Source organism: Enterococcus saccharolyticus subsp. saccharolyticus (assembly GCF_029023825.1).
Lineage (GTDB): Bacteria > Bacillota > Bacilli > Lactobacillales > Enterococcaceae > Enterococcus_F > Enterococcus_F saccharolyticus.
Window position 1 is genome coordinate 424,065 of record NZ_CP118957.1, and the last position, 115,343, is coordinate 539,407.

At 36.7% G+C, this 115,343-nt stretch carries 95 protein-coding genes and 4 pseudogenes (2 of these 99 cut by a window edge); 72 read left to right on the forward strand and 27 right to left on the reverse strand.

Features of this window, described 5'->3' with window-relative positions:
- Positions 1-1,099 carry the 5' portion of a glycoside hydrolase family 32 protein gene (locus PYW32_RS02310; RefSeq protein ID WP_016175944.1) on the reverse strand. 317 nt of this gene lie to the left of the window's left edge, so 1,099 of the gene's 1,416 nt are visible here — the first part of the coding sequence; the start codon lies at positions 1,097-1,099; its stop codon lies off the left edge, out of view.
- Between the two features lie 206 nt (positions 1,100-1,305).
- On the opposite strand from PYW32_RS02310, the gene PYW32_RS02315 reads away from it, so the two are divergent.
- Positions 1,306-2,124, forward strand: coding sequence for a methylenetetrahydrofolate reductase (locus tag PYW32_RS02315; RefSeq protein ID WP_016175943.1), 819 nt, complete (start codon positions 1,306-1,308; stop codon positions 2,122-2,124).
- Between the two features lie 74 nt (positions 2,125-2,198).
- Here PYW32_RS02315 and PYW32_RS02320 read toward each other — a convergent pair whose 3' ends face one another.
- Positions 2,199-3,593, reverse strand: a complete 1,395-nt coding sequence (locus tag PYW32_RS02320) for an Ig-like domain-containing protein (RefSeq protein ID WP_016175942.1) — start codon at positions 3,591-3,593, stop codon at positions 2,199-2,201.
- Between the two features lie 202 nt (positions 3,594-3,795).
- Positions 3,796-4,698, reverse strand: a complete 903-nt coding sequence (locus PYW32_RS02325) for a magnesium transporter CorA family protein (protein WP_016175941.1) — start codon at positions 4,696-4,698, stop codon at positions 3,796-3,798.
- Between the two features lie 258 nt (positions 4,699-4,956).
- Between PYW32_RS02325 and PYW32_RS02330 the strand changes: the two genes are divergently transcribed.
- The gene (locus PYW32_RS02330) at positions 4,957-6,471 is read left to right on the forward strand and encodes a DUF1846 domain-containing protein (protein ID WP_016175940.1); all 1,515 of its coding nucleotides are present in this window, start codon (positions 4,957-4,959) and stop codon (positions 6,469-6,471) included.
- Positions 6,472-6,515: 44 nt separating this feature from the next.
- On the opposite strand, the gene ppk1 is transcribed toward PYW32_RS02330, so the two are convergent.
- The 3 genes from ppk1 to PYW32_RS02345 all read right to left on the reverse strand — a co-directional run bounded on the left by ppk1 (position 6,516) and on the right by PYW32_RS02345 (position 10,849).
- Complete coding sequence (ppk1, locus tag PYW32_RS02335) at positions 6,516-8,639, reverse strand: polyphosphate kinase 1 (RefSeq protein WP_016175939.1); 2,124 nt, start codon at positions 8,637-8,639, stop codon at positions 6,516-6,518.
- Between the two features lie 16 nt (positions 8,640-8,655).
- Entirely contained in the window at positions 8,656-10,197 is a 1,542-nt protein-coding gene (locus PYW32_RS02340) for a Ppx/GppA family phosphatase (RefSeq protein ID WP_016175938.1), read from the reverse strand.
- Between the two features lie 172 nt (positions 10,198-10,369).
- Positions 10,370-10,849: a GyrI-like domain-containing protein gene (locus PYW32_RS02345; protein WP_016175937.1), complete on the reverse strand. Its 480-nt coding sequence runs from the start codon at positions 10,847-10,849 to the stop codon at positions 10,370-10,372.
- Between the two features lie 104 nt (positions 10,850-10,953).
- Between PYW32_RS02345 and PYW32_RS02350 the strand changes: the two genes are divergently transcribed.
- Together PYW32_RS02350 and PYW32_RS02355 are read left to right on the forward strand one after the other, a co-directional pair.
- Positions 10,954-11,886, forward strand: a complete 933-nt coding sequence (locus PYW32_RS02350) for a helix-turn-helix transcriptional regulator (RefSeq protein ID WP_016175936.1) — start codon at positions 10,954-10,956, stop codon at positions 11,884-11,886.
- A 53-nt stretch (positions 11,887-11,939) separates the two neighbouring features.
- Complete coding sequence (locus PYW32_RS02355) at positions 11,940-12,605, forward strand: HAD family hydrolase (protein ID WP_016175935.1); 666 nt, start codon at positions 11,940-11,942, stop codon at positions 12,603-12,605.
- 69 nt (positions 12,606-12,674) lie between these two features.
- On the opposite strand, the gene PYW32_RS02360 is transcribed toward PYW32_RS02355, so the two are convergent.
- Positions 12,675-13,214 carry a DUF924 family protein gene (locus PYW32_RS02360; protein ID WP_016175934.1) on the reverse strand — a complete coding sequence of 180 codons (540 nt, stop codon included), beginning with the start codon at positions 13,212-13,214 and terminating at the stop codon, positions 12,675-12,677.
- Positions 13,215-13,447: 233 nt separating this feature from the next.
- Between PYW32_RS02360 and PYW32_RS02365 the strand changes: the two genes are divergently transcribed.
- The 12 genes from PYW32_RS02365 to PYW32_RS02420 all read left to right on the forward strand — a co-directional run bounded on the left by PYW32_RS02365 (position 13,448) and on the right by PYW32_RS02420 (position 26,254).
- On the forward strand, positions 13,448-13,654 hold the full coding sequence (locus PYW32_RS02365) for a P-loop NTPase family protein (protein ID WP_016175933.1): 207 nt from the start codon (positions 13,448-13,450) through the stop codon (positions 13,652-13,654).
- A gap of 123 nt (positions 13,655-13,777) precedes the next feature.
- On the forward strand, positions 13,778-14,575 hold the full coding sequence (locus tag PYW32_RS02370) for an excinuclease ABC subunit UvrA (RefSeq protein WP_016175932.1): 798 nt from the start codon (positions 13,778-13,780) through the stop codon (positions 14,573-14,575).
- 369 nt (positions 14,576-14,944) lie between these two features.
- Complete coding sequence (locus PYW32_RS02375; protein ID WP_016175931.1) at positions 14,945-15,979, forward strand: LacI family DNA-binding transcriptional regulator; 1,035 nt, start codon at positions 14,945-14,947, stop codon at positions 15,977-15,979.
- Between the two features lie 121 nt (positions 15,980-16,100).
- Positions 16,101-17,351, forward strand: coding sequence for an extracellular solute-binding protein (locus PYW32_RS02380; RefSeq protein WP_016175930.1), 1,251 nt, complete (start codon positions 16,101-16,103; stop codon positions 17,349-17,351).
- A gap of 169 nt (positions 17,352-17,520) precedes the next feature.
- Positions 17,521-18,768 (forward strand): ABC transporter substrate-binding protein, encoded by a 1,248-nt coding sequence (locus PYW32_RS02385; RefSeq protein ID WP_016175929.1) that lies wholly within the window; start codon positions 17,521-17,523, stop codon positions 18,766-18,768.
- Positions 18,769-18,782: 14 nt separating this feature from the next.
- Positions 18,783-19,655 (forward strand): carbohydrate ABC transporter permease, encoded by an 873-nt coding sequence (locus tag PYW32_RS02390; RefSeq protein WP_016175928.1) that lies wholly within the window; start codon positions 18,783-18,785, stop codon positions 19,653-19,655.
- A 14-nt stretch (positions 19,656-19,669) separates the two neighbouring features.
- The gene (locus PYW32_RS02395; protein ID WP_016175927.1) at positions 19,670-20,494 is read left to right on the forward strand and encodes a carbohydrate ABC transporter permease; all 825 of its coding nucleotides are present in this window, start codon (positions 19,670-19,672) and stop codon (positions 20,492-20,494) included.
- Positions 20,495-20,574: 80 nt separating this feature from the next.
- Positions 20,575-22,758: an alpha-galactosidase gene (locus PYW32_RS02400; RefSeq protein ID WP_016175926.1), complete on the forward strand. Its 2,184-nt coding sequence runs from the start codon at positions 20,575-20,577 to the stop codon at positions 22,756-22,758.
- A gap of 90 nt (positions 22,759-22,848) precedes the next feature.
- Positions 22,849-23,043 carry a hypothetical protein gene (locus PYW32_RS02405; protein WP_016175925.1) on the forward strand — a complete coding sequence of 65 codons (195 nt, stop codon included), beginning with the start codon at positions 22,849-22,851 and terminating at the stop codon, positions 23,041-23,043.
- 209 nt (positions 23,044-23,252) lie between these two features.
- The gene (locus PYW32_RS02410; protein ID WP_016175924.1) at positions 23,253-23,636 is read left to right on the forward strand and encodes a MetQ/NlpA family ABC transporter substrate-binding protein; all 384 of its coding nucleotides are present in this window, start codon (positions 23,253-23,255) and stop codon (positions 23,634-23,636) included.
- 309 nt (positions 23,637-23,945) lie between these two features.
- The gene (locus tag PYW32_RS02415) at positions 23,946-25,901 is read left to right on the forward strand and encodes a heavy metal translocating P-type ATPase (RefSeq protein WP_016175923.1); all 1,956 of its coding nucleotides are present in this window, start codon (positions 23,946-23,948) and stop codon (positions 25,899-25,901) included.
- A 59-nt stretch (positions 25,902-25,960) separates the two neighbouring features.
- Positions 25,961-26,254: a rhodanese-like domain-containing protein gene (locus PYW32_RS02420; RefSeq protein ID WP_016175922.1), complete on the forward strand. Its 294-nt coding sequence runs from the start codon at positions 25,961-25,963 to the stop codon at positions 26,252-26,254.
- A 152-nt stretch (positions 26,255-26,406) separates the two neighbouring features.
- Here the strand turns inward: PYW32_RS02420 and PYW32_RS02425 are convergent, their stop codons facing one another.
- Complete coding sequence (locus PYW32_RS02425) at positions 26,407-27,030, reverse strand: methyl-accepting chemotaxis protein (protein WP_016175921.1); 624 nt, start codon at positions 27,028-27,030, stop codon at positions 26,407-26,409.
- Between the two features lie 9 nt (positions 27,031-27,039).
- Positions 27,040-27,612, reverse strand: a complete 573-nt coding sequence (locus tag PYW32_RS02430) for a methyl-accepting chemotaxis protein (RefSeq protein ID WP_016175920.1) — start codon at positions 27,610-27,612, stop codon at positions 27,040-27,042.
- 2 nt (positions 27,613-27,614) lie between these two features.
- On the opposite strand from PYW32_RS02430, the gene PYW32_RS02435 reads away from it, so the two are divergent.
- The 3 genes from PYW32_RS02435 (at position 27,615) to PYW32_RS02445 (ending at position 29,513) form a co-directional block, all read left to right on the forward strand.
- Positions 27,615-27,872 carry a 5-methylcytosine restriction system specificity protein McrC gene (locus PYW32_RS02435; RefSeq protein WP_016175919.1) on the forward strand — a complete coding sequence of 86 codons (258 nt, stop codon included), beginning with the start codon at positions 27,615-27,617 and terminating at the stop codon, positions 27,870-27,872.
- Between the two features lie 152 nt (positions 27,873-28,024).
- Positions 28,025-28,714, forward strand: a complete 690-nt coding sequence (locus PYW32_RS02440) for an MgtC/SapB family protein (protein WP_016175918.1) — start codon at positions 28,025-28,027, stop codon at positions 28,712-28,714.
- A gap of 55 nt (positions 28,715-28,769) precedes the next feature.
- The gene (locus tag PYW32_RS02445; RefSeq protein ID WP_016175917.1) at positions 28,770-29,513 is read left to right on the forward strand and encodes an alpha/beta fold hydrolase; all 744 of its coding nucleotides are present in this window, start codon (positions 28,770-28,772) and stop codon (positions 29,511-29,513) included.
- Positions 29,514-29,527: 14 nt separating this feature from the next.
- Here PYW32_RS02445 and PYW32_RS02450 read toward each other — a convergent pair whose 3' ends face one another.
- Positions 29,528-30,139, reverse strand: a complete 612-nt coding sequence (locus PYW32_RS02450; RefSeq protein ID WP_016175916.1) for a sugar O-acetyltransferase — start codon at positions 30,137-30,139, stop codon at positions 29,528-29,530.
- Between the two features lie 236 nt (positions 30,140-30,375).
- On the opposite strand from PYW32_RS02450, the gene trhO reads away from it, so the two are divergent.
- From trhO to PYW32_RS02485, 7 genes are all read left to right on the forward strand, one after another.
- Entirely contained in the window at positions 30,376-31,329 is a 954-nt protein-coding gene (gene trhO / locus PYW32_RS02455; protein WP_016175915.1) for an oxygen-dependent tRNA uridine(34) hydroxylase TrhO, read from the forward strand.
- A 232-nt stretch (positions 31,330-31,561) separates the two neighbouring features.
- Positions 31,562-32,440: an SPFH domain-containing protein gene (locus tag PYW32_RS02460; protein WP_016175914.1), complete on the forward strand. Its 879-nt coding sequence runs from the start codon at positions 31,562-31,564 to the stop codon at positions 32,438-32,440.
- A gap of 10 nt (positions 32,441-32,450) precedes the next feature.
- Complete coding sequence (locus tag PYW32_RS02465) at positions 32,451-32,948, forward strand: LURP-one-related/scramblase family protein (RefSeq protein WP_016175913.1); 498 nt, start codon at positions 32,451-32,453, stop codon at positions 32,946-32,948.
- A gap of 302 nt (positions 32,949-33,250) precedes the next feature.
- Positions 33,251-34,345 (forward strand): BMP family lipoprotein, encoded by a 1,095-nt coding sequence (locus PYW32_RS02470; RefSeq protein WP_016175912.1) that lies wholly within the window; start codon positions 33,251-33,253, stop codon positions 34,343-34,345.
- A gap of 68 nt (positions 34,346-34,413) precedes the next feature.
- Positions 34,414-35,352 (forward strand): nucleoside hydrolase, encoded by a 939-nt coding sequence (locus tag PYW32_RS02475; RefSeq protein ID WP_016175911.1) that lies wholly within the window; start codon positions 34,414-34,416, stop codon positions 35,350-35,352.
- A gap of 88 nt (positions 35,353-35,440) precedes the next feature.
- Positions 35,441-36,316 carry a fructokinase ScrK gene (gene scrK / locus PYW32_RS02480; protein ID WP_016175910.1) on the forward strand — a complete coding sequence of 292 codons (876 nt, stop codon included), beginning with the start codon at positions 35,441-35,443 and terminating at the stop codon, positions 36,314-36,316.
- Between the two features lie 21 nt (positions 36,317-36,337).
- Positions 36,338-37,198, forward strand: coding sequence for an AraC family transcriptional regulator (locus PYW32_RS02485; RefSeq protein ID WP_016175909.1), 861 nt, complete (start codon positions 36,338-36,340; stop codon positions 37,196-37,198).
- A gap of 37 nt (positions 37,199-37,235) precedes the next feature.
- Here PYW32_RS02485 and PYW32_RS02490 read toward each other — a convergent pair whose 3' ends face one another.
- Together PYW32_RS02490 and PYW32_RS02495 are read right to left on the reverse strand one after the other, a co-directional pair.
- Entirely contained in the window at positions 37,236-38,921 is a 1,686-nt protein-coding gene (locus PYW32_RS02490; RefSeq protein ID WP_016175908.1) for a sensor histidine kinase, read from the reverse strand.
- On the reverse strand, positions 38,911-40,407 hold the full coding sequence (locus tag PYW32_RS02495; RefSeq protein WP_016175907.1) for a response regulator transcription factor: 1,497 nt from the start codon (positions 40,405-40,407) through the stop codon (positions 38,911-38,913). The genes PYW32_RS02490 and PYW32_RS02495 overlap by 11 nt, the downstream gene beginning before the upstream one ends.
- 196 nt (positions 40,408-40,603) lie before the next feature.
- Between PYW32_RS02495 and PYW32_RS02500 the strand changes: the two genes are divergently transcribed.
- The 4 genes from PYW32_RS02500 (at position 40,604) to PYW32_RS02515 (ending at position 44,812) form a co-directional block, all read left to right on the forward strand.
- Complete coding sequence (locus PYW32_RS02500; protein WP_016175906.1) at positions 40,604-42,274, forward strand: extracellular solute-binding protein; 1,671 nt, start codon at positions 40,604-40,606, stop codon at positions 42,272-42,274.
- A gap of 66 nt (positions 42,275-42,340) precedes the next feature.
- On the forward strand, positions 42,341-43,258 hold the full coding sequence (locus PYW32_RS02505; RefSeq protein ID WP_016175905.1) for an ABC transporter permease: 918 nt from the start codon (positions 42,341-42,343) through the stop codon (positions 43,256-43,258).
- Positions 43,259-43,276: 18 nt separating this feature from the next.
- Entirely contained in the window at positions 43,277-44,164 is an 888-nt protein-coding gene (locus PYW32_RS02510) for a carbohydrate ABC transporter permease (protein ID WP_016175904.1), read from the forward strand.
- A 6-nt stretch (positions 44,165-44,170) separates the two neighbouring features.
- Positions 44,171-44,812 carry a DUF624 domain-containing protein gene (locus tag PYW32_RS02515; RefSeq protein WP_016175903.1) on the forward strand — a complete coding sequence of 214 codons (642 nt, stop codon included), beginning with the start codon at positions 44,171-44,173 and terminating at the stop codon, positions 44,810-44,812.
- 56 nt (positions 44,813-44,868) lie between these two features.
- Here PYW32_RS02515 and PYW32_RS02520 read toward each other — a convergent pair whose 3' ends face one another.
- Together PYW32_RS02520 and PYW32_RS02525 are read right to left on the reverse strand one after the other, a co-directional pair.
- A complete protein-coding gene (locus PYW32_RS02520) occupies positions 44,869-45,852 on the reverse strand; it encodes a LacI family DNA-binding transcriptional regulator (RefSeq protein WP_016175902.1) in 984 nt (327 codons plus the stop codon).
- A 12-nt stretch (positions 45,853-45,864) separates the two neighbouring features.
- The gene (locus tag PYW32_RS02525) at positions 45,865-47,352 is read right to left on the reverse strand and encodes a sucrose-6-phosphate hydrolase (protein WP_016175901.1); all 1,488 of its coding nucleotides are present in this window, start codon (positions 47,350-47,352) and stop codon (positions 45,865-45,867) included.
- 217 nt (positions 47,353-47,569) lie between these two features.
- On the opposite strand from PYW32_RS02525, the gene PYW32_RS02530 reads away from it, so the two are divergent.
- From PYW32_RS02530 to PYW32_RS02540, 3 genes are all read left to right on the forward strand, one after another.
- A complete protein-coding gene (locus PYW32_RS02530; protein WP_016175900.1) occupies positions 47,570-49,522 on the forward strand; it encodes a sucrose-specific PTS transporter subunit IIBC in 1,953 nt (650 codons plus the stop codon).
- Positions 49,522-51,123 carry a glycoside hydrolase family 13 protein gene (locus PYW32_RS02535; RefSeq protein WP_016175899.1) on the forward strand — a complete coding sequence of 534 codons (1,602 nt, stop codon included), beginning with the start codon at positions 49,522-49,524 and terminating at the stop codon, positions 51,121-51,123. Before PYW32_RS02530 ends, PYW32_RS02535 begins: the two co-directional genes overlap by 1 nt.
- Before the next feature lie 166 nt (positions 51,124-51,289).
- Positions 51,290-51,574, forward strand: coding sequence for a hypothetical protein (locus PYW32_RS02540; RefSeq protein ID WP_245558557.1), 285 nt, complete (start codon positions 51,290-51,292; stop codon positions 51,572-51,574).
- A 193-nt stretch (positions 51,575-51,767) separates the two neighbouring features.
- Here the strand turns inward: PYW32_RS02540 and PYW32_RS02545 are convergent, their stop codons facing one another.
- On the reverse strand, positions 51,768-53,969 hold the full coding sequence (locus tag PYW32_RS02545; RefSeq protein ID WP_016175897.1) for an alpha-galactosidase: 2,202 nt from the start codon (positions 53,967-53,969) through the stop codon (positions 51,768-51,770).
- Positions 53,970-54,027: 58 nt separating this feature from the next.
- On the opposite strand from PYW32_RS02545, the gene PYW32_RS02550 reads away from it, so the two are divergent.
- The 10 genes from PYW32_RS02550 (at position 54,028) to PYW32_RS02595 (ending at position 63,283) form a co-directional block, all read left to right on the forward strand.
- On the forward strand, positions 54,028-54,852 hold the full coding sequence (locus PYW32_RS02550) for an AraC family transcriptional regulator (RefSeq protein ID WP_016175896.1): 825 nt from the start codon (positions 54,028-54,030) through the stop codon (positions 54,850-54,852).
- A 139-nt stretch (positions 54,853-54,991) separates the two neighbouring features.
- Positions 54,992-56,065, forward strand: coding sequence for a Gfo/Idh/MocA family protein (locus PYW32_RS02555; RefSeq protein ID WP_016175895.1), 1,074 nt, complete (start codon positions 54,992-54,994; stop codon positions 56,063-56,065).
- An 18-nt stretch (positions 56,066-56,083) separates the two neighbouring features.
- Complete coding sequence (locus PYW32_RS02560; protein WP_016175894.1) at positions 56,084-56,797, forward strand: ThuA domain-containing protein; 714 nt, start codon at positions 56,084-56,086, stop codon at positions 56,795-56,797.
- Positions 56,798-56,799: 2 nt separating this feature from the next.
- Complete coding sequence (locus PYW32_RS02565) at positions 56,800-57,768, forward strand: sugar phosphate isomerase/epimerase family protein (protein ID WP_016175893.1); 969 nt, start codon at positions 56,800-56,802, stop codon at positions 57,766-57,768.
- A 14-nt stretch (positions 57,769-57,782) separates the two neighbouring features.
- Complete coding sequence (locus tag PYW32_RS02570; protein ID WP_016175892.1) at positions 57,783-58,814, forward strand: Gfo/Idh/MocA family protein; 1,032 nt, start codon at positions 57,783-57,785, stop codon at positions 58,812-58,814.
- A 145-nt stretch (positions 58,815-58,959) separates the two neighbouring features.
- A complete protein-coding gene (locus PYW32_RS02575; RefSeq protein WP_016175891.1) occupies positions 58,960-59,403 on the forward strand; it encodes a PTS sugar transporter subunit IIA in 444 nt (147 codons plus the stop codon).
- Between the two features lie 402 nt (positions 59,404-59,805).
- Entirely contained in the window at positions 59,806-60,891 is a 1,086-nt protein-coding gene (serC, locus tag PYW32_RS02580; RefSeq protein ID WP_016175890.1) for a 3-phosphoserine/phosphohydroxythreonine transaminase, read from the forward strand.
- Positions 60,892-62,076 (forward strand): phosphoglycerate dehydrogenase, encoded by a 1,185-nt coding sequence (locus PYW32_RS02585; protein WP_016175889.1) that lies wholly within the window; start codon positions 60,892-60,894, stop codon positions 62,074-62,076. It abuts the gene before it with no gap.
- A gap of 111 nt (positions 62,077-62,187) precedes the next feature.
- Positions 62,188-62,637, forward strand: a complete 450-nt coding sequence (locus PYW32_RS02590; protein ID WP_016175888.1) for a DUF3290 domain-containing protein — start codon at positions 62,188-62,190, stop codon at positions 62,635-62,637.
- 16 nt (positions 62,638-62,653) lie between these two features.
- A complete protein-coding gene (locus PYW32_RS02595) occupies positions 62,654-63,283 on the forward strand; it encodes a DUF421 domain-containing protein (RefSeq protein ID WP_071859184.1) in 630 nt (209 codons plus the stop codon).
- A 105-nt stretch (positions 63,284-63,388) separates the two neighbouring features.
- Here the strand turns inward: PYW32_RS02595 and PYW32_RS02600 are convergent, their stop codons facing one another.
- Positions 63,389-64,747, reverse strand: a complete 1,359-nt coding sequence (locus tag PYW32_RS02600; protein WP_016175886.1) for an Nramp family divalent metal transporter — start codon at positions 64,745-64,747, stop codon at positions 63,389-63,391.
- A 154-nt stretch (positions 64,748-64,901) separates the two neighbouring features.
- Here PYW32_RS02600 and PYW32_RS02605 point away from each other — a divergent pair, with 154 nt between their 5' ends.
- From PYW32_RS02605 to PYW32_RS02625, 4 genes and pseudogenes are all read left to right on the forward strand, one after another.
- Positions 64,902-65,057, forward strand: coding sequence for a hypothetical protein (locus tag PYW32_RS02605; RefSeq protein WP_016175885.1), 156 nt, complete (start codon positions 64,902-64,904; stop codon positions 65,055-65,057).
- Between the two features lie 90 nt (positions 65,058-65,147).
- The gene (gene abc-f, locus PYW32_RS02610) at positions 65,148-66,722 is read left to right on the forward strand and encodes a ribosomal protection-like ABC-F family protein (protein WP_016175884.1); all 1,575 of its coding nucleotides are present in this window, start codon (positions 65,148-65,150) and stop codon (positions 66,720-66,722) included.
- A 128-nt stretch (positions 66,723-66,850) separates the two neighbouring features.
- Positions 66,851-68,472 (forward strand): annotated as a pseudogene (locus PYW32_RS02615) (alpha-glucosidase).
- A gap of 134 nt (positions 68,473-68,606) precedes the next feature.
- Positions 68,607-69,692: pseudogene (locus tag PYW32_RS02625) on the forward strand (bifunctional transcriptional activator/DNA repair enzyme AdaA).
- Here PYW32_RS02625 and PYW32_RS02630 read toward each other — a convergent pair.
- Positions 69,667-69,942 (reverse strand): amphi-Trp domain-containing protein, encoded by a 276-nt coding sequence (locus PYW32_RS02630; protein WP_016175878.1) that lies wholly within the window; start codon positions 69,940-69,942, stop codon positions 69,667-69,669. The pseudogene PYW32_RS02625 and the gene PYW32_RS02630 overlap by 26 nt on opposite strands.
- A gap of 143 nt (positions 69,943-70,085) precedes the next feature.
- On the reverse strand, positions 70,086-72,425 hold the full coding sequence (locus PYW32_RS02635) for an ABC transporter ATP-binding protein/permease (protein WP_016175877.1): 2,340 nt from the start codon (positions 72,423-72,425) through the stop codon (positions 70,086-70,088).
- A gap of 146 nt (positions 72,426-72,571) precedes the next feature.
- On the opposite strand from PYW32_RS02635, the gene PYW32_RS02640 reads away from it, so the two are divergent.
- Both PYW32_RS02640 and PYW32_RS02645 read left to right on the forward strand, forming a co-directional pair.
- A complete protein-coding gene (locus tag PYW32_RS02640; RefSeq protein WP_016175876.1) occupies positions 72,572-73,060 on the forward strand; it encodes a MarR family winged helix-turn-helix transcriptional regulator in 489 nt (162 codons plus the stop codon).
- 140 nt (positions 73,061-73,200) lie between these two features.
- Positions 73,201-74,934 (forward strand): glycoside hydrolase family 13 protein, encoded by a 1,734-nt coding sequence (locus tag PYW32_RS02645; RefSeq protein WP_016175875.1) that lies wholly within the window; start codon positions 73,201-73,203, stop codon positions 74,932-74,934.
- Between the two features lie 42 nt (positions 74,935-74,976).
- On the opposite strand, the gene PYW32_RS02650 is transcribed toward PYW32_RS02645, so the two are convergent.
- From PYW32_RS02650 to PYW32_RS02660, 3 genes are all read right to left on the reverse strand, one after another.
- A complete protein-coding gene (locus PYW32_RS02650; RefSeq protein WP_016175874.1) occupies positions 74,977-75,849 on the reverse strand; it encodes a sugar ABC transporter permease in 873 nt (290 codons plus the stop codon).
- Between the two features lie 5 nt (positions 75,850-75,854).
- Complete coding sequence (locus PYW32_RS02655; RefSeq protein WP_016175873.1) at positions 75,855-77,204, reverse strand: carbohydrate ABC transporter permease; 1,350 nt, start codon at positions 77,202-77,204, stop codon at positions 75,855-75,857.
- 75 nt (positions 77,205-77,279) lie between these two features.
- Positions 77,280-78,536, reverse strand: a complete 1,257-nt coding sequence (locus tag PYW32_RS02660) for an extracellular solute-binding protein (RefSeq protein WP_016175872.1) — start codon at positions 78,534-78,536, stop codon at positions 77,280-77,282.
- A gap of 299 nt (positions 78,537-78,835) precedes the next feature.
- Between PYW32_RS02660 and PYW32_RS02665 the strand changes: the two genes are divergently transcribed.
- Both PYW32_RS02665 and PYW32_RS02670 read left to right on the forward strand, forming a co-directional pair.
- Positions 78,836-80,602 (forward strand): glycoside hydrolase family 13 protein, encoded by a 1,767-nt coding sequence (locus PYW32_RS02665; RefSeq protein WP_016175871.1) that lies wholly within the window; start codon positions 78,836-78,838, stop codon positions 80,600-80,602.
- Positions 80,603-81,048: 446 nt separating this feature from the next.
- Positions 81,049-82,101 carry an aspartate-semialdehyde dehydrogenase gene (locus PYW32_RS02670; protein ID WP_016175870.1) on the forward strand — a complete coding sequence of 351 codons (1,053 nt, stop codon included), beginning with the start codon at positions 81,049-81,051 and terminating at the stop codon, positions 82,099-82,101.
- A 169-nt stretch (positions 82,102-82,270) separates the two neighbouring features.
- On the opposite strand, the gene PYW32_RS02675 is transcribed toward PYW32_RS02670, so the two are convergent.
- Together PYW32_RS02675 and PYW32_RS02680 are read right to left on the reverse strand one after the other, a co-directional pair.
- A complete protein-coding gene (locus PYW32_RS02675; RefSeq protein ID WP_016175869.1) occupies positions 82,271-83,077 on the reverse strand; it encodes an alpha/beta hydrolase in 807 nt (268 codons plus the stop codon).
- Positions 83,070-84,647, reverse strand: a complete 1,578-nt coding sequence (locus PYW32_RS02680) for a PucR family transcriptional regulator (protein ID WP_016175868.1) — start codon at positions 84,645-84,647, stop codon at positions 83,070-83,072. The genes PYW32_RS02675 and PYW32_RS02680 overlap by 8 nt, the downstream gene beginning before the upstream one ends.
- A gap of 122 nt (positions 84,648-84,769) precedes the next feature.
- Between PYW32_RS02680 and PYW32_RS02685 the strand changes: the two genes are divergently transcribed.
- The 6 genes from PYW32_RS02685 (at position 84,770) to allD (ending at position 92,889) form a co-directional block, all read left to right on the forward strand.
- Positions 84,770-87,778 carry a bifunctional FdrA/YlbE family protein gene (locus PYW32_RS02685; RefSeq protein WP_016175867.1) on the forward strand — a complete coding sequence of 1,003 codons (3,009 nt, stop codon included), beginning with the start codon at positions 84,770-84,772 and terminating at the stop codon, positions 87,776-87,778.
- The gene (locus tag PYW32_RS02690) at positions 87,771-88,601 is read left to right on the forward strand and encodes an oxamate carbamoyltransferase subunit AllH family protein (RefSeq protein ID WP_016175866.1); all 831 of its coding nucleotides are present in this window, start codon (positions 87,771-87,773) and stop codon (positions 88,599-88,601) included. Before PYW32_RS02685 ends, PYW32_RS02690 begins: the two co-directional genes overlap by 8 nt.
- Entirely contained in the window at positions 88,598-89,533 is a 936-nt protein-coding gene (arcC, locus tag PYW32_RS02695; RefSeq protein WP_016175865.1) for a carbamate kinase, read from the forward strand. Before PYW32_RS02690 ends, arcC begins: the two co-directional genes overlap by 4 nt.
- A gap of 233 nt (positions 89,534-89,766) precedes the next feature.
- Positions 89,767-90,996, forward strand: a complete 1,230-nt coding sequence (allC, locus tag PYW32_RS02700; RefSeq protein ID WP_016175864.1) for an allantoate deiminase — start codon at positions 89,767-89,769, stop codon at positions 90,994-90,996.
- A gap of 22 nt (positions 90,997-91,018) precedes the next feature.
- Positions 91,019-91,804: a (S)-ureidoglycine aminohydrolase gene (allE, locus tag PYW32_RS02705; RefSeq protein ID WP_016175863.1), complete on the forward strand. Its 786-nt coding sequence runs from the start codon at positions 91,019-91,021 to the stop codon at positions 91,802-91,804.
- Positions 91,805-91,821: 17 nt separating this feature from the next.
- On the forward strand, positions 91,822-92,889 hold the full coding sequence (allD, locus tag PYW32_RS02710; protein WP_016175862.1) for an ureidoglycolate dehydrogenase: 1,068 nt from the start codon (positions 91,822-91,824) through the stop codon (positions 92,887-92,889).
- A 37-nt stretch (positions 92,890-92,926) separates the two neighbouring features.
- Here the strand turns inward: allD and PYW32_RS02715 are convergent, their stop codons facing one another.
- Complete coding sequence (locus PYW32_RS02715; protein ID WP_016175861.1) at positions 92,927-94,564, reverse strand: PucR family transcriptional regulator; 1,638 nt, start codon at positions 94,562-94,564, stop codon at positions 92,927-92,929.
- A gap of 140 nt (positions 94,565-94,704) precedes the next feature.
- Between PYW32_RS02715 and PYW32_RS02720 the strand changes: the two genes are divergently transcribed.
- The 5 genes and pseudogenes from PYW32_RS02720 to PYW32_RS02740 all read left to right on the forward strand — a co-directional run bounded on the left by PYW32_RS02720 (position 94,705) and on the right by PYW32_RS02740 (position 101,099).
- A complete protein-coding gene (locus PYW32_RS02720) occupies positions 94,705-95,919 on the forward strand; it encodes a pyridoxal-phosphate-dependent aminotransferase family protein (protein ID WP_016175860.1) in 1,215 nt (404 codons plus the stop codon).
- Positions 95,920-95,957: 38 nt separating this feature from the next.
- Positions 95,958-97,217, forward strand: coding sequence for an MFS transporter (locus PYW32_RS02725; RefSeq protein WP_143139826.1), 1,260 nt, complete (start codon positions 95,958-95,960; stop codon positions 97,215-97,217).
- Between the two features lie 253 nt (positions 97,218-97,470).
- Positions 97,471-97,785, forward strand: a pseudogene (locus tag PYW32_RS02730) (MFS transporter); the annotation flags it as partial.
- Between the two features lie 155 nt (positions 97,786-97,940).
- Positions 97,941-99,161: a dicarboxylate/amino acid:cation symporter gene (locus PYW32_RS02735; protein WP_016175857.1), complete on the forward strand. Its 1,221-nt coding sequence runs from the start codon at positions 97,941-97,943 to the stop codon at positions 99,159-99,161.
- A 258-nt stretch (positions 99,162-99,419) separates the two neighbouring features.
- Complete coding sequence (locus PYW32_RS02740) at positions 99,420-101,099, forward strand: ribonuclease J (protein ID WP_016175856.1); 1,680 nt, start codon at positions 99,420-99,422, stop codon at positions 101,097-101,099.
- Between the two features lie 117 nt (positions 101,100-101,216).
- Here the strand turns inward: PYW32_RS02740 and PYW32_RS02745 are convergent, their stop codons facing one another.
- A complete protein-coding gene (locus PYW32_RS02745; RefSeq protein WP_016175855.1) occupies positions 101,217-101,489 on the reverse strand; it encodes a hypothetical protein in 273 nt (90 codons plus the stop codon).
- 457 nt (positions 101,490-101,946) lie between these two features.
- On the opposite strand from PYW32_RS02745, the gene PYW32_RS02750 reads away from it, so the two are divergent.
- From PYW32_RS02750 to PYW32_RS02775, 6 genes are all read left to right on the forward strand, one after another.
- Positions 101,947-103,365 carry a PTS mannitol transporter subunit IIBC gene (locus PYW32_RS02750; protein ID WP_016175854.1) on the forward strand — a complete coding sequence of 473 codons (1,419 nt, stop codon included), beginning with the start codon at positions 101,947-101,949 and terminating at the stop codon, positions 103,363-103,365.
- A 91-nt stretch (positions 103,366-103,456) separates the two neighbouring features.
- Entirely contained in the window at positions 103,457-105,532 is a 2,076-nt protein-coding gene (locus PYW32_RS02755) for a BglG family transcription antiterminator (protein ID WP_275066193.1), read from the forward strand.
- A complete protein-coding gene (locus PYW32_RS02760) occupies positions 105,532-105,972 on the forward strand; it encodes a PTS mannitol transporter subunit IIA (protein WP_016175852.1) in 441 nt (146 codons plus the stop codon). Before PYW32_RS02755 ends, PYW32_RS02760 begins: the two co-directional genes overlap by 1 nt.
- 1 nt (position 105,973) lies before the next feature.
- A complete protein-coding gene (locus tag PYW32_RS02765; RefSeq protein ID WP_016175851.1) occupies positions 105,974-107,119 on the forward strand; it encodes a mannitol-1-phosphate 5-dehydrogenase in 1,146 nt (381 codons plus the stop codon).
- 86 nt (positions 107,120-107,205) lie between these two features.
- Positions 107,206-107,907 (forward strand): glucosamine-6-phosphate deaminase, encoded by a 702-nt coding sequence (nagB, locus tag PYW32_RS02770; RefSeq protein WP_016175850.1) that lies wholly within the window; start codon positions 107,206-107,208, stop codon positions 107,905-107,907.
- A gap of 299 nt (positions 107,908-108,206) precedes the next feature.
- Positions 108,207-109,538, forward strand: coding sequence for a DRTGG domain-containing protein (locus tag PYW32_RS02775; protein ID WP_016175849.1), 1,332 nt, complete (start codon positions 108,207-108,209; stop codon positions 109,536-109,538).
- A gap of 105 nt (positions 109,539-109,643) precedes the next feature.
- On the opposite strand, the gene PYW32_RS02780 is transcribed toward PYW32_RS02775, so the two are convergent.
- Positions 109,644-110,828 (reverse strand): IS110 family RNA-guided transposase, encoded by a 1,185-nt coding sequence (locus tag PYW32_RS02780; RefSeq protein WP_016175061.1) that lies wholly within the window; start codon positions 110,826-110,828, stop codon positions 109,644-109,646.
- Positions 110,829-111,143: 315 nt separating this feature from the next.
- On the opposite strand from PYW32_RS02780, the gene PYW32_RS02785 reads away from it, so the two are divergent.
- From PYW32_RS02785 to PYW32_RS02800, 4 genes and pseudogenes are all read left to right on the forward strand, one after another.
- A complete protein-coding gene (locus tag PYW32_RS02785) occupies positions 111,144-112,100 on the forward strand; it encodes a DHH family phosphoesterase (RefSeq protein ID WP_016175848.1) in 957 nt (318 codons plus the stop codon).
- Positions 112,101-112,120: 20 nt separating this feature from the next.
- Positions 112,121-112,367 (forward strand): annotated as a pseudogene (locus PYW32_RS02790) (PRD domain-containing protein); the annotation flags it as partial.
- A gap of 2 nt (positions 112,368-112,369) precedes the next feature.
- Positions 112,370-114,349, forward strand: coding sequence for an N-acetylglucosamine-specific PTS transporter subunit IIBC (gene nagE / locus PYW32_RS02795; protein WP_016175846.1), 1,980 nt, complete (start codon positions 112,370-112,372; stop codon positions 114,347-114,349).
- A 79-nt stretch (positions 114,350-114,428) separates the two neighbouring features.
- The gene (locus PYW32_RS02800; protein ID WP_016175845.1) at positions 114,429-114,659 is read left to right on the forward strand and encodes a hypothetical protein; all 231 of its coding nucleotides are present in this window, start codon (positions 114,429-114,431) and stop codon (positions 114,657-114,659) included.
- A gap of 48 nt (positions 114,660-114,707) precedes the next feature.
- Here PYW32_RS02800 and PYW32_RS02805 read toward each other — a convergent pair whose 3' ends face one another.
- Positions 114,708-115,343, reverse strand: partial view of an LTA synthase family protein gene (locus tag PYW32_RS02805; protein ID WP_016175844.1) — the 3' portion only. Its footprint extends 1,152 nt past the window's final position; the window shows 636 of its 1,788 coding nt (coding positions 1,153-1,788); its start codon lies off the right edge, out of view; its stop codon occupies positions 114,708-114,710.

A 115,343-nucleotide genomic window follows, 5' to 3' on the forward strand; every position in this document is an offset into this window, starting at 1 on the left:
CATCCGTTGTAGGCAATGAGAATAAAATTTCTGCGTGTGACGCATCTTTAGCAATTAAAGTTGCGTCAGAAACGGTTAATGTTTCTGTTTTGCCTTCATCTACACGCAATGCTTCTAATTCTTTGACTGGTGTCATTACTAATTTACCATCTTTTAAGCGTAGTTCGCGAGGTAAGGTCAAAGCACCCGCCCAACCATCTTCTTTTTCAGGCATATGACTTTCCCACATCGCCATCCAACCAAAGACAATTCGACGACCGTCTGGTGCAAGCGTTGTTTGCGTAGCGTAGAAGTCATGTCCTTTATCTAATTCATGAAATTCACCACGTGTAAATTTCGCCGTTTGATAATCCATTTCGCCTACAAAATACCCTGTTTGGTAAAGATTTAAATACTTTTCTTCTTGTGGATCAATCCCTTGTGGAGAGAGCAATAAAATATCTTTGCCATCTAAGTGGAAGAAGTCTGGACATTCCCACATAAAACCTTCTCCTTTTAAATCAGTTGCTTTCGATACACTTCCTAGATAGTCCCAAGATTTTAAATCTTGAGACGCATACAAAATAGCGCGACCTAACCCATCATTTTCTTGACTACCAAGAATCATATAATAGGTTCCTTCATGTTCCCATACTTTAGGATCTCTGTAGTGATGTGTATTGTCTTCTGGTTCTTTGTCAATAATTGGATTGTTTTCATATTTTGTAAAGTGAATGCCATCTTCACTGTACGCCATATTTTGATTTTGCCAGAAATGATCTGGATCGCCATCATTATAATAGTGATGACCTGTATAGAAAAGATACATAATATCATCTTTGACAATGGCACTACCAGAGAAACAACCATCTTTATCTTCTGGACTACCTGGTTCTAAACCGATTGGTAATGATTCCCAATGCACTAAATCTTTACTGCGTGCATGTCCCCAATGCATAGGACCCCATTCTGCACTGTATGGATGGTGTTGGTAAAAAATATGGTAGTAGCCTTTGAAGTAGCAAAAGCCATTTGGATCATTAATCCAACCAGTCGGTGCGGCGACATGGTAGCCTAAACGATACCTTGAGTTTGTTAATGCGATAGGTGATTTTGTCATAATAAAATCCTCCAAAAATTTAATTTTGATCATATGATAACCGGTTGACATATTACCAAAAGCGCTTTCTTTAAATTGGATTATAGTATAGATGATTTCATGTGTCAACCGGTTATCACATTTTTTAACCGATTTCATTTTTTGTTCGTTGTCCATAAGAAGACAAATTCACGTATAATAGAGTCAAAAGTAGAAGGAGCATCACGATGACACGCACAAATTTTTCTTTGGAGATTGTTCCTCCGAATGAGCGTTTTTCCTATGAAGAAGTTCAGCAAATTTCTGAACAACTATCGAAATTACACCCCTTATTTATTGGGATTCCAAGCATCAATAAATCGAAAATGACGGAGATGATTCGATTAGCAGGTGACATTCGAAAACTGCAAACGAATGCCTTGCCACATTTGCCCGCACGTTTTATGACAAAAAAACAAGTGCAAGATGTATTGAAAATATTACAAGAGCAAGAAGTTTTTCAATTACTAGCGGTGAGTGGGGAGGTAATGCCCCACGATCATCCGACAGGTGAATTTGCCTTTGCCAATGAGTTGAGCCATTATATCAACGAACAAACGAATCGTTTTACTATTTTGGGAACCTGTCACCCAGAACATATTGCAACAAATGAATTGGCACAACTAGAAATGACGTACTTGCAACAAAAGGTACAAGATGGTTGTCAGCAATTTTTAACGCAACTATTTTTCGAAAATGACGGTTTTTATCGTTTACACGACAAGTATATCAAACAGCTGACTACGCCCTTACTTGTTGGAGTCTTGCCGATCCTTAGTTACCAACAAGTGCTCAATATGGCGACACGTAATCAGTTAGCGATTCCCAGAAAACTAGCAATTTTATTAGACAAGTACCAATATGATCCAATTTCTATGCGCGCAGCAGGACTGGACTACACATTGTATCAATTAGATGAATTAATCCATTATGGTGTAGACGGAGTGCATCTATTTACGATGAATGATGTCCCAGCAGCAGTGGAAATCTATCGAAACTTTTGGTAAAAACAAGATGAAAATAGCCAAACGACGGAGCAGTTGTCCAATCGTTTGGCTAATTTATTTGTAAAGAGAGTTATCTAATCTTCCCAACCGCACAAATTATACCCTGCACTTTTGGCTTGATTTTCAGTCATTGATGAAACAGAATGTGCATTTTTTAATCCTCGACAATGAGGGTCAAAATGGTATTTTTTCCCAGATTTTGGTGCAATATAGACCGTTTTTCCAATGGGTTTGGTTGCATTTACCGTGATGTTGACCGTTGCTGTTTTTTTGCCATCTTTGGTGGTCACTGTGATGGTTGTTTTTCCAGCTTTTTTACCTACAATTTTCCCATTAGCGTCAATTGTAGCAACTTTGGTATTAGATGATTTCCAAGTCACGCCTTTGTTGCTCGCATTAGATGGATTGAAAGTTGCTTTGACTGTGGTGGATTTTCCGACAGTGATGGTTTTAGTTGGTGCATTGATACTAACGCTCTTTACAGCAACTTTTTTCGCTTGTACAGTAATATTTGCTTTCGCAGTTTTTTTGCCGTCTGTCGTTGTTGCTGTAATGGTGACTTTGCCAGCTTTTTTCCCAATGATTTTTCCTTTACTGTCGACAGTAGCAATTTTCGAATCAGAAGAGGTCCATGACACTGTTTTAATGGTTGCGTTAGCAGGTGAGACCGTTGCTGAAACGGTCGTCGTTGCACCAATTTCAATTGTTTTAGAAGTAGGTGAGACAGAGACACCTGTGACGTTACGATTTTTAACAGTTATTTTGGCTGTCGCTGTTTTGTTCCCATTTTGGCTTTTTGCTGTAATGGTTGCGGAACCCGCTTTTTTTGCGGTGACTTTTCCTTTTGTATCCACAGTTGCGATGGCAGTATTGGAACTTGTCCAAGAGACGGCTTTATTTAACGTATTATTGGGAGCAACTGTTGCACTTAAAGTGGTCGTTTCATTGACATACAGTGATTTTTCTTTTTGAGAAATAGATACACCTGAAACAGGTGGTAATGTTGTAAGCGTAAAATGATAATTTTTGGCTGTCGTTAAATTTTGTGTATTTTTAAAACTAAAATAATATTTTCCTTTAGGTAACGATTGCTTAATAAGTGTTTGCGAAGTACCATTGGTTACCTTTTTAGCGTTAACCAATACTTTGCCAGCACTATTGCTTAACTGAAAGGTAGCTAACTGTTCAATGGCATTGCCAGAACCATTAAATACTAACTGAATATCACTAGCAGTAGTTAATGTTAGTGCATAGACATCCGTATCTTGTTTCCCTGAAAAACTCCCCTGTGTTTTCTGGTTTAAGATCAGATTGTTTGCACGTGCATTGTCACCGTTAAACTCTTTTTCCACAGTAACCGGACTTGTGGCTGCTTGGACAGAAACGGATGTAGGAACAGAAATGAAACTTGTAAAGAGACCAACTAATAGGAGTTTATTTAACACTTTTTTCCAACGATTTGTCGTCATATTTTTACCCCTTTTCTTATGAAATTACTTGAAGTATAGCGCATCCAAACAAATAAAGCATTAAGAATTTTTAGAAAAAACGATAAATCGAAAAAAATACGTATTTTAATAAATAAAACGCATAAAAAATGCTTCCTAAGCAGCGTTGCTAGTAGTCAAATAATGTAAAACACACCATGACGAAAATGATCATGGTGTGTGTTTATTTCATAAATTTACGGAGAATCCAAGATAAGATTAACCAGATGACCGTACTCATAGCAATGGTGATGACCCATCCTGACGCATTATTTTCTAACGGCAGTGGCATATTCATCCCAAAAAAACCGGTAATAATCGTTGGAATCGTTAGTAAGACAGAGAGTACAGTTAAAATACGCATCGTGTCATTTAAGGTGTTGTTTAAGACATTGTTATATGTTCCTGATAATTGTTGTAAAATTTGCGCAGAAAGTCCCGTCATTTCGACTAATTGTCTCGCTTCAATGACCACGTCTTCTAATTGTTCTTTTTCGCTAGCGGTAAGTCCTTTATAAACAGCATGTGAACGAATTTGTTCGAGTAAAACCGTATTTTGTTTGGAAGCTGCCACTAAATAGACAATCCCAATTTCTAAATCTGAAAGTAACAACAAATTTTGCTTGCTGGTTTTTTCTTTTAACTTATGATTCACAAAAATTCGTGATTTGTCCATTTCCTCAATATAAGGGAAGAATAAGTCCGTAATTAAAAATAAACTGCTAAACAAAAAACTAAAAATAGTGCTGTCAGGGAATTTTTCCAGATACTTTTCCATTTCATGAAAGACGTAGTGATTTTTCTCATTGGTGACAGTAATGAGTTGATTATCTTTGACAATAAAGGTCATCGGTAAAGTTTCGTAATGGTTATCAATTTTTTCACTATTAGGGACATTGAAAATAACAACAAGGGTCTTCGTAATTTGGTCATAGTCTAAATGTGCGCGTTCATTTTTATCAAGCGTATAGTCGATAACTTCACTATCAATTCCATAGTTTTTGTATAGCGTTCGTAATTCAGCGCGCGAACGTGTATTTAAGTTAATCCAAGTGTTATCAATTCCAAATGCTTTTTTTGTTATCATGTGTTTCACCTACTACTGTTTTTAGCAATACGCTGTATTCTAGCAAGCCTTGCAAGAAAAGACAAGTGAAGCCTTAAACGCTTTTTTTTCAGAGAATCAAATCTTGGATTCCCTTACAAGATAAAATGACAAAATTCTTTTATCTTTTTAGCAATTATTAGTTGTATATTTCGCCAATTTCTGTTTGAATGATACAAGAGAATTTTAGTTTATTCGAGTAGGCGCAAGTTTTTAATTTAGGTGAGGGGTAAGAGAATAGTGAAAAAAATTGGCTTTGATCCACAAAAATATATTGAAGAACAATCGAAGTATATTTTGGAACGTGTGAACAACTATGACAAATTGTATCTGGAATTTGGTGGAAAATTAATTGGTGACATGCACGCCAAACGTGTATTGCCTGGTTTTGACCAAGATGCAAAAATTAAATTATTGCACAAATTAAAAGATAAAACCGAAATTATTATCTGTGTATTTGCAGGAGACATCGAACGCAATAAAATTCGTGGTGACTATGGGATTACTTATGACATGGATATCATGCGTTTAATCGATGAATTAAGTGAATACGAGTTAGCCGTCAATAGTGTTGTGATTACACGTTATAATGGTCAACCATCAACAAAAATCTTTATTAATAAATTGAAACAACGCGGAATTAAAGTCTTCACACATGGTGAAATTGAAGGCTATCCAGTAAACGTGGATAAAATTGTTAGTGATGAAGGATTTGGAAAAAATGAATACATCCCAACAACAAAACCAATTGTTGTCGTTACAGGACCTGGTGCGGGTAGTGGTAAATTAGCGACTTGTTTAAATCAGTTGTATCATGAAAGTCGTCATGGCAATACGGGTGGCTATTCTAAATTTGAGACGTTCCCAGTCTGGAATGTGCCGTTAAAACATCCATTGAATATTGCATATGAAGCAGCAACTGTCGACTTAAAAGACGTGAACATGATTGATTCCTTCCATTTTGATTATTATGGAGAAGTAGCAATTAACTACAATCGTGATTTAGAAACCTTCCCAATTATCAAACGTACGATTGAACGTATTACTGGTAGAGAATCTGAATTCCATTCACCAACAGATATGGGTGTGAATCGTGTTGGTTTTGGTATTATTGATGATGAAGTTGTTCAAGAAGCATCCAAACAAGAAATTATTCGCCGTTATTTTGAAACCGCAGCAAATTACAAAAAAGGCATTACCGATATTGATACCTTAAATCGTATTCAAATCATTATGGAAGAAATCGATTTACGTCCAGAAGATCGTCCATGTGTAAAACCGGCACGTGATTATGCAGAAGAATTGAAAACAAATGATGGTTGGGATCAAGAACTTGTTCCACCAGTCATGGCTTTAGAATTAGCGGATGGAAACATTATCACCGGACGTGGTTCTGACTTAATGGATGCGAGTGCAGCAGCGATTTTGAATGCCATTAAAAAATTGGCAAATATTGGCGATGAAATTTTGTTGTTATCACCAAATATTTTAGAACCAATTCAAAAACTAAAAGCCAATGAGTTGTCCGGACGTATTACTTCGTTAAATACATCTGAAATTTTAATTGCTTTATCAATTAGTGCAGTGACCAACCCAACTGCTCAATTGGCGTATGAAAAACTAACAGAATTAAAAGATACACAAGCGCATTCAACAGTTATCTTCAATAAAGATGATGAACAAGTCTTGCGTAATCTAGGCATTTCCTTTACTTGTGATCCGATTTACCCTTCTAAAAATTTATTTTATGTATAAAAAAGAACCGTCTGTTGTGTCCAATACGCAACAGACGGTTTTTATTAATGACTTTGCCAAATTTTACGAATTTTCGATAATAAATTTGGATTGTCTAGTGTTTGGAAAGGTAGAATCATTTCTGATTGTGGCTGACTGTTTGTCATAAAATAATCTTGAGAAGAAAATGAATTGTCTTCTGTGAAGCGACGAAAATGACCAGATTCTGTCAGTAGATAGGCTTTTTTACGATCTTTTTTAAACGCATCTAAAACCGTTAATAATTTATCTAAAGCGGGGCCTTTTTCCACAGGTGTGGCAATTTCAATCCGATGCAACATGTTTCGTGTCATAATATCTGCAGAAGAAATCCAAACTTCAGCATCTTCTTCTGAGGTATAAAAGGCATAGATTCGACTATGTTCTAGGAAACGCCCAACGATACTCGTTACTTCAATGGCTTCGCTTAAGTGAGGGATTCCTGGTTTTAAGCAGCACGCACCACGAACAATCAAATGAATCGGAACACCAACTTGACTGGCTTCATATAATTTATTAATCACGACTTTATCGGTTAATGAATTCATTTTAAAACAAATAGCCCCTTGTTTGGTTTGTTGGTAATGTGTCATGGTGTCTTCAATTTTTTCCAGTAATTTGTGTTGAATCCCGTTTGGAGAAACGGCAATCTTTTGGTAATGGGGAACTTCACGATACCCACTTAAATAATTGAAAAATGCTGTAATATCTTCGACGTATTCTTTTTTAGCTGTAAATAAACTAATATCCGTGTAAATCGAAGACGTTTTTTCATTGTAGTTTCCGGTACCGAAGTGAGCATATTGCTTAACTTGACGCCCTTCTTTTTTGACAACTAATAGTGCTTTGCTATGTGTTTTTAATTGATGTAAGCCATAGCTGACATAACAACCTGCTTCTTCTAGCTCTTGAACCCAATGCAAATTGTTTTCTTCATCAAAGCGTGCTTTTAATTCTACGAGAACAGTGACTTGTTTTCCTTTGGCTGCGGCTTTTTTCAAGGCTTTGACTACCCGTGAATGTGGTGCCATCCGATACAGTGTTTGTTTAATCGCAATTGTATTTGGGTCTTCTGCGGCAGCTTCCAAAAAGTTTAAAACAACTTCAAAGGAATCGTAGGGATGATGGAACAACAAATCATTTTTTTCAATGGCTTGGAATAACTGTGGTCCTTTTTCTTTATAGGTATTTCCAGTAAAACGAGGAAATACTAGCCCTGGGAATTCTTTTGCTAATGTGTCCACAAAAGGAAAGAGGAAGGTCAAATCTAATGGACCTGGAACCCAATATAAATCGCGGGCTTTTAATTGTAGTAAATCGGCTAAGATTAACACACTTTCTTCGATTTCTTTTGACCAAGTGCCACTAATTTCCAAACGTGAAGGCAATCCTTTTGAGCGTTCAACGATATATTCTTCCATTTGTGTAAATAATTTTTCGTCTGTATCTTCACGAAATTCTAAATCTTTATCGTACGTAATGCGGAAACAAAACGAATGATCAATTTCCCAACCGACAAACAGTTCAGGCAAATGTTTCGTAATCAATTCTTCCACAAGTAAATATGTTTGTTCATCCGCTAATTGATGCAAACGTGAAAACAGAGGTGGTAAGGGGATCACAGCGCGTTCAATACGATTTTCTTGCCGCACTTGAACAAAGATATGCACTTTTTTTTCTGCCAATTTGGGAAAGGCGTGATACGCATCTAAGCCAATCGGTGTGACAGCAGGCAATAACAACTCGTAAAAGAAACGATCGACTTCTTGTAGTTGTGTCTCAGATAATTCGTCGACCGATTTTACAAATTGTTGATGTTGTGCCAAATCTTCGATGATTTGATTGAAATATTGATATTGTAAACGGGTATTGTTTAAATTGATTTCGTATAATTTAAACAATACTTCTTCTTGCGTCCAACCAGTTCGCGCATCTTTAGCTTTGGGTTGTAACCGTGCCAAACTTTGAATACTTGGTACACGAACCATAAAAAATTCATCTAAATTACTACTGGCAATCGCTAAAAAACGTAATTGCTCCAGTAATGGGTTTGATGGGTCGTTTGCTTCATGAATGACCCGACGATTAAATAATAACCAACTTAAATCTCTATGATAGTAATTGAGACTAGTAAACTCAGATACTTCCATTTTAAATACTCCTACTCTATGCTTTCTTAAAATCAATTACGACTTTTTTATTAATGACATTCTCTAGATTTTTTTTCTGACGATTGGCGCGATACTCTTCGGCAACCGGATCAAAGGACCAATCGACCTTTAAGACGTAGTGTGTGTCTTTGTCTTTCAATGAGAAATGGATGATTTCATTGACTGTCGTAATATTGAGCGCTTCGCAGAATTTGATTAAACTACCGGCTAAACGAACATATTTCAATTCTTCTTCGGTAAACCATTGTTTAAACGGTTTGATAAATAATTTGAATAAAGATTTGTTTTTGTAACTAGCTAATAAAGCGAGTGAAATACGTTCCCGATGCGTAAATCCATTTAAGTTACTGTTCGCTAACAAATAAAATGAATGATATGCGCTATTGTCTTCTTCAATATACGAACCAATATGGTAGAGCTGTGCGCCATAAGAGACATAGGCAACTAATTGCTCAATTTCTTCGCTGATTAGTTGTTTTTGTTTGATTTCATTCAGTAAAAGCTCGACGATTTGGGTTCTTTTTTTCGCTCGATACTGGTCAATTTGATAGGTATCCACAAAACGTTGAATACTAGTCATTGCTACTTGATGGGGACTATATGTAGCTGGATAATTTTGGTTCACATATTCCATTAATAAGCCTTCGCGTAACCCTTTGTTACAAAAAATGAATTTTGGTGAGTGTACTTGTTCCATCAACGCAATGAAGGTAAGGTTTGCAGGAATGATAATATCGGCGCGATCTTTACTTAATCCGTCTAATGATTGTAATTCAGAGAAAGATAGGGAGGTAAATAATGAGAGTGTTTCTTTCAAATCTTTCTTTTTCATCTCATATTGATGAATTCCTACGACTGGAAAATCAGTCATCCGTTCATGAACCGTTGCGATATTTCGTGAGCTCCCACCAATTGCAATAATCGGGACATTGCGCTCTTTCAACCAAGGCAGAGAAGCGAATTGTTTTTTGATATAACTTTTTGCCTGACTAATGGCAGTCTCATCATTGGTTGCTACGTCATTAAAAAAGAGTTGTTTTAATGTGACTACCCCAAAAGGAAAGCTGTGACTATCGACAATCTCATTGCTTTTAAAATAAGTGACTTCCGTACTGCCACCACCCATATCTACAGTATAGGCTTCAGAAAAGGATGTCGTACGTGCGATGGCGTATTGTCCATAATAAGCTTCTTCTTTTTCAGATAATAAACGAATCGCAATCCCAGTTTTCTTTGCCACCATTTCTAACACCGCTTGGGCATTTTTGGATTGGCGAATGACGGCCGTTGCTGTCGCAATGGTTTCTTCTAACTCATAACTACTTGCAATTTCTTTAAACAATTTCATGACGCGTAGCAGTTGATGAATTCCTTCGGTCGTTAATTCCTTGTTTTCATCTAAAAATTGATAGAGACGAACGGGTAATTTGATATTTTGAAGTTCAGTAAATACCATCTGTTCATTTAACTGATAAATAACTAGGCGAACGGTATTTGAGCCGATATCAATAATGGCAATGTTTTTCTTTTTTTTCATGTGTTTCCTCCATCAATAAACTAAAATAGCTTTCTGTTGTTATTATTATAGTATAAGTATAGAAAGCGAAAAGCGGATTTTGGTAATGTTTATGTAAATGAAATGTTAAGTTTGTAAAGGTAATAAAAAAAGAGAGTCGCACAGTTTATTGTGCAAACACTCTTTCTTTTTGTTATTTTTCGACAACTGGAATCCACATTTCACCAAAGAATTTTCCGTCATGCGTGCCCATTTCTACAGCCGCATTTGGACCCCCAACATATTCATAATTTTGTTCTTCGACGAGTGCTTGACCAAAAGCCAGACTCGTTAAGGTATCTTTTAATTCCTCGGCAGTTGCAGCGTCCCCTTTAACCACCACATAGGTTCCTTTAGGAAATTGAATCACCCGAGTTGCATCAGGTAACGTTTCATTGGTCAGTACACCTACGTAATACATCATTTTATTGTCATAGGCTTCATTGACGGCAAAAACAAAAGAATCGTCGGCTAAAGCTTTTAATTTTTCTAAGGTGCCATCGGTTGTCACTTTCGCCCAAAAATCGGCTTTTTCTTTAGCGATACCCATATAATCGGTGTAATTGCTCGTTAATTCCGTACCAAAACCTAAGACTGTAAAGGCATCTTTTTCTTCTAATGTGTAAACTGACATATCAATCCCTACTTTCTTTCGTTTCAAATGTTGTCATTGTTCATTTGATACCTTTACAATACAAGTAAATCATGTCAAAAAGTGACACTGTTTAGGAGCAAATGATGAAAAAAACTGAAAGAATTCATACGATAATCCGTTACATTAACAACCGTGCCCATTTTACCATCACAGAACTCATGCAAGAATTTCAGATTTCTCGATCGACCGCCATTCGTGACCTCCGTGAAATTGAAGCGATGGGGTTACCGTTGATGGCTGAAGTCGGTCGAGACGGAGGCTATTCAGTCATGCACAAGTCTTTTTTGCCATCGATTCATTTTTTAGATGCAGAAGTGAAAGCTTTATTTGTTGCTTTTATGGCGACTAGAAACCAACAACTTCCCTATTTAACGAGTCGGCAATCTTTGGCAGAAAAATTAATCTCCTTACTGTCAGAGAACCAGCAAGATGACTTAGTATTGTTAAATCAATTGTTATTGTTTGAAGGAACCAACCTCGCCAATCCTGATTTATTAGACTTGACCGATTTACCACATCCTATTTTGGAGCAATTAATTGAGTTATTATTGGATGATCGACATGTGACGGTCACTTTCAATCATCACGTCCTCTCTATTTACGTGTTGCATGTGTATCATGAAAAAGGCAATTGGTTTTTAGAAGGAATTGATTTAGCAACGGCAACAAAACGTATTTTAGCAGTAAGCCAATTAGTAGCTGTTGGGAAATATAGTGGGGCGCAACGTTGGCATCAAAAACAACGTGTGCATGAACCCATTAATTTGGTTGTGACCTTAGGACCTAAAGCCATTGCCCAATTTAAGAAATACCATCCGTTTAAATTAACGTTGGCTTACACCGATCCTTATCAAATGCAAGCTTTGTTACGAACATTTGTCGATGAACAGAATCAAGAAGCCTTGTTAGAAATGGTTCATTGGTTTTTATTTTTAGGAAACGAAGCAACCCTGCAAGAAGCACCACCCGCATTTATCCATGCGTTAACGGAAAGTTGCTTACGATGTTTGGACTAGGAAAAGTTGTTTAACTAAGCTAAGATAAAAGAAAACGAAAGCGAGTAGATGACATGCAAGCAATTATTTTTGACTTTAATGGGACTTTGTACAGCGATACAGATTTACATGAAGCAGCATGGCAAAAATTTATTCAAGAAGTATTCGGTTATCCACTTTCAGAAGCAGAATTTGCTAAAATTCATGGACGTACCAACCACTTAACCATGGAACGCTTATTAGACCGAACCTTGACGAAAGAAGAAGGTGAAGCTTTTTCGAACCGAAAAGAAGCCATTTATCGTGAAATTGTTCTAGAAAAACAACATGACCAGTTAATTGATGGAGTCACCGAATTTTTTGATTTCTTACAAGAAAAAGGCTATCCGATGAACATTGCGACTGCTTCGCCGCGGGTGAATGTGGCATTTTATTTTGACTATTTCCAATTAAATCGTTGGTTTGATTTTGAGAAAGTGGTGTATGATGACGGGACACTAAATAGTAAACCAGCGCCTGATTATTATGTACAAGCAGCTAAAAATATCGGTGCCAATCCTCAAGAAATGATTGTATTTGAAGATTCATCAATTGGATTACAAGGTGCTGCCAATGCGCAAGCCAAACAAATTATCGCCATCGCAACCAATGGCAACCATGAAGACTTGATCAAAACAGGCGTTGTGTCTTTTGTCATTGATGATTATCGTGATGAACGTCTGTCTCGATTATTTAAATAAAGCAATATAAAAAGAAGCCATACCTTAGAGAGGACTTTCATTCTCTACAGGTGCAGCTTCTTTTTTTATTTAAAAGGAGGAGTTAGGTTCTTGCAAAAAAGCAAGCTCGGCTTCTGTCGAGGTTCTTCCAAGGGCTTGATTGCGATGTGGATAACGTCCAAAACGCTTGATAGTCGCATAATGTTGTTTTTCATAATCAAAATTTTCTTCTAATCCTGGTTGGTCAAATAAAATCATCGCTTTGTTATGAATCATCAATGATTCCGAGTGCATAAAAGGCATATACAAAAAGCTACGTTCCACATCAGATAGTTCATTGATGTCTGGATCAGCGAGTGCTTCTTGCGCTAAGACCAGCGCCATGCCGTCTGTAGCGAAAGCTTTCGGAGAGTGACGAAAGAGATTTCGAGAAAATTGATCTAAAACGATAATCTCTGCTAAGCGTCCATGAATCGTTTCGCGCCAACTAACTAATTCGCCGGCTGCAGCTTGCTTATGCAAATTGGTGAAACGTTCAGCGATCAATTGATCGACATCCGTACTATTAAACCATTGTTCAGGTGTTAATTCGGTGAACCAAAAATGTAAGACTGCTTGAGGTTTCATCATAATCATTCTCCTAATCGTTTTTGAAAGTTATGTAACTATAACTTCACTATAGAGCATTCTGATTGATTTGTCTAAAATACAGAAGCCTGTTTGTTTAATCTGTAAAAAAAGTTCGAAAAATCAGATTTTTTCTTTGCTTTCTATTGTGCTTTCTTGCTAAACTAAACGTCTGCCAAAAATACCGTGTCTCATGGAAACATTCTCAACTATTTTAAAATAAAGGGGAGTACCAAATGAACGAGTATATTGAAATTATCCACGCAAGAGAAAACAACTTAAAAAATGTCAGTCTCAACATTCCAAAGAACAAAATCACTATTTTTACAGGCGTCTCTGGTTCAGGAAAATCATCGATTGTCTTTGATACGATTGCCCAAGAAGCTGGTCGCCAATTGAATGAAACTTATGATAGTTTTACCCGTTTATTTTTACCCAAATAAAGTCGTCCAGATGTAGATGAGATCAATAACTTAGCAACAACAATTGTTATCAATTAAAAGAAAATTGGTGGAAGTGCCCGCTCAACGTTAGGGACGATCACAGATATCAATGCGCTGTTTCGAGTGTTATTTTCGCGCTTTGCTACGCCTAGTCTAGGTTATGCTAATGCGTATTCTTTTAATGATCCAAGTGGCATGTGTCCTGTTTGTCAAGGAATCGGAAAAACAATCACCTTGGACGTTGAAAAAGCCGTCAACCATGAACTTTCTTTAAATGAAGGAGCGATTTTACTCCCTGGTTTTACTGTAGGGTCATGGTATTGGAAACTCCATGCAGAAACAGGATTATTTGATCCGTATAAAAAAATTAAAGAGTATACACCAGAAGAATATCCGTTATTAATGTATGCGGAAGCACAAAAAATTACTACCGCAGAAACAGGAGATATGAATGTCACCTATGAAGGGATTGTGACGCGTTTTATGCGTACCACGATTCATACCGAAAAAGACACGAGCAAGCGTACTGCAAAAGTGATGGAAGAATTTACAGTCATGCAAGCTTGTCCGACTTGTAAAGGCAAACGTTATAATGCTGAAGTACTTGCGTCAACAATTGATAACTATACGATTTATGATGTTACCTTGGTCCAATTAACCGAACTTATTGAAATTTTAAAGAAAATAGATAATGAGTCACGCCATCCGATTATTGTGGGCATTCAAAAACGCGTCCAAGATTTAATTGATATTGGATTAGGCTATATGGACTTATGTCGCGAAACCAATAGCTTGTCTGGTGGCGAATCCCAACGAGTGAAGATGGTGAAACAATTAGCGAGTAGTTTAACCAATATGATTTATACTTTTGATGAACCAAGTACCGGATTACACCCACGCGATGTCTATCGACCAGTTTAATTAGAGTGACATCAAACCAAAAAATTAATAAAAGTATGTATAGAGTCAATTTCAAAAAACTTATTGATGAAAGGAAGATATTATCTTTTATTTTTTCGGATTTGATTTGTAGCCAGTACATATTTTATATGTTATTTTTTTGCTTCGCGTAATTATTGTAAATAAAATAATTACATTGAATAATGGAAATATAGTGGACATTTCCTTAAAGCTGATACCTCAAATTATAGACAAATAGCCTGTATAATCTGAACAAATAGTGATTATACAGGCTATTTGTCTATAGGTTTTTTTTACGAAATTTGCTTATTTCCAAAATGTATGATTATATTTTAGTAAACACTTTCAAAAATGAAAAGAGGAACTGTTATGGTAGGAATTAGAGATGTCGCAAAACGAGCGGGAGTATCCATTGCGACAGTATCACGGGTCTTAAATGAAGATCCGACACTTTCAGTAACGATAGAGACCAAGCAAAAAATTGCGGAGTCAGTTCAATTCTATAATTATGTCAAAAAAAGTCCAGCAGCCAAAAATGTAACGAATATTGCGTTGATTACTACTGTTTCAGAAGTCGATGAGTTAGAAGATCCTTATTTTAGAACGATTCGTCGAGGCATTCAAATTGAAGCAGAACAGAGTAAAGTGAATCTAAAAAAAATTATTCGTTTATCCGATACGCCGTTAGATAAAGATGATTTAGTAAAATGCCAAGGGGTACTAATCATTGGACAAGTATTACCATCCGTAATTGAAGAAGTCTCCGCAATTAATCCCAATGTCGTTGTGATTGATGACCCTAGTGTTGAAGCAGAAGTAGACGCGGTGTACACCGATTTAGCAAAGGCAACGAGACAACATTTAGAACGATTGTATGAAAAAGGACATCGGAATATTGCTTTTATTGGTGGAGGACGTGTTCGTTTAGATAGTCAAGGCACCAGACATGTCTCTGATGATGAATATCGCAAAACAGCTTATGAAGAATGGATGCAACAAAAAGGCTTGACTAAGTACATCAAAAATTATTTAGAAGGTTGGACCACTTTAGATGGCATGCAAGCAGCGGATTTACTTTTGCAAGAGTATAATCAAGCAAATTTACCAACAGCAATTATGGTAGGAAATGACCCACTTGCAGTCGGTGTCTATCGCTCGCTACAAAAAAATGGTCTACATATTCCAGAGGATATTTCTATTGTGAGTTTTGACAATATTGAAGTAGCAGAATTCTTAACCCCCGCATTAAATACCGTGAATGTGAATACTGAAGAGATTGGCCGACTCGCCGTAAGGATTGTCAATGAACGCATCAAGGGAACCAGAGAAGTACCAATTCAAGTGATTGTAGCAAACAACATTATTATTCGTGAAAGTGAAAAAAACAATAGCTTAAAAAAGTAAACATCTATATTTTAGATGTTTACTTTTTTGTTTGCTAATAAAATATTGACAAAAATTTTAGTAAACGTTTGTTTTTATTTTGGTTAAAAAGAAAGCGCATATAAAAGAAGGGGGAGTAAAAATGAAAATTGCAAAAAGATTAACAATTGTGGGTTCTATGTTAGGGGCATTAGGGATACTTGTGGCTTGTGGAAATGGAGATGGAGAATCTTCAGGAAAAGCCGAGATTGAATTTTTTAATCAGAAAAAAGAAATGCAAGGAACTTTGGATGAAATTATTAAAGACTTTGAAAAAGAAAATCCAGATATTAAAGTGAAATTTACCAATGTACCTGATCCAGGTACTGTTTTGAAAACAAGGATTTCTAGTGGAGATATTCCTGACGTTATCAATACGTATCCAATGAACGCTGATTTTAAAGAATGGGCTAAAAATGGAGTATTTGAAGATTTAACAGGAAAAGAATACTTAAATAATTTGACGGAAGGTGCTGCAGAAGCTTATGCGCTTGATGATAAGGTATATAATGTGCCATTAACAAGCAATGCTTCAGGTATTTATTATAATAAGACTAAATTTGAAGAATTAGGTTTAGAAGCGCCAAAAACATTTGCCGAATTTGAAACATTGGTTAATACAATCAAAGACGAAAAAGAAGTACCATTTGCACTAGCTTTAACACAGTCTGAAGGTTGGATGCTAATGGGTTATTACCAATTAGCTTGCGCAGTCGAAACTGGTGGCGGAACTGCAGCGAACGAAGCTTTGAGATTCAGTCCAAAAGGTGCAATTAAACCGAGCGATCCAGTATTTAATGCGGTAGCTGATAAATTAGACTTGTTAGCAAATAATCCACAAAAAAATGCTCGTGGTGCATCATATGATGATGTAGTAGCATTATTTGCTAAAGGAGAAGCTTTAATGTTACCAAATGGTACATGGGCATTACCCGCTATCAATAATCAAAATCCAGAATTTGAAATTGGCATGTTCCCGTTCCCAGGTAACAATGAAGGTGAAGAATTAGTGGTTGGAGGAGCTGATTTAGCTGTATCTATTAATGAAAGTTCCAAAAATAAAGAAGCAGCGAATAAATTTGTAGAATATTTGACTACGAAAGAAGCAATGCAAAAATATTACGATGTTGATGGTGCACCAACCTCTGTCAAATCTGTAGAAACAGAAGGGAAGTTTCCAGAAACAGAAGGCGTTACACAACATGTCTTTACAGATAAACGATTTATTTGGTTAAATAGTGAATGGACTTCAGAAGTAGATTTTCAATATTTAACAGTCGATTATGTATCTGATCCAAACAGAGATAAATTAGCAGCAAGTTTAAATTCTTTCTTTGATCCGATGAAAGAATAAATAATAGAGTATAAAAAGTATTGAAAAAACTAACCATTCTGGTTAGTTTTTTTACTTTTATATTTTAGTAAAAAAATTAGTAAAAAATATTGACAAAACATTAAGTAAACAGTTATAGTATTGTTAACAAAAAGAAAACGCATACAGGGTGCGCGAGGAGGAAAACAAGATGAAATTTTCTAAAAAAATTGTTTTAGCTTGTACAGTATTAGGGGCAACAACGTTATTGGCAGCATGTGGAAATAGCGGTGAAGAGTCAAGTGGTAAAACAGAAATAGAATTTTTTAATCAGAAAAAAGAAATGCAGGGAACTCTTGATGAAATTATCAAAGATTTTGAAAAAGAAAATCCAGATATCGATGTGAAATTCACCAATGTACCTGATGCTGGAACTGTTTTGAAGACAAGAATCTCTAGTGGAGATACCCCCGATGTAATTAATGTTTTCCCACAAAATGCAGATTTTCAAGAATGGGCAAAAAATGATATTTTTACAGATTTAACTGGAAAAGAGTACTTAAAAAATCTTTCGGAAGGTGCAGCTGAAACATATGCAATTAATGACAAAGTTTATTCTGTACCTCTTACAAGTAATGCGTGGGGATTTTACTATAATATAGATAAATTTAAAGAATTAGGTTTAGAAGTACCTAAAACATGGGCTGAGTTTGAAACATTGGTAAAAGACATTCAAGATAAAGGTGAAACACCGTTTGCTGTCTCATTGACGCAAGCTGATGCTTGGACATTAAATGGTTATCATCAATTAGCTTGGGCAACAATTGATGGTGGATATGACGGAGCAAATAACGCTTTAGTTCATAGTCCAAAAGGTTCGATTAAAGTTGGAAATGCAGATTTTGATGCAGTTGCTGATGAACTAGATTTATTACATGGAACAGGTCAAAAGAATGCTACCGGAGCAACTTATGACGATGCTGTTGCTGCATTTGCAAAACAAAATGCCTTGATTTTCCCAAATGGCACATGGGCATTACCAGCTGTTCAAAATCAAAATCCAGAATTTGAAATTGGTATGTTTGCTTACCCAGGAAAAGAGGCAGGTCAAGAATTAACTGTCGGTGCTGCTGATTTAGCGTTATCAATTGCTAAAGATTCAGAAAATCAAGAAGCTGCTGAGAAATTTGTAGAATACATGACTACAAAAGAAGCAATGCAAAAATACTATGATGTCGATGGTGCACCAACCTCTGTAACGGCTGTCGATACAGAAGGGAAATTTACAGCAACATCAGGTGTCACACAATATGTATTTACAGAACAACAGATTGTTTGGTTACAAAAAGATTGGACTTCAGAAGAAACTTTCCATCATATGACAGTAGAATATATTAATAGTCAAGATCGTAAACAATTAGCTACGAACTTAAATAATTTCTTTGACACAATGAAATAGTTAAGGAGGACACTATGAAAAAAGGCAGTATTTTCAATCGCGGATGGGCGTATTTATTTGTTTTAGTTCCAGTAGCTTTACAACTTATCTTTTTTTACTTGCCAATGATTCAAGGCTTCTTTTATAGCCTGACTGACTGGACAGGATTAACGCCGAATTATAATTTTGTTGGTTTGAAAAATTTTGCAACAATTTTCTCTGATCAAAAATTTATTAAATCGATTGGTTTTACTGTGCTTTTTACAATGGGATTAATTGTTGGGGAAGTTATTTTAGGGATCATCATTGCTCGCTTCCTTAATCGTAAAATGAAAGGAGTAGGTTTTTTTAGAACAGCCTACTTCTTCCCAGCTGTATTAAGTACAGTAACCCTAGGTTTAATTTTCAAACAAATTTTTAACTATGGATTACCTCAATTAGGTGAATCATTAGGTATTGGTTTCTTAGAACAAAACTTGATTGCTAATGAACAGACTGTTTTCTGGGGTGTGCTATTTGTAGCCTTATGGCAAGGTGTAGCGATGCCTGTAGTTATTTTCTTAGCAGGTTTACAAAGTATTCCAGAAGATGTTTTAGAAGCTGCATCTATTGATGGAGCAACAAATGCACAAAAATTTTGGAACATTGAACTTCCTTACTTGCTTCCATCATTAAGTATGGTTTTTATTATGGCACTTAAAGGTGGACTAACAGCGTTCGATTTGATTTACGCGTTGACAGGTGGTGGACCTAGCGATAAGACAACGACGCTAGGATTACTTGTTTATAATTATGCATTTAAGAGTAACCAATACGGATATGCGAATGCAATTGCGGTTGTCTTGTTTGTTGCAATAGCAATTATTTCTATTTTGCAAATTCGTTTGTCTAAACGTTTTGAAGTGTAGGGAGGAGAAAAACAATGAAAAATAAAGGATCAATTTTAAGTTATTTATTCTTAAGTTTAGGTTTTATTTTGATTTTTATTCCTCTCTACATGACAGTTTTAAGCTCATTTAAAGAGACAAATCAAATTACTGGAGATTTCTTTGGGTTACCTAACCCATTTACATGGGATAATTTTCAACGATTGTTATCTGATGGTATTGGACAGTATTTCTTTAATTCAACATTAATTTCGGTGGTATCTATTGCATTGATTACCTTTTTCGTACCAATGGCTGCTTTTTCGATTGCACGTAATCTTTCTCGAAAAAAAGCGTTTGCGATTATGTATTCATTTTTAATTTTAGGCATTTTCGTTCCATTTCAAGTAATTATGATTCCAATTACAACTATGATGACTCGTTTAGGTTTATCAAATATTATAGGATTAATCATTTTATACTTAGCATATGCTGTACCACAAACTTTATTTTTATATGTTGGTTATATAAAAACAGCTATTCCTGTAGAATTAGATGAAGCAGCTGAAATTGATGGTTGTGGAAAATTTAGAATGTATTTCCAAATTGCTTTCCCATTAATGAAACCAATGCATGCAACTGTATTAATTATTAATGCCTTGTGGATTTGGAATGATTTCTTATTACCTTTATTAATTTTGAATAAAGACGCATCTAATTGGACATTACCTCTATTCCAATACAATTATCAAGGTCAATATTTTAGTGATTTTGGTCCATCATTTGCTTCCTATGTAATAGGAATTATCGTCATCTTGATTGTTTATTTAATTTTCCAAAAGAATATTATTTCAGGAATGACCAATGGATCAGTAAAATAAACATAGGAGATGTGTCTGAAATAGAGAAACTAACTATTTCACACATCTTTTTATTTTAAACAATGTGGAGGATTTTAAACATGATTACTTTTGACAAACAAACACAGACATTTCATTTACAAAATAATAAAATCAGTTATTTGCTGGGAATTGAAGAAAACAAGTATGTCACACATCTTTACTTTGGGAAAAAAATAAACAATTATTCTGGTGGTTATCGTTATCCACGAACAGATCGATCGTTTTCACCAAATGCTGCGAATGCTGAAAATCGGTTATTATCTTTAGATACATTACCTTTAGAATTTCCGGGATATGGACATGGTGATTTTAGAGAACCTGCACATAATATTAAACTTGGTAACGGTAGCCGTGTGAATGATTTTCGTTATGATAGTCACGAAATTCAAACAGGAAAACCTGCTTTAGAAGGACTTCCAGCGCTTTATACAGAAGAAGATGATGAAGCTCAAACATTGATTATTCAATTAAAAGATGCGGTTAGTCAGTTAACGTTACGATTGCTATATACTATTTATCAAGACCAAAGCGCGATTATTCGTTCTACACAATTAATCAATGAAAGTGCAGAAACAGTTGAAATTAATCGTTTGGCAAGTCAATCTATTGATTTTTCGAGCCAATCGTTAGAAGTGATTCATCTCAATGGTACTTGGGCAAGAGAACGTCAATTGACAAGAGAACAAATTCATACTGGTATCAAAGTGCTAGATAGCAAGCGTGGTTCAAGTAGTCACCAACAAAATCCATTTGTGGCTTTAGTGGATGCCAAAACGGATGAGTTTCAAGGGGAAGCTTATGGATTTAGTCTAGTTTATAGCGGTAATCATGAAACTGTAATTCAAAAAGATCCATTTGATCAAACACGTATTATTATGGGCATTAATTCCTTCAATTTTGGTTGGCAATTACCAGTCGGTCAAACGTTCCAAACGCCAGAAGTTGTGATGGTTTATAGTCATGAGGGCTTGAATGCTTTGTCGCATACGTATCATGGATTATACAATCATCGTTTAGTTCGTGGAAAGTATCGTTTACAAGAACGTCCGACGTTAATTAATAATTGGGAAGCAACGTACTTTGATTTTAACGAAGAAAAAATCATGAATATTGTTGAAGATGCCAAAGATTTAGGCATTGAAATGTTTGTTTTAGACGATGGCTGGTTTGGAGGTCGTGAAAACGACTTTACGTCACTAGGTGATTGGGTAGAAACAGAAGGAAAACTAGCTTGTGGATTAGAGAATCTAGCGAAACAAGTTCATGATAAAGAGATGAAATTTGGTATTTGGTTTGAACCAGAAATGATTTCTGAAGATAGTGAATTATTCCGTGCGCATCCAGATTGGGCATTAGGCATTCCCGGACGTGAGCGTTCCATCAGTCGAAATCAGTATGTTCTTGATTTTTCAAGACAAGATGTTCGTGACAATATTTATCAACAGATGACAGCAATTTTTGATCGTGTACCCATTGATTACGTTAAATGGGATATGAATCGTAATATGACAGAAGTGTATTCGGTCTTGTTAGATCCAGCGATGCAAGGGGAAGTAGCCCATCGCTACATGTTAGGACTATATGAATTTTTAGAGAAACTGACTACTACTTATCCAGATATCCTATTTGAAAGTTGTTCTGGTGGAGGCGGTCGTTTTGATGCCGGGTTCTTATATTATATGCCGCAAACATGGACAAGTGATAATACGGATGCTGTGGCTCGTTTGAAAATTCAATACGGCACAAGCTTGGTTTATCCAATCTCAAGCATGGGAGCACATGTCTCGGCTGTACCAAACCATCAAACAGGTAGAGAAACAAGCTTAACCATTCGTGGCAATGTCGCAATGGCCGGTGTTTTTGGTTACGAATTAGATTTAACCCAATTAACATTAGAAGAAAAAGCTGAAATTAAAGAGCAAGTAGCTTTCTATAAAACCCATCGTCAACTGTTACAATTCGGGACATTTTATCGTTTAGAAAGTCCGTTTGAAGGCAACGACACTGCATGGATGTTTGTCTCAAAAGATCAAACAGAAGCGATGGTCTTCTACTTCCGTGTCTTGGCTGAAGCAGCACATCCATTAGTAACTTTAAAATTAGCGGGATTAGAAGAAGATGCCGTTTATCAAATGGATGAACGTCTTGTTGGTGGAGATGAACTAATGAATATTGGTTTTTATATTGATTCAGAATTACATGGTGATTATGCAACACAACGTTTTTATTTGAAGAAAGTATAGCAAAAACAACCAACCATGATGATGATTATGGTTGGTTATTTTGTAAAAAAAGGTTGAAATAATCCAATTCATATTAAAGGAGGGCATCACATGACTGGAGCTTTTTTGAAAAATTTTCGTTTACATTGTCAGTTATCAGAAGAAGAGAGTGCTCAAATACTACAAGTAACATTACGAGAATACCAAATTTTAGAAAACAATCAACAGTCGATTACATGTAAATTCACCTCCTTAACAGGCAAGTTTTTGACCGTATCGTATTTATATTTAGAAAAAAGCAAGTAATCGATATCATCTGGTTTATATTAGTATAGAATAAATTTTTTTAGCTAAAATGGATACAGATTTCATTGATAATGAATACAGAAATTTTTAGTTTTAGTGATTAAATAGGTTTTTCTACTTATTTCTGTTATATTTTTATTTTGATGTGTTGTAATTACTTTGTTTGGTATAACCAACGAAATAAAAATTCAGAGAAGGTAGGGAAAAAGATGAAAAAATGGTGTATTGGGTTTGTTACATTCGTTGCATTAATGACATTAGGTGCTTGTGGAAATAAGGAAAAAGAAGCATCTGAGGATAAAGTTATTACCGTTGCGACACAATTAGAAACAAGTGCGGAAATGGTCAAAATTGCATCAGAAGTGGCAGCGAAGGATGGTTGGGAAATTAAAAATGTTGCTGTTACAGACAATGTTGCTTACAATGATATGGTTCAAAATGGGGAAGCTGATGCAAACTTTGCACAACATAAACCTTTTATGGAACAATACAACGAAGAAAAAAATGCTGATTTGGTAGCTGTTCAACCAATGTATGATGTGAAAATCGGTTTTTATTCAAAAGATTACCAAACCATTGATGCAATTCACTGATGTCTGTAAACACATAAATTTTCAGTGTAGGAATCATGTCTTCAAATCGACTAAACCTCCCGCAACTTTAGTCGTGGGAGGTTCAGAGACACTATTTCGGGCTGAATAAAGCTGACAGTATCTAGTGTATAATAATCTACCCTTTTTTAGAAGGATTTCCTAAGGATATAAGAGAATGTAACGCAGTTTTTTTTTCATTTTTTCTCGTTTTTTAAGATATCGTTTGACAAATGAACAATCATTCATGTATTCTATATATAAATGATTAACCGTTCATATGAAACGATTTCAAGAGAGGGGGAAACTGTTATGGAGACAACAGATAAACATACACATAGTCAAAATTGCCAGCATGAACATGACGACACACACAATCATGAACATCATGGACATGATCATTCGCATGGACGGATGCCTGTGTATTTATATGTTATTGGTTTGATTCTGTATCTTGTTGCAATTATTGGGAATTTTATGCCAATTATCACGAATAGTTTGTTTACAATTAGCATGTTAACAGCAGGCTATCATATTATTTTAGAAGGTTTTGGTGAAACGATAACAGATTCGTTACGTTTGAAAAAATTCCAACCCAATGTGCATATTCTAATGACATTAGCCGCATTAGGGGCGGCAATTATCGGTGATTTTGATGAAGGGGCGTTATTAATTCTTATTTTTGCAGGTGCTCATTTTTTAGAAGAGTATGCTGAAGGACGTAGTCGCCGTGAAATCACCAATTTATTAAAAATGAATCCAACTGAAGCACGTTTAATACAAGAAAATGGCGAGACGACAATTGTTTCTGTTGATAAACTACAAATTGAGCATCGATTAAAAGTGTTGCCAGGAGATCAAATTCCAACCGATGGACGAATTATTGAAGGATTTAGTTCCATCGATGAAGCAGCTATTAGCGGTGAAAGCATTCCAAGAGAAAAAACGGTTGGTGATGAAGTCTTTGGGAGCACAATCAATGGACAAGGAACATTTACGATGGAGGTCACCAAAGATAGTAGTGAAACAGTTTTTGCTAAAATCGTACAACTAGTCAATCAGTCGCAAAGTAATTTATCACAAACCGCTACAAAAATTAAACGTATTGAACCTGTGTACGTTAAAATCGTTTTAGCTGTGGTGCCAATATTTATTTTACTTGCGCCATTTGTGTTTGGCTGGGATTGGAATACGAGTTTTTATCGAGGAATGGTGTTGTTGATTGCTGCATCTCCTTGCGCGTTAGCAGCCAGTGCAATTCCTGCTACACTCTCTGGTATTTCAAATTTAGCAAAACGCGGCGTACTCTTTAAAGGCGGTTCCTACTTAGCGAACTTAGCGAATATTAAAGCAGTAGCCTTTGATAAAACAGGGACGTTAACTAAGGGACAACCAGTGGTAACAGATACGTATTTTATCAACCAAGAACAACAAGAAATTTGGCAAGAAATTATTGTTACGATGGAAAAAAGTGCCAATCATCCACTCGCTAAAGCTATCTTAGATACATTTGGCCAAAAAACGTCACTAGATTTTGCCGTGACGAATGAAATTGGTCGCGGATTAGTTGCAAGTTATCAAAAACAACAGTATCGGATTGGAAAACCAAGTTCTTTTGAACAATTCACAAGTGAGATTCAAGAAAAAACAACTCAATGGGCAAGTGAAGGCAAAACAGTGGTCTATTTTTCAGAAAATGAAACAGTTGTGGGGATTATTGCTATGATGGATACCCCTAATGAACAAGCTAAAAAGGTCATTCAGTATTTACAAGCCCAACACATTCATACAACAATGATTACTGGTGATGCTGTAACAACTGGACAAGCCGTTGCCAACCAATTGGGAATTGATGAAGTGGCAGGCAATGTTCTACCCGAAAATAAAGCCACTATTATTCAGGAACTTCAAGAAAAATATGGTGAAACCGTCATGGTTGGGGATGGTGTGAATGATGCGCCGGCATTGGTTAAAGCGGATATCGGTTTTGCGATGGGGGATGGGACAGATATTGCTATTGATGTCGCAGATGCTGTGATTATGCAAAACGATTTAATGAAATTCAAATATGCCCATCAGTTATCAAAAAAATTAGATAAAATTGTTTGGCAAAATATTCTCTTTTCAATGTTTATTGTTGCATTACTGGTTGTATTAAATATTTTAGGAAAAATGGATATTGGAATTGGTGTCTTAGCACACGAAGGAAGTACCTTAGTCGTTATCCTTAATGGGTTGCGTTTGTTGGTACCGATGAGAGAAAAGTAATTTTGACAAATAGGCCTTGTTTCGTTAGTATCAAAACAAACGAAACAAGGAGTGAGTCAATGTATCCATCTATAACAATCGAGGAGTTGGAACAAAAACGTCAAGAAGGGATAGCAGTGATTGATGTTCGAGAGGAATTACCGTTTAATCAAAATCATTTGCCAGAAGCCATCAACATTCCGTTAAATCAATTGCCTGAAAACATCAATGAATTAGATGATGACACAACCTATTATGTGATTTGTACCTTAGGTGTTCGCTCAATGCAAGCATGTGAATTTTTAGCGCACGAAGGTTATGACGTCGTAAATGTTGAAGGTGGTATGCAGGCCTATCGAGAAATGAAAAAATAAGTTTAAAATAACTGTTAAAACAATAAAATATCCGAATCATATCATGAGGAACACTACTATCTTAGTAGGTTTTCATTGCAAATTCACCAGAATTCGCAACAATTACTCAATATGATTCGGATATTTTTTTTATGTTTCAAAGGAAAGTTGTACTAATCAATAACCTTAATACTATCCATTTTTTGTTTTAAGACATCAGAAATTCTTTTTAGGTCACTGACATGTCCCACAAATTCTTCCATAGTTGCTAAGACTTCTTCTGCGTTGTCAGATACTTCTTCGGTACCAGCAGCATTTTCTTCGGTTGATGCTGAAATACTTTCGAGATTTTCCAATACAATATTTTGAATCGTAACAATGCGATTCGTTGAATTTTCGATTTCGCGAATCCCTTCAATCATTGCTGTACTACGATCAAATACTTCTTGTGAAGAAGCGATTGCTTGTTCAATTAAGCGTGTTTGATTTTCGCCACCATCTAAAGAACGAGAGGCTTGATCGACCGTCTCAGATGATTGGCCTTGAATTGTTGCGATAATGGATTCAATTTCTTTGGTTGAATTTTTACTTTGTTCTGCTAATTGACGAATTTCCGAAGTAACGACCGCAAATCCTTTACCAGATTCACCTGCTCGTGCCGCTTCAATGGAAGCATTTAGTGCTAATAAGTTGGTTTGATAAGAAATATCATTGATAACATTAATGATTTGGTTAATTGCTTGAATACTTTGATTCATACCATTCATGCTATCGACTAAAATGCCGATTTGATTCATTTCATGTTGCTAACTCGTATTGACTTCATTCATTAGGGCCATACTTTGTTGGTTGATACTAGATACTTCTTGTGACTGATTGTTCATGGTAGTCACGTTCGTTGTCAATTCTTGGACTACATCTGATAATTGCTGTAACTGTGATACGCTACGTTCGGTTTCTTGTGATAATTCGAAGAGTGACTCTGACATAGTCGCCACCTGATCACTTTCTTGATGAACTTGTTTCACGATACCAGTTGTGCCATCAATCATATCGTTATAGCTGGCAGCTAAGCGATGAATTTCTGTCCCGTGTTTATCAGGATAGACATAACGACGAACCTTATTTAATAAATTGAAATTTGCCCCTTTTTGTTTGTCTGCTTTTTTGATTTTACGATACGTACCGTCTCGCAATTCATTGAAGTATTCTTCAAAAACAGCAATAATTTCTTTCACGACATTTCGAACAAAGAATGCGAAGAAAATGACAATAATCGCAATAACCACAGCGATGATGATTGAGTTTCTAATTAAAGCTTGTGTTTCGACCGCATATTCATTGGCTGGTAGATGATGACTATTCAGAAGCATTGCCATTGATGAAAACAGATGTTGTCTTAAAAGCAAACCAACAAACATTGATTATTGATACGAAATTTTATCAGGAGAATATGGTTACGAGTTATCGCAGTCAACAAGTAAAACAACAATCGAATAATTTGTATCAATTATTTAGCTATGTCATGAATTACCCCGCACAATCAGAAGAAAGCGTTGGGGGAGTATTGCTTTATGCTAAAACAAAGGCAATCACACAACCTCATCATCGATATACGATGATGGGCAAACAGTTATAGGTCATGGCATTGGATTTAGACCAACCATTTGAAGAAATCAAAGCGCAATTATTGGCACTACCGAAATGTTTTTTCAAGTATCCACAGTGAGTGGGATATCGGCGTTTGAATCGCTTTCTTTCATGATATGATAAAAAAAAAGAGGTGAACAGATGACAACGACTGAGATGTTACTACGAATGGGTTTAGCTGTTTTAGTGTCAGGGTTTATTGGATTTGATCGTGAAGTGAAAAATCGTCCAGCGGGGATACGTACGCATATTTTAGTTTGTATTGGTGCGACAATTATTGCGATGATTCAAGAGAATATTTCTGCCACTGCTTTTGATTTTGCACAGGGGCATCCCGAATTTCAAGGAATTGTGCGTGCGGATGAATCGCGGTTGATTGCACAAGTCGTTAGCGGCATCGGTTTTTTAGGTGCGGGCACAATTATTGTCACAAAACAATCGGTACAAGGTTTGACGACGGCGGCATCTTTGTGGGCAGTTGCAGGATTAGGTTTGGCAATTGGCATGGGCTTTTATCGTGTCGGTTTATTAGGTACGATTGTCATTTTATTGGTGTTAAGTGTCTTAAATCGGATGATTCGTATGCCAGAAATGAGACGTTTAGAGATTAGTTATCACTATTCACCAGAAATGCACCAATTGATCCATGAGGCGTTTGAAAAACAAGGGGTTGTAGTGAAAGATTATATGGTATCTATCCAGTGTGAACAACCAGTTATTTACGAAGATAGTTATCTGTTAGAAGTGCCTGTAGGTTTTTCTCGAGAGGAGTTATTGGCAACTTTGCTGATGCACTCAGAAATTCAATCGATTCGCTTGCGTAGTAATTAAGCAATTTTTTCGTAAAAAATGCCTCGTTCACTTATAATTAGTAAGAGGTGAAAAGATGAAAATTGAAGTAAGACGTCGTTTAATTGGCACGATTCCTTTATTGGAAGTTGTTGAGCAAACGGCATTATATGAAAAACGACCATTGATTATCTATTATCACGGTTGGCAAACACAAAAGGAATTGGTTTTAACGCAAGGAAGAAAATTAGCCCAAGCTGGTTTTCGAGTGTTGCTGCCTGATGCTGCGAATCACGGAGAACGAAAAAATCCAGTGTCTACAATTCCGTCCTTAACGTTTTGGCAAAGTATTCAAACGAATTTATTTGAATTTTCGTTGCTCGTCGATTTTTTCAAGCAAATGGATTTAGTCGATGAATTTATTGGCGTTGGTGGCGTTTCGATGGGAGGTATGACCACCTGTGGATTACTGACACACCATCCAGAAATCTCAGCAGCAGCGTGTGTGATGGGTTCCCCTTCTTATTTAGGGTATCGGGAGTTACTGCAAACAAGTGTGAAAAATCGTGGGTTATCGTTGCCAACTGATTATGAAGCATTGACGAGTTGGATTGAAGCGTATGATTTGATGACTGTCTATCCTACTTTGCCGAAACGTCCGTTGTTCTTTTGGCATGGAAAAGAGGATGAAAAAATTCCCTATACGCAAGTCGCAGAATTTGTTGACGCACATCAAGATGAGTCCATTCAGTTTATTTCAGCTGAAGAACGTCATTTAGTCCGTGGTGAGACGATGACGCAGGTAACAGATTTTTTTATACAAGCAGAAAAGTCACTCTAAAAAGAGCGACTTTTTTACATATCAATTTTTTTGTCTTTATGATAATACGCCAAATCATGAGCAGAAATCTCACGTAATACACGGCAAGGATTACCAACTGCCACCACATTGGCGGGAATATCTTTGGTAACAATACTTCCGGCACCAATAACTGAATTTTTACCAATTGTTATGCCTGGTAAAATCACACTGCTTGCACCAATCCAGACATTGTCTTCGATGGTAACAGGTAAGTTATATTGGGCTTGTTTTTGTCGAAGCGCTGGATGAATGGGGTGTGTCCCAGTTGCTACGGTAACATTTGGACCAAACATAACATAATTCCCAACACGAATGGCGCAATCGTCAACTAAAGTTAAGTTAAAATTCGCATAGACATGGTGTCCAAAGTACACATGCTTTCCGCCCCAATTTGCGTGAAAAGGCGTTTCAATATAACAGTCTTCACCAATTGCTGCGAACATTTCGTTAAGCAAGGCTTGTTTTTCTGCTCTTTTTGAGGGAGGCAGTTGATTGTAGTGAAATAATTTTTCTAGGTAGAGTTCTTGTTCGACACCTAAAGATGGATTATCGGCATAATAAAGTTGTTCGTTGTACATGCGTTGCAAGCTTTCTTCTAATTCCATGAAATACCTCCTAAATTGAATTCCCTTACATTATACCTTTTTTTGTCTTAGAAAGAAAAAAGCACAGAAAAAATTGCTTTGTTCATTTTTGTTTATGTTGAATTTCAAAGTTATCGCGGTATAATAGATTTTGTATCGACATTATTGTAGGGAATGTAACAAGCAAAAAAATCGTTTTTTGTGAGAATATTTCATATAATGGGAAATGTATGACTTGAAGGAGGAGTAACAAAAAAATGGATTATCGCGTATTACTATATTATAATTACACAACAATTGCAGACCCTGAATTATTTGCAAAAGAGCACTTAGCATTTTGTAAATCAATTGGTTTAAAAGGACGTATTTTAGTTGCTAACGAAGGAATTAATGGTACTGTTTCAGGAACAATCGAAGCAACTGATGCGTATATGGCACACATGCATGCTGACGAACGTTTCAAAGATACTTGGTTCAAAATTGATGAATCAGAAGGACATGCCTTTAGAAAAATGTTTGTACGACCTCGTCAAGAATTAGTTGCTTTAAACTTAGAAGACGATATTAATCCACGTGAATTAACAGGAAAATATTTAAATCCAAAAGAATTCAAAGAAGCTTTGTTAGATGAAGATACGATTGTCTTAGATGCTCGTAATGATTACGAATATGATTTGGGACACTTCCGTGGTGCTGTTCGTCCAGATATTCGCAGCTTCCGTGAATTACCTCAATGGATTCGTGATAACAAAGAGAAATTTATGGATAAAAAAGTGGTTACTTATTGTACTGGTGGTATCCGCTGTGAAAAATTCTCTGGTTGGTTATTGCGTGAAGGTATAGAAGATGTTGCCCAATTACATGGCGGAATTGCGATGTATGGAAAAGACCCTGAAGTTCAAGGTGAACTATGGGATGGGAAAATGTATGTCTTTGACGACCGTATCAGTGTAGAAATTAATCAAGTGGATAAACAAGTGGTTGGGAAAGATTGGTTTGATGGCACACCTTGCGAACGTTACATTAACTGTGCAAATCCAGAATGTAACCGTCAAATTTTAACTTCTGAAGAAAATGAAGCCAAACACTTAGGTGGCTGTTGTTACGAATGTGCCGCCAACGAAAACAACCGTTACGTGGTTGCACATAATATCTCACCAGAAGAACGTGAAGCACGTTTATCAGCAATTGCACCAGAAGCAACGGCATAACAAACGGAAAGAAGGGGCTGTTATTAGAGCCCTTTTTTTAGTGGAAAATTTAGTACATTTGATGTAAGAAAATACAAAAGTCCAATCTATATCTGTAGATAGGGCTTTTTTTATGCAAAAAAGTGCGAATGTGACGTATAGATTCGCAAGTATTTGATAAAAAATCCTCCTATCGCCTGATTTTCTTTTTCAAAGTATATGCGATACTATAGAAGAAAGGGAGGGTAATAGAATGGAAGAAAAGAATACATTTCATGTGAATGGTTACTTAGGATTGTTTGTGTTACTTGGATTAATGTTAGCAGGCATTTATTTATTTTATATGGGGGTTACTACAGAAAGTGTTTTCCAAATTGTCACGAGTATTGTGATTTGGATTATTTCGATTTTGTTTATTAGTTCGTTGACAATTGTTAGCCCCAATCAAGCAAAAGCGATTTTATTTTTTGGGAAATATTTAGGAACCATCAAATCAAATGGGTTGTTTATCACAACACCGTTAACACAAAAAATCAATGTATCCTTAAAAGTACGTAACTTTAACAGTTCGTTATTGAAAGTCAATGACAATGATGGCAATCCGATTGAAATTTCTGCAGTAGTCGTTTTTAAAGTGGTGGATACAGCAAAAGCGTTGTTTGATGTTGATTATTACCAAGATTTTGTAGAGATTCAAAGTGAAACAGCAATTCGTCATATTGCGACACAATATCCGTATGATTCATTCAGTGATGATGATGTGACGTTGCGTGGGAATACGGGATTGGTTTCGGATGAATTAGCTAAAGAATTACAAGAGCGTTTAGCAGTTGCGGGTGTGGAAGTAATTGAAACGCGTTTGAATCATCTAGCGTATTCTACTGAAATTGCGAGTGCGATGTTGCAACGTCAACAAGCAAGAGCTATTCTAGCTGCCCGTCAAACTATTGTGGAAGGTGCAGTTACGATGACACAAATGGCGTTAGAACAAATTGAAGAAGGACAAGAAATTAATTTTACTGACGATCGTAAAGTTCAATTAATTAATAATTTGTTAGTCTCAATTATTACCGACCGAGGAACACAACCTGTCATTAATACTGGAGATGTCAAAGAAACGAAATCAAGATAGGAGACTTCGTATGAAAAAGCTATATATTAAACAAAAAGTTTTTAGTATTGGTGAAAAGTTTACAGTGACCGATGAGAATCAACAACCGCGTTATTTTGTTGAAGGAAGTTTCTTTAAAATTCCTAAAGAATTCCGAATTTTAGACGAAAATCATCGTGAAGTGGGCGTGATTACGAAAAAAATCTTTTCATTATTGCCAAAATTCTTTGTTGAAGTTGATGGTGAAGAGATGATTACAATCACGAAAGAATTTACGTTTTTTAAGCCGAAATATTCGATTGATTCACATGGTATTGATGTGGATGGCAATTGGTGGGACATGGACTTTGACGTTCGTGTTCATGGGAAAAAAATTGCTGATATTAATAAGAAGTGGTTCACTTGGGGCGATACTTATGAAGTGACGATTGTGGATGAATCATTTGAACAACTGATTATTTCATTAGTGATTGCGATTGATTGTGTGAAAGCAGATGAGAGTGCCGCAAGTAGTGCTAGTAGTTCTTAGAGTGGAGATTTACATCTTCATTCTTTTTTTGTTCGGTTTTTAATGATTTTGATGTAGTTTTGAAATTGGAATGTTCGAATTTTATCTATTTATAAGAATGATTCCATTTCTTTTGTTATTTTCTTTCGTTTTTTTGTAAAAAAAGTATTTACAACGAATAATTAAAGTGTATAATAAACGAGTGCTTAGATATTAATGTACGTGTTTGGTTGTTTAATTCTTTGTTTTCAACCTAAATACATTCGTTTTTATCTATAATGACGGAAAATTAAGATGATTTTATTCGGAGGGAATATAAAAAAATGAAAAAAACAAAATTTATGAAATTGGCTTTAGCGACAGCAGGAATTGTTGCTGTATTAAGTGGTTGTGGCAATGGCGGAACAGCTAGCTCAGATTCAAGTAGCAGTTCTTCAAGTAAAGCAAGTTCCTCGGAAGTTTCATCCGTTGCGTTAATTACAGATGGTAATGGTGTAGATGACCGTTCATTTAACCAATCAGCTTGGGAAGGTATGGTTGCTTGGGGTGAGGAAAATGGTGTGGAACAAGGAGCAAATGGGTACCAATATTTCCAATCATCAGGTGAATCTGATTTTATTCCGAACATTGACCAAGCGTTAACAGCTGGTTATCAAACCATCTTTGGAATTGGTTTTAAATTACAAGCAGCAATTCAAGAACAAGCAACAGCTAATCCAGATGTGAATTTTGTGATTGTCGATGAAGTTGTCGACGGATTGGATAATACTGTTTCAGCGACTTTCAAATCAAATGAATCTGCCTATTTAGCTGGTTTAGCAGCAGCTTATTCAACACAAACAAATACAGTTGGTTTCTTGGGTGGCATGCAAATTTCATTGATTGAAGCCTTTGAAGCTGGTTTCAAACAAGGTGTTGAAGATGGTGCGAAGGCGTTAGGCAAAGACATTAAAGTGGTCAGCCAGTACGCAGGTGATTTCTCAGCACCAGATAAAGGACGTACAATTGCTTCAGCGATTTATGCCCAAGGCGCAGATATTATCTACGGTGCAGCTGGTGCAACTGGAAATGGCTTATTCCAAGAAGCAAAATCATTGAATGAAACACGCGATGATAAAGTTTGGGTAATCGGCGTTGACCGTGACCAATCGGAAGAAGGAGCCTACAAAAAAGATGGCAAAGAAGATAACTTCACATTAACTTCAACTTTAAAAGAAGTCGGCGAAGCAGTTAAAGACTTAGCAGAGAAATCAAATAACGGCGAATTTCCTGGTGGTGAACACATTGTTTATGGTTTAGAAGAAAATGGTGTGGGTCTAACAGATGGTCAACTTTCAGATGATGCTAAAGCAGCAGTCAAAGAAGCACGTGAAAAAATTATTGCAGGTGACATTGTTGTCAAAGATACGTTAAAATAGCATATAGGATACGACACAGATAATGGAACTTCATTTGTCTGTGTCGTCTTTAATGAAAAGGAGAAATTATGAGAAAAGTTTATTTGAACCATGATGGTGGCGTTGATGATTTAGTGACATTATTTTTAATGTTACAAATGGAAGAAGTAGAAGTCGTTGGTGTAGGGGTTATTCCAGCTGATTGTTATTTAGAACCAGCTGTTTCTGCGAGTCGTAAAATTATTGATAAATTTGGGAACGGACAAAATATTTCGGTAGCAGCCTCAAATTCCCGTCCTAAAAATCCATTTCCAAAAGATTGGCGGATGCATGCCTTCACGGTGGATGCCTTGCCGATTTTAAATGAAAGTGGGAAATTGGAAACGGAATTAGCAGAAAGTTATGCGCATCAACATTTAATTGAGACATTACATGCCCAAGAAGAGCCAATTGATTTGGTATTTGTTGGGCCATTAACCGATTTATCTCGTGCATTAGAAATTGATCCAAGCATTCAAGAAAAAATTGGCAAACTCTATTGGATGGGTGGTACCTTCTTAGAAAAAGGGAATGTTGAAGAACCAGAACATGATGGAACAGCGGAATGGAATGCTTTTTGGGATCCTGAAGCAGTAGCGATTGTTTGGGATAGTTCGATTGAGATTGTCTTAGTTGCTTTAGAAAGCACAAATATGGTGCCACTAACGAACGATATTCGTGACATGTGGGCAAGAAATCGTGCAGACGAAGGGATTGATTTCTTAGGACAAGCATATGCGATTGTTCCTCCATTGGTTCATTTCCAAACGAATTCAACTTATTTCTTATGGGATGTGTTAACTGCGGCAACTTTTGGCAAAGAGGACATGGTCAAAAAAGAAATCGTTCCCTCAATTGTGATTGCTGATGGTGTCAGTCAAGGAAAAACCGAACGTCATGACAATGGACGTCCAGTAGAATTAGTTTATCATGTCGAACATGACACATTTTTTGATTATATTACCAATCTTGCACGTCAAGAGAAATAAACGAATAAATTTAGAAAAGGACTAGATTTCTAGTCCTTTTCTATTTAAAATGAAGGGGAAACGACTAACGAAGGAAGTAGGTAAAATCATGTTATATGGATCAATTGAAGCAGGCGGTACAAAATTTGTCTGTGCAGTCGGTAATGAAGCATTAGAAATCGTGGAACGTGTGAGCTTTCCAACGACTGTACCAGAAGAAACAATGGCATTAGTCATCGAATTTTTCAACAAGCACAAAGAAGAGTTAGTAGCAATCGGTGTAGGTTCGTTTGGCCCAATCGATATTCATCAAGATTCTGAAACATACGGTTATATTACATCAACACCGAAATTAGCATGGCAAAACTATGATTTTGTAGGTACTTTAAAAGAATCATTCAATATTCCTGTTGCTTGGACAACAGATGTCAATGCAGCGGCTTATGGTGAATATGTGTTTGGAAATGGTAAAGGGTTATCAAGTGTCGTGTATTATACTATTGGTACGGGCGTTGGTGGAGGCGCTTTACAAGAAGGACGCTTTATCGAAGGCTTTAGTCATCCTGAAATGGGACATATGTTAGTAGTGCCACATCCAGATGATACATTTGAAGGAAGCTGTCCTTTCCATGGCAACTGTTTAGAGGGGATGGCAGCCGGACCAGCTGTTGAAAAACGTAATGGTCGTAAAGGGCAAGATATTCCAGAAGACGATCCATTCTGGGAAATTGAAGCATATTATATTGCGCAATGTGCGTACAATACAACATTGATGCTGTCTCCAGATGTGATTATTTTTGGTGGTGGGGTCATGAAACAACGTCACATGGTTGAAAAAGTACACCAAGCATTTGCAAAATTATTAAATGGTTACGTGAGAACACCTGATTTAGACAAATACATTGTGACACCTGCTTTAGAAGATAATGCGGGAACACTAGGTTGTCTTGCTTTAGCAAGAAACGCTGAATTACACGGCCATTAATCGAATTTAAAGGGGACTAGCATGAGTTTATATCTAGAAATTCCTGAACTAAATCAACAGTTTCCATATCGTTTTTTATTGAACGACGGCATGACGATTGTTTATCCTCATTGGCATAAAGAAATTGAATTAATTTATGCCAGTCGAGGAAAAGTCAATATTGGCATTGGTCAAACGGTGGTTGCTTTAGAAGAAGGAGAGATGATTTTCTTTGCTAGTGGAGAACCCCATTATTTTCTGGCGTCTCCTGATAGTGAGCGTTACGTGTATCAATTTGATTTGAAATTATTTGATGAATCAAGCTTGCGGAAAAATGAAGAGAATTTGATTACTTTATTTGAACAAGGCGAGCGTCATAGCCGCTATTGGCCTCCAGAATTTAGTGAGACAATCAAAAATCTACTAGTGGAATTGTACGACTTAGAAATCACACAGCCGATGGGTGAAAATTATTTGATTCTTAGTTGTTTGTATCGCTTAATTGGTGAATTTTATCAATCACTGCCACGAAAAACGGAACAAGTAAAAGTCACACCGACTGCAGTCCATCGAAAAGAAACGTTAGAACGGTTAAATCAAGTCTTTGATTACATCGAAACACGTTATCAAGAAGCGATTACTGTGGATGAAGTGGCTAAATTTGTTGGGTTTAGTCCGTATTATTTTACTCGCTTTTTCAAAAAAAATACGGGACAAACATTCATTCAATTTTTGACGGAATATCGCGTCAATCAAGCGAAGTTCATTTTGTCTAATGAAAAATTGCCAATGGCAGAAGTTGCGGAACAAGCTGGTTTTTCGAGTGTCAAAACCTTTCATCATGTCTTTAAAGAAGCTGTGGGACAATCACCGTTGCAATATCAAAAGAAGATGACGGAATAAAAGAGTGGCAGATTTGTAATAGAATCTGCCACTCTTTTTATTTTGTGTATTTTGGTAATGTAATGCGGACGGTGGTTCCAATATTTAAGGTGGAGTCATAAACAATAGCATCTTGAATACCATAATATAAAGAAATTCGTTGTTTAACATTTTGAATACCATAATGTTTTCCTTGATGTGTTAGAATATTTTCTAATTGGTTAGCTGTCATTCCTCGTCCGTTGTCACTAATTTCAAATTGTAAATAATTGTCTAATAATTTTCCACGAATGGTTAGCTTGCCGCGACGTTGATCTTCAATGTGATCGATTCCGTGGAAAATGGCATTTTCTACAAATGGTTGAATTAATAACGTGATAATCTCGTATTGTTTGATTTCTTCATCAACATCAATGTCTAAATCAAAGGAGTAGTTATGCATTTTTAATTGGATTTTGGCATAGGTAATGGTAAGCTCAAGTTCTTTGGCAATTGACAGTCGACTTTTGCCATTATTTAGACTCAAACGATAAAATTGAGAAAGTAATTGAGCCATTTCACTAATTTCTTGATTACCTGTTAGTAGAGCTTTGTTATTGATTAAAGATAATGAATTGTAGAAAAAATGTGGATTGATTTGTGCTTGTAAGGCACGCAATTCATGTTTTTGTTGTTTAATTTCAGATTTATAGACTTTGTTGATAAGCTCTTGAATTTGATGAATCATTTGATAAAAACTTTGATAAAGTTTACCAATTTCATCGTTTGACTGATATGTTGGTTTTAAATTTAATGTGTTCTCAGGCGAATCGTTCATTTGATCAGCCAATTTTTGGATAGGAGCAACTACTGTCTTGGATAGTCCAATAATGGATAAACTCAACATTAGAATGGCAAATAAAAAGATGAAACCAGCAGCAGAAACGAGTAAAAATATACCATTATAAACAGAATACATTGGGCGTGAAAAAGTAATCTCCCAAGAATTTTTTAATTGTTTTTTATTTTGAATCTGCGATTGGTTGAATCTTTGGAATATTCGTGAAAGAACACCTAATTGTTCTGGTCGTTCATTTGAAAATTGAAATAAGTTTTTTTGTTCGGCATCTGTAATAGTTAGTTGATAAGGTTCATTCGAGATATTTTCTAGATTATCAAAAATCGCTTCTGGAGATAATTGAAATACAATAATATTGGTATCTTTATTTTTAGCAGAAAATAATTGGCTATACAAATAAATTTGATTGTTATCTGTATCTACAAAATATGAAATATTTGTTGTATTGTTCAATTTAAAATGTGAAGTGATATCTCCTGGTATTATTTTTTTTACATACTTTCCATGATCATACAAATTAATAGACGTATACAAAGTAATATTCGCAATCGTTTCTTGTTGGGAATAGATACTTTGAAATAAAGGAACAATCGTATTGGTATATAAGTCGTATTGTTCGAAATTACTTGGATTTTCAATGGCTAATTCATCGACTAAAAATTGAGAGCTAGTCAAAAAAGAAATTGCTTCTTCATAAGTTGTTAAACGCAAGTTAATTTGCTGATACGTAGAAGTAAGGTTATCTTGGTTATTTGATTTTTCACGTTCTACGATAAAATGTTGAATAATTCCAATACTAAAAAAAGTAAGTAAAAGTAATGGAAAAAGACTTGCTACAAAGGAAATGACAATGATTTTTCGTTGGAAAGATAGATTTTGAAAGACACTTCTTATTTTATTTTTCATTTGGAATCTGTCCTTTTACTTTGCGAAAGCTTTCAGGTGTGACACCTGTATACTTTTGAAAACTTTTTATAAAATATGAATAACTATTAAACCCTACTAATTGGCTAATTTCTCGTACACGATGGTGTGAGTGAATCAATAATTCTTTGGCTTTTTCCATACGTATCTCGTTAAGGTACTTTGTAATTCCTATTTGTTCTTCTCGTTTGAATAAATCGCTTAAATATTTTGGGGCGAGATGAACGTTATTTGCTAGAATTTCTAAGTTTAATTCTTCTTGATAATGATTCCACATATAGTTTTTTGTTTCTCGAACATACTCATTTGTTGTAGTATGTAAATCATTGAAGCGCTGTTCTACGAGTTTTAATAATTTTACGAATGCTTTTGGTATTTGAATAAAAGATGTGGCATCTAAAATTTTTTCTAAATCAGATCGTACTTCTTTGGGATTAATTTCAACTGTTTCAACGATTGTACGATAAGTAGTCGCAAAGAAAAATTTAACAATACTAGGTGTTTCACTTGCAGCTTGTTCATATTGAGAAAATAACGAAGATAGTCGTTTTTGAAGCAACTCAAAATTTTGTTGTTGAATCGCTTCTTTTATTTTGTTTAAAATTTTTTCTTCTAGGGCAATGTTTTTTGTAGGCAATTTTGTAGCTAAGACGATATTCTTTTCTTTTTTATAAAATTTTTGTGTTATTTGCTCATTGTGTTGTTCGTAAATAGTATAAATTTCTAAAGGATTTTGGAGACGTTGGGATACTTCAATTGTCACTTCAATACCTAAATGTTCTTGAAGTTGTTGAAGGAGTTCACGTTTTTTCAAAATTGCTTCATGAACTGTTACGGTTGAGAGTAAGTAGACAAATCGTGTGAGACTGGTTCGAACAATTATGGTATTTTCTTTATAAAATTGAAGAAAATTTTCTAATTTAGCCGCTTCATCATGATTACTGTCAATCGTCAAGAAATAGGTCACTGTTTTGAGTAATGAAAAAGCCATGGTTTGTTCTTTTGGAGCTAATTGTTCAAAAGAAACACCGCTAAATAATTTTATTAATAAATCTTGTTGACCGATACGTTGCTGCTGTTGTTGTTCTATTTGTGTTTTTTGAATAGCTTTCATTAATTTATCAAGCTGTAAATAAAATTCTTCTGGATTAATTGGTTTTAGCAAATAATTAACCGCTTGCAAATCAAACGCTTTTTTAGCATAAGTAAAATCATCATAGCCACTAATAAACAGTATGGGTAGTTGTTGGTGTTGGATTCTCAGTGTTTCAGCAAGTTCAATCCCTGTTGAAAAAGGCATTTGAACATCCGTAATTAATAAATCAATAGGGTGTTTAGAAAAAATATCTAATGCTTCTTTTCCATTGATTGCTTCGTAGACTATCCATTTTTCAGAATGCTTCTCTAAAAGAAAGCATAGAAGTTCGCGTTGATCAAAATGATCATCAGCGATTAATACATGATACATAGTAGAACCTCCTAAAAAACTAATTGCACAATAAAAGTATAGTCTGAATTATGTGTTCCTACAAATAGGAATAGTATTTATTTTTTTGAAAGCGCTTTATGTTATGGAATTTGTTTTATAAAAATGGAAAATGTTCTATTTAAGTAATGAAAACGATTGCTTATACTTGTATTATCAAATAACGGAGGAATACAAAATGAAAAGTTGGAAAAAAACAGCAATGTTAGCCATTTTACCATTCGTTTTAACAGGATGTGGAGACAAAGAGAGTACAGAGGAAGCACCAACGAATGCTGATGGTGATGTTATCATGACGATTGGTCAACAAACTGCACCTAATTCAAAACTTCCTAAAGGTGATTCATATAGCGATAATGCTTATCGTAGAATTATCAAAGAAAAGTTAGGGATTGAGTTGAAAAGCGCATTTGAAGCAAATGGGGAGGATTATGATCGTCAAGTGTCATTAGCTATTGCCTCAGGAGAAATCCCTGATATGATGGTCGTTTCTAGAGATGATTTGGAAGAATTAGTTGATAATGATCTTGTAGCTGATTTGACAGATGTCTATGATGAGTATGCTAGTGATCGAGTAAAAGACATTTACGATTCATATGATGGGTTTACATTAGATATGGCAACGATTGATGATCGATTAATGGCTATCCCAGGAACAACAAACGATTTTGGTCCTAATATGGTGTGGATTCGCCAAGATTGGTTAGATAAATTAAATATCAAACTCGATGAAGATGGGAATAATGCGATTAGTTTGGAAGAATTAGAATCAACTGCCAAACAATTTAAAGAAAAAGACCCTGGTGAGACAGGAAAGTCAACTGGATTAGCTTTAGCGAACTGGTTGTCCTCTCAAGATCATGGCGGTTCAGGATATACTGCAACAGCTATTATGAATTCCTTTGGCGCATACCCTAAAGTTTACTTAAAAGATGATAAAGGAAAGGTTTATTATGGTTCAAATACCGAAGAGATGAAAGAATCGTTAGTTTATTTAAATAGATTATTCGAAGATGGTCTATTAGACCCACAATTTGGTACACGTACGTATGACGATATTAATGCAATGATGGTCAATGGTGAATTGGGTATAGTACCTGGTCCATGGCATATTCCAGATTGGGGATTAGTTCAAGCTAGAGCGACAAATTCTAATGCAGCATTTGTGCCATATGCGCTTGAAGATAATAGTGGTAATGGAAAAATCAATGAAAGTGAAAAGTCAGCAACAGGTGGATTTATTGTTGTCAGAAAAGGCTTTGAGAAACCAGAAGCATTAATTGAAATTATTAACTTGTTATTTGATGATATCGCAACATCAAAGGATATGGAAAATGACTATCCAGAATTATATGAATACGCACAGTTAGCAGTAGACGGTTCTGTTAAACCAGTGAATATTGAGCTGTTTCCGAACCTAAGTGAGATTGATGATGCGGTGGAAGCAACTAATGCTGCAGAAGGTAAAACAAATATTGAGGATATCACTAAATTTATTGTACAAAATAACGCGCGTAAAATTAAAGCTTATTTAGATAATCCAGAAGAAGCAAGTCCTAGTGATTGGGCATTATATGCTTCTCGAGTATTAGCTGTAAATAATGTTATGAATGGTACGCGTGAAAAGAACTTATTAAATGATGTTCATCCAATTGTCATTAATCAAACGTTGTCTTCTATGGAAAGAAATGGTGCTCAAATTTCTAAGTTGGAAGAAGAAATGTTTATTAAATTTGTGACTGGTGAAGAATCGCTGGATAATTTTGATAAATATGTTAAAACGTGGAACACACAAGGTGGAGAAATAATTGTTAATGAGATTCAGCAATTAGAAGATGAGAAAGAGTAACTAACTGAAGAGATGGAGCGTCTGAGAAAGAACAGAAGCTCCATTTCTGTTTAAGGAGGAACGTACATGAAATTATCGAAAAATAAGCGTAATTCATGGGTATCGAAAGATCAATTTTTTTATTTAGCAATGATTATTCCAGGAATAATTTTTTTATTGATTTTCAATTATGGTCCAATGTTTGGTTTATGGATGGCTTTTCAAGATTTTGTACCAGCAAAAGGCATTTTCAATTCTCAATTTGTTGGCTTAGATAATTTTAACTATTTATTTCATTTACCTGATATTTGGAAAGTTACTTATAATACTATTTTTATTGCAGTAGGTAAAATCATTTTAAATACAGTGATTCCTATTATTTTTGCGATATTGTTAAATGAGATACGAGTGAAGTGGATGAAAAAATCAATGCAAACGATTGTTTATTTACCGTATTTTCTTTCATGGGTTATTTTGGGTTCTGTAGTTGTTAATCTATTTAATCTAGATGGTGTGGTCAATCAAATTTTAGAATCTATCGGTCTAACTTCGATTAATTTTTTAGGGAGTAATAAAGTGTTTCCACATTTGTTAATCTGGACAGATGTTTGGAAAGGTTTCGGTTATAATTCTATCATCTTCCTCGCAGCTATTACTTCAATTGATCCAGGTTTGTATGAAGCTGCCACAATGGATGGTGCGAGTTGGTGGCAAAAAGTCCGGCATGTCACTTTACCAGGAATGATGCCATTTATTATTCTTATGACTATTTTGGCATTACCGGGAATTTTAAGTGCCGGATTTGACCAAGTATATAATTTATATTCCCCACCAGTTTATGCAAGCGGAGATGTGCTAGATACGTATGTTTATCGGATTGGTTTGATTGGTCGAGATTACAGTTTAGGTACAGCAGTAGGTCTCGTTCGTTCGGTAGTGGGATTAATTTTGATTTATGTATCTAATAAAATAGCGGAAAAATCAACCAATAGAGTGATGTTCTAACTAAAGGAGAGACGGAAAATGAAAGAAAAATTTGGTGTTCGCCAATTAATTATTTATTTTATAGTCATACTGTTAACGTTATCTTGTCTGATTCCAATGGTCAATGTACTATCTATTTCATTAAGTAGTTCAACAGCAGTAGCAGGAAATCGAGTAGGGTTATGGCCTGTTGAGTTAACTTTAGCAGCATATGAGAGAATTATGAATGATGGTCAGTTTTGGCGCTCGTTTGGAATTTCGGTCTTTCGAGTATTTGCTTCTTTAATTCTTAATTTGGTTATTATTGTAACGATGTCCTATCCGTTATCCAAATCCAAGAAGGTCTTTCGTTCGCGAAGATTTTTTATGGGATTAATTATTTTTGCAATGTTATTTAATGGAGGGATGATTCCAACCTATTTGGTTATACGAAATTTAGGATTAATCAATAGTATTTGGTCATTGATTTTGCCTGGAGCCGTACCAATAGGCAGTATTATTCTAGTGATGAATTTTTTCCGTGGAGTTCCAAAATCACTTGAAGAATCAGCATGGTTAGACGGAGCCAATCCGTGGCAAATTTTAACTAGAATTTATATTCCCATCTCTTTACCTTCTTTAGCAACTGTTTCGCTATTTAGTATAGTTGGTAGTTGGAATGATTTTATGAGTGGATTGATTTACATGACAAAACCGCAGAATTATCCATTGATGACGTATATCCAATCACTAACAGTCAATATTGCTGAAACTATTCAAAATGCGTCTGGAATGAGTTCAGAACAATTACAAAGCTTATTAGCTGTTTCTGAACAAAACTTAAATGCTGCTAAAATTGTCGTTGCTATTGTTCCGTTGTTAATCATTTATCCATTTTTACAAAAATATTTTGTACAAGGAATTGTTGTGGGTGCAGTGAAGGAGTAGAAAATAATGGAAAATTTATTTCGTATAGATGGGCTAGTTTATCGAGTAATGTTAAAAATTTGGCAGTTATTATTGCTCAACTTCTTGATTTTAATGGCAAGTTTACCGCTAATTACCATTGGAGCTGCTCAAACAGCAGGCTTTACTGTCACAACACACATGATTACTAAAGGTGAAACTCAGATTCTAGCGACCTTTGTCACATCGTTTAAAAAGAATTTCAAGCAAAGTACTTTATTATGGGGGATATTATTGCTTAGTAGTAGTATCCTAATTATTAATTGGAATTACTTGATTCAATTTCAGCAATGGGGAAGTTGGGTAACAATCGGTTTGGGGATTGTTACGTTGCTTGTACTGAATCTATTTCAATATGCGTTTTTCTATATTGCACGTTTTGATGACTCGTTCAAATCTACTATACGAAATTTATTGAAATTGCCTATACGTTATCCAGTACGTAGTATGCTTTTAATGATTGCTGGGGGCTTGCCATTGGGAGTGATGACATTATCTCCATATACTTTTGTTTTTGGTTTGTATATGAGTTGTTTTTTAGGCATTAGTCTGGTTCACTTTTTCCGAAGCTATTTGCTTTTAAGTTTCTTTGAGAAAGTGGTGGAAAGAGGAGGAGAAAAAGATAAATAAAAAAGAACGAATTATCTAAGAGTTGTATTCCATACAGCTTAGATAATTCGTTCTTTTTACGTTGTTTGTCCTTGTAAAACTTTTACCGGTAATTTATATGCAGGTTCCCATTGTTTATCGGGATAAGTAATGCGTTGAATCAATAATTCCACCAGTAATTCAGCTAGCTCATCGATGGGTTGGACAATCGTAGTTAATTTTGGAAAATAATTTTGTACAAAACGCGTTCCATCATAGCCGACTAATTTTAAATCTTCTGGAATTTTACGTTGCATGTCTTGGCAAAGATTGTAGACAAGGATGGCGGTTAAATCATCGGTACAAAATAACCCATCGATGTCTTCTTCTTCTAAAATTCGTTTAATACGCATGGTTTTCAACGCTAAGGAATGTTCAAATGATTCAAAACGATAGACATGTTCTGTTAGTTTTTGCGTTTTTAAAAAATCAATGTACCCATGTAAACGGTCGTTGGTTGGAGAACCCGAGGCGTTACTTCCGGTAATAATCCCAATTTTTTTTGCACCTTGGGAAAATAAATATTCGGTTGCCATGTAGCCACCTTGATAATTATCGCCGCCGATAATAGGTATGCTGTCTGCTAACGCACGGTCGAATGACACAATTGGTAAATTGACTTGTTCATATTCTTTGATCCCTAAATTGTGTGCGCCAGCAATAATGCCATCGACTTTATTGGCAGCAAGCATATTCAAATAAGCTTGCTCTTTTTCTTTATTATTGGCACTGTCACATAAAATTGATTTATAGCCTCGTTTGAAAAATTTTGTTTCTAGTTTTTCAACCAATTCACCGAAAAATGGGTTGGCTACTGTTGGAAAAATCAAGCCGATTAATTGCGTATTTTTTCCTTGTAGCGAACGAGCTAATGAATTTGGCTGATAATTCAATTCTTTCATTGCTGCGTGGACTTTATCAATGGTTTTTTGACTTAATGAACCATAGTTATTAATCACGCGTGAAACAGTCGTTGGTGAAACGCCTGCTTTTTTTGCAACATCTGTGAGTTTAATTGCCATCGTCTATACTCCTTAGTTTTGTGATGATGACCGTAATTCCCAGTAATTCCCAGTATATTCTCCTTGATTTCCTTCAATGAAGAGGTGCGTTTCGCCTGCTTGTGGGAAGACACGTGAAGTTAATGCGTATTCACCATCATTGACGAAAATCTCACAAATTGATTTGTCGGCAAACACTTGCAGTTTTACTGCTTGGTTTTGGGTAAGTGTGATTGTCCGTGTGTTACCAAATACTTCATTTAACGGTAAGCTCACTTGAGAACGGTCTAAGATTATCTTACCATTTTTTGTGTCAAAATGAAGCGCTAACTTATGGTTATTTTGTTCATCTGCAAAGAAAGAGAGTGTCCCTTGACTATCAGCGGGTAAATTCACTTCAAGCTCATAACAATTGGTTGTATTTGTTACAACTGCTTGACGCGCTGCCAGTGTTCCTTGCACGGATGTTTGTGTCTGACGCAACGCTTGGTGTTCTGCAACAGGTTGTTGGTATAAGCGATTGTCTTGAATACGCAATTCACGGACTAAAGTTAAACAATGTGCCCAACCTTCTGTATCTGTTGGATAAGCCAATTCTGGCAAACCAGCCCAACCAACACTTAATACGCGACCATCTGGTGCATTGAATGCTTGTGTGGCATAAACGTCAAAACCATCATCTAAGTTTTGTAAGGGCTGTGGATTAACAATTTTAACATTCTCAACGTCAAAAGAATCGCCAATAATCACCATATTTGGATAAATATTTTCATATGGAGCAACCGTTTTTTCCATTCCTTGTGGACAGAAGATTAACACGGGACGTTCATCGATAAAGAGGAGGTTTGGACATTCAACCATGAAGCCCATTGAGTCGTTTGTGAAATCTAATTCTCCTAATAATGTCCAATCCGTAACATTTGCGCTTTGGTAAACCAATACTTTTCCTTCTTCTTGGTCATTTTGTGCACCAATCACTAATAAATAACCTTCGCCGTAAGGGATGACTTGGGGATCACGAAAATGCATCGTATATCCTTTCGGTGGTGTTGGAATTAGCGGTTTTTCGATTTTTGTGACGTGATTGTTTTGATCCATCCACGCCCCTAGTTGATAAGAAGCGCGTGACCAATTTTCTCCACGGACATTTCCTGTGTAGGCTAACAAGAGTTGATCGCCTACAGGTAAGGCTGTTCCTGAATAAACACCATGACTATCGTAGGAATTGTTAGGAAGTAAACCGTAGCCTTCGTCTTGCCAATCAACTAAATTTGTTGAAGAAAGGTGATACCAAGATTTTAAACCGTGAACTGGACCATATGGATAAAGTTGGTAAAAAAGATGCCAGCGTCCATTAAAATAAGAAAAACCATTGGGATCGTTTAATAAACCTGAGTTTGGTTGAATATGATAATTCATGTGCCACGGTGAATTTTTCTTAGCGTCAATTAGTTGTTGTTCATACGTTTGATTCCATTTTTCATAGGGGCGGTAACGCATTTCAGTTGTCCATTCGTTCATTATAAATGTGCTCCTTTTGTAAGTGTATTCTTTGCATTAAAGATAGCGTATTTTCATCTTTATGTCAAACGTATAACAGTTTAATAAAGGTTGATAAAACAATGAAGATTGCGTTTTCTAAAAATAATAAAAATAAATTTGATAAACGTTTGACAATTTTGGTAAATGGGTTATAATAAAAGTCAGAAAAAGCGATTACATTCGAGGAGGAAATAAAATGGATCACAAAAAAGTCGCGTTAGAAGTTATCGATGCAGTCGGAGAAGACAATCTGATTGCAGCAGCTCATTGTGCCACCCGGCTACGTTTAGTTTTGAGAGATACAAGCAAAATCAATCAAAGCGCACTGGATAATAATGATGATGTGAAAGGAACGTTTGAAACAAACGGTCAATATCAAATCATTATCGGACCTGGTGATGTAAACAAAGTCTATGCAGAAATTGTTCAAGCTACTGGTGTCAAAGAAGCATCAACTGACGATTTAAAAGAAATCGCTGCCAGTGGTAAAAAACCAAATCCTGTGATGGCAATGGTTAAAGCATTATCTGATATCTTTGTACCACTGATTCCGGCATTAGTTGCTGGTGGTTTGTTAATGGCGATTAACAACGTGTTAACGTCGCAAGGATTATTTGGTCCCCAATCAGTTGTAGAAATGTTTCCGGCATTCAACGATTTTGCAAGTATTATTAATTTATTAGCGTCGGCACCATTTGCATTCTTACCAGTCTTGGTAGGGTATTCTGCAACACAACGTTTTGGTGGAAACGGTTATCTAGGGGCAGCAATGGCGATGGCAATGGTTATGCCAAATCTTGTAAACGGTTATGGTGTAGCAAATGCGATTGCAGAAGGTACTATGCCTTATTGGAATATTTTTGGTTTACAAGTAGCACAAGCTGGTTACCAAGGTTCAGTTTTACCAGTTATCGCGGTGTCTTACATTTTGGCAAACTTGGAAAACTTCTTCCATAAACGCATTCCAAAAGTATTTGACTTTACCTTTACACCGATGTTAGCAATAATTATTACCGGATTTTTAACGTTTACGATTGTTGGTCCAGTGATGCGTACGGTTTCTGATGGTTTAACAGATTCTTTAGTTTGGTTATATACAACAACTGGTGCAGTTGGTTTAGGTTTGTTTGGTACATTTTATTCTTCAATTGTTATCACTGGTTTGCACCAAAGTTTCCCAGCAATTGAGACAACTTTATTAGCGGATGTTGCAAGAACAGGTGGATCATTCATCTTCCCAATCGCAGCGATGGCAAATATTGCTCAAGGTGCAGCAACATTTGCGGTATTCTTTATTACTAAAAATGAAAAACAAAAGAGTTTAGCTTCTTCTGCAGGGATTTCAGCAATGTTAGGGATTACTGAACCAGCAATCTTTGGGGTAAACTTAAAATTAAAATATCCATTTGTTTGTGCGATGATTGCTTCAGGTATCGCAAGTGTATTTATTGGTTTACTACATGTTTTAGCTGTTTCAATGGGACCTGCAGGAATTATCGGATTCATTTCAATTGCTGCAAAATCAATCCCAAGTTTCTTAATCTGTGCAGTGATTAGTTTTGTGGTCGCATTTGCGTTAACATTTGTTTATGGTAAAAAGAAAATGTCTGAACCAGAAGTAGCAGTAGCGACTGCTACAACAACAACTGTGACACCAGAAGCGCCAGCGTCAACAGTAGCAAGTACTTCAACTGTAGCGGTTGAAAAAGTAAGTTCTCCAGTTAAAGGACAAGCAGTTGCTTTATCAACAGTGAATGATCCAGTTTTTTCAAGCGAAATGATGGGTAAAGGAATTGCGGTAGTCCCTGAAAGTGACGAAGTTTTTGCCCCCGTTGATGGCACGTTGACTGTTGTTTATGATACAAAACATGCATACGGTATTGAATCAGATAAAGGTGCTGAAATTTTAATTCACATTGGGATCGACACAGTGAACTTAGCGGGTGAACATTTCACGACAGCGAAACAAAGTGGCGACCAAGTGAAAAAAGGTGATCTGTTAGGTACGTTTGATCGTGCAGCAATCAAAAAAGCAGGATACGATGATACTGTTATGGTGATTGTAACAAATACAGCGAATTATTCTGACGTTGCTCCTTTAGGAAAAACAGGAGTAGCTGCAGGCGAAGAGATTTTTGAGATTAAATAATGACAAACCAAAGCTGGTGGAAATCAGCGGTGATTTATCAAATCTATCCGCGTAGTTTTCAAGATAGCAATAATGATGGAATCGGTGATTTACCAGGCATCATTGAACGACTAGACTATTTAGCAACGTTAGGAATTGATGCTATTTGGCTAAGCCCAGTTTATCGTTCACCAAATGATGATAACGGTTATGACATTAGTGATTATGAAGCAATCGGTGAAGAGTATGGGTCCATGGATGACATGGACCGCTTGATTGCCGAAGCAAACCAACGCAATATCAAAATTATTATGGATTTAGTGGTAAACCACACGTCGGATGAACATCCATGGTTCCAGCAAGCGTTACAAGGAAAAGATAATCCTTATCATGATTTCTTTGTCTGGCGTGATACACCGAATGAATTAGAATCAAACTTTAGTGGTTCAGCGTGGGAGTATGTTCCTGCATTAGGTGAATATTACTTGCATCTGCATTCCATTAAACAACCAGATTTAAACTGGGAAAATCCAGAAATGCGCCAAGCGATTTGGGATATGATGAATTTCTGGCTAGAAAAAGGCATTGGTGGTTTCCGTTTAGATGTGATTGACTTAATTGGGAAAGAACCTGACAACTTAATCACGAAAAATGGTCCTAAATTGCATGAATTACTTCAAGAAATGAACGAAAAAACGTTTGGTGCTTATGATGTCGTAACAGTAGGCGAAACATGGGGCGCAACACCTGAAATTGCGGAATTATACTCAAAACCAGAACGGAACGAATTGTCGATGGTTTTCCAATTTGAACACATTAATTTGGACAAACAAGCTGGAAAACGTAAGTGGGATTTGAAAAAACTAGATCCACAAGATTTGCATGACGTTTTCTCAAAATGGCAAATTGAATTAGATGGTAAAGGATGGAATTCTTTATTTTGGAACAACCACGACTTACCGCGAATTGTCTCACGTTGGGGCAATGATTCAGAAGAATTCCGTGAAGTGAGTGGGAAAATGCTCGCAATTTACTTGCACTTTATGAAAGGTACGCCGTATATTTACCAAGGGGAAGAACTTGGTATGACGAATTTCCCAGTAGCGGATATTTCAGAAGTAGACGATATTGAAAGTCGTCGAATGTATGCGGAACGTTTAGAACAAGGGTACAGTAAAGAAGCGATGATCACGTCAATCAATGCAAAAGGGCGTGACAATGCACGTCATCCAATGCAATGGAATGACACTGAACACGCTGGTTTTACACAAGGAACACCTTGGTTACCTGCACATCCAAATAAAGCGAGTATCAACGTTGAAAAAGCCTTGGATAATCCAGCGTCAATTTTTTATACGTATCAAAAACTAATTGCTTTACGTAAAGAAAAACAAGTAATTATTGATGGTAGTTATGAAATAGTCGCAACGGAAAATCCAAATGTGCTAGCATACACACGGACATTAGGTGAAGAACGATTGTTTGTTGTCGTAAACTTTTCAGAAGAAGTCCAAACGTATCAATTGGCACACACGGAGTTTAAAGAAACGTTGATTCATAATTACAACACACCAATTACAACAACTTTACAACCGTACGAAGCATTTGCAGTAGAAATCTAAACAAAAACGACTGGAGCATTTGTTCCAGTCGTTTTTTGACGTTCAGGCTAATATTTACGACGTTTAAGACAAAAATAATTGAGTCGCTTCGAAACATGTTATAGTAAAAAAAAATACGTGATAGTAAAGGATAGGAAAGCGATTGAATAAAAAATTCTTATTAAGCATGGTCGTGAATCTAGTACTTATCGGTGGAATCGGGGGACTTCTTTTTGAAAAACAGCAATCCAATCAGAGATTAAATGCCACTATTTTGCATGATACTATTTATAGAGCCAAACACGGAGATGATTCATGGAATACACAACGACCAGAAGGGTACTACTTATTCGCAGATGAGGAATATATTACGGTGAAAACATTTGGACAAAAGCAGTTAATGAAAGCGAGTATCAGGTCATTGGTAATGGTGTATGTGAACTGGAACAGCATCAAGGGTTCGTTTTTGTGAAGGAAGACCATCTACAACTTAAATTATCAGAGAAGAATCCGTTGATTTTTGAGGAATATCTTATTTTTGCTAAGTTTTAAGTGAAACCGTGACATAAACAAAAAATAACCGAACGACAGAACATGAAAACTGCTCATTTTCACGGATTTTTCTGAACTGTATGGGCAATTTCGTTATCGTTCGGTTATTTTATTTAGGAAGAGACTGATGTCCTAGGGTCACTTATTTTTTTCCAATGAAACACATGTGTATGGAAATCTTCTTTGACACGAGGAATTAAAACACCCGCTTGATTTAATTCTGCTCCGCTATAGCGTTGTTTGGTGGCAACTTCTTCGTAAATCGCTGCTGCTTCAAGATAATGCATTTTTAGATATTTGGTTGGTAATGCTGGTCTGGACAAGCCGTTAAAATAAATGGCAATGGCTTCTTCTTCGTTTGTAAATAACCAACTACTCGCAAAATGGGTATCCGGTGCTTGTAAGCGATAAAAGCGTCCAAATTGGAATAACTGGCGATGTGCTTGATAAAAAACAATTTGTTGTTGGACGATGGCTAATTCTTCATCAGATAATGTTTGTAAATCCAATTCGTAACCAAAATTACCACTCATTGCTAACCATCCCCGTGTTTCAAGTGGTGTGTTTCTTCCGACTTGATGATTAGGTGTCGTTGATACATGCGCCCCCATCATAATTGGAGGATAGAGGTAACTGTAACCATATTGAATGACACTGCGACAAAGCGCATCCGAGTTATCACTCGTCCAAGTTTGTGGCATATAATACATCATACCGGGATCAAAACGTCCACCGCCACTGGAACAATTTTCAAACAAACAATTGGGAAATTGTTGTGTAATGACATCCAAGATACGATATAATCCAAGGACATAACGATGCCCGATTTCTTTTTGTTGATGTGCTGCAAAAAAGTGACTTCCTACTTCGGTTAAATGCCGATTCATGTCCCATTTAATATAATCAATCTCACCCGTTTTTAAGTAATCTGTTAATGTAGCAATTAAATACTCTTGGACGTCTGTTCGACTAAGATCAAGCACCAATTGTTGACGACCTTCTGTTAAGGGATAATCAGGAACTTGTAACGCCCATTCTGGATGGTCTTGGAATAATTGACTTTGTTTTGAAATCATCTCCGGTTCAAACCACAACCCAAAGTCCATACCTAAACGATGGACTTCTTGGGCTAATCCATGAATGCCGTTGGGGAGCTTCTCTTGATTGACAACCCAATCGCCTAAAGACGAATCATCTGAGTGACGTTCGCCAAACCAACCATCATCCAAGACAAATAATTCAATGCCCACGCTTGCGGCTTTTTCGGCTTGTTTGATTAAGGCTGTTTCTGATAATTCAAAATAATTGGCTTCCCATGTGTTTAAGAGAATGGGACGTTCTTTGTTTTTCCAAGCAGTCGGGACCAGATGTTGTTGATACAATTGATGAAAATTTTGTGACATCCCATTCAATCCTTGATTGGAATAATTTAACACGACTTCTGGGGTATCAAACTGTTCCATTGGTGCTAAATGCCATTCAAAATGATCCGGATGAATCCCTAATTGCACACGAGTGGTTCCGTATTGTTCTAGTTCAACTTGTGCGATGAAATTGCCACTGTACACCAAATGAAACGCAAAAACATTCCCTTGAAATTCCGAAGTATATCTATCAACTAAGGCTAAAAATGGTTGATGTTGTGGACTACTGGTTCCTCTGGTGCTTTCCAACCGTTGAATACCCGGACGGATAGTTTGGCGCGTGAGATTGGCTTCATTGGTATGCGAACCATCCAGCGTCAATAAATCAAAGGCACTTTCCGCTAAGTCCAGAGACATTGACCCAGCATTTTCTAAGACAACTGTTGCTTCACCGACATTTGTATAGACTGCGCGACGTGTGAGAATCGGATACTTTTCAAATAAGGTATAAATTAAACGCATTTCAAGCTGTTGAACCGAATCTTTTAAAAGAATTTCTAGTGTAGTCACATCTGTTGTGGCGCGGACACTCGGCAAGCCGGGAATGGCTTCTTTTCCTGCAAAAATTCGATACGAATCATAGTGAAAGTCCGTAATGGTATGACCTGCTTGTGCGCGAATTTGATAGTTGGCAATGCGATGATCGCCATTGCCTTGTGTGCTGGTTTCTAAAGGCAATGTATTCAGAGAAAATGTGCGTTCTTCTGGAAAGGGATTGGTTGCAAACCCACGATCGATAAATTGTAAGTGATTACTGCCAACGTAAGAAGGAAGTGTATTTCCCCAGTAGCGATGAGTCACGTAACGTTCTTTTTCAATTCCGATAACATAACTCATTTGTGGATTATTTAGATGAAAACAATGCGTTTTTTCATCAAATTGTATAGGCATAAAGACGCTCCTTTTTGATTGAAATTCGTTATACTATAAGCATAGAGGAGGGGCAAAGATGACACAAGACGAAATTATTGAGGAAGATAGCACAAAATTGCGCCAATTTTTCTCCCATCAGTTTCGCTTCTTAACAACGGAGCGCTTACCGTATATAAAAGGGTTTGGTTTGGATTATTCACCAAAAGAATATTATTGGGATGCCCAAAAACGCCAAGATTCATTTGTGGTGTTTCAATATACATTAAGTGGGACCGGTTATTTAGCAACGAAAAATAAAATATACGAATTAAATGAACAGACCTTTTTTTTGGCAGAATTGCCCAATCAGTTTACCTATTATCGCGGTGCCGAAGAATGGAGTTTTGTGTACATTGAATTCTCCAAAGAGTTTTTCCAATGGTTGTCTTTGCCTCTTCAAATTGGGACATTTCCTAAAGAACAGGTCGAAAAGATGGTCCAGCAACTCCATGAATTACGAAGCGAAGAATCCAATCTATATGAAAATTCACGTTGTGCCTACGATTTGTTTCTAACAATGAAAGAGGTCTTACACACGGAATTGTCGCCTGTTGAAAAAATCAAAGATTATTTAGAGGTTCATTATAAAAAGAATCTGTCATTAGACGATTTAGCAACGATATTTGCCCTATCTAAATACCAAATTATTCGTGCGTTTGAAAAAGAATACCAACAGACACCGATTAATTATTTAAATAACTACCGGATGATTCAGTCCTTGCGTTATTTGAAAGAAGAAATGACAGTCAAAGAAATTGCCGAAGCAGTTGGCTTTGCGGATTATAATTATTTTTCGCGCGTGTTTAAAAAAGTCATGGGACAAACACCTAGTTCTTATCGCAAAGAAATCCTTAGAAAATAACATCTTTCTCAGTCAAAGAAAGATGTTATTTTTTTAGCGCAAAATTCGGGAATTTTTTGGATGAAATGTGGGAAGAATATGGAACCGTTCTCAGTTATAATGAATCCATCAAATTAAAAACGTTTTCAGGAGGAAAGAAATGACAGTAAAAGTTGGAATTATCGGATGTGGCGGAATCGCTAAAGGGAAACATTTACCTGCATTAGCAAATGTAGCAGAAGTAGAAATGGTCGCATTTTGTGACATCATCATCGCTCGTGCCAAAGAAGCAAAAGAAAAATATGGGACAGCGGATGCCAAAGTATATGCAGATTATAAAGAATTGTTAGCTGACAATGAGTTAGATATCGTTCATGTGTTAACACCAAATTCATCACATGCGGAATTATCAATCGCTGCGATGGAAGCAGGTAGCCATGTAATGTGTGAAAAACCAATGGCAAAAACATCAGAAGAAGCTCGTGAAATGATTGCTGCTTCCAAACGTACAGGTAAAAAATTAACAATTGGTTACCAAAACCGTTTCCGTACAGATTCTCAACATTTACACACAGTTTGTGAAGAAGGCGAGTTAGGTGAAATCTATTCAGCAAAAGCGCATGCGATTCGTCGTCGTGCAGTACCAACTTGGGGCGTTTTCTTAGATGAAGAAGCACAAGGTGGCGGACCATTGATTGACATCGGTACCCACGCCTTAGATTTAACCTTATGGATGATGGACAATTACAAACCAAAATATGTGGTTGGCAATACGTACCACAAATTAGCAGAAACGAAGAATGCCGCAAATGCTTGGGGACCATGGGATCCTGAAAAATTCACGGTAGAAGATTCAGCTTTTGGTTTTGTCGTAATGGAAAATGGCGCAACCATTTATTTAGAAGCAAGCTGGGCATTAAATAGCTTAGATGTTAAAGAAGCGAAAACCACATTATTTGGAACAAAAGGTGGCGCGGATATGAATGATGGTTTAACAATCAATGGCGAAGCGCACGGCTTATTGTTCGACAAAAAAGTTGAATTGGAAACAGGTGGCGTTGATTTTTACGATGGTGCAGGTGAAGATCCAGCAACTTTAGAAGCACAATCATGGGTAGATGCTGTGATTAATGACACAGAACCCGTAGTGAAACCAGAAGAAGCATTAGTGGTTACTGAGATTTTAGAAGCAATTTACAAATCTGCAGAAACAGGACAACCCGTCTTTTTATAGACCACAGGAGGAGTGACAATGACGCAAGTAACGGTGTGGAATGAATTCCGCCACGAAAAAACAGATGAACGAGTACGTGAGATGTATCCAGAGGGGATTCATGGTCAACTGGCAGCGTTTATTAAAGAAGAATTTACGGTGCATACAGCAACGCTGGATGAACCAGAACATGGCTTAACAGAAGAGGTACTTTCTGAAACAGATGTCCTTGTTTGGTGGGGACATATGGCGCATGATGAAGTAGCTGATGAAATTGTCAATCGTGTACATCAACGTGTTTTAGAAGGAATGGGTTTAATCGTTTTGCACTCGGGTCATTTTTCGAAAATCTTTAAAAAATTGATGGGTACATCTTGTGATCTAAAATGGCGAGTGGATGACCAGCACTGTCGCATTTGGAATGTGAATCCAAGTCACCCCATTGTCGAAGGTGTCGGTGAATTTATCGAACTCGAGCAAGAAGAAATGTATGGCGAACATTTTGATATTCCAGCACCAGATGAATTGGTTTTTGTGAGTTGGTTCCCTGGTGGAGAAGTGTTCCGAAGTGGTTGTACGTATCGCCGTGGCAATGGAAAGATTTTCTATTTCCAACCTGGCCACGAAACGTATCCAAGTTATTACAATGAAAAAGTCCAACGTGTCATTAAAAACGGCATTCGTTGGTGCGCACCAACTGAAAATAACTATCCGACGTATGGACATTACCAAGCAAGAGAAGGAGCGAAATAAAGATGAAATTAGGCGTATTTACCCCATTATTTAATAACTTAACTTTTGATGAAATGATTGAAAAAGTAGCAGAAAAAGGACTACAAACAGTAGAAATCGGTACGGGTGGTTCTCCAGGTAGCGCCCATTTAGATATTGATAAATTATTAGCAAGTAGCGATGAACGCAAAGAATATTTGCACAAATTATCAGATAAAGGTTTAGAAATTTCTGCCTTGAGTGCCCATCACAACCCAATTTCACCCATTAAAGAAGTTGCACAAGAAGCAGACGAATTACTACGTAAAACTATTAAATTAGCGAATTTAATGAATGTGCCTGTAGTGAATGGGTTCTCTGGTGTAGCTGGCGGAAACGCAACAGATACCCAAGTCAACTGGCCGGTATTGCCTTGGCCAACAGAATACAACGATAGCTACGAATATCAATGGGAACAAAAATTAATTCCTTACTGGAAAGACATCAATACTGTGGCAGAAGCTGCTGGTGTTAAAATCGGTATCGAATTACATGGTGGTTTCTTAGCACATACCCCGTATACTATGTTACGTTTGCGTGATGCTGCGGGTAAAGCGATTGGTTGTAACTTAGACCCAAGTCATTTGTGGTGGCAAGGAATTGATCCAGTAGCAGCAGTTAAAATTTTGGGTGCGGAAAATGCGATTCATCATTTCCACGCCAAAGACACTTATTTAGACCAAGACAATATCAATATGCATGGTTTAACAGATATGCAACCATATGGCAATGTAAAAACACGTGCGTGGACCTTCCGTTCAGTTGGTTGTGGACATGACTTGAAAGTATGGTCAGATATTATTTCTGCATTACGTATTCAAGGATATGACTATGTTTTAAGTATCGAGCATGAAGATCCAATTATGTCAATTGACGAAGGATTAAACCGTGCGATTACTAATTTACGAACAATTATGATTAATGACCAACCAACAGATATGTGGTGGGCTTAAAAGGAGTAAAGAAGATGTCAGCAATTAACTTTGTCATTATTGGTTATGGTGGTATGGGCTCGTATCATGCACATACGTTAATGCCAACCGAACAAGAAAAAATTCATTTACTTGGGGTCTACGATGTCCTAGAAGAACGCCGTCAAGCAGCTTCTGAAAAAGGACTAATTGCTTATGACAGTTTTGAAGAAGTATTAGCAGATGAAAACGTGGAAGCAATTTTAATCGCAACCCCTAATGATAGTCATAAAGAACTAGCGATTCGTGGGCTACAAGCAGGAAAAAAAGTCATTTGTGAAAAACCGGTAGCGATGAATGTGGCAGAATTAGACGAAATTTTAGCCGTTGCCAAAGAAACAGGACAAACCTTTATGGTGCATCAAAACCGTCGTTGGGACCCTGATTTTTTAGTTGTTCGTGACTTATATCAAAAGAAACAAATTGGTGAAATTTTCCAATTAGAATCTCGCGTGCAAGGTGCTAATGGGATTCCAGGAGACTGGCGTCATTTACCTGAACATGGTGGGGGAATGTTATTGGACTGGGGTGTTCATTTATTAGACCAAATTCTTTGGTTAGTCAATAGTCCAATCAAAAAAGTATCCGTTGATTTTAGCTATGTATTAGGCGATCAAGTTGACGATGGCTTTATCAGCTATATTACCTTTGAAAATGATGTAAAAGCGTTGATTGAAGTTGGAACAAGTAACTATACAACCTTGCCTCGTTGGTACGTGAAAGGGTATGAAGGTACAGCGCGCATCGATGATTGGGATTTATCAGGTGAATTAATTCGTGCAACAAATAACGAAGATGCCTCTGCACCAAAACCGATTCAAGCAGGGGTTGGTTTGACAAAAACAATGGCACCACCTTCTGAAGAAGCAACCGAAAAATTAAGTTTCCCAGAAGCAAAAGCGGAGTACCAACCGTTTTATGCAAACTTCTATTCGGTCGTTCGCGAAGAAGCAGAACCAATTGTTAAAAACAGTGAGGTTCGCGAAGTGTTAGCATTAATTGAACACATGTTTGAATTAGCAAAATAGTGAAAAGGGGCTGTGTTATCAGCCTCTTTTTTTAGTGTACATATTCCAAAGCGTTGTAAAATATGCTACATTTATGTTAGCGTCTACATTTTAAAACTAAAAAAGGAGGAAGCTACGGTAAGGTAAACGTGTAGCGAGCAAAAATATGGTGAAAAAAGAGATAATGTATCAGACGAATTTTCAAACAAAAGAAGAATTGTTTCAAGGGGTCACAGCCTTTTTAGTCGACAAAGGGTTTGCAACTGCTGAATTTGAAGCAGCGTTACGTGAGCGTGAAGAACGTTTTCCAACAGGTTTACCTAGTGAACCACCGGCAGCAATTCCGCATAGTGATGGCACTTATGCCAAAGAAGATGTGATTGTGGGTATTTTGAATGAACAACCCTTAGAATTTTATCAAATGGGTACCAATAAAAGTACTTTGCTACACCCACGAATTGTTTTTGTGCTGTTAGTTCGCGATAAAGTCACTCATTTAGATCAGTTGCAACGAATTATTGAGAAAGCGAAAGACCACGACTTTCTCGTACGTTTACAGGATGCTTCAGACGAAGGACAGTTTACATCACTTATTCAAGAAGAATTATAGAAGTTTTTCATCACGTTCTTTCCGCTATATTCGTGCCAATAAATCGAGCATGCAGTGAAGAAGTGCGCAAGAGATTTAGCAATTGTTTTCTATCAAATTATCAATTTTCTATAAGATAAAACAGGTCAGTTACGAACGTCATATCGCTCAAATGAAAGAGAGAGAAATCTCTCTTTTTCTCATTTTTTCGCCATTTTTGAAAATGAACATCCAAGTCAGAAAGAATAAGTATGTGAAAAAACGATTGTTTTATGTTTTTTCATAAAAAAATATTCTTATATTCTCTGAAAATACGAACTTTTTCAGAAAAAATGAAAATAATTTTGGTTAAATCTTTTTAATTTAATTGCTATCTGATATAATGAAAATCACATCTTATTGTTAGAAGGAGAGAAAAAAAGAATGACTGTTTATAACTTTTCTGCCGGCCCTGCCGTCTTGCCAAAACCTGTATTAGAGAAAGCACAAGCTGAACTTGTGAATTACCAAGGTAGTGAAATGTCCGTGATGGAAATGAGTCATCGTTCCTCCTTGTTTGATAACATCATTAAAGAGGCAGAAAAACTGTTAAGAGAAATTATGGGTATCCCTGATAATTATAAAGTATTATTCTTGCAAGGTGGCGCAAGCTTACAATTTTCAATGATTCCATTAAATCTAGCTGTTGGCAAAAAAGCCTTATACGTAAATACTGGTGCTTGGGCTAAAAAAGCTATTAGTGCAGCAAAAGCGATTGATGGTGTAGAAGTAGAAGTAATTGCATCAAGTGAAGATAAGAACTTTACTTATGTGCCAGAAATCACTAAAGATATGGTGGATCAAGAGGCAGCATATGTTCACATTACTACCAATGAAACGATTGGTGGGATTTCGTATCAAACAATTCCCGATGTGGGCGATGTGCCGATTGTGGCGGATATGTCTTCAAATATTTTAGCTAATAATTATAAAGTAGAAGATTTTGGCCTTATTTATGCTGGTGCGCAAAAAAATATTGGTCCCTCTGGATTAACAGTAGTGATTATTCGTGAAGATTTGTTAAACAAAGAACCAATCTTTTCACCAATGTTAGATTTTGCGGTACAAGCAGCGAATGATTCATTATATAATACACCACCAACTTATGCGATTTACATTGCAAAATTAGTCTTCGAATGGATTCAAGAATTAGGTGGCTTACAAGAAATTGTTAAACGCGATCAAGAAAAAGCCGCATTATTATATGATGCGATTGATGCATCAAACTTATTTATCAGCCCAGTAGACAAAAACTATCGTTCATTAACAAATATTCCTTTTGTAACGGGTGACGAAGAATTAGATAAAAAATTCAATCAAGAAGCATTAGCACAAGGGTTCCAAAACTTAAAAGGTCATCGCTCAGTTGGAGGAATGCGCGCTAGTCTGTACAATGCCTTTCCAAAAGAAGGCGTTGAAGAGCTCGTTGCTTTTATGAAAAAATTTGAAGATGAGAATGGAGAGAAATAAATGTTTCAAATTAAAACATTCAACGCAATTGCTCAAGAAGGTATGAGTCGTTTCGATGAAGACAATTATCAAGTCAATCAAAGTGAAACTCCTGATGGTATTATTTTACGTAGTCAAAAATTACATGACTACGAATTTCCAGAATCAGTTCTAGGTGTTGCTCGCGCGGGTGCAGGAACGAACAACATTCCTGTAGAAGAATGCACTGAAAAAGGCATCGTAGTATTTAACACACCAGGAGCCAATGCGAATGCTGTCAAAGAATTAGTGATTGCGAGCTTATTATTGAGTGTTCGTCCAATTATTCAAGGCGCTATTTGGGTTCAAGATTTAACTGGTTCAAACATTGAAGAACAAGTAGAAGCAAATAAAAAACAATTTGCCGGTAACGAACTGGAAGGTAAAAAACTAGGAGTTATTGGTTTGGGTTCAATTGGGGCGATGGTTGCTAATGATGCCTATCGTTTAGGTATGGAAGTAATTGGGTATGACCCACACGTTTCAGTTGATACAGCTTGGAGTATTTCACGTCGTGTGAAACGTGCAACTGAAATTAATGAAATTTTTTCAACATGTGATTTTATCACAGTTCACGTACCATTGCTTGAGCAAACACGTAATTTAATTAGTGATAAAGAATTAGCAATGATGAAACCAACAACCAAATTATTTAACTTTTCTCGTGGTGAAATTGTTGATCCTGAAGCAGTTTTAAAAGCTGTTAATGATGGCTATCTTGCAGGTTTTACCACTGATTTTGCAGATGAACGTTTATTAAATAATGAAAAAATCTTAGTGTTACCACATTTAGGTGCATCAACTGAAGAAGCAGAAATTAATTGTGCGAAAATGGCAGCCCGTACATTGAAAAAATTCTTGGAAACAGGAACAATCAAACGTTCAGTCAACTTCCCAACTGTTGAGATGGCCTTTTATTCACCTTATCGTATTACAATTATTAACCGTAATGTGCCAAACATGTTAGGCCAAATTTCTTCAACCATTGCGGCGGCAGAAATTAACATCGATAACATGATTAACCGTGGGCGTGGGGAGTATGCTTATACATTGGTGGATGTCAATGAAACCGACGAAGCTAAACTAGCGAATGTTGTCTCACTTTTAGAACAAAATTCTGATGTGATTCGCGTGCGTACCATTAAAAATACCGAAACATCGTATTAAAAGTGAAATCAAATTAACAGACCTCTGAATGAATTTTCATTCAGAGATTTTTTGTTTCGAAAAAAGGTCAATTAAAGTAAACTAAAGAAAATGAATGCGGGGTGAACAAACATGTCAATCAATTTTTATGGACTCAGCTATTTAGAAAACAGAGGGAGTATTAATGATGTCATAAAATACGTGATTATTTTTGCTATTTTAATTTTCTTTGTTTTCGTCTTTATTCGTTATTTGCGTTCGCGAATTCAAACAAAGTATCGTGATTTAAGTTTGATCTTATTTTTAAGTTTATTATTTATTTTGGGCACACAATATGCCGAATACCAACAAGCAGAAGCACAAGACGAAAGCTCGTCACAGATGGCGGTTTTTTTACACACTGTCGCCGACCAGTTGAAAGTACCCGTTGAAAAAATCTATGTGAATAATTTGACGTTAAGCGATGAAACATTGTTTTTAGTCGATAATGAATATTATGTGTTGCATTTAAGTAATGACCGTAATTCATTTCGTTTAGAACCAACGTATCTAGCGAACACAAATGTCAATGTCGTAGAGTAGGAGGGCACAGAAAATGATGAGTTTATACAGTCCAATTATTATCAAATTAGCTTTAGGTATCTTATGTCTGATTGTACAAATTAATATTATGGGAAAAGGTAATTTGGCGCCTTCTTCTGCGATGGATCAAGTCCAAAACTATGTACTCGGGGGCATTATTGGTGGGGTTATTTATAATGATGCGATTAGCGTCTTACAATTTGTTTTGGTTTTAATTGTTTGGACGACCTTGGTTTTAATTGTGAAATTTTCTAAAGAACACAATCGTTTTGTTAAAAATATTATTGATGGCAAACCCACCACGTTAATCCACAATGGTCAAGTCGATATTGCGACCTGTCTTCAACATGGGATTTCAGCCAATGATTTAATGTTTAAGCTGCGTAGTAATGGCATTTATGAAGTATCGAAAGTCAAACGTGCTGTGTTAGAGCAAAATGGCCAACTAACAATTATTGAACAAGGGGATGAAAATATTCGCTACCCAATCATTATGGATGGGCAAATCAATGAAGACTTGTTAGATATTGTCAATAAAGATGAAGCTTGGTTAATTGGCAAAGTACATGAATTAACGGGGAAAGAGATTACAGATATTTATTTAGGCGAATATATTTCAGGTGAGATTAAATTGTATGAATACTAAAAAGAGACGGTAACCTACGTCTAAACTAGAAAAATATCCGAATGATCGTAAAGTTGCGGTGAATACCAGCAAGCAGTTCGATCATTCGGATATTTTATTGTGTTTTTATAAAAAGTGAGTGACTGTCTCAATGATTAATTCAATATTTAAAAGTGTTAAAACAATGGTACAACCCCAACCTAATCCAGCAACTAGTTTGGTATTTTTAAATCGTTTCCCCATAATTTTTTCTGAACTGGTAAAATAAACCAAAGGAATCATGGAAATCGGTAAAGCTAAGCTCAAGAAAACTTGAGAATAAATCAATAAATTATCTAACGCTTGTTCATTGGCACCAAAATAAATGGTACATAGTAATACAGGAACGACGGATAGTCCACGTGTAATGATCCGACGTGCCCAAGTTGGAATTTTCATGTTGATAAAGCCCTCCATCACGACTTGACCAGTCAAGGTACCAGTAATGGTTGAATTTTGTCCGGATGCCAATAAAGCTACCGCAAATAAGGTACTCAATAGGGGACTTGCAACGGCTCCAGCAATCGTCGAATCTTGTAAGGCGTTATACAATGCTGAAAATGTCCCTAATTCATCGCCATGACCAAAGAACATGGCGCTCCCTAAAATCAACAAGAGACAATTGACAAAAAAGGCTGCAGACAATTGAATATTTGAGTCCCAAGTAGAAAAACGCAAGGCTTTAGCGATATTTTCGTCATCTGTGCGATCGTATTTTCGTGATTGAGAAATAGACGAACCGAGATATAAGTTATGTGGCATGACAGTAGCGCCCACAATTCCTAAAGCCATGGTTAATTCACCGGGGTGTAGGACTTGTTTTTGTGGAATTAGTCCTTTGAATACATCAGGAATAGAAGGTTGCGCAATCATTACTTCATATAAGAAGACCACTAAAATCACCAAAATCAAGGTCATAACAATGGCTTCAATTTTCCGAAAACCTAAACGTGTTAAAACTAATAACAACAACACATCAAAAATAGTTAAAATGACACCAATTAATAAAGGAATCCCAAATAATAAATTTAAGGCAATTGCACCACCAATGACTTCAGCAATGTCTGTTGCCATAATCGCTAATTCAGTGACAATCCAAAGAGCAATGCCTAATTTTTTACCAGTATATTTTCGTGTTGCTTGAGCTAAATCCATATGTGTAACAATACCGAGTTTCGCTGCCATGTATTGTAATAACATCGCGATTAAACTAGAAATTAAAATGACGGATAGTAATAAATAACCGTATTTTGCACCTCCACCAATGGAAGTAATCCAATTTCCAGGATCCATATATCCAACCGCAACAAGTGCACCAGGTCCTGAAAAGGAGACTAGATTTTTCCAAAAATTGCCAGTTTGTGGTACGGCAACAGTTCCATTAATTTCCTCTAAGCTCGGACCATTGGCATAGGAGACGAGTTTTTTTGTTTGTTCATTTTCCATCCTCAAAACCTCACTAACTTTTAGGTTGTCCTGAATTCGTATCTATCGTACTCCTAATATTTTAAAAAAACAAGTAAAAAATAGTGGCAATTGCATCGGATTTATAAATTTGCTACAATAAAGAGACAGTAAAGCAAAGGAGGGAACGTATTCAATGGTAAGCATGACTAAAATAACATCATCTGAAAATTATCAACGCTATCATATTAGCTTTAGTCACGCGATTGGTTTTACGATGGCCGTTTACGGGAGAAGTGTATCTAAAAACAGTCAAATAAAACTAAAATCAATGACCATTCAATATGTTTAACCGATTTGTGAAAGAATGACGGATAAATAAAATAACAACAGGTCATGGATTTTCCATGGCCTTTTTGAGTGGTCTTAAAGGAGTCAGAATATGTATATTCAAGCAAATAAGATCAGCAAAAACTTTAGTGGGACCCCACTATTTGAAGAATTAACTCTTAGCATCAATGAAAATGAGAAAATTGGTTTAGTCGGACAAAATGGCACTGGAAAAACAACTTTATTACAGATTTTATTGGGAACAGAAGGAATTGATACTGGCGTAATCAGTCGTAAAAAAGGTCTGTCAATTGGTTGGGTTCCACAAACATTACCAAGTACAAATCAGACTGCTTTTAATTATATTAGTCATAGTTTTACCGTTTTACATGATATACAACAGCAATTACGTTATTACGAAGCGAAAATGACCACACCAACTGGCGACTTGGCGCGTGTATTAACAATATATGGAAATCTGCAACAACAATTTGAAGAATTAGGTGGGTATCAACTGACAGATCGGATTACCACTACGATGAAGGGCTTAGGATTAGCAGCACAATGTTACACGCCTCTCCAGCAATTAAGCGGCGGCGAACGGGTGCGTGTCGAATTAGCGAAGATTTTAATTCAAGAAAATGATGTCTTGCTTCTGGATGAACCAACGAATCACTTGGATTTAGTTGGTATTCAATGGTTAGAAAATTATCTAAAAAACACCAAACAATCATTTGTAGTCATTTCCCATGATCGTGCTTTTTTAGATACAGTGACGCAACGAATTGTGGAAATTGAAGATGGACAAGCGATTGAGTATCCTGGCAATTATAGCCGTTACGTTGCTTTAAAAGCAGCTCGTCTCGTTGAATTAAGTAAAAACTATGACTTGCAACAAAAAGAAATCCAACGTCTCAAACGGATGATTCATCGTTACCGTCAATGGGGAAATGAAGGAGACAACGAAAAATTCTTTAAAAAAGCCAAAGAATTGGAACGCCGTTTAGCAAAAATAACCGTAATAAAAGCACCTGTGTCTCCTAAAAAACGCTTAAAAAGTATCGACCAAGCTTCTTGCTCAGGAAAAGAGGTTGTCATTGCTCAAGCGATTGGGAAAATGATGGGAGATAAATTGCTCTTCGCAGATAGTTCTTTTGCAATTTATCGCGGTGAACGTGTTGCTATTATTGGTGAAAATGGTTCCGGTAAAACGACATTACTACGTTTAATCATGAATCAAGAGAAATTAGATGAAGGAAATATCCACTATGGTGCAAGTCTAAAATTAGGCTATTTACCTCAACAATTAACGTTTCCAGATGCTCAGCAGCGTTTATTAGCATACACCAAAAGCTTTATTAGTGAAGAACAACAAGCAAGACAAACTTTGGCACACTATGGTTTTTATCAAGAAGACGTGGCTAAACGTCTAGGTGATTTATCCGGCGGTGAACAAGTACGGTTATACCTAATGAAATTGTTTCAACAAAAAATTAATTTTTTGATTTTAGACGAACCTACCAATCATTTAGATATTTATGTCCGAGAAGAAATTGAGGCATTGTTGGCGACCTTCACAGGGACGATTTTAGCGGTGACGCATGATCGTTATTTTCTAAAGAAAAACTTTGATCGAGCATTACAAATCGCAGATGAACAAATTCAAAAAATCCCACTTGAGGACTAAGAAAATTATTACATTTTAGAAATTGTTTTCGTATAATAAGACTAGGTGAAAGGAACGAAAGACATGAGCAAATGGTGGAAAGAGGCAATTGGGTATCAGATTTACATTGACGCTGTGATTGCTAGTGCTTGCTCCATCGATGGAAAGAGGCAATTGGGTATCAGATTTACCCAAGAAGCTTCAAAGATACAACAAATGACGGATTAGGTGATATTAATGGTATCCGTGAAAAATTAACTTATTTAAAAGAGTTAGGTGTTGATTTTGTTTGGATTACACCGATTTATGAATCGCCTAACGTTGATAATGGCTATGATATTTCAGACTACTGCGCAATTTCTGAAGATTTTGGTACGATGGAAGAATTTCAATCGTTGGTTAAAGAAGCGCATGCGTTAGATATTAAAATTATTATGGATTTAGTGATTAATCACACGTCTAATCAGCATCAGTGGTTCCAAGAATCGCGACAAGGAACGGATAATGAATATAGTGATTTTTACATCTGGCATCCTCCTGTTAACGGGAAAGAACCGAATGATTGGCATGCAATTTTTGGTGGTTCGGTTTGGGAATATGATGAGGTACGCGGTGAATATTATTTTCATGCCTTTGCCAAAGAACAACCTGATTTAAATTGGGATTCTCCGGCGATGCGCCAAAAAATATTCGATATGATTGAATGGTAGATTGCTCAAGGTATCGATGGGTTCCGAATTGATGCCATTTCTCATATTAAAAAAGATGTGTGGGATCGACCGTTTGATTTTGCAGATGTGAACGGCAATTATAAAAATATTGAAGGCATCGATGTGTACTTGAAAGAATTAAGTGCAGTGTTGAAAAAACATCAGGTAATGTCAGTTGGTGAAGCGAATGGTGTGACGGCTGAAGAAGCGACAGCATGGGTCGGTGAAAATGGTTATTTTGATATGATTTTTGAATTTGAACATATCGATTTATGGCGTACACGGAACGATGAAGGGATTGATTTGCGTTCATTTAAACATGCACTAGTACGTTGGCAAGAGTCATTAGCAGATGGGCGTGGTTAGAATGCGTTATACATGGAAAATCATGATGTTCCTCGTAGCATTTCCGCATTCGGGAATGATTCTTTCGCCTATCGGACAATTTCTGGTAAAGCGTTGGCAATGAGTTTTATGCTGTTGCAAGGGACTCCTTTTATTTACCAAGGACAAGAAATCGGGATGATTAACAATCAATTCGAAAGTATCGAGCAAGTCGATGCAGTGGATTCACGTAATTTATATGAAAGTTTAATTGAGACCGGTGCGACTGTAGAAGAAGCGATGCAAGTCATTTCAGGAACAACTCGTGACAATGCACGGATACCGATGCAGTGGGACGCATCAACATTTGCTGGTTTTTCAGTAAAGAACCGTGGTTAGCGATCAATGAGAACAAAAATTGGTTGAATGTAGTGGAAGAACAACGTCATGAGGATTCCATTTATCATTTTTACAAAAAATTAATCGCGTTGCGTAAGGAATATCCCGTATTTATTGAAGGGGCCTTTCATTATATAGAAACCAACAATGATGATCTGTTTTGTTATGAACGAAAAGATGAGCATACGTGTTTTACGATTGTTGTCAATTTAGGTGAAACAGAACACACCTGTGACTATTTACAAAATATAGCCAACCAAGCTGTCGTTCTGACAAATTATGAGGATGTTTTAGCGAATACCTTGCGTCCGTATGAAGCAAGATTGTATCAACAATAATAAAGAAAAGGCTGTGACAACTACCTATGGATGTTTGTCACAGCCTTTTTTGGAAAAAAATAGTTGTTCATTTTTCGAGAGCATCCCCATAATTTTTCTTTATAATGAAAGAAAACGATAAAGGAGTCCTTGAAGTGATTACATCTGAAAAATTAAAAAAAGAGTAGTACGATGCGCTAGTTCGAAAGGATTCAAATTATGATGGCATTTTTTTCGCAGCCATTAAAACCACAGGTGTATTTTGCCATGCGACGCGTACTGCACGTAAACCTAAATTTGAAAATTGTGCGTTTTATTTGACGGCGGAAGAAGCATTGCTAGCTGGTTATCGCCCATGCAAACGATGTACGCCCTTGTCTTTTCCTAAATCTATCCCAGATGAAGTGAACCAATTAATTCATGCTGTGGAAGCCAATCCGAATAACCGTTGGCAAGAAGCCGATTTTGCTCAATTAGGAATGACTTCAGCAACTGCACGTAGGAAATTTAAAGAGTTTTATCAAATGACTTTTGTGCAATATGCTCGTTCTCGCCGCATGGGTTTGGCATTTAAAGAAATTAAAGCCGGCAGTAAAGTCATTGACCAACAATTAAATACTGGCTATCAGTCCTCCAGTGGTTTTAATGACGCCTTTACAAAAATTATGGGCAATCCTCCTAAAAAAGAGCCGGTAAAAGTGTTGTATGCCTCGTTTATTTCCACGCCGATTGGCCGTATGTTCAGTTTGTCAGATGAACAGTATTTGTATTTATTAGAATTTTTAGATCGTAGAGGATTAGAAAAAGAAATTGAAAAAACGCGCATCAAATACAATGCGCGAATTATTCATGGCACCACAGGGATTAATCGTCAGATAGAAAAAGAGTTGACCCTTTATTTTGATGGGAAATTAACGGAACTCACTGTGCCCATTCATTATGAAGGTTCCGAATTTCAACAGAAAGTCTGGCAAATTTTAAGAACAATTCCTGTTGGAACGACAGTCAATTACAAAGAAATTGCGATTGAATTAGGGGACAAGCATAAAGTTCGAGCTGTTGGCAATGCAAATGGCGCCAATCAACTAGCGATAGTGATTCCTTGTCATCGTGTGATTAATACCAATGGTGAATTAGGTGGATACGGTGGCGGGATTGCACGTAAAAAATATTTATTAGCATTGGAGCAAAAAATGGGTCACACGCATGAAACATTTACTCAATTGACATTGGAGAAATAATTTTTTGTCCTTCAATCCAGTCAAATTCAATTTCAAACGAATGTTTATCAGCTTTTTTAGTATATTTGTATTCCACTTTCAATTGTTCGCTCGGGATGACAGGGATCGTTTCTGTTCCTTGGACAAATTGGAAACTACCTTGTTCTTTCAATTTTTTGGCAAGGGTCTCTAGAGTCGTAGCAAAAGCAACAAGTGACTGTTTTTCTTCATAATCAACCAATACTTCCGTCAATGGTTTTGGTTCACGCATAGTAAAAACCTCCTTGTCTAATTGTTACTTCTAGTATACCTTAATAACACTTGTCATCGCTGATTAGAAGAAAAAATACCTGAACAATCTGAAAGGCAACCACTAAAAAGGGTACATTCATTCTTGTTCAGGTATTTTAGTTATTAATCAGCGCGTAATGCGATAGCGGCATCTTTCTTGGCTGCCATACGTGCCGGAATGTGTCCACCAATCATGGTTAGAATTGTGCTAATGACAATTAAGATTAATCCATGAACTGGATTTAACGTGGCAACATTTTCTAATTCAGTTAAATTGTATAATAACGCATTAATTGGGAAGGTTGCTAAGTAAGCAATTGCGACCCCTAAAGCTCCTGATGCAACACCTAAGATAGCTGTTTCAGCATCAAAGACACGAGTAATATCTTTTTTACGGGCACCTAAGGCTTTTAAGACCCCAATTTCTTTGGTACGTTCTAGTACTGAAGTGTAAGTGATAATCCCAATCATAATCATGCTTGTAACGAGTGAAATACCCGCAAAGGCGATTAAGACATAGGTAATAGCATCCATCAAACCACCTGTTAATTGCGTCATTGTACCCGCTAAATCACTATAAATGATTTTGTCTGCTTTGCTTTTTCCTTTATTATACGCATCTAAATAATCCAAGACTTGATCTTTTGATTTGAAATCATTTGGATAAATCATAATGCTATAAGGGGTAGCACTAGCACCTAAATAATTCAAGAAATTATCTTTGGCAGCTGTATCTAATTGTTCATTCGTCATGACATTCGTCGTACTATCTTCTTGTGCTTTAACAATTGCAGAGGCACTGTTTTTCTCAATGATTTTTTGTGCCAACGCATCGCTATACGCAATACCTGGTGCAAGTAAATCCATTGTTGAAGAATCTTTGATGCGTAAAACCCCAGCAATCGTTAATTCTTCGTTCGCACTATTGTTATAAACAGCTTCTAAATCTTGATTAGGAATAAAGTTGCCAGTAGGTAGTTCAGTATAAAATGCGTCATTGTAGGCAAGTGTGACAGTCGTACCAACAATCTCTGAAAATGGTATTTTTTCCCCTTCTTTGACATCAAAACCTAAATTTTTCAAGGCATTGAGATTCGTTGTATTATTGTTATCCACAATTAAAACGACGTCGTTCGCATTTTCTGGATAATTCCCTTCAAGCAACGAATAATTATCTTTTAAGAAGTTTCCTTGACTATCATCCAATTGTTGTGGGAAAGAAGAAACACCCACACCAGTTTGGGCAGCCATCATAGACATCATGGAACCTGTTTGGCTATCCGCAGCATCGTTGGAGAATTTGACCATTTCGGGTTTGCCATCAATTTCACGCAATAAATTCATATTCACTAAACGAGTGTACCCAATGTTATTACTTAATGTTGGATCGATGTCTTCAATGTAATCGACATAATCTTGATCCAATTTATTTGTATGTTGGGCACGATCAGCATCACTAATTTTAGCAGTGACTTCTTTTTCAGTTGGGAAACTGCCTTTCGTTGAGCGATTTTCAAAATTTGTTGGATCTTGATCGGTAGTCACTTGCGAAATAGTGATTGGGAATTGTGATAAGGTTTCTGATTGTGTTTTATCAATTTGTTTTTGGAAACCTGTTGATAGCGACAAGACAATCGCAATTCCGATAATTCCGATACTTGAGGCAAAGGACGTTAAGAATGTTCGTCCTTTTTTGGTACGAATATTATTGAAAGATAACCGCAATGCAGTAGTGAACTTCATTTTTGTATGTTTTAAATTGAATTCATCTTTCTTTTTTCCTTCGATATGAGGATGGGAATCAGTTTGAATACGACCATCTGAAAATTCAATAATGCGGTCGGCATATTGATGGGCTAATTCAGGGTTGTGTGTCACCATCACGACTAATTTTTCTTTGGATAATTCTTGAATTAACTCCATAATTTGAATACTTGTTTCTGAGTCCAACGCCCCCGTTGGTTCATCACAAAGTAAAATGTCAGGATCATTGGCTAATGCACGCGCAATCGCTACCCGTTGCATTTGTCCCCCAGACAATTGATTCGGTTTTTTATTCATGTGATCGCCTAAACCAACGCGTTGTAACGCATCTTCGGCTTTCGCACGACGTTCTGCTTTGGAAATCCCGCTTAACGTCATCCCTAATTCTACATTGTCGATAATTCCTTGATGACTAATCAAGTTATAACTTTGGAAGATAAAGCCAATGGAGTTATTGCGATATGCATCCCAATCACGATCTTTAAAGGTTTTGGTGGATTTCCCATTAATCACCATGTCTCCAGAATCGTATTTGTCTAAACCACCAATTACGTTTAACATCGTTGTTTTTCCAGAACCACTTGGGCCTAAAATAGCCACGAATTCTTGCTTACGAAAAGCGACGGATACGCCGTCTAAGGCTTTCGTCGTGGTTGAACCAACTTTATAATGTTTTTTGATATCTTTTAATTCTAACATTGCGACACTCTTCTCTGTTTAAATTTACCAATAACTCTAACTAAATTCACGTTTAACGGTATCACAACAGTTAACAAAAATCAACAATCAACATTTGATAATTTTTTTAAAATCATTTAAACTAGAGAAGAAATGAGGGAAGAAAGATGAAGCAACCATCAGAGCTTGATATTTCAGTATTTACGGATATTTTTTCTTTCATGAGTCAATTGGTTTTCCAAGATTTAGAAGTAGATTTAGAAGACTTAAAGTTAACGAAAATGGAAATGTTGATTATTTTAATTGTCGCTACGAATGAAGGGATTTCGATGACCGACTTAGCCCAACAAGTCGGTACCTCGAAAGTACAAATTAGTCGTTCCATTACGAACTTGGAAAAACGCCAAATTGTTCAACGTCAGCATAATCAAAGCAATCGCCGTATTGTGAATGTGTTTACCACGAAAGAAGGAAAAGCGTTGTTTGCTCAAAAAGAAGAACAAGTCAAACACAAACTTGCCGATACTTTTTCTGTTCTAACGAAAGAAGACTATGACATGGTGACCAGCCATTTGACCGGAGCTTTAGAAGTATTAGCGAAATACAAGCAAATGAATGTCTCAAGATGTAAAAAACCAGAGCTGTTAGAGGATTAACAGCTTTGGTTTTTATTTTTTAGCAAACAGTTGCGCTGTATAACTATATGTTTTGTATAGTTATGGGAATTAGTTGTTGATTATTTTTGCAATCGGTTGCATAATAAAAGAAGAGTCAATGAAATTGAAGGAGGAATAACGTGGAGAAGCAAGCAATTTTACACAAAACCAAAAGCAATTATGCCTACGCTTATGATGCACAGACACTTCATTTTCGTTTGCGTAGTAAGCGTGATGATTTAACGAAGGTAACCTTGTTAATCGATCATGAAGATGGATGGTTACCAAATGAAGAAGGTGTGTGGATGTGGCAAAAAAAACAGCTACCCATGCGCAAAGAGTTTTCAACTGAATTATTTGATTATTGGTTTGTCGAAGCAAAACCACATAATTTGAAATCAAGGTACGGGTTTCTTTTAGAAGATGAACAGACACAAGTCTTGTTTGTCGAACGTGGTTTCTTTTCGCCAGAAGATGACTTTATTCAAAATGATATTAATAGTTATTTTTCATTTCCTTATATCCATGAAAATGACATCTTTACAGCTCCATCATGGGTAAAAGAAACTGTCTGGTATCAAATTTTTCCTGAGCGTTTTGCCAATGGCGACGTGACCAATGATCCAGAAAAAACGCATCCTTGGTCAAACGCTACCACCGCTATTTTAGGAGAATTTGAGTTTTATGGTGGCGATTTACGAGGAATTATTCAAAAATTACCCTATCTCGCAGATTTAGGTATTTCTGGTATTTATTTAACGCCGATTTTTAAGTCGCCTACTTCACACAAATATGATACGGAAGACTATTTTGAAATTGACCCTCATTTTGGGACGAAAGAAGATTTACGAGAGTTAGTGGACAAAGCGCATCAATTAGGCATTCGGATTATGTTAGATGCGGTGTTTAATCATATTGGGTGGACATCGTATCAATTTAAAGATGCGCAAGAAAAAGGAACAGCATCTGACTATTATGATTGGTTTTATTTTGAAGGAGAAAATTATTTGAATTTCTCTTATCACATGCCGAAACTAAATACGAGTCATCCAGCAGTGATTGATTATTTGATTCGTGTTGCCCAATATTGGATTTTAGAAGCGGATATTGATGGTTGGCGTTTGGATGTTGCCAATGAAGTGGATCATCAATTTTGGAAAACATTCCGAAAAGCAGTCAAAGAAGTAAAATCGGATGTCTATATTTGTGGTGAGTTGTGGCATGATAGTCAAGCTTGGTTGAATGGGGATCAATTTGACGGCGTGATGAATTATCCGTTGGCCAAACCAATCCAAGAATGGATTGCGACTGAACGCATAGATGGTCATGATTTTTTGGAGCAATTTGTTCATGCCTATACACGCTATCCGAAAAATCAAAACTTGGGGATGATGACTTTATTGGATAGTCACGATACACCCAGAATTATGACAAGTGCACAAAATGATCCACGAAAAGTCGATATGTGTTTTGCTTTACTAGCAACAACGCCCGGGTCAATTTGTTTCTACTATGGCAGTGAAATTTACCTGCAAGGGGAAGATGATCCCGATAATCGTCGGTGCATGAATTGGGAAGAGCGTCCAACGAGTAATCTTGTACAATTGACACGTTTACGAAAAGCGCATCCAACGATGGGGTATGCAGGGGACTATGATTTTTTAAGTGTTACAGCCAATACCATCATCTTTAAGAAAGTCTCTGACAACGAAATACTTTATTTCATTTTCAATACGCAAGGAACCAATGAGGTCATTTTACCAACAGAAATGCAAGATCAAACATTTAACGAGTGCATTCAGCAACAAACAGTTACCTTAAACAAACACTTGATAGTCGAAGAATACAGTTACTTAATATTGAAAAAAGAGTAAATAAAAACGCATGCGCTATAGTTTTACGCATGCGTTTTTGTTTTATTCTTTTACTGAACCAGAAGTAATACCGGCAACATAGAAACGTTGCATGATGATAAATAAAATGGTAATTGGAATAGCAATCAAGACACAGCCTGCGGTAAATGACATAAATAAGGAATTCGCAGTTGTTTTAGTCATCATTGAGAACAACCCAATCGCAACCGTGTAGTTTTCGACTTTATCACCCATAATTACTTTGGCGAATATGAAGTCCATCCAAGGACCCATAAAGGACATTAAAGACGTATAAACAATCATTGGTTTGGATAACGGCAAAGTGATTTTGGTAAAGATTTGCCATTTATTGGCACCGTCAATCATTGCAGATTCATCTAATGCCATTGGAATAGTATCAAAGAACCCTTTGGCGATATAAAAACCAAGTGCTGCCCCTGCAGAGTAAACGAGGATCAACGCAAATTTTGTTTGTGTTAAATCTAACGCTTTTAAAATATAGTAGATCGCAAACATACTCATAAATCCTGGGAACATGTTTAAAACTAAGGCGATTTTCAAGATTGGTTTACGCATTCTGAAACGTAAACGAGAAAGAGCATAGGCCATCGCAATCGTAATGAACGTTGATAAAATACAGCTAATGGTAGCGATAAACAAAGTGTTTAAGAACCAACGTACAAAGGGGAAACTTCCCGTTGAATTACTCAATAAAATTTTATAGTTATCAAGTGTGAATGATTTAGGGATGATATAAGGAACAAACGCACCACCTTCTGCACGGAAACTAGATAGTACAATCCAAACAATCGGGAACATCCAGACAATAGACATGACGATTAATAAGATATAACTTCCAGTTAAGGAAATTCGTTGACTTGATTTATAGCTTTTATTTTTCTTTTTTGCTTCCATAGTCGTTAGCCCTCCTTAAATGAATTTGTTCGAGTGTAGGCAATTAAACTAAATACTGCAGAGAGGATAAAGATTAAGATACCGATAACTGAAGCCAAGTTGTAGTCCATCGTATTCAAGGTTAAGTTATATAACCAAGTTACCAGTAAATCGGTTGATCCTGCTCCATAAAAATCAGAATTTGTTGGTCCGCCGCCTGTTAATAGGAAAATAACATTAAAGTTATTGATATTTCCAATAAACTGTTGAATTAGAGCAGGGGTCATAACGAACAAAATTTGTGGGAACGTAATGTTTCTAAAAATTTGGAAGGCATTTGCACCATCAATGCGTGCTGCTTCAATTTGATCTTCCGGTAGATTTTGAATAATCCCTGTAGAAACTAACATTGTTGCTGGCAAGCCAATCCACATGTTTACAAAGATAACAGAAATTTTTGCCCATAACGGATCTGTTAAGAAAGGAATCGCGGTATCGATTAGTCCCCAACTCATCAACGTTGCATTAATCGGGCCAGCACCATTTAATAAGTTACGCATAATTAACAATGAAACGAATTGTGGTACAGCTAAGGTAATCACAAAAATTGTTCGCCAAAGTCCTTTAAATTTAATGCCTTTTCGATTGATTAATAATGCTAATAAGACACCAAAGAAGAAACAAGTAGCTGTTGCAATGACTGCCCAAATTAATGTCCAACTAAGAACAGGGAAGAAGGTTGCTGCCATTTTTCCATTTAAAACATTGGCAAAGTTTGAAAAACCAACCCATGTGAATAGATTCTTCGGTGGTAGATGGTTATGATCGTAGTTTGTAAATGCGATAGAAATCATATAAATTAACGGTAGAATAGTAAAGAACAAAACACCTAATAATGGAATGGTCATCAAAGTTGCATGGAAACGTTCATTTAACAAACTAGATAAGTCTTCCATTGTTGTAGGTGCTTTTTGTCCTGCTTGTTTCAATTCATAAAGATGACGCGCACTTTTTAGATTCACGATATAAAGAACAATCATTAAAATACAAAGTAAAATAGCTGCAATCCCAAATAATAAGATAAGCATGGAGTTGTCGCCTTCTTGAAGCACAGGAATTCCTAACTTCTTATCCATGACTAACCCTTGTTCTTGTGTTCCTAATGTTGATAGCATACTTAATGCTGTTAATCCGTTGCGAATTAACCAAAAAAGAAAAGCAACTTGTGTCCCTAGGAAAAACAATCCTTTAAGCCATTGTTTATTGGCCAAGTTTGCAGATCCCATAATAACAAATGACAATTTTGTCATTGCATCGCCTTTTTTGAATAACTCACGAAAGGTTGTTTTCTGTTCATATTTTTTTTTGTTAAACATAGCCTTCCACTCACTTTCATTATTTTACAAAGAAAGGCGAAAGAAGGTCTCTTTCGCCTTAAATATTGTTCAGATTTATTCTGCTGGCGTACCTACATCATTGATTAATTTATCTAATTTAGATTGGAAATCAGCTGGTTTGATTTTTCCTTTGTAAGTATCGTTAATAACCGCATCCATTGCTGGCCAGAATGATACGATTTCAGGAATTTTAGGCATTACCACGGTGTGTGTTGGTTGAGTCATTTCAACTACAGCAGTAGAGACAGCATCTGCTTTGACAGCGTCACTTTCTTGAGCTGCTTTGTTTGAAGGAACGATTCCGTTGCTTTCAAAGACAGTAAGTTGTGAGCTTTCATTACTGATATAGTCAGCTAACGCCATTGCTGCTAAAGGAGCTTCTGTTTGTTGGTTTACAGCAAATAATCTTACACCCATGAAGGCTTTTTGTTGTACTGGACCATTACCAAAGTCAACAGTTGGGTAAGCAGCTACTGCCATATCATCGCCAATTGCTTTGATAACGTCATTTTTAGACCAAGGACCAGATAAGAAGGCATCAATTTTACCAGATTGTAAGCTTGCTAAAGTTTCAGCGTTTGATTGAACAACCCCAGGATTATTTTTTTGATCAGCAATCCATTGCATAACTTGAATACCAGGTTCTGTATTAAAGTCTGTTCCTTTTGAATCTTCACCATTTTCACCGTATAAGTGTAAACCGTTACTCATAAATAATGGAGCGAAGACATAATTGGCACCAGCTTCTCCAAAGTTTGCGCCTAATTTACCTTTAGATGTTAGGCTTTCCCAAGTTTTTACATCATCTTCAGATAATTTTGATTTATTATAGTAAAGGAATTGTGACTCTACACCATAAGGATAACCGTAAAGTTCACCTTTCCAAGAAGCACCTTCAATGGCTGATTCAACGTTATTTTCTTTGACATCATCTGCGTATTTAGTGTTTGGATAAATTAAGCCAGCTTCAGCCATTTGTCCTAATTGATCGTGTGGCATCATAAATACGTCGGCTGCTGCTTTAGGATCTTTGGATACATCTTTTTGAGCATCAGTAGAAGTACCTTCTGTCAATTCAACTTTTACATCTGGATATTCTTTCTCAAAATCAGCAATGATTTCTTTATATGCAGGAAGGAAGTCACGGTCTACCCAAAGTTTTACATTTCCTTCAACTTTAGGTTCTTCATTTGATGAAGCGTTTGCATCTTCTTGCTTATCAGATGAATTGCCACCTCCACAGGCTGTCAATAATACAGCAGTTCCTAACATTAGCCCACTTGTCACATATTTTTTCCAATTTGTCTTCATGTTGTTTTCCTCCGTCTAATAATATTTCTTCTACACATGTGATTATGCAACCGTTTGCTGAAATAGTCAAGCCTTATGTCACAAAAAAAATAAAAAAAGTGTGAAATCGCTGGAACCATCGTGTTTAAACGGGCATCTTAAAATGAGAAAATTCAGAAGCTTTCTAATAAAATAGGATGTAAAGGTTGCTACAAACTGATTTGATTAATTAAATGCAATCGATTGCCGTTAAATTGTTGCAACCGTTTTTCTTCTGTGTCATAATAACAGTGAAAAATCGAAAAGGAGAAATGAATTTTATGAATACAGCAGCTATTTATCATCGTCCAGAAAGTGAATTTGCTTATCTATATGACGAAAAAACAATGCACGTCCGTTTAAGAACCGCTCGAGGAGATGTTCGCGAGGTTTCGCTTTTACATGGTGATCCTTATTTATTAGATAAAGAAAAGTGGCATCAAAAACCATTACGAATGACTTTACTGATGTCGACGGATTTATATGACTATTGGTTTGTTGAAGTTACTGCGCCATATAAACGTTTGTCTTATGCGTTCTCACTAGTTGGTGTGGATGGCTTACCCGTCTTTTATGGCGATCATGGCGTGTATCCTTTAGCAGATGAATTTTTAACAATGCCAAACAATTATTTCAGAATGCCTTTCTTCCAAGAAATTGATCGTTTTAAGGCACCGGAGTGGGTGAAGGAAACGGTTTGGTATCAAATCTTCCCTGAACGGTTTGCCAATGGCGATAAGAGCAATGATCCAAAAGGGACGTTACCGTGGGGCTCACAAGATCCAGATTACCAAGATTTCTTTGGTGGGGATTTACAAGGTGTGATTGATCATTTAGATTACTTAGAAGATTTAGGCATTAATGGTTTGTATTTCTGCCCAATTTTTGAAGCGTATTCAAATCATAAATATGATACGATCGATTATTTGAAAATCGATCCGGCTTTTGGCGATGCGGAAACGTTTAAAAAATTAGTTGATGAATGTCATCGACGTGGGATTAAAATTATGTTGGATGCTGTTTTCAATCATATGGGGGATACGTCACCACAGTGGAAAGATGTTTTAGAAAATGGCGAAAAATCAAAATATGCAGATTGGTTCCATGTCAATGAATTTCCAGCAAGCTATAAAGAAGGAACATTCTTTGAAGAAGCAACAGATATTACGTATGATGTGTTTGCTTTTACACCCCATATGCCGAAATTAAATACAGCTAATCCAGAAGTACAAGAACATCTCTTGGCTATTGCTCGTTATTGGATTGAAGAATTTGATATTGATGCTTGGCGTTTAGATGTTGCCAATGAAGTCGATCATGCGTTTTGGAAAAAGTTCCGTCAAGTTTGTGATGAGGCCAAGGATGATTTCTATATTTTAGGTGAAATTTGGCATTCTTCTCAAAGCTGGTTGCAAGGCGATGAATTCCATGCGGTGATGAATTATGCTTTCACAGATGCCATTATGGGATATTTTGTTAAAAACGAATTAAGCATGAGTAAAATGGTTTCTGAAATGAACAATCAATTGATGCTTTATCGTGACCAAACCAATCAAATGCAATTTAATGTCTTGGATTCACATGATACGCCACGTCTACTAACCGAGACAAAAGAAGATAAAGACTTAATGAAACAAGTGATGGCATTTACGTATATTCAACCGGGTGTACCATGTCTTTATTATGGGGATGAAGTCGGCATGACTGGTAAAATGGATCCAGATTGTCGTAAATGTATGGTATGGGAAGCAGAAAAACAAGATTTAAACTTGCATCAATTTACGAAAGAATTAATTGGTGTTCGTAAAACCAATCAAAAAATTCTTTCAGAAGGAAGCATTCATTGGAAACAAGTTTCGGAAGATTCCGGTGTGATTGTTTTTGAACGTAAATTAGATGGTGAGATTCTAACAGGAATTTTCAACACCGGCACACAAGAGGTACGTGCAGAAAAAGCAGGGGAAGTCATTTTAAGTAACTTAGTCACTGTATCTGACACGACTGTGGAAGTTTCACCAAAAGGATTCGCATTATTCATCGAAAAATAAAAAAAGAAAAAGACAAAGGAAACAAGGCGAAGTCGCACATGTTTCCTTTGTCTTTCATCATTAAATAGGAAGTTTGTTCCTATACACGTTGCGAAGAATCTTCCCCAAAATTCTTCTTAACCTAATTATAGAACAAAGATAGTGGTTTTCACAAATAAAAACAATTTGTTCTATCTACTTGATTGTTATAAATACCTCATAGCTTTTCGTTATTTAATGAGAAAATTCTCATGGATGAGATGCGATAAAGACAAGCCTAGCAAGGTTTTTGATTGAAAATTACTAAAGTCATTTTCCTTGATTTGCAACGTGTTTACCAGTATATACTCTTTTTTTAAAAGGAAATTCCAATGGAAAATACAAAGATTTTTAGACAGAATGCTAGAAATTTCTAAGAAGTATGATAAAATAATGAAAATGTTGAATTAATTAAAGGAGTGTTTTAGATGGAGTCAGGATATCGTATTGCGGTGGTAGGAGCTACTGGTGCAGTAGGAACAAAAATGATTGAAATGTTGGAGCAAACTGTGCTACCTATTAAAGAGGTAAAATTATTAGCATCTAAGCGCTCAGCTGGCAAAAAAGCAACATTCAAAGGAGAAGAACTAGTTATTGAAGAATTAGTTCCAGAGTCATTTGAAAATATTGACATCGCCTTGTTCAGTGCAGGTGGTGGCATTTCAAAACAATTCGCCCCTGAAGCAGTGAAACGTGGTGCTGTTGTGGTGGACAATACCAGCCATTTCCGTATGGACCCTGAAGTGCCATTAGTGGTACCTGAAGTAAATAAAGAAGCCTTGAAAAAACATAAAGGCATTATTGCGAATCCAAACTGTTCAACGATTCAAATGATGGTAGCATTAGAACCCATTCGCCAAAAAGCTGGTTTGGATCGCGTGATTGTTTCTACGTATCAAGCCGTTTCTGGTGCAGGTGCAAGTGCAATCCGTGAATTGGAAGAGCAAACACAAGCGTATCTAAATGGTACACCAGTAGAAGAATTAAAAGCTGAGATTTTACCTTGCGGAGGCGATAAAAAACATTATCCATTGGCATTTAATGCCTTGCCACAAATTGATGTATTCGCTGAAGAAGGATACACGTATGAAGAGTGGAAAATGATTCGTGAAACGAAAAAAATTATGGAAGATGACGCAATTAAAGTTTCTGCAACGTGTGTTCGTATTCCTGTTGCTAGTGGTCATTCAGAATCTGTTTATATTGAAACAAAAAACGCGTTAACCGTAGCAGAGATCCGTGATTTAATGGAAACAGCACCAGGAATTGTCTTAGAAGATGACCCAAGTCAACAAATCTATCCACAAGCATTGAATAGCATCGGCAAAAAAGAAACGTTTGTAGGTCGTATTCGTAAAGATGTGGATGTCGATAATGGTTTCCATTTATGGGTGGTATCAGACAACTTATTAAAAGGTGCCGCATGGAATTCTGTGCAAATTGCTGAAACATTGCATGAAATGGATTTAGTCCGTGTCTAAAAATCATTGTTAAAATAAAATAGTCGAACTATAGAATAGCGATGTGTCGATTCCCTGGAATTCATACATCCCGTACTATAGTCCGGCTATTTTTTATTTTATGACCTAGTGTCTAGATTATTTTATCTGCATTTTTATCACGACTATCAAGGAAGTTTGTGCATCGTTTTTATGTGTTCAGCCAAGTGGTCAATTGTTGAAAGACTTTTTGGACTTGTTCGTTTTCTGGTTGTTTTAGAAAATCATGTTCTAAATCATAGACAGGTACAAATTTACAAGCAGGTATTAAACGCTTCAATGATTTGCTGTATTTAAACGGAACTTCCGCATCTGTTGTGCTAGCGGTACTAAAAGTAGGTGGGTAATGTTTGAATAATTCATCAGAAATAGTGAAATCTTCTTTGGTTTGTTCTGTTACACGATAATAATCAGTTAATGTTTGTTGCTGCACACCATACATATATAAGACGTATCGTTGTAATAATGGATCATCCCAAACCGGTTGTGTTTGATCAATCGTAGCAATCATTTCTGATGTAATCGTAGTTGTGGTTAATTTCCGTTTATCTTGAATAAAGGCTAAATCATAATAGCCATAAAATTGAATTAATCGTTCCGGTAATGGGGCATTCGTTTGGAGTAAATGGGCGGTTAGTGCTAAAATCGCATATCCTCCTGCTGAGCGACCACAAAAACTAAACGGGGCATCATTGATAACTGTTGCTTTCAGTTCCGCAAATGAATCGTAAATGCTGGTTAAAATATCTTTCAACGAATGATTCGGCGCTAACAAGTAATCCATTGCTAAAATCGTATAGCCCGCTTCTAAAAATGGTTGAGCTAAGGCTTGCGGTAAATCATTTTTACTACCATAGACAAAACCGCCACCATGCAAATAAAGTAGATACTTTTCACCGTTACCACTAGTTGTTTGAGCGATTTGACACCCGTTGCTCAATGTGAGAATTTCAGTCATCGTTGTCTCTCCTTTTTGTTTTCAATAAGTACGTCCCAATCTCATAATTAACTAATTGAATAGGATTTGTCAAATCGATGTTCAGTAAGTGTTCAATTTTATTTAGACGGTAACGAATTGATTTTGAATGCATGAAAAGCAGTTCAGCGGTCTTTTTGTAGTTACGACCAGATTGGAAGAAGCTATATAATGTCAGGAATAAATCATAGTGATTTTCCCAAAGGTCATAGAGTTTATCAGGAATCAATTTTTCCAATTGCTGGATTTGATTTTCTTGCATGAAATAACGAAAAATCCCTAAATCATTAATTGATACAATGGAATCAATGCGAAACAGTTGATTGAAACGAATCGTATCTAAACATTCCAATAAAATTTCTTTTAATTCTTTTTTTTCTTTTAATAGACTTAAAGAAATCGTCCACTCATACTCTGCTATCATTGTCGGATCAAATAAAGTTAAGAGTTGCTCTTTTTTTATCTCTTGTTGCGGTGTCTCTAAATTATATAAAATGATAGTATAGTTATAGTGTTCAAAGAAGATTTCATGTTTACGTAATGCAGATAATTTAGTTAAAATCTCTTGTTTTGATTGCTTGTCTGGTTCACTATTAGAAGAAAAGGCGATTCCTTGATAATATTTGTAGCGATTCATATTGGCATCGTCAAGCAAGCTGTTCAATTCATCCAAACTAGTGGGCGTGTTTTGCAAAATAGCATCTGCAAGATTGTTCAGACGTGTATAACGATCTTTTTTCAATAGATACTCCATTTGCAAGCGTTCATAAAGGATATCAATCGCATTTTCTAAAATCATCATGTGGGACTCATCGATTGTTCCTTTTTCTTGGTAAACAATGAGGGTGCATTCACTAGTGAAGTTCGTTTTTATTTCAGCTTTTAGTGCGGTGATTTCTCGTCCACCATCAAAAGGCAGCAAACGCAACCGTTCATAATGATGTTTGGTAAACTCGGTTGTTTCAATATACGCTTTCTCACTAACAATATAATTTTCAAAAGACGTGCCGTAATGGATATCCACCGATAAAGCAGGGATTTTTAAGGTACAAGGAAATTCTGTGAGTTGGTACAAGGTCTCCATTATTTGGTTAAATGAGTGTAGGTTTCGCTCGACTTTTGTAAAACGTTGGCGCACATCATAATACGTTCGTAGGAGATGTCCTTGATGATTCAATAGTGGTTCATAAATCGTTAAAATGATTTTTTCATAGCTAATATCTTGTTCGATTTTGATTAATGGAATACGGTATTCAAAACATAAATTAATTAATCGAGTGGGAATCGTTGAGATAAAGCGATCTGTTTTGACAACAAGACCACTAACGCCTAGTTTTTTCATTTTTTGAAAAAAGATGGTAATTTCTGCATTTGTTAAATCTTTAAATGCATAATACGAAGTTAAAATAAGTTGATTCTTTTTGCTCCAATTTTCAATATCTAATGCTTCTAAAACCATTGCTGAGTCAATATCATTGTCTAATCCGATATTTTCAGTGAGGAGTTTGCATGTTTTGAAAAGTTCGAGTGACATTAATTCTTTAATTTTCATGACCTCTACCTTTTTACGCTTTTTGGATAAAAAATATACACTAAATTTAGTCTTTTGTCCAGTGAAAACGCAAACAATAGAATTTACAATAATAATGTAAGCAATACAAAGGAGGATATACAATGTTAAATACTGTTATTTTAAAAAATAACTATCAAGACTCTATCAATTTAATGCTCTTAACCAATAAAATCAATGAGTTCGAGAATGTCGCAATGAGCCAAATCATGATGGGAACCGATGCGAATAAGGATATTTTACGCAATACCAATTTATTAACAACAGAAGCAGAAGCAGCTTCAGCGAATGATTTAATGATCGTTGTTGATAGTGAAGATGCCAATGTCATGGAAGAAGTACTACCAGCAGTTGATGAATTTTTAAGTGACTTATCTTCTAAAGGTGGTTCAGAAGCGAAAGCTGCTTCGACTTCTTGGGCGGAAGCACTTGATGCGTTACCAGATGCAAATGTGGCATTATTCAGTATTCCAGGTGAATACGGCGCTCCTGAAATGGAAAAAGCATTAAAAAATGATTTACATGTCTTTTCATTTACCGATAATATTGCCATTGAAGACGAAGTTCGTTTGAAAAAATTAGCGCACGAAAAAGGCTTATTAATGATGGGACCTGACTGTGGTACAGGAATTATCTCAAGTATTCCAGTGGCCTTCACAAACGTTGTTTCACCAGGAAACATCGGTGTGGTTGGTGCTTCTGGTACAGGTATTCAAGAAGTGACTACAATTATTGACCGTTTAGGTGGTGGCGTCGTTCATGCGATTGGAACAGGCGGTCGTGACTTAAGTGATAAAGTTGGCGCGATTACTATGAAAGATGCCATTGTTGCGCTAGAAAACCACGAACCAACAGATGTGGTGTGTGTCATTTCGAAACCACCTGCAAAAGAAGTTCGTGATGAAGTTGTACAGCTATTACAAAGTATTTCTAAACCAGTCGTGGCTATTTTCTTAGGTGAAAAACCAACTGCACATGAAGGAAAAGTTTACCTAGCACATACGTTAGAAGAGACAGCGCGTATTGCGATTGATTTAGCCAATGAAGAAGCAGTCAAAGCAAACTATTTAGAACCAATTGACAAACCAGATGCACCTGTTTTACCGTCAGACAAGGTAGTAAAAGGGTTGTATTCAGGTGGGACCTTAGCTTCTGAAGCGGGCATGTTAATTTCTGAAGCATTAGGTTTAGAAGGTTTAGTGAAAAAAGAAGGATTTGTCTTAAAATCACACGGTTATGAAGTGATGGATTTAGGAGATGATATCTATACACAAGGAAAACCTCATCCAATGATTGATCCTGAAGTACGGATTAACAAAATTCGTGAATATACAACAGATAAAGATACAGGCATCATTTTATTTGATGTGGTGATTGGTTACGGTGCGCACGCTGATATGGCGAGTGCGTTATTACCAGCTATTGAAGAAGCTCGCCAAACAGCAAAAGCGGATGGCCGTGAATTGCACTTTGTAGCAACCGTTTGTGGTACAACGAAAGATCCTCAAAACTATCATGAAACTGTGAAACGTCTAAAAGATGCCGGCGTATTTGTTGAAGATAGCAATGCGAAAGCAGTTCGTTTAGCATTATTACTAAAAGGCATTGAATTTACCGAAGAAGATAAAACAGTGGTTGCTTATGAAGGCGAAACTGTTGAAGTACCGGCAGCTAGTGAAAAAGTGATGGAATTGTTAACCACAAAACCACGTATTATCAATGTTGGTTTACAAAGCTTCAATGAATCAATTGTAGAATATGGTGGTCAATCAGAACAATTTAACTGGTGTCCACGTGCAAACGGCAATAAAAAAATGATTCGTATTTTAGATGCGTTAGAAGATCATGAAGAACAAATTGCCGCAGATAACCAAAAAGTAATCGATAAAATTCAAAATGCACAACCATTCTTAGTGGATGTCGTTCCAGCAAAAACAGTAATTCCTGAATTAAATGAAGAACAAAAAACATTGCTTCATGCAGGACCACCAATCGAATGGGCAAATATGACTAAACCAATGCAAGGAGCATGTATTGGCGCAGCATTATTCGAAGGTTGGGCAACGACAGAAGAAGAAGCGTTACAATTATTGGAAAACGATGAAGTCCGTTTCATTCCTTGTCACCATGTACAAGCTGTGGGACCAATGGGGGGTATTTCTTCTGCTAATATGCCAATGTCAGTTGTAGAAAATCGTGCAGAAGGAAATCGCGCATTCTGTATTCTGAATGAAGGAATCGGAAAAGTCTTGCGTTTTGGTGCTTACTCACAAGAAGTTGTCGATCGTTTAACTTGGATTCAAGATGTATTAGGTCCAACTCTTTCAAAAGCATTGCAATCAACTGAAGAAGGTGTGAATTTGAATGTATTAATGGCTCGTTCGATTACAATGGGTGATGAGTTCCATCAACGCAACATTGCAGCATCTTTAAACTTCTTGAAAGAAATGGCGCCTTTAATTACAACGTTGGATATTTCTGAAAATGAAAAATACGAAGTGATTAAATTCTTGTCAGATACCGATCAATTCTTCTTGAACATCATGATGGCCGCTGGGAAAGCGATTGTTGATGGTGCACGTCAAGGAACAAAAGGAACAGTTGTTACGACAATGGCACGTAATGGCGTAGACTTTGGTGTACGAATTGCAGAAACAGGTGACACTTGGCATATTGCTCCAGTAAATACGCCAAAAGGGCTCTATTTCACTGGTTTCTCTGAAGAAGATGGTAATCCAGATATCGGTGATAGTGCGATTACTGAAACAGTTGGTGTTGGTGGGATGGCAATGGTTGCTGCACCGGGTGTGACACGTTTCGTTGGTGCCGGTGGTTTCCAAGATGCATTAGATATTTCAAATGAAATGGCAAAAATTTGTATTACACACAACCCAACATTTACGATTCCAACTTGGGACTTTAAAGGAACTTGTTTAGGTATTGATATCCGCAAAGTAGTTGAAACTGGTATTACACCGTTAATCAACACTGGGATTGCGCACAAAGAAGCCGGGCGTGGTCAAGTGGGTGCCGGTACAGTTCGTGCACCATTAGGATGTTTTGAAAATGCCTTAGAAGCATATGCGAAAGAATTAGGCATTGACGTTGAGTAACGTAAAAATTAGCGAAGGTATTTTTCCCATCGACCAATTTGGTAAGATGGGAAAAATCCATAGCGTTTTTGATCGTTCCTTTAATCTTAAAGTTGGTGAACGCTTAATTAATGTAGCAAATTATTCGGGGTATCTCGCAAGTTTTGGTCTTTATTTAGAAGATACACTTTACCAATCGCTTGTTCCCTATTTGCAACAAGACAATTTAGTGAAAGTTTTTTCTAAGGGTTTGATGATTTATAGTCGTGAAGGAATTAAAAAAATAACGTGGTCTGACTGTGAAATTGTTTCGCTGCAAGCAAAGAATATTCAACTGACAAAAGAACAACAAGACGTATTGAAAGCTGTCTTAGAAGAAGCACAAGTGGAAACTAAAATTGGGTTACCTATCGATTGTCATGCACGCCAAATATTTGCTAAATTACGTCAAAAAGAACTTACCCCCAGTGAGTGGAATGAAATTATTAGCTATTTAATTGGTCGTGGCAAAGGTTTAACGCCAAGTGGAGATGATATCTTAGTTGCATATTTAGTCATGTTATACGTGAGAAAAGATTCACGTAGCATTAGTTTAAGTCACGCTTTTAAACAACGTTTGTTATCTACAACGGACATCAGTAAAGAATATATTTGGTATGCGAGGCAAGGTTATGTGAATTCCCTAGTGTATCAACTGTATATCGATTTGAAAAATAATAAAGAAAAAGAAGTTATTGCCTATGACGTACAACAAGTAATGAGAATTGGTCATTCATCAGGAAATGATTTGTGTTACGGCTTATTGTTGGCAATTGATGACGAGGAAAAGGAGAGAATAACATGAGTTTAAATGTTATTGCATTAGGTGGAAATGCAATCTTAGATACAGATCCCACAGATGTTGGTCAAAAAGAATTTATTAAAAAGGCAGCAAAATATATTGTTGATTTTGTCGAAAAAGGTGAAGAAGTTGTTGTTTGTCATGGCAATGGTCCACAAGTCGGTAATTTATTGTTACAACAAAAAGCTGGAGATAGCGAAAAAAATCCTGCATTAAAGTTGGATTCTTGTGTAGCTATGACTCAAGGTAGTATTGGATATTGGTTGCAAAATGCGTTAAGTAATGAATTTGCTAAACGCAATGTGTCAAAACCAGTCGCATCTGTTGTGACACAGGTGGAAGTGGATGCCAATGATCCTTCATTTACCAATCCAACAAAACCAATCGGCCCATTTTTTACAGAAGAAGAGGTAAAAGTTGAAGCAGCTAAAGACAATTCGACGTTTGTTGAGGATTCTGGTCGTGGTTATCGTAAAGTTGTTCCTTCACCACAACCTCAAAATATTGTCGAAAAAGAAGCGATTCGTACCATGGCTCAAGGTGGCGTGGTAACCGTCAGTGCCGGTGGTGGAGGTATTCCAGTTATCATTCGTGATGGGGAATATGTGGGTGTTGAGGCCGTTATTGATAAAGATTTTACGTCAAAAGTTTTAGCAGAAAATGTCCAAGCAGATTGTTTAATTTTATTAACTGGTGTGGATAACATTTATATCAATTACAATCAACCGAATCAAAAAGCTTTGGAAACGATTAGTATTGCCGAAGCAGAAGGTTATATTCAAGAAGGGCATTTTGCGGCAGGTAGTATGCTACCAAAAATCGAAGCAGCACTAGATTTTGTAAAAGGTGCAAGCAATCGTAAAGCTGTAATTACATCCATTGAAAACTTGGAGAATATTCAAGAAAATGCGGGAACAACAATTGTTTCCGACTAGCAAAGATAAATCTTTGTGAGGATACCCGAACGATAGAGAGCGTATGTGCAATTTCACAAGAAGTTGCGTCATGTCTTTCCGATTGTTCGGGTATTTTTGGTATTTTCGGCGGATTAGGGTCTTTTTAATGGCATATTAGCACAACAAATCATTTGTTTTTGTTATAAATGTACAATGAAAAAACAATTAAAAACGATTACAATGATACTAACAAATAAAGGAGATGTTCGGACATGGATTTAAACAAAGTATTAGCAGATAATATCAAAAATCTATCACAGATTGGGAGCGACCCAACTGGAGGAATGACAAGACTTCTTTATACTGATTCTTGGTTAGAAGCACAAAAATACGTAGCAAACCAATTAACGGATGCAGGGTTAACGGCAACGTTTGATGAAGTGGGTAATTTATTTGGTCGAATAGAAGGAACAAAATATCCAGAAGAAACTATTTTGTCTGGTTCACATATTGATACGGTAGTGAATGGTGGGACGCTGGATGGACAGTTTGGTGTAATTGCCGCCTATGTAGCGATTCAGTATCTATTGGCAACGTATGGCCAACCTTTACGTTCGTTAGAAGTTATTTCAATGGCAGAAGAAGAAGGCAGTCGTTTTCCAACTGTTTTCTGGGGTAGTAAAAACTTTGTGCGTGAAGCCAAACGTTCAGACGTGGAAGACATCGCTGATTTTGAAGGGAAAAAATTCGTGGATGAAATGCGTCGCCAAGGTTTCGATTTCCGTGATGAATCTGTGCCAAAACGCGATGATATTCGTGCATTTGTTGAAATTCATATTGAGCAAGGGAATGTTTTGGAAAATGAAGCATTACAAATTGGTGTTGTCAATAATATTGCGGGGCAACGTCGCTATACGATTGTCTTAAAAGGGGAAGCCAATCATGCGGGCACCACGCCAATGGGCTACCGTAAAGATGCGGTTTATGGTTTTTCTAAAATTTGTTCTGAAATCATTGATCGTGCAGTACAAGTGGGTGATCCATTAGTTGTGACCTTTGGGAAAGTGGAACCGAAACCAAATACTGTGAACGTTGTACCAGGAGAAGTCTTGTTCACTATGGATTGCCGTCATACCGATCAAGAAGTATTGAAAAACTTTACAGAAGAAGCAGAGGCCTTTATGAAAGAAGTTGCCAAAGACCATCAATTAGATATTGCTATTGATTTATGGATGGATGAAGCTCCGGTACCAATGAACGATGACATTGTTGCGACTGTTGAAAAAGCAGCGAAAGCAGAAAAGATGAAGTACAAAATGATGCACAGTGGTGCCGGTCATGATTCACAAATTATTGCGCCACATTATCCATCAGCGATGATTTTTGTGCCAAGTACTAAAGGAATTAGCCACAATCCCGCAGAAGAAACCAAACATGAAGATTTAGTTGCGGGTGTGAAAGTGTTAGCCAAAGCATTGTATGAATTAGCATACAAAGAATAAACGGAGAAAGCAGGGAGTAGGCATGGGTTACAAAAACAACAACACAGGATACTTGGACGGATTATTACAATCAAGAGCAGTGATTAAGAAGAATAATTTTGCGATTCTTCCTCATGATGGGTTAGTGAATAATGTAATACCTGGATTTAAAAACTGTGATTGCTCAATTTTAGGTTCGAAACAAATTGGCGCAAATTTTGTTGATTATATCATCACAATGAAAAAAGATGGCGAAAACAGTCGCGGATTTGGTGGAGAAGGTGTTGAAACACTGGTTTATGTTATCGAGGGGACATTGGAAGTTCGCGATGATCAACAGACACACATCCTAACAAGCGGTGGTTATGCGTATTTCCCAGCAAGTCAATTAATGTACTTGAAAAATGCCCAAGAAGAACCAACAGAAATTTTCCTTTATAAAAAACGTTACCAACCATTAGCAGGATATGACGCACATCAAGTCATCGGTCAAGTACAAGATATTGAACCTGTGCACTATGAGGGAATGGAAGATGTTTTATTGTGGGACTTTTTGCCAAAAGATCTTGGTTTTGATATGAATTTCCATATCTTATCGTTTGAACCCGGCGCAAGTCATGGGTATGTTGAAACACATTATCAAGAACATGGTGCTTACTTGCTTTCAGGACAAGGAATGTACAATTTAGATAACGACTGGTATCCAGTAGAAAAAGGCGATTATATCTTTATGAGTTCTTACGTACAACAAGCCGCATATGCGGTGGGTCGTGGTGAACCCTTGTCTTACGTGTATTCAAAAGATTGTAATCGTGACCCTGAAATATAAGGCAGAGGAGCATAAAAATGGAAGAAACAGTTATTGTTCAACCGAAAGAATTGCATCAATTAATTCAAACAAAATTAGAAAAATCTGGTTTAAAACCAGAGCATGCCAATGAAGTTGCCAAACATTTGGTGTTTGCGGATGCCAATGGTATTCACTCACATGGCGCAGTTCGTGTTGATTATTACGCCGAACGCATTGCCAAAGGTGGCGTAACGCTTGAGCCGAAGATTACTTTTGAAAAAACGGGTCCAAGTACAGGGATTGTTCATGGAGAAAATGGCGTGGGGCAATTTGTGGCCTTAAAGAGTTTAGAATATGCGATGGATGTTGCCAAAGAATCAGGTGTCGCGGTTGTTGGTGTCCGTCGAATGAGTCATAGTGGGGCCCTTTCTTATTATGTAAAAAAAGCGGCTGAGCAAGATTTAATTGCTATTTCAATGTGTCAATCCGATCCAATGGTTGTACCATTTGGTGGCAAAGAAAACTACTTTGGCACCAATCCGATTGCTTTTGCGGCACCAAGAAAAGTGGGCGATCCGGTCGTTTTTGACATGGCGACAACCGTCCAAGCGTGGGGCAAAATTTTAGATGCTCGTTCTAAAAATAAAGATATTCCAGATACTTGGGCAGTGGATAGTGAAGGGAAACCAACGACCAATCCTCACGATGTACATGGATTATTACCAATTGCTGGACCAAAAGGCTTTGGTTTGATGATGATGGTCGATATTTTGTCGGGGATGTTATTAGGTCTACCTTTTGGCAAAAATGTTTCCTCTATGTATAACGACTTAACTAAAGGACGTGACTTAGGTCAAATTTTCATTTTGATTGATCCAAAACGTTTCACTGATTTAGAGCAATTTAAAGAAAATATCGAGACAATGGTTAGTGATTTACACGCTATTCCTGTAGCAGAAGGCTTTAAACAAGTTTACTATCCAGGAGAGATCAATCAATTAAACTTCGAAAATTATATGGCAAATGGGATTCCAATTGCAACGGCTATTTATGATTATTTAACGAGTGATACGATTCATTTCAATCAATATGGTGGATCAAACGCCTTTGCTGAAAAAGAATAAAAAAAGGAGAACAAGAATTTTCTTGTTCTCCTAACACTCACTGATCTTGTGTCTCTTCAGATAATTCTAATGCTAATCGAATATCTAAACTAGTGACTGAATCGTGAATGTCTTTTCCAAGGAGTTGTGAACACCGTTCGATACGATATTTAACCGTGTTTCGATGGACAAACAATGCTTTAGCCGTCTGAGCTATTTCACATTGAAAGTCTAAATAACATTTGAGTGTTTTCCGTAGTTCGATGAAAGAGTCTTCTGAAGGATACGCCAATTCTTTCAGTGTACTTTCGCAAAAATAGTGAATATCCGTCATATTAATTTTTTCAAATAAGTTTCGCATTCCGCGTGGTTGATAATAAGTGAGTGGTTTCTCGAAATCAATGGTAGCAAGTAGCATTTCATTGTACGCATTTTGTGCTTCAATAAATGATTTAGCTACTTGTTGAATATTATCGTAAATATTCCCAATGCCAAATACTAGTTGAATACCAACAATTTTTTTAAATTCATTGGCGATGGCTAGTAAAATTGTTTCAACGTCATCTAACTTGTGTTGAATCAGTAAGGCGAAATGATTGGTATTTTTGATTTTAAAGAGACTCATATCTTTAATACGAGGATCAAGCGCTTCTTGTAACCACTGAAAAGTAAGTTGACTTTCTTCTTCTTTGTAGCGAATTTTCTCTGAATCGTTACTATGACATGCGATGTACACGATACGATAATGGCGTGCTTTGATTAAACCATAATTTGTTCCTAAATCAAGCCAGTCACGTTCTTTTGTTGAAGAAGATTGTTGATATTCAATCATACGCGTTAAAAAATCAGTTTTTAAGTGTTCCAAGGATTCTTGAATCTTTTGATTTTTGTACAACATGAATGACAAGACCAATTTTGCTTGGTCAATGGCAAAATCAGAAACTGGATAAGGAATCTGTTCAGGATTCAAAATCACCAGATAATGAGGAAAATAGCTATTAATCTCGACAGGATAATACGCTACTTGCAACTTTTTATTTTTGGAATCTTCAATCAATAAAGACGTTGCTTTCTTTTGAGTCAATACAATGTTTTCTTGCGACAATTGTTTGACGTAATAATCTGGCGAAGTGGTAATTTTTGTAAAATGTTTCGAGCAAGCAAGTATCTTTTTATAGGGATTTAATAAGATAACTGGTGCATTGACAAGTTCGCCAAAACTGTCAATGAAACGCTCATAACTGACATCATTTACCAACATATCAGAAAACTGTTTTTGAATATCTAATGCGTAACTGAGTTGTTCTGTTTTGGTATACCGCAAAAAATTTAACAATTGATGCAACAAACTACCTAAAGGAATCGTACTAGGAATTTGGACAATTGGCAGTTTTTTTTGATTGGCATACGCAATGACAGCAGGATCAATGGCTTCGATAAAGCGCCCTACTTTAATTCCTAAACCAGCAGCTTGTTTTTCTTTCAACGAATCGATTAATGTTAAAAGCTCTTGTTGATTCTCTTTATAAATCATCGCCGTTGTTAAGATAAAGGTTTTTTCAGGAATATAGTGCGCAATATCTGGCGTTTCGGTAATCTCGACACTCTCGATTTCACACGTTGCATCTACGGAATTTGTCAATAATGTTAAATTTGTAAAGCGAGGAATCGCTAACAAATCGATTAAGGTTTTCACAACAACATCTCCTTTTGGCTATTATATAAAAAAAGGAGAATAGACTCAATTCATTTTTGTATAAAATGGCTAATTTTAGTCATAAGTTGTGCGGAAGTGATAAGACTATTTTTCAAAAAAAAAGAAAAGGAAGAGATAATATGTTTTCAGAACTAGTAATTCCCCACAGAACCATCATGACACCTGGACCCGTTGAGGCAAACCCTGTTGCACTAAAAGCAATGAGTTCTCGTATTTTAGGACAGTTTGACCCAGCATTTTTGACAATTATGGACAATGTCAAAGAAATGATCAAATTGCCTTTTGGTACCACCAATAAAGAAGCTTTTGCCATTGACGGGACATCTCGTTCTGGTTTAGAAGCCTCTTTGATTGCTTTGATTGAGCCAGGAGACAAAGTGTTGATTCCAGCTTATGGCCGTTTTGCGTATCTATTAGGTGAAATTGCTGAACGCGCAAAAGCGGAAATCATGTATTTAGAAAAAGATTGGACCGCAACATTTGATCAACAAGTGGTGATCGATGCCATTGATGAGTTTCAACCAAAAATTGTGGCGATGATTCATGGTGAAACAGCCAATGGTCAAATGCAACAAATTGATAAAATTGGGCAACATTGTCGGAATAATGATGTGTTCTTCGTTGTAGATATGGTTGCCACATACGGTGGTGTGCCATTACATGTGGATGAGTGGTGTGTCGATATTGCGATTGGTGGGACCCAAAAATGTTTAAGTGTACCAGCAGGGATGTCTTTGGTGACTTACAATGATCGAGTAGAAGCTGTATTGAATTCTCGTTACCAAAAAGAACTAGGTCTAAGTAAAGACGACCGCAATGACAATCATATTTCTAGTAACTATTTAGATTTAAGCCAATTGCAACGTTATTGGAGTTCAGAACGCATTAATCATCACACCGAAGCAACAAGTATGGTTTATGCCTTACATGAAGGATTACGTTCAATTATTAATGAAGGGCTAGAAAATGTTTACGCTCGTCATGCGTTAAATGACAAAGCAATCATTGCAGGAATTCAAGCAATGGGCCTTGGTTTTTATGGTGATTTATCAACAAAAATGCCAACAGTGACACCTGTGATGATTCCTGATGGTGTTGGTGATGGTGAAGCGGTTCGCGAATTATTACTAAATCAATTTGGTGTTGAAATTGCTTCGTCATTTGGTGATTTAAAAGGAAAATTATGGCGTATTGGGAACATGGGGTACAGCAGTCGTCATGAAAATGTCTTACACGTATTAACTGCCTTAGAAGGTGCTTTAACGTATTATGGTGCACCAATTAAGCAAGGTGAAGCAGTCAAAGCAGCGTTAGTAATTTATGAGAATAATTAATTGTAAAGGACTTACTTTACATGTATGGAGGAAAAAGCATGGAAACAAAAAAAGTTAACTCTGGTATGGAATACTGGAAAAAAATAATCATCTTACTTTGTTCAGGATGGGTAACAATTTGGATTTACCGCTCAGCATTAGCGCCAGTATATCCACAAATTAACGATTCATTAGGTGGAGGTATTTCAGATAGCGCCTTAGGATCAATCTCAAGTTTTTACTTTTTAGGCTATGTTATCATGCAGATTCCTGCAGGATTTTTAGTTGATAGAATTGGGAAGAAGCAAGTCTTACTTCCAGGATTTGTATTATTTGGCATTGCAGCATTTTTAATTTCTCAAGCATCAAGTATTGGTATGATTTATGCAGGTAGTTTCTTAGCCGGAATCGGTTGTGGGTCATTCTACGGAGCAGCCTATTCATTAACGTCACAAAATATTCCACAAGCCAAAAGAAGTTTCTCAACAGCCATTGTTAATAGTGGTTCGGCAATCGGTTCAGGTTTTGGTTTGATTCTTTCAAGTTTACTAGTTGTTCAAATGCAAATGCCTTGGCAAACGATGATGTACATTTCAGTTGCATTAATCGTATGTATGTTAATTGCTTTTTCATTGGTTATTCGTGGCAACAAAGACGACGTAGCGTTTATTGAAAAAGCAAAATTAGAAGCCAAAGCAAAAACTGCACCTGAAAAAGTAAAAGAAGACGTATCATTTAAACGTTTATTTGCACCAAGAATGTTGTTCACATACGTGTTGTATTTTGCAACATGTTACGCTTATTATATGACAGTTACGTGGTTACCAAACTTCTTAGGAACAGAACGTGGTTTTAAAGGCGTAGCAATTGGTTTCTCTGCTTCATTAGTTGCCTTTGCATCTATTCCAGGCGCGTTATTATTCAGTCGTTTAGCTGATAAATACATGAACAAGAAAATTCAATTTATCGTGGTGTTAGAATTGTTGGCAGCAGCGATGCTATTAATCACTGTACAAGCAACGAACCAAGTATTCTTATTGATTGCTTTAATCTTATACGGATTCTTAGGGAAATTAGCCGTTGAACCAATTATTATTTCTTGGTTAGGTGAAAATGCACCGAAAGTTGGTGTCGGGACAACATTAGGTGTGTTTAACTTCTTCGGAATGATGTCATCGGTGATTGCTCCTCGTTTAACAGGATCAATTTCTGATATGACGGGTTCAAAAGAAATGGGCTTTTATATTTCAGTCATTTTATTAGTAGTCGGTACAGTTTTATTCTTATTGGCCAATCTAAGAAAAACGAAACAAGCCTAAAATATTATAGTTAAAATAAAATCGAACGATGAGTGAGTTGCGTTTAGCAGATTGACTGTATCGTTCGGTTTTTTCGCTTTTTGGATAAAAAAACCAGAAATTTTTACATTTCCGTCCATTGTAAACGAATTCTTTAAAAGTTAGGATAAAGTCAAGATAAAAAAATGATTGGAGGGAAAAGAGCATAAAAGAAATAGGTGTCTAATCAAACTCCTTTGAAAGTGTTGACTAAAAAAAGAAATAAGGAGAGAGCATGGATCATGTAAAAAAGCAAGGTGTGGTTGTTAGCAACAGTTATTGGATTAAAGTCGTAGCGATTTTCTTTGTTGGTTGGATTTTAATATATGCCACAAGAACTATTTTTAACCCAATCATGGGTGTAGTAGGAGAAGAATTTGGTTTAAGTAATACTCAATTAGGTTTAGCAAACAGTATTTTCTTTCTGACTTATGCAGTTGCCCAGATTCCGTATGTTACCGGCTATTTAGCAGATTCGATTGGTTCCATGCAAGTTGGTTTCTACTTATCTTGTATCTTATTGCTAATCGGTTTAGTCACATTTGCTATTTTAGCAAAAGAAAATGAACCCGTGACAAGATAAAAATCAAAGGTAGTCGAGTTATTCGAAAAAAATAGTGTATACTACTACTAATATTTAAATTGACCATCTTAAATTAAGGTGGTTAATTTGAATGTTAAGATGAACTCTAGAGAGGAGAATTTATGACAAAGAAGGTATCAACGACAACACAAATTGTTATTGCTGTAGCGTTAGGGATTGCCGTTGGGATGATTTTTCCAGCAATTGCAGCGAACTTGAAAATTGTCGGCGATTTGTTTTTACGTTTGATGCAAATGGCTATTCCCGTATTGATTTTAGGACAAATTATTCAAGCAGTTGCAAGTATTGAATCGAAAGAATTAACTAATTTAGGTGGCAGAACCATTTTTGTTTTTGGTTGTTCGTCATTATTAGCAGCGACTTGGGGCATTATTATGGCGGTCATTTTTAATGCTGGAAGTGGGACGAATTTAACTGGGGTAAAAGATGTCACCATTGAAGCGAAAGAAATTTCGTTTTCGGAGACATTTTTAGGTTTTGTTCCAACCAATATTTTTGATTCATTATCGAGTGGCACGATTGTGCAAATCATTGTTTTTGCGTTATTTTTTGGTGTTGCGTTAAATAAATTTATGAGCAAACATCCAGAATCAGGACTTGCGCAAACCATCATTGATTTTAATGAAGTTATTTTGATGATTATTCGTTATGTCATGATTATTGCCCCATTAGGGATTTTTGCATTAATTGCTTCAACGATTAGTAATTTAGGTGCAGAAATTATTTTATCATTACTGTCTTATCTAGGCGTTTATGCGTTAGCAACGTTGTTATTTTTAGGGTTGTGGATTACGTTTATCACGTTTTATGTTCGTGTTAATCCGCTACGTCTAATCAAAAATATGAAAAATATGTCGATCATGGCTTTGGCAACAACGTCATCGGCAATTACGTTACCAACAGCAATGGACGAAACGCATAATAAATTAGGTTTGAGTAATCGCATTACGAATTTAGTTTTGCCTTTAGGGATGTCACTGAACAGCAACGGTTCAGCGATGCACATGGCAATTACCGTTATGACTATTTCACAAATGTATCAAATGGACTTTAATTTACCACAAATGATTTATGTAGCAATTGCGGCAACGATTATTTCGCTAGCCAATGCAGTTGTTCCTGGAGCTGGTCTCGTTTCATTAGCGATTATTGTACCGCAAATGGGCTTGCCGATTGAAAGTATTGCTATTTTTGCAGGGGTCGAATGGTTTGTGGGCATGTTACGAACGATTTTAAATGTAAATTCCGATGTCTATTCAGCAATTGTCGTTGCCAAATCAGTCAATGAAATTGATTACGACGTGTTTAATGGCAAAAAATAAGTGAGTAAGTCAACCAACAGCTAATTTCTGTGATGGAATTAGCTGTTTTTTTCAGTTTCCAAGGAAGGTTCTCTTTTGAGATAGAAGTTATGTTATACTATAAGAGAATCTTTTGGTATCGGTAGAAGATATAACACTGCGATTTTCGTAAAATGTGGTGTATAATGAATGAGATAATAATGAACGTGTTCCTTATTTAACCATAACAATACATACTTATAAGAAGTAGTAAATATAAACAATTGAGAGGTGAAAATTTTGAGTAAAATCAAAATTATTCCCCTTAGTGGTGTCCGTGAGAATGGAAAAAACTTGTACATCGCTGAAGTGGGAGAGGATATTTTTGTGTTAGACTGTGGTCTACGCTATCCAGAAAATGAACTATTAGGAATTGATACGGTGATTCCTGATTTTACGTATTTAGAAGAAAATGCTGATCGTGTAGCAGGGGTCTTTTTGACACATGGCCATGCAGATGCGATTGGTGCATTACCGTACTTTTTAGAAAAAATTCAAGTGCCAGTTTTTGGGACAAAATTAACGATTGAATTAGCAAAATTAACTGTTCAACGTTACGAACCAACGAAAAAGTTTAAAGAATTCCATGTCATTGATGTGCATTCAGAAATTGATTTTGGTTCGGCAACAGTTAGTTTCTTTCCAACGACACATTCCATTCCAGACTCTGTCGGTATTAGTTTAAAGACACCGGCTGGTAATATTGTCTATACGGGAGATTTCAAATTTGACCAAGCAGCAGTACCGATGTATCAAACGGATTTTGCCCGTTTAGCTGAAATTGGCAAAGAAGGCGTCTTAGCTTTATTAAGCACGTCAAGTAATGCAGAAAATCCTGCAACAGTTGCGTCTGAAGCACAAATCGCTGATGAAGTGTATGACACGATTCGTTATTGGGAAGGTCGGATTATTGTTGCCTGTGTAGCAAGCAACTTACAACGCGTTCAACAAGTGATGAATGCTGCGCATCGTTCAGGACGTAAAGTCGCTTTGACAGGACAAGACTTTGGCAAAATTATTCGCACGGCGATGAAATTAGGCAAATTGGAAATTCCTGATGAAGATATTTTAATTACACAAAAAGAAATGAAAAACTATGATGACGATCAACTAGTTATTTTAGAAACAGGACGTATGGGTGAACCAATCAAAGCCTTGCAACGAATGGCCAGTGGTGCGCATCGTACGCTACGCATTAAAGAAGGCGATTTGGTTTATATCACAACGACACCAACGATTGCGATGGAAACTTTTGTGGCGAAAACAGAAGACATTATCTATCGTGCGGGGGGAACTGTGAAAAATATCTCTGATAACTTACGCGTCTCTGGACATGCTAGTCCGAACGATTTACAGTTGATGTTGAACTTAATGAAACCTAAATACTTTATTCCAATTCAAGGAGAATACCGCTTGCTGGCGGCACATGCGAATTTAGCACAAGAAGTTGGCTTGCCATTGAATCGTATTTTTATCACGGCACGTGGAGATGTTCTAGAATATGACAAAGGTGAACTAACAACTGCTGGTTCCGTCCCAGCCGATAATGTGATGGTTGATGGGATAGGTGTTGGTGACATTGGTAATATTGTCTTAAAAGATCGTAAAGTATTATCAGAAGACGGGATTTTTGTGGCGGTAGTCACGATTAATCGTCGTGAAAAACGCATTGTTTCAAAACCACAAATTACGTCTCGAGGATTTGTCTATGTAAAAGCTAGTCGTGACCTGATTCGTGAAGGTGGCGAAATGGTTGAACAAATTGTTGAGAAACATCTCCATGAAGATGATTTTGAATGGAGCAAATTAAAACAAGATATTCGTGACCAATTAAGTCGTTACCTATTTGAACAGACCAAACGTCGCCCAGTGATTTTGCCAGTTATTATGGAAGCAAGTCAACGCAATAGAAGAAGATAAGTCGTCCTTTTTAAACGTTAACAGGGGCTACTCGAAAAGATGAAAATACCCGATGAAATCAATGTGTGAAAACAGATTTCATCAGGTATTTTCTTATATAAAGATGTTTGTCGGTAGTCAAAGCGTGAACAATTCGCTTAATAACGCGATAATTAAAACGAGAGCAATAAAAATAATCGGACTTAAACTAATAAACAATGAAACAATATCGATTTTTTGTTGATATTTTTGATATGTTCCAATGGCACTTGTAGATAATAATAATGAAAGAATAATCGTGATCGGCGTACCTAATTCCATATCTGTCAAAAAAACGCGAGTGGGTGGAAGCCATACCATCAAGAAAACTGCTAGAGCACCAATAACATTCACCATAGATAGTTTTTTCATATGATCACTCCTAGCTTTAAATAAAACGATATTTTTAAAGCGCTTTCTTTTATTATACCATAATTTGAAAGTACACGAAGTTTTGTACGTGTTATCAGAGTGGATGCTCAGTCATTAATTCTTCTCGCAATATACCGTATTTAATGGAATCGTAGTATTGGTTGCCAGACCAAGTTGTAAATCTTCTTCATTTAGTTTTTTAACTAAATACTATTTTTCATGCGAATCAGTTCTTTCTAAATTAATAAAAGGTTACGATTCCCTATGAGGTAGTTGTACTTTTTATTTGTTAGATGAAGGAAACCACCAATAGATAATCGTGTTATTTTTCACATACAATAGTGGCACAAAGTAGTGTGCCAAACCTCTATATAGAAAGAATTGAAAACCCTACCAAAGTGACTTACACTAAGTGTGTAAAGAAAAATAATTTATTTATTGAGAGGAGAGAAATGACATGGCGGCAGAGAAAAAAGGATTGAAAGCCAAAGTTCAACGTTTTGGTAGTTATTTAAGTGGCATGGTTATGCCGAACATTGGTGCCTTTATTGCATGGGGTGTTCTTACAGCATTATTTATTGGAACAGGTTGGTGGCCAAACGAACAATTAGCAACAATGGTTGATCCAATGATTAAGTATTTATTGCCATTATTAATCGGTTATACAGGCGGAAGCATGGTTCATGGACAACGAGGAGCCGTTGTCGGAGCAATCGCAACAATGGGGGTTATTGTCGGATCGGAAGTACCAATGTTTATCGGCGCTATGATTATGGGGCCAATCGGTGGTTGGTGTGTGAAAAAATTTGATGATTTATTCTCAGATAAAATTCGCGCTGGCTTTGAAATGTTGGTCAATAATTTTTCAGCAGGTTTGATTGGTTTTGCCTTAGCTATTTTAGGCTTTTACGGTATTGGACCAGTTGTTAGTTCATTAACAACTATGATGGGAAATGGTGTAGAAGCTATCGTTAATGCGAACTTGTTACCATTAGCAAATATCTTCATTGAGCCAGCTAAAATTCTATTCTTAAACAATGCGATTAACCATGGTATCTTAACTCCGTTAGGAACAGAGCAATCGCTTGAAACAGGAAAATCAATTCTATTCTTATTAGAAGCGAATCCTGGTCCAGGTTTAGGTATATTGTTAGCGTATACACTATTTGGTAAAGGTTCAGCAAGATCTTCAGCACCAGGTGCGGTAATTATCCAATTCTTTGGTGGTATTCACGAAATTTATTTCCCATATGTGATGATGAAACCTTTATTATTCTTAGCTGTAATCGGTGGTGGGGTTTCAGGAACATTTATGTTCCAATTGTTAAACGCTGGTTTACAAGCAGCTGCTTCACCAGGATCAATTATTGCAATCTTAGGAATGGCACCTAGAGGCGGGCATTTACCAGTCATTGCCGGGGTAGTAGTTGCAGCGGTAGTATCCTTCTTAATTTCAATGATTATCTTGAAAGCAGATCGTTCAACAGATGATGAATTTGAAGCAACGCAAGCAGCAGTTGCCTCAGCTAAAGCTGAAAGCAAAGGTCAAGCAGTCATTGTTGAAGAAACAGTTGTTGCACCAACTGCTGATAAGAAAATTGATAAGATTATCTTCGCTTGTGATGCCGGTATGGGATCAAGTGCGATGGGAGCTTCAGTTTTACGAAACATGATTAAAAAAGCTGGGGTCGATGTTCCTGTAAGTAATTCAGCAATTAATAATCTAAAAGATGAACCAAATACGTTAATCGTAACGCAAGTTGAATTGTATGAACGTGCGAAACAAAAAGCACCTTCTTCAGACTTTGTGACAGTTGAAAACTTCATGAATAGTCCACGTTACGAAGAAGTGGTTAATCGAATGAAAGAACAGTAATTATCATAGCTAGCTGCTCGCTCGCTACTTGATTGAAAATGGGGCGAAAAGCAGGGAGACAACTCGCTGCTTTTCGCTGTTTTTAGAGGAGGTGAATAACTTGTATTTCTCGAATCGGGAAAAACAAATCTTAAAGCTATTAGTTGAATATACAGAGGGGATCACTCCTCAAGAATTGCAAGATATGTTGCAAATTAGCAAACGGACGTTGTATCGCGAAATATCTAGTATTGAAAAAAGCTTGAAACCGATGGAAGTTCAAGTTGTGAAGCCACGTGGCAAAGGCTACCGTTTAATTGGTGAAACGGAAAAGTTAACGGAGATTAAACAATTGGTGCAAGACGATGAAAAAGTGCCATTAGATAATATTCATCGTCAAAGTGCGTTAGTCTCTAGTCTTCTTTTAGCAGATGAGGAACAAACGATTGAAGGATTGGCCATTGATTTTGAAGTTAGCGCAAGTACGATTCATGCGGATTTACAAGTGGTAGAAGAAAGCTTGCATGAATATTCTTTGACCTTGGAGCGCCGTAAAGCAAGAGGAATTATCATTACAGGAGGCGAATACGAACGCCGACAGATTCTAGGGAATACCATTTATAGCGGGGTAAGTGAATATGAATTTTTTCATTATTTATCGTTACTTACAGCCACGACATCCGAGCAATTAACAACGAACTTTTTCTTGAATTTAATTACGCCACAAGCGTTTTACATTGCGAAGACTGTGATTTTGGAGAAACGTAATGAATTATTTTTAGAAGTGACAGACAATCAAGTGCAACAAGTTGTAACGATTTTAGCATTATCAATTGATCGAGTACAAACGAATCATGTATTAACACCACCAATTGACCAAAGTCAATTATCGGCTGAAATCTATGCGTTAGCAGAACAAATTATGGCAAATGTGGAAGAACACGGCTTACAGATGCCAAAAGAAGAACATGTTTTCTTTGCTCGTCAATTGGAAGGTGTGAATTATAAGAAACCGCAAAATATCTTTTTAGAAAGTTTTGATGTGGAGTTGTCGTATCAAGTTCGCGAAGTGATTCGCTTTGTTTCGGAGATGACGCAGATTGATTTCCGAGCCGATGACACGTTGTATTATGACTTATTGACACACTTATCTGCAGCTTTTAAACGAATGGATAATTTAGTGCAACTAGCAAACAATCCGTTACTAGACAAAGTCATGGTGCAATACGACGACCTGACGCGGGCCATTCAATTGGCACTTGCGAAACAATTTCCTAAAGAACATTTTTCCAATGATGAACTGGCCTATATCGTGATTCACTTTGCAGCATCACTTGAACGTAATCCAACTAAAAAGGCGATTTCAACCCTAGTTTTATGTTCCAGTGGTATTGGGACAGCCAAAATTTTAGAAAGTCGCTTGCGGAAATACATTCCGGAAATCGACCATATTCAAGTGATTAAAATTTCGCAAATGAGTCATGTCAATTACAAAGAATTTGATTTGATTTTATCGACTATTTTCTTACCCGACTTTACCTTGCCTTATAAATTGATTTCACCGTTGTTACTGGATGATGAGATTCAAAAAATTAAACAAGAAATTCGTGAAAAACGTTTTGAGTCAAAAAGCGCCCAACCAACGATTGTCTCGAAAGAATCGGAAGGCTCTTTTGATCATGTGTATGAAATTATGAAAGTCGGTAACGATTTATTGACCCAATTTGATATTAAAACGGTGCAAACAGATAAAACGTTAGAAGCAACGATTCAACAGATGATAGATGAATTAGAAGGAGTTATCGTTGAAGATGCCCAAAAGGTCTGTGAGCGCGTACTAAATCGACATCAAACAGCACCAATCGGTATCCCAGGAACGAATTTGGCCTTGTTTCATAGCGCGAATCCGTATGTCAAAGGCCCTTATTTTAGCATATTTGATTTGACTTCACCGATTCCTGTATTAGGCATGGATCGTAAACCAATGGCATTGACCCGAGTGCTATTAATGTTAGCACCAGAACCTATGACCCCTGCAGAAGAAAAACTACTAGGGTTGATTAGTGCTTCGATTATCGAAAGCGATTTGAATATGGATATTTATCAACATGAAACCAAAGAAATTATTTATGAATTAATTAGTTCTCTTTTTGTCAATGAAATAAGAGAGATAGAGGAGGAAAAATAATGCAATTAGAAAAAGACATGATTTTATTAAATAAGGAATTCGCAACAAAAGAGGAAGCGATTCGTGAAAGTGGGCGCTTGTTAGTAGAAGCCGGTTGTGTCGATGACGCGTATGTCGATGCGATGATTGACCGCAACAATTTAGTATCAACGTATATGGGAAATTTTATTGCCATTCCGCATGGTACCGATGAAGCGAAAAAATACGTGAAAAAAAGCGGGATTTCAATTATTCAAGTCCCTCAAGGTGTTGATTTTAGCACTGATTCTGATGAAGAAAAATTAGCGATGGTCGTCTTTGGAATTGCTGGTGTGGACAACGAGCATTTAGATATTTTACAAAAAATTGCGATTTTCTGTTCAGATGTGGATAACGTGGTGAAATTAGTGAGTGCTTCTTCTATTGAAGAAATTATTTCCTTACTTGAGGAGGTTGAATAGGATGAAAGCAGTTCACTTTGGCGCCGGGAATATTGGACGTGGTTTTATCGGAGAAATTTTGTTTAACAATGGTTTTTCCATTGATTTTGTTGATATTAACGCAACGATTATTGATGCGTTAAGACAGAGAAAAGCTTATGAAATTGAATTGGCAAGTGAAGCCAAAGAACGGATTGCGGTCACAAACGTGAATGGATTGAATAACCAAACAGAACCAGAAACCGTGATTGATGCGATTGCCCAGGCTGATATTGTAACGACAGCGATTGGGCCCAATATTTTACCATTTATTGCGGAATTGATTGCCAAAGGAATTCAAAAACGTCATGAAGCAAAAACAACGACACCGCTTGATGTGATTGCGTGTGAAAATATGATTGGCGGCAGTCAATTCTTATTTTCAAAAGTAAAAGAATTTTTAAGTGAAGAAGATCTCGTTTATGTCGAAGAATTGGTTGGTTTTCCTAATGCAGCAGTTGACCGTATTGTACCGATTCAACATCATGAGGACCCTTTGTTTGTTTCTGTTGAACCGTTTAGTGAATGGGTTGTTGATGCCACTCAGCGTAAAAATCAAGAATTGCAATTGGACGGTGTATTGTACGTTGAAGATTTAGAACCCTATATCGAACGTAAGCTGTTTTCTGTTAATACAGGTCACGCAACCACAGCGTATACGGGAAGTTTCTATGGTTATCAAACAATTGGCGAGGCAATTGCTGATGAACGTGTGTTGATGCAATTAAAAAATGTCTTGCAAGAGACCGGTGATTTATTAATTGAAAAGTGGGGATTTGATCGCCAAACGCATGAAAAATATGCAGAAAAAATCATTCATCGTTTTGAAAATCCGTATATTTCGGATGATATTGCTCGCGTTGCGCGTACGCCAATTCGTAAACTTGGGTTTGATGAACGTTTCATTCGTCCAATTCGTGAAGCCAAAGAACGTCAACTGTCCTATGTTTATTTATTAGAAGTTGTAGCGATGATTTTAAATTATCGTGACCCAGAAGACCAAGAGAGCGTGGAATTAGCTCAATTATTAGCAGAAAAACCTTTACGTGAAGTCATTCAAACAGTGACGAAATTAGAAGATGACGCGTTAATCGACGAAATTGAAGCAGCCTATACTAAAAATAAATAGATTTTTAACAGAAGGATTCTTGCTTTTACAATAAAAGGGTGGTAAAATTGGCATATACCAAAAAGAATTGTAAGGGAGAGTTTTTCATGAATGTTATTCGTGTAAAAAATGCGGACGAAGGCGGAAAAAAAGCGTTTGAAATTATTAAAGAAGGTATCGAAAATGGCGCGGAAGTTTTCGGATTAGCAACAGGAAGCACACCAGAAACAATGTACAGCTACATGATTGCAAGTGATTTAGATTTTTCAGATAAAGTATCTATTAACTTAGATGAGTATGTTGGCTTAAGTGGTGAAGATGATCAAAGCTACCGTTATTTTATGAATAAACACCTATTCAATGAAAAACCATTCAAAGAAACGTTTGTACCAAACGGCAAAGCCGAAGACTTAGAAGCTGAGTGCAAACATTATGATACAATTATTGCTGAGCATCCAATTGATATCCAAGTATTGGGAATCGGTCAAAATGGACATATCGGTTTTAACGAACCAGGAACACCATTTGACGCAACAACACAAGTCGTAGAATTAACAGAATCAACAATCAACGCAAACAAACGTTACTTTGAAAAAGTGGAAGACGTACCAACACGTGCATTATCAATGGGTATCGGTTCAATCATGAAGAGTAAAAAAATCATTTTAATGGCATTCGGCGAAGCAAAAGCAGATGCAGTGAAAGGCATGATTGATGGGGAAGTAACCACAGATCTTCCTGCAAGTGTTTTACAAAACCATGAGGACGTTGTTGTTATTATCGACGAAGCAGCAGCAAGCAAGTTATAAAAATAGTTACCAAAATCCTTAGGCAAACAGTTGTCTAAGGATTTTTTTCTGTTTTTTTTTTAGAGTTCTTGTTTATTTTATCTGTTATTATCTGTTACAATATAAGTGTTATACTGTATTATCTTTTATTTGAATGAATCTTGAGAGAAAATCGAGGTAACTATGCGTAACAAAGCGGATTTTGTTGGAATAAAAGTGAAAGATACAGACGAGACAGAGTGCGTGAGCATAAAAATAAAATGATGGCTATTATGTGAAAAGATAACCGCTTCAAATAATGAACAGTCGAGGTGTAAAAAATGGCAACAAAACATGATTTGATTTTGGCACATATTGAAAGTTTACCTGTTGGCGAAAGGATTTCGGTTCGAGGAATTGCCAAAGAGTTAGAAGTCAGCGAAGGAACAGCCTACCGTGCAATCAAAGATGCCGAAAATATTGGATTGGTTTCTACTATACAGCGTGTCGGAACCATTCGTATTGAACGAAAATTAAAAAAACATATTGAAAAACTGACCTTTAGTGAAGTGGTACGAATTATTGAAGGTGATGTCTTAGGTGGTTCAGCGGGCTTAGATAAAGACTTGAACCGCTTTGTCATTGGCGCAATGAAAGAAAATGCGATGGAACGCTATATCACACCAGGTTCGTTAATGATTGTCGGGAACCGTGAAAATGTACAAGAACTAGCTCTTAAACAAGGGGCAGCTGTATTAATTACGGGTGGATTTGATACAACAGCCGAAATTCAACAATTAGCCGATGACTTAGAATTACCAATTTTACGTACCACATATGATACCTTTACCGTTGCGACAATGATTAACCGTGCGTTGAGCGATCAATTAATTAAAAAAGATATTTTGTTGGTCAGTGACATTTATATGCCACTTGATAAAACCAAATATTTAACGATTACCGATACAGTCAAAGATTACAAACGGCTATCAGAAGAAACGCATCATTCACGTTATCCTGTCGTCAATCGCAATATGCGAGTGGTAGGAATTGTTACTGCTAAGGACGTCTTTGAAAAATCAAGTACACAATTAATTGAACGTGTGATGACCAAAGATCCACGAATGGTGAAAAAAGAAATGAGTGTCGCTTCGGTTAGTCACCAAATGATTTGGGATGGGCTAGAAGTCATGCCTGTCGTTGCCGATGATTTGTCTTTAATCGGGATTGTGACACGTCAAGACGTGATGAAAGCAATGCAATTAGTGCAACGTCAACCGCAAGTTTCAGATACTATTTCTGATCAAATTACCGACCAAGTTCGGATTATTGAACAAGATTTTGAAGGTCATAAATTAGAGCAACCGCAATTTAGTTTTACCGTTTCTCCGCAAATGGTCGATGAATTAGGAACGATTTCGTTTGGTGCGTTAAACGAAGTCATTGCAAATGCGACTAAGCGGACAATGATTGCCAATCAACGACGTAATACTTGGATTGAGCAAGTCAATCTGTATTACTTCCGTTTAATTCAATTGGAAAGTGAAATTATTTTACAACCCAAAATTTTAGAATTAGGGCGACGTTCTGCAAAATTAGACATTGAAATTTTTATCGAAAATTCATTGGTCGGCAAAGCCATTGTCGTCTGCCAAGTAATGGAACGTCCATAAGAAAGACTAACTATATAAAGTCAAGTGAAAATAAATAAAATCTTCTGATTGAAAAATAACGAATAAGTGCATCACAAATAAACCTCAGAAAGATTATTTTTTTCACTACTGACGAATTTCATACGGTTCATTCTTTGTTAGAATGGCATGAATAATATAGCATAGCTTTCTTGAAACAGCGCCAATCGCTGTAAGATGGTGTTTTCCTTCTGCTCGTTTCTTATCATAAAAGGCTTTGAAAACTGGATCACATCTGGACGCAATGAGTGCCGCTTGAAACAGTGCTTTTCTTAAGTAGGGAGAGCCACGTTTACTCATCACGTTGTGAGTGGCTTCATATTCACCAGATTTTGAGACAGACGCATCGATTCCTGCGTAAGCTACTAGTTTTTTAGGCGTAGAAAATTTCTGAATATCGCCAATTTCACCTAAAATCGTCGCACCAAGGACAGTTCCAATACCAGGAACGGTTTCTATGACCGAATGAAGAGAAGCCATTAATTGTGCAATTTCTTCTTCTGTTCGTTTAATTTGTTCTTCTAAAAAGCTGAGTTGATCAATCATAGAACGTAATTGAAAAACAAAGGCATCTTGAGCAAAACGAACACCAAAAGAATGAGCGGCGGCTGTTTTCAGTGCCTCTGCCTTGCTTTGTCCAACACGACTTCGACTCGCTACACGGAGTGTTTCAGCTAATGTTTCGGCAGAAACTTGATTGAATTCATCAGGAGACGAAAACTCAGATAGGACGGCTTTGGAGGCCTTACCAAAAATGCCAACTTTTGAAAACACCTTTTCGTACTCAGGAAAGATTTGGTCTAGTATGGCAATGACTTTTCGTTTAAAGTCGCCAGCTGTGCCAACAAGATATGAACGATAACGAGTCAATTGACGTAAGGAGAACATGGTTTCGTCCGCTAAAGCTGTTTCGTTGAATGAACCGTAGCGAATTAAGTCAGCAATTAATACTGAGTCGATACTATCATTTTTTCGTTTACGAATTTCAGTTCCTTTTCTCCAGCCATCTGTTTGAATGGGATTGATGACGTGAACAAGAAACTGTTGTTCATCAAGAAATGAGAAAAGGGCTAACCAATAGTGACCGGTGGCTTCCATACCAACAAGAAAGTCCTCTGTGGAATCAGAGAAAGAAGTAAGTCGTTCTAAAAGAGCGTGAGTACCGTCCAAAGAATTCACAAAAGAGAAACCTTTAAGTAGGACTTTTCCTTCGTCATTCATGACGGAAGCGACGTGTGTTCGTTTGCCAATATCAATACCTAGATAAAACATAAGCACACCTTCTTTACAAAATTTGGATTGATTACCACTCAACTGAAAAGCGTCACTACCTTGTTCTAGATACGGAGTAAGGCATTTGCCTTCAACATCTAACTCATTCGTAAACAGCTTAACAGAGAGAGGGATTAGTCTTTCGATTACGAGTTTGAAAACTCAAGGAAGAAACAATCTACCTCTCAATCCATTAAGTATATTTTCTCAAATAATTGAGTAAATACCAAATAAAAAATAACAAAAGGTTCCTAAGGTTCTCCTCTAAAAATCGGAAGATTAAAACCTTAAATATAATATACAAGGAAGTGCGTTATGAGTGTACAAACTGAAATTTTAAATGAAATCAAACAATACGACACGATTATTATCCATCGTCACCAACGTCCTGATCCAGATGCCTTAGGTTCCCAAGTCGGTCTAGCTGAGATTCTCCGTAAAAGTTTTCCCGACAAAAAGGTGTATCAAGTTGGTGGTGCCGTTGAAGGGTTAGACTACTTAGCGACAATGCAAGAAATTCCCGAAGAAACGTACCAAGGTGCCTTAGTAATTGTGACTGATACTGCAAATGCGCCCCGCATTAGTGATTCACGTTATGATTTAGGTGATAAATTAATTAAAATCGATCATCACCCGAATGATGAACCTTATGGCGATTTGGTTTGGGTAAATACCAATGCGAGCAGTTGTAGTGAAATGATTGCTGATTTTTGGCAATTATTTCCAGATGACTTAGTGATGCATGAAGAAGCTGCGCGTTTGCTATATGGAGGAATTGTTGGAGATACGGGTAGATTTTTATACCCAGCGACCTCTGCGCATACCTTAGCCATCGCTTCAAAATTATTGGCATATGGTTTTGATGCAGCTAAATTAAATCGTCAATTAGAACAAGTGTCACGAAATGTGGCGCGACTTTCGGGTTATGTCTATCAAAATTTGGAAATTGATGAAAATGGTGCGGGACGTATTATCTTTACCAAAGAACTGATGGCAGAGTTTGCTGTCACCGATGCCGAAACATCAGGCATTGTTCCCTTACCTGGTGTGATTGAAGATGTATTAGCTTGGGGGATTTTTGTGGAACAACCAGAAGGCTATTATCGCGTGCGTTTACGTTCAAAAGGCCCTGTGATTAATGAATTAGCGAAGCAACACCATGGGGGCGGGCATCCTTTAGCGAGTGGTGCGAATGCGTATAGCTTAGATGAAGCACAAGAAATGTACGCAGAAATTCAACGTTTATGTCGTGAATTTGTCGAAAATCAATAAAAAACAACGAGAGGAGAAAGAATTCCTCTCGTTTAGCCAATCACTTATGTTTGCTCTTACAACGCTATCACAATCAGCAATATGCCGTTTTAGATGATGAGATTGTCGAAATGGTGAAACGGAAATATCCGGAAAGCTATGAAGTTGCGAAAAAAAATTCGTGTGCTACTGATTAAGAATTACCAAGTATCAACAACAAGTGAAGAATTAGGCTACCTTGCGATTCATATTGAACGCTTGCGAATAGCCAAACAAATGGAGGAATAAAAATGAAAGCATATATGCAACGTATGGGGCGTTCGTTAATGTTACCAGTAGCTGTGTTACCAGCAGCCGCAATTTTAATGGGGATTGCTAACTGGGTCGGCAATGGAGATCCAAATGTCAATGTATTTACAATCTTTATGTTTAATGCGGGTGATGCAATTTTAAGTCACTTAGCAGTTTTATTTGCAGTCGGTTTAGCTTTAGGGATGTCTAAAGATAAAGATGGTTCGGCAGCTTTAGCCGGTTTAGTTGCTTATTTAGTACCAGAAAAGCTATTATCACCAGCATCTATTCAAACGATTCAAGGGTTAGATGATGTGAGTGCAGTTGCAGCAGCATTTACTAAGACCCAAAATAACGTATTAATCGGAATTATCGCTGGTTTGGTTGCAGCAGCAATGTACAATCGTTTCAGCGATGTGAAATTACCAATGGCGTTATCTTTCTTTAGTGGTAAACGTCTTGTACCAATTATGTCAGCTGTTTCAATGGTTGTGGCTTCTGCCATTTTATATTTTGCTTGGCCAGTCATTTATAATGTATTAGTCACGTTTGGTACAGGTATTTCTAGCTTAGGCTTTGTAGGAGCTGGTTTATACGGCTTCTTTAACCGTTTGTTAATTCCAACTGGGTTACACCACGCATTAAACTCTGTATTCTGGTTTGACGTAGCTGGTATTAACGATATTGGGAACTTCTTAGGTGGTCAAAAAGCATTAGATTCTGGTTTAGCAGTAGTTGGTAAAACAGGCATGTACCAAGCTGGTTTCTTCCCAGTTATGATGTTTGGCTTACCAGCAGGTGCGTTTGCAATGTACCGTGCAGCTCGTCCAGAAAAGAAAAAAGTAACAGCATCATTAATGATGGCAGCTGGTTTTGCGGCATTCTTTACAGGCGTGACTGAACCATTAGAATTTTCATTTATGTTTGTTGCATGGCCGTTATATGTATTACATGCTGTATTTACTGGTTTATCTTTAGCAATCAGTGCATTCTTCCAATGGACAGCCGGTTTTGCTTTTAGTGCTGGTTTTGTGGATTATTTCTTAGCATTGAAAAATCCAGTAGCAAACCAACCATTAATGTTAGTTGTTCAAGGACTTGTCTTTGCAGCAATCTATTACTTTGGTTTTACATTTGCGATTAAGAAATTCAACTTGATGACACCTGGTCGTGAAGAAGGTATCGATGAAGTAACTGAAGATGTAGCCTCTTCATCAGAAGGGAAACATGCGGTGATGGCACAACGTATTTATGCTGGTTTAGGCGGTAGTGAAAACGTGACAGCGATTGATAACTGTACAACACGTTTACGTCTACAAGTGAAAGATACAGATACTGTGGATCAAGCGAAAATTAAAGCAACAGGTGTTCCAGGAATTAATGTGATTGATAAAAAGAATATTCAAGTAATTGTGGGAACAGAAGTACAATTTGTTGCTGATGAAATGTCTCGTATTCATACAGGGGCACCAAAAGCGACAGCAGTCGTTGAAGAAGTGAAAGAAGTGATTGTGACTGGTCCTCAAACACATGTTGTCTACGCTGTAGCAAATGGACAAGTTGTGCCAATTACCGATGTCTCAGATAAAGTATTTTCTCAAAAAATGATGGGTGATGGTTTTGCAGTGTTGCCAACAACTGGTGAAATTTTTACGCCTGTTGCAGGGACAATTTTAAATATCTTCCCAACAAAACATGCGATGGGTATCCAAACGACATCTGGTGTGGAAGTACTCCTACACATGGGGATTGATACAGTTAGCTTAAAAGGAGAACCTTTTGAATTATATGTGGAAGACGGTCAACAAGTTGCACGTGGACAATTAATCGCTAAAGTAGATTTAGAGATGATCCAAGCTGCAGGTCGTCATACAGATATGATTGTGGTCTTCACAAATCCAGATAACATTGCGTCTCTAACAATCGAAGCAGGAATCAATGAAGCAAATGCGATCATTGGATCGGTTGAAAGTAAATAAATTGAAAAAATCATCGAGCTTGTTGCTCGGTGGTTTTTTTTAGGGACGAGAAGTGGTAAAATAAAAAGGAGGTGGGCAAATGATTCATCCAGAAAAACAAGCGATAAAAAATCGAATCAAACGAATGGTTAAGTGGAGTCGCTATGTGATGGTAGGTATGTTTTTGGGACTAACTGGTTTGGCGATAATCACAGGCAATTATTGGCTGATTTTCATCGGGATTGTAGGTGTCAGCCTAACGAGTGTGTATTTTCGTAAATTAACCCAAGCAGTCAAAGAAATAGCAGTCACTGATGATGATTGTAACTAAAAAGGCGACTATCAATGTCCACTGGAAAGATAGTCGCCTTTTAGTTTTTTAATGGGATGTTAGTAATTCTTGATTATAAAAATTACTTTTTTTGGCAAGTTCTAAATGAACTTTTTTAAAGCCATCACGTTCAATCAAGGTAGGGACAGTCGAAGTTAAATCCGTTCCTAGACCTAAACGATGGTTGGGAATATCCATGCCGATACTAGCTAAAATAGTTGGAAAATAATCAAACGGGGCAAACGCACGTTTGGTTGTTTTGACCGATGTGGCACCATTTAAAATTAAATTGAATGTGGAACGCTGATAATCTTTAGGAAACTGATCAAAATAGGCTTTATCCATACTTAGATGATCGCCAGTCAATACAATGGTTGTATCTTTGTAAAACGGTTGTTTCTGCATCCAGCGAACAAAATCAGTCACTTGTTTTTGGGAATGAGCAACCACATTTGCATATTGGTTTTCGTACTTAGTCGGTGTGTGTGGATCAACATACCCATCTGGAAAATGAGTATCCATCGTTTGCAGTGTTAAGGCAAACGGCTGATCAGACCCAGATAAGCGTGTCAATTCTTCTTTGGCAAATTGAAATAATTTTTGATCTTCAAATCCCCACCAAGTGTAATACTCTTCAGGAATCCGTTGCGTTTCTTTTGCCCTTTGATAGTCAAGAATTTGTGT

Bases quoted from the DNA above. Each gene is read 5' to 3' on its own strand.
- PYW32_RS02315 (WP_016175943.1), top strand. From the start codon at position 1,306: ATGACACGCACAAATTTTTCTTTGGAGATTGTTCCTCCGAATGAGCGT.
- PYW32_RS02320 (WP_016175942.1), bottom strand. From the start codon at position 3,593: ATGACGACAAATCGTTGGAAAAAAGTGTTAAATAAACTCCTATTAGTT.
- PYW32_RS02325 (WP_016175941.1), bottom strand. From the start codon at position 4,698: ATGATAACAAAAAAAGCATTTGGAATTGATAACACTTGGATTAACTTA.
- ppk1 (WP_016175939.1), bottom strand. From the start codon at position 8,639: ATGGAAGTATCTGAGTTTACTAGTCTCAATTACTATCATAGAGATTTA.
- PYW32_RS02340 (WP_016175938.1), bottom strand. From the start codon at position 10,197: ATGAAAAAAAAGAAAAACATTGCCATTATTGATATCGGCTCAAATACC.
- PYW32_RS02345 (WP_016175937.1), bottom strand. From the start codon at position 10,849: ATGTCAGTTTACACATTAGAAGAAAAAGATGCCTTTACAGTCTTAGGT.
- PYW32_RS02350 (WP_016175936.1), top strand. From the start codon at position 10,954: ATGAAAAAAACTGAAAGAATTCATACGATAATCCGTTACATTAACAAC.
- PYW32_RS02355 (WP_016175935.1), top strand. From the start codon at position 11,940: ATGCAAGCAATTATTTTTGACTTTAATGGGACTTTGTACAGCGATACA.
- PYW32_RS02360 (WP_016175934.1), bottom strand. From the start codon at position 13,214: ATGATGAAACCTCAAGCAGTCTTACATTTTTGGTTCACCGAATTAACA.
- PYW32_RS02365 (WP_016175933.1), top strand. From the start codon at position 13,448: ATGAACGAGTATATTGAAATTATCCACGCAAGAGAAAACAACTTAAAA.
- PYW32_RS02375 (WP_016175931.1), top strand. From the start codon at position 14,945: ATGGTAGGAATTAGAGATGTCGCAAAACGAGCGGGAGTATCCATTGCG.
- PYW32_RS02380 (WP_016175930.1), top strand. From the start codon at position 16,101: ATGAAAATTGCAAAAAGATTAACAATTGTGGGTTCTATGTTAGGGGCA.
- PYW32_RS02385 (WP_016175929.1), top strand. From the start codon at position 17,521: ATGAAATTTTCTAAAAAAATTGTTTTAGCTTGTACAGTATTAGGGGCA.
- PYW32_RS02390 (WP_016175928.1), top strand. From the start codon at position 18,783: ATGAAAAAAGGCAGTATTTTCAATCGCGGATGGGCGTATTTATTTGTT.
- PYW32_RS02395 (WP_016175927.1), top strand. From the start codon at position 19,670: ATGAAAAATAAAGGATCAATTTTAAGTTATTTATTCTTAAGTTTAGGT.
- PYW32_RS02400 (WP_016175926.1), top strand. From the start codon at position 20,575: ATGATTACTTTTGACAAACAAACACAGACATTTCATTTACAAAATAAT.
- PYW32_RS02405 (WP_016175925.1), top strand. From the start codon at position 22,849: ATGACTGGAGCTTTTTTGAAAAATTTTCGTTTACATTGTCAGTTATCA.
- PYW32_RS02410 (WP_016175924.1), top strand. From the start codon at position 23,253: ATGAAAAAATGGTGTATTGGGTTTGTTACATTCGTTGCATTAATGACA.
- PYW32_RS02415 (WP_016175923.1), top strand. From the start codon at position 23,946: ATGGAGACAACAGATAAACATACACATAGTCAAAATTGCCAGCATGAA.
- PYW32_RS02420 (WP_016175922.1), top strand. From the start codon at position 25,961: ATGTATCCATCTATAACAATCGAGGAGTTGGAACAAAAACGTCAAGAA.
- PYW32_RS02425 (WP_016175921.1), bottom strand. From the start codon at position 27,030: ATGAATCAAATCGGCATTTTAGTCGATAGCATGAATGGTATGAATCAA.
- PYW32_RS02430 (WP_016175920.1), bottom strand. From the start codon at position 27,612: ATGGCAATGCTTCTGAATAGTCATCATCTACCAGCCAATGAATATGCG.
- PYW32_RS02435 (WP_016175919.1), top strand. From the start codon at position 27,615: ATGAAAACAGATGTTGTCTTAAAAGCAAACCAACAAACATTGATTATT.
- PYW32_RS02440 (WP_016175918.1), top strand. From the start codon at position 28,025: ATGACAACGACTGAGATGTTACTACGAATGGGTTTAGCTGTTTTAGTG.
- PYW32_RS02445 (WP_016175917.1), top strand. From the start codon at position 28,770: ATGAAAATTGAAGTAAGACGTCGTTTAATTGGCACGATTCCTTTATTG.
- PYW32_RS02450 (WP_016175916.1), bottom strand. From the start codon at position 30,139: ATGGAATTAGAAGAAAGCTTGCAACGCATGTACAACGAACAACTTTAT.
- trhO (WP_016175915.1), top strand. From the start codon at position 30,376: ATGGATTATCGCGTATTACTATATTATAATTACACAACAATTGCAGAC.
- PYW32_RS02460 (WP_016175914.1), top strand. From the start codon at position 31,562: ATGGAAGAAAAGAATACATTTCATGTGAATGGTTACTTAGGATTGTTT.
- PYW32_RS02465 (WP_016175913.1), top strand. From the start codon at position 32,451: ATGAAAAAGCTATATATTAAACAAAAAGTTTTTAGTATTGGTGAAAAG.
- PYW32_RS02470 (WP_016175912.1), top strand. From the start codon at position 33,251: ATGAAAAAAACAAAATTTATGAAATTGGCTTTAGCGACAGCAGGAATT.
- PYW32_RS02475 (WP_016175911.1), top strand. From the start codon at position 34,414: ATGAGAAAAGTTTATTTGAACCATGATGGTGGCGTTGATGATTTAGTG.
- scrK (WP_016175910.1), top strand. From the start codon at position 35,441: ATGTTATATGGATCAATTGAAGCAGGCGGTACAAAATTTGTCTGTGCA.
- PYW32_RS02485 (WP_016175909.1), top strand. From the start codon at position 36,338: ATGAGTTTATATCTAGAAATTCCTGAACTAAATCAACAGTTTCCATAT.
- PYW32_RS02490 (WP_016175908.1), bottom strand. From the start codon at position 38,921: ATGAAAAATAAAATAAGAAGTGTCTTTCAAAATCTATCTTTCCAACGA.
- PYW32_RS02495 (WP_016175907.1), bottom strand. From the start codon at position 40,407: ATGTATCATGTATTAATCGCTGATGATCATTTTGATCAACGCGAACTT.
- PYW32_RS02500 (WP_016175906.1), top strand. From the start codon at position 40,604: ATGAAAAGTTGGAAAAAAACAGCAATGTTAGCCATTTTACCATTCGTT.
- PYW32_RS02505 (WP_016175905.1), top strand. From the start codon at position 42,341: ATGAAATTATCGAAAAATAAGCGTAATTCATGGGTATCGAAAGATCAA.
- PYW32_RS02510 (WP_016175904.1), top strand. From the start codon at position 43,277: ATGAAAGAAAAATTTGGTGTTCGCCAATTAATTATTTATTTTATAGTC.
- PYW32_RS02515 (WP_016175903.1), top strand. From the start codon at position 44,171: ATGGAAAATTTATTTCGTATAGATGGGCTAGTTTATCGAGTAATGTTA.
- PYW32_RS02520 (WP_016175902.1), bottom strand. From the start codon at position 45,852: ATGGCAATTAAACTCACAGATGTTGCAAAAAAAGCAGGCGTTTCACCA.
- PYW32_RS02525 (WP_016175901.1), bottom strand. From the start codon at position 47,352: ATGAACGAATGGACAACTGAAATGCGTTACCGCCCCTATGAAAAATGG.
- PYW32_RS02530 (WP_016175900.1), top strand. From the start codon at position 47,570: ATGGATCACAAAAAAGTCGCGTTAGAAGTTATCGATGCAGTCGGAGAA.
- PYW32_RS02535 (WP_016175899.1), top strand. From the start codon at position 49,522: ATGACAAACCAAAGCTGGTGGAAATCAGCGGTGATTTATCAAATCTAT.
- PYW32_RS02540 (WP_245558557.1), top strand. From the start codon at position 51,290: ATGGTCGTGAATCTAGTACTTATCGGTGGAATCGGGGGACTTCTTTTT.
- PYW32_RS02545 (WP_016175897.1), bottom strand. From the start codon at position 53,969: ATGCCTATACAATTTGATGAAAAAACGCATTGTTTTCATCTAAATAAT.
- PYW32_RS02550 (WP_016175896.1), top strand. From the start codon at position 54,028: ATGACACAAGACGAAATTATTGAGGAAGATAGCACAAAATTGCGCCAA.
- PYW32_RS02555 (WP_016175895.1), top strand. From the start codon at position 54,992: ATGACAGTAAAAGTTGGAATTATCGGATGTGGCGGAATCGCTAAAGGG.
- PYW32_RS02560 (WP_016175894.1), top strand. From the start codon at position 56,084: ATGACGCAAGTAACGGTGTGGAATGAATTCCGCCACGAAAAAACAGAT.
- PYW32_RS02565 (WP_016175893.1), top strand. From the start codon at position 56,800: ATGAAATTAGGCGTATTTACCCCATTATTTAATAACTTAACTTTTGAT.
- PYW32_RS02570 (WP_016175892.1), top strand. From the start codon at position 57,783: ATGTCAGCAATTAACTTTGTCATTATTGGTTATGGTGGTATGGGCTCG.
- PYW32_RS02575 (WP_016175891.1), top strand. From the start codon at position 58,960: ATGGTGAAAAAAGAGATAATGTATCAGACGAATTTTCAAACAAAAGAA.
- serC (WP_016175890.1), top strand. From the start codon at position 59,806: ATGACTGTTTATAACTTTTCTGCCGGCCCTGCCGTCTTGCCAAAACCT.
- PYW32_RS02585 (WP_016175889.1), top strand. From the start codon at position 60,892: ATGTTTCAAATTAAAACATTCAACGCAATTGCTCAAGAAGGTATGAGT.
- PYW32_RS02590 (WP_016175888.1), top strand. From the start codon at position 62,188: ATGTCAATCAATTTTTATGGACTCAGCTATTTAGAAAACAGAGGGAGT.
- PYW32_RS02595 (WP_071859184.1), top strand. From the start codon at position 62,654: ATGAGTTTATACAGTCCAATTATTATCAAATTAGCTTTAGGTATCTTA.
- PYW32_RS02600 (WP_016175886.1), bottom strand. From the start codon at position 64,747: ATGGAAAATGAACAAACAAAAAAACTCGTCTCCTATGCCAATGGTCCG.
- PYW32_RS02605 (WP_016175885.1), top strand. From the start codon at position 64,902: ATGGTAAGCATGACTAAAATAACATCATCTGAAAATTATCAACGCTAT.
- abc-f (WP_016175884.1), top strand. From the start codon at position 65,148: ATGTATATTCAAGCAAATAAGATCAGCAAAAACTTTAGTGGGACCCCA.
- PYW32_RS02630 (WP_016175878.1), bottom strand. From the start codon at position 69,942: ATGCGTGAACCAAAACCATTGACGGAAGTATTGGTTGATTATGAAGAA.
- PYW32_RS02635 (WP_016175877.1), bottom strand. From the start codon at position 72,425: ATGTTAGAATTAAAAGATATCAAAAAACATTATAAAGTTGGTTCAACC.
- PYW32_RS02640 (WP_016175876.1), top strand. From the start codon at position 72,572: ATGAAGCAACCATCAGAGCTTGATATTTCAGTATTTACGGATATTTTT.
- PYW32_RS02650 (WP_016175874.1), bottom strand. From the start codon at position 75,849: ATGGAAGCAAAAAAGAAAAATAAAAGCTATAAATCAAGTCAACGAATT.
- PYW32_RS02655 (WP_016175873.1), bottom strand. From the start codon at position 77,204: ATGTTTAACAAAAAAAAATATGAACAGAAAACAACCTTTCGTGAGTTA.
- PYW32_RS02660 (WP_016175872.1), bottom strand. From the start codon at position 78,536: ATGAAGACAAATTGGAAAAAATATGTGACAAGTGGGCTAATGTTAGGA.
- PYW32_RS02665 (WP_016175871.1), top strand. From the start codon at position 78,836: ATGAATACAGCAGCTATTTATCATCGTCCAGAAAGTGAATTTGCTTAT.
- PYW32_RS02670 (WP_016175870.1), top strand. From the start codon at position 81,049: ATGGAGTCAGGATATCGTATTGCGGTGGTAGGAGCTACTGGTGCAGTA.
- PYW32_RS02675 (WP_016175869.1), bottom strand. From the start codon at position 83,077: ATGACTGAAATTCTCACATTGAGCAACGGGTGTCAAATCGCTCAAACA.
- PYW32_RS02680 (WP_016175868.1), bottom strand. From the start codon at position 84,647: ATGAAAATTAAAGAATTAATGTCACTCGAACTTTTCAAAACATGCAAA.
- PYW32_RS02685 (WP_016175867.1), top strand. From the start codon at position 84,770: ATGTTAAATACTGTTATTTTAAAAAATAACTATCAAGACTCTATCAAT.
- arcC (WP_016175865.1), top strand. From the start codon at position 88,598: ATGAGTTTAAATGTTATTGCATTAGGTGGAAATGCAATCTTAGATACA.
- allC (WP_016175864.1), top strand. From the start codon at position 89,767: ATGGATTTAAACAAAGTATTAGCAGATAATATCAAAAATCTATCACAG.
- allE (WP_016175863.1), top strand. From the start codon at position 91,019: ATGGGTTACAAAAACAACAACACAGGATACTTGGACGGATTATTACAA.
- allD (WP_016175862.1), top strand. From the start codon at position 91,822: ATGGAAGAAACAGTTATTGTTCAACCGAAAGAATTGCATCAATTAATT.
- PYW32_RS02720 (WP_016175860.1), top strand. From the start codon at position 94,705: ATGTTTTCAGAACTAGTAATTCCCCACAGAACCATCATGACACCTGGA.
- PYW32_RS02725 (WP_143139826.1), top strand. From the start codon at position 95,958: ATGGAAACAAAAAAAGTTAACTCTGGTATGGAATACTGGAAAAAAATA.
- PYW32_RS02735 (WP_016175857.1), top strand. From the start codon at position 97,941: ATGACAAAGAAGGTATCAACGACAACACAAATTGTTATTGCTGTAGCG.
- PYW32_RS02745 (WP_016175855.1), bottom strand. From the start codon at position 101,489: ATGAAAAAACTATCTATGGTGAATGTTATTGGTGCTCTAGCAGTTTTC.
- PYW32_RS02750 (WP_016175854.1), top strand. From the start codon at position 101,947: ATGGCGGCAGAGAAAAAAGGATTGAAAGCCAAAGTTCAACGTTTTGGT.
- PYW32_RS02760 (WP_016175852.1), top strand. From the start codon at position 105,532: ATGCAATTAGAAAAAGACATGATTTTATTAAATAAGGAATTCGCAACA.
- PYW32_RS02765 (WP_016175851.1), top strand. From the start codon at position 105,974: ATGAAAGCAGTTCACTTTGGCGCCGGGAATATTGGACGTGGTTTTATC.
- nagB (WP_016175850.1), top strand. From the start codon at position 107,206: ATGAATGTTATTCGTGTAAAAAATGCGGACGAAGGCGGAAAAAAAGCG.
- PYW32_RS02775 (WP_016175849.1), top strand. From the start codon at position 108,207: ATGGCAACAAAACATGATTTGATTTTGGCACATATTGAAAGTTTACCT.
- PYW32_RS02780 (WP_016175061.1), bottom strand. From the start codon at position 110,828: ATGTTTTATCTAGGTATTGATATTGGCAAACGAACACACGTCGCTTCC.
- PYW32_RS02785 (WP_016175848.1), top strand. From the start codon at position 111,144: ATGAGTGTACAAACTGAAATTTTAAATGAAATCAAACAATACGACACG.
- nagE (WP_016175846.1), top strand. From the start codon at position 112,370: ATGAAAGCATATATGCAACGTATGGGGCGTTCGTTAATGTTACCAGTA.
- PYW32_RS02800 (WP_016175845.1), top strand. From the start codon at position 114,429: ATGATTCATCCAGAAAAACAAGCGATAAAAAATCGAATCAAACGAATG.